The 115,343-nt window shown below is 59.2% G+C and carries 94 protein-coding genes, 8 tRNA genes, 1 rRNA gene and 1 pseudogene (1 of these 104 running past the window's edge); 39 read left to right on the top strand and 65 right to left on the bottom strand.

Features of this window, described 5'->3' with window-relative positions:
* From ACTQV4_RS00520 to bilR, 5 genes are all read right to left on the bottom strand, one after another.
* Nucleotides 1-626, bottom strand: the 5' portion of a protein-coding gene (locus ACTQV4_RS00520; RefSeq protein ID WP_441568990.1) for an NADH-quinone oxidoreductase subunit C. Its footprint begins 88 nt before the window's first position; the window shows 626 of its 714 coding nt (coding positions 1-626); its start codon is at nucleotides 624-626; its stop codon lies off the left edge, out of view.
* Nucleotides 626-1,219 carry an NADH-quinone oxidoreductase subunit B family protein gene (locus tag ACTQV4_RS00515; RefSeq protein WP_441568988.1) on the bottom strand — a complete coding sequence of 198 codons (594 nt, stop codon included), beginning with the start codon at nucleotides 1,217-1,219 and terminating at the stop codon, nucleotides 626-628. The genes ACTQV4_RS00520 and ACTQV4_RS00515 overlap by 1 nt, the downstream gene beginning before the upstream one ends.
* Before the next feature lie 12 nt (nucleotides 1,220-1,231).
* A complete protein-coding gene (locus ACTQV4_RS00510; RefSeq protein WP_441568986.1) occupies nucleotides 1,232-4,114 on the bottom strand; it encodes a proton-conducting transporter transmembrane domain-containing protein in 2,883 nt (960 codons plus the stop codon).
* A gap of 286 nt (nucleotides 4,115-4,400) precedes the next feature.
* Nucleotides 4,401-4,796 (bottom strand): helix-turn-helix domain-containing protein, encoded by a 396-nt coding sequence (locus ACTQV4_RS00505; RefSeq protein WP_229770663.1) that lies wholly within the window; start codon nucleotides 4,794-4,796, stop codon nucleotides 4,401-4,403.
* Nucleotides 4,797-5,250: 454 nt separating this feature from the next.
* The gene (bilR, locus tag ACTQV4_RS00500) at nucleotides 5,251-7,281 is read right to left on the bottom strand and encodes a bilirubin reductase, long form (protein ID WP_441568984.1); all 2,031 of its coding nucleotides are present in this window, start codon (nucleotides 7,279-7,281) and stop codon (nucleotides 5,251-5,253) included.
* A gap of 829 nt (nucleotides 7,282-8,110) precedes the next feature.
* Here bilR and ACTQV4_RS00495 point away from each other — a divergent pair.
* Nucleotides 8,111-9,778, top strand: a complete 1,668-nt coding sequence (locus ACTQV4_RS00495) for an RNA-binding domain-containing protein (protein ID WP_427718032.1) — start codon at nucleotides 8,111-8,113, stop codon at nucleotides 9,776-9,778.
* 240 nt (nucleotides 9,779-10,018) lie between these two features.
* Here ACTQV4_RS00495 and ACTQV4_RS00490 read toward each other — a convergent pair whose 3' ends face one another.
* The 4 genes and pseudogenes from ACTQV4_RS00490 to ACTQV4_RS00475 all read right to left on the bottom strand — a co-directional run bounded on the left by ACTQV4_RS00490 (nucleotide 10,019) and on the right by ACTQV4_RS00475 (nucleotide 14,970).
* The gene (locus ACTQV4_RS00490) at nucleotides 10,019-10,951 is read right to left on the bottom strand and encodes a DUF4268 domain-containing protein (protein WP_441568982.1); all 933 of its coding nucleotides are present in this window, start codon (nucleotides 10,949-10,951) and stop codon (nucleotides 10,019-10,021) included.
* 92 nt (nucleotides 10,952-11,043) lie between these two features.
* Nucleotides 11,044-11,919: a hypothetical protein gene (locus ACTQV4_RS00485; protein WP_441568980.1), complete on the bottom strand. Its 876-nt coding sequence runs from the start codon at nucleotides 11,917-11,919 to the stop codon at nucleotides 11,044-11,046.
* A pseudogene (locus ACTQV4_RS00480) lies at nucleotides 11,912-14,689 on the bottom strand (class I SAM-dependent DNA methyltransferase). Before ACTQV4_RS00480 ends, ACTQV4_RS00485 begins: the two are co-directional and overlap by 8 nt.
* A 204-nt stretch (nucleotides 14,690-14,893) precedes the next feature.
* Nucleotides 14,894-14,970 (bottom strand) — tRNA-Met (locus ACTQV4_RS00475).
* 197 nt (nucleotides 14,971-15,167) lie between these two features.
* Between ACTQV4_RS00475 and ACTQV4_RS00470 the strand changes: the two genes are divergently transcribed.
* Nucleotides 15,168-15,941 (top strand): type III pantothenate kinase, encoded by a 774-nt coding sequence (locus tag ACTQV4_RS00470; protein ID WP_441568978.1) that lies wholly within the window; start codon nucleotides 15,168-15,170, stop codon nucleotides 15,939-15,941.
* Between the two features lie 71 nt (nucleotides 15,942-16,012).
* Here the strand turns inward: ACTQV4_RS00470 and ACTQV4_RS00465 are convergent, their stop codons facing one another.
* The 6 genes from ACTQV4_RS00465 to ACTQV4_RS00440 form a co-directional block, all read right to left on the bottom strand.
* Nucleotides 16,013-16,243 carry a hypothetical protein gene (locus ACTQV4_RS00465; RefSeq protein WP_427718019.1) on the bottom strand — a complete coding sequence of 77 codons (231 nt, stop codon included), beginning with the start codon at nucleotides 16,241-16,243 and terminating at the stop codon, nucleotides 16,013-16,015.
* A gap of 248 nt (nucleotides 16,244-16,491) precedes the next feature.
* Nucleotides 16,492-17,598 carry a serpin family protein gene (locus ACTQV4_RS00460; protein ID WP_441568976.1) on the bottom strand — a complete coding sequence of 369 codons (1,107 nt, stop codon included), beginning with the start codon at nucleotides 17,596-17,598 and terminating at the stop codon, nucleotides 16,492-16,494.
* A 159-nt stretch (nucleotides 17,599-17,757) separates the two neighbouring features.
* On the bottom strand, nucleotides 17,758-18,954 hold the full coding sequence (locus ACTQV4_RS00455; RefSeq protein WP_441568974.1) for an ATP-binding protein: 1,197 nt from the start codon (nucleotides 18,952-18,954) through the stop codon (nucleotides 17,758-17,760).
* Nucleotides 18,955-19,217: 263 nt separating this feature from the next.
* Complete coding sequence (locus tag ACTQV4_RS00450) at nucleotides 19,218-19,919, bottom strand: hypothetical protein (protein ID WP_441568972.1); 702 nt, start codon at nucleotides 19,917-19,919, stop codon at nucleotides 19,218-19,220.
* The gene (gene folP, locus ACTQV4_RS00445; protein WP_441568970.1) at nucleotides 19,920-21,647 is read right to left on the bottom strand and encodes a dihydropteroate synthase; all 1,728 of its coding nucleotides are present in this window, start codon (nucleotides 21,645-21,647) and stop codon (nucleotides 19,920-19,922) included.
* Between the two features lie 94 nt (nucleotides 21,648-21,741).
* On the bottom strand, nucleotides 21,742-22,494 hold the full coding sequence (locus ACTQV4_RS00440) for an NAD-dependent protein deacylase (protein ID WP_441044793.1): 753 nt from the start codon (nucleotides 22,492-22,494) through the stop codon (nucleotides 21,742-21,744).
* Nucleotides 22,495-22,630: 136 nt separating this feature from the next.
* Here ACTQV4_RS00440 and ACTQV4_RS00435 point away from each other — a divergent pair, with 136 nt between their 5' ends.
* Entirely contained in the window at nucleotides 22,631-23,449 is an 819-nt protein-coding gene (locus tag ACTQV4_RS00435; RefSeq protein ID WP_441568968.1) for an exodeoxyribonuclease III, read from the top strand.
* A gap of 535 nt (nucleotides 23,450-23,984) precedes the next feature.
* Here ACTQV4_RS00435 and ACTQV4_RS00430 read toward each other — a convergent pair.
* The 3 genes from ACTQV4_RS00430 to ACTQV4_RS00420 are packed head-to-tail and all read right to left on the bottom strand — an operon-like array spanning nucleotide 23,985 to nucleotide 27,224.
* Nucleotides 23,985-24,698, bottom strand: coding sequence for a DUF6580 family putative transport protein (locus ACTQV4_RS00430; protein ID WP_441568966.1), 714 nt, complete (start codon nucleotides 24,696-24,698; stop codon nucleotides 23,985-23,987).
* 4 nt (nucleotides 24,699-24,702) lie between these two features.
* Nucleotides 24,703-26,346, bottom strand: a complete 1,644-nt coding sequence (locus ACTQV4_RS00425; RefSeq protein ID WP_441568964.1) for an ABC transporter ATP-binding protein — start codon at nucleotides 26,344-26,346, stop codon at nucleotides 24,703-24,705.
* Complete coding sequence (locus tag ACTQV4_RS00420) at nucleotides 26,346-27,224, bottom strand: energy-coupling factor transporter transmembrane component T (RefSeq protein ID WP_441569134.1); 879 nt, start codon at nucleotides 27,222-27,224, stop codon at nucleotides 26,346-26,348. The genes ACTQV4_RS00425 and ACTQV4_RS00420 overlap by 1 nt, the downstream gene beginning before the upstream one ends.
* A gap of 205 nt (nucleotides 27,225-27,429) precedes the next feature.
* Here ACTQV4_RS00420 and glmU point away from each other — a divergent pair, with 205 nt between their 5' ends.
* From glmU to gltA, 6 genes are all read left to right on the top strand, one after another.
* On the top strand, nucleotides 27,430-28,842 hold the full coding sequence (gene glmU / locus ACTQV4_RS00415) for a bifunctional UDP-N-acetylglucosamine diphosphorylase/glucosamine-1-phosphate N-acetyltransferase GlmU (RefSeq protein ID WP_441056405.1): 1,413 nt from the start codon (nucleotides 27,430-27,432) through the stop codon (nucleotides 28,840-28,842).
* 193 nt (nucleotides 28,843-29,035) lie between these two features.
* Complete coding sequence (locus tag ACTQV4_RS00410) at nucleotides 29,036-30,022, top strand: ribose-phosphate diphosphokinase (protein ID WP_154516678.1); 987 nt, start codon at nucleotides 29,036-29,038, stop codon at nucleotides 30,020-30,022.
* Between the two features lie 747 nt (nucleotides 30,023-30,769).
* Complete coding sequence (locus tag ACTQV4_RS00405; protein ID WP_427717995.1) at nucleotides 30,770-31,606, top strand: hypothetical protein; 837 nt, start codon at nucleotides 30,770-30,772, stop codon at nucleotides 31,604-31,606.
* Between the two features lie 348 nt (nucleotides 31,607-31,954).
* Nucleotides 31,955-32,584, top strand: a complete 630-nt coding sequence (gene pth / locus ACTQV4_RS00400) for an aminoacyl-tRNA hydrolase (RefSeq protein WP_427717993.1) — start codon at nucleotides 31,955-31,957, stop codon at nucleotides 32,582-32,584.
* A 359-nt stretch (nucleotides 32,585-32,943) separates the two neighbouring features.
* Entirely contained in the window at nucleotides 32,944-33,783 is an 840-nt protein-coding gene (locus ACTQV4_RS00395) for a sulfide/dihydroorotate dehydrogenase-like FAD/NAD-binding protein (protein WP_006235793.1), read from the top strand.
* A complete protein-coding gene (gene gltA / locus ACTQV4_RS00390; RefSeq protein ID WP_441560292.1) occupies nucleotides 33,774-35,183 on the top strand; it encodes an NADPH-dependent glutamate synthase in 1,410 nt (469 codons plus the stop codon). The genes ACTQV4_RS00395 and gltA overlap by 10 nt, the downstream gene beginning before the upstream one ends.
* A 128-nt stretch (nucleotides 35,184-35,311) precedes the next feature.
* Here the strand turns inward: gltA and ACTQV4_RS00385 are convergent, their stop codons facing one another.
* The 13 genes from ACTQV4_RS00385 to purF form a co-directional block, all read right to left on the bottom strand.
* A complete protein-coding gene (locus ACTQV4_RS00385) occupies nucleotides 35,312-35,935 on the bottom strand; it encodes an AAA family ATPase (protein WP_427717988.1) in 624 nt (207 codons plus the stop codon).
* A gap of 173 nt (nucleotides 35,936-36,108) precedes the next feature.
* On the bottom strand, nucleotides 36,109-36,747 hold the full coding sequence (locus ACTQV4_RS00380) for an amino acid ABC transporter permease (RefSeq protein ID WP_055285379.1): 639 nt from the start codon (nucleotides 36,745-36,747) through the stop codon (nucleotides 36,109-36,111).
* A gap of 3 nt (nucleotides 36,748-36,750) precedes the next feature.
* Nucleotides 36,751-37,497 carry an amino acid ABC transporter permease gene (locus ACTQV4_RS00375; RefSeq protein ID WP_441033137.1) on the bottom strand — a complete coding sequence of 249 codons (747 nt, stop codon included), beginning with the start codon at nucleotides 37,495-37,497 and terminating at the stop codon, nucleotides 36,751-36,753.
* A gap of 25 nt (nucleotides 37,498-37,522) precedes the next feature.
* Complete coding sequence (locus ACTQV4_RS00370; protein ID WP_441033134.1) at nucleotides 37,523-38,398, bottom strand: transporter substrate-binding domain-containing protein; 876 nt, start codon at nucleotides 38,396-38,398, stop codon at nucleotides 37,523-37,525.
* 8 nt (nucleotides 38,399-38,406) lie between these two features.
* Nucleotides 38,407-39,138 (bottom strand): amino acid ABC transporter ATP-binding protein, encoded by a 732-nt coding sequence (locus tag ACTQV4_RS00365; protein WP_055251548.1) that lies wholly within the window; start codon nucleotides 39,136-39,138, stop codon nucleotides 38,407-38,409.
* Nucleotides 39,139-39,506: 368 nt separating this feature from the next.
* Nucleotides 39,507-39,950 (bottom strand): GatB/YqeY domain-containing protein, encoded by a 444-nt coding sequence (locus ACTQV4_RS00360; RefSeq protein WP_427795123.1) that lies wholly within the window; start codon nucleotides 39,948-39,950, stop codon nucleotides 39,507-39,509.
* A 54-nt stretch (nucleotides 39,951-40,004) separates the two neighbouring features.
* Nucleotides 40,005-41,228 carry a peptidylprolyl isomerase gene (locus tag ACTQV4_RS00355; protein WP_441033130.1) on the bottom strand — a complete coding sequence of 408 codons (1,224 nt, stop codon included), beginning with the start codon at nucleotides 41,226-41,228 and terminating at the stop codon, nucleotides 40,005-40,007.
* Between the two features lie 179 nt (nucleotides 41,229-41,407).
* Nucleotides 41,408-41,875, bottom strand: a complete 468-nt coding sequence (locus ACTQV4_RS00350; RefSeq protein WP_427793748.1) for a PTS sugar transporter subunit IIA — start codon at nucleotides 41,873-41,875, stop codon at nucleotides 41,408-41,410.
* Nucleotides 41,876-41,940: 65 nt separating this feature from the next.
* Nucleotides 41,941-42,408 (bottom strand): PIN domain-containing protein, encoded by a 468-nt coding sequence (locus ACTQV4_RS00345; protein ID WP_441568962.1) that lies wholly within the window; start codon nucleotides 42,406-42,408, stop codon nucleotides 41,941-41,943.
* Nucleotides 42,405-42,749 carry a type II toxin-antitoxin system RelB/DinJ family antitoxin gene (locus ACTQV4_RS00340; protein WP_441033124.1) on the bottom strand — a complete coding sequence of 115 codons (345 nt, stop codon included), beginning with the start codon at nucleotides 42,747-42,749 and terminating at the stop codon, nucleotides 42,405-42,407. Before ACTQV4_RS00340 ends, ACTQV4_RS00345 begins: the two co-directional genes overlap by 4 nt.
* 233 nt (nucleotides 42,750-42,982) lie before the next feature.
* The gene (gene purN, locus ACTQV4_RS00335; RefSeq protein WP_441033121.1) at nucleotides 42,983-43,690 is read right to left on the bottom strand and encodes a phosphoribosylglycinamide formyltransferase; all 708 of its coding nucleotides are present in this window, start codon (nucleotides 43,688-43,690) and stop codon (nucleotides 42,983-42,985) included.
* Nucleotides 43,680-44,783, bottom strand: coding sequence for a phosphoribosylformylglycinamidine cyclo-ligase (gene purM / locus ACTQV4_RS00330; RefSeq protein ID WP_427717964.1), 1,104 nt, complete (start codon nucleotides 44,781-44,783; stop codon nucleotides 43,680-43,682). The genes purN and purM overlap by 11 nt, the downstream gene beginning before the upstream one ends.
* Before the next feature lie 156 nt (nucleotides 44,784-44,939).
* A complete protein-coding gene (gene purF, locus ACTQV4_RS00325) occupies nucleotides 44,940-46,610 on the bottom strand; it encodes an amidophosphoribosyltransferase (protein ID WP_441033118.1) in 1,671 nt (556 codons plus the stop codon).
* Nucleotides 46,611-46,906: 296 nt separating this feature from the next.
* On the opposite strand from purF, the gene ACTQV4_RS00320 reads away from it, so the two are divergent.
* The gene (locus ACTQV4_RS00320) at nucleotides 46,907-48,136 is read left to right on the top strand and encodes a putative ABC transporter permease (protein ID WP_441033115.1); all 1,230 of its coding nucleotides are present in this window, start codon (nucleotides 46,907-46,909) and stop codon (nucleotides 48,134-48,136) included.
* 106 nt (nucleotides 48,137-48,242) lie between these two features.
* On the opposite strand, the gene ACTQV4_RS00315 is transcribed toward ACTQV4_RS00320, so the two are convergent.
* From ACTQV4_RS00315 to dnaB, 11 genes are all read right to left on the bottom strand, one after another.
* Nucleotides 48,243-48,659, bottom strand: a complete 417-nt coding sequence (locus ACTQV4_RS00315) for a molybdenum cofactor biosynthesis protein MoaE (RefSeq protein ID WP_154516726.1) — start codon at nucleotides 48,657-48,659, stop codon at nucleotides 48,243-48,245.
* Between the two features lie 143 nt (nucleotides 48,660-48,802).
* Nucleotides 48,803-49,519 carry a class B sortase gene (locus tag ACTQV4_RS00310; protein WP_441044790.1) on the bottom strand — a complete coding sequence of 239 codons (717 nt, stop codon included), beginning with the start codon at nucleotides 49,517-49,519 and terminating at the stop codon, nucleotides 48,803-48,805.
* A gap of 330 nt (nucleotides 49,520-49,849) precedes the next feature.
* Nucleotides 49,850-50,314 (bottom strand): 5-(carboxyamino)imidazole ribonucleotide mutase, encoded by a 465-nt coding sequence (gene purE / locus ACTQV4_RS00305; RefSeq protein ID WP_373575402.1) that lies wholly within the window; start codon nucleotides 50,312-50,314, stop codon nucleotides 49,850-49,852.
* Nucleotides 50,315-50,903: 589 nt separating this feature from the next.
* Nucleotides 50,904-54,218, bottom strand: a complete 3,315-nt coding sequence (gene carB / locus ACTQV4_RS00300) for a carbamoyl-phosphate synthase large subunit (protein WP_441560302.1) — start codon at nucleotides 54,216-54,218, stop codon at nucleotides 50,904-50,906.
* Nucleotide 54,219: 1 nt separating this feature from the next.
* Nucleotides 54,220-55,665: a glutamine-hydrolyzing carbamoyl-phosphate synthase small subunit gene (carA, locus tag ACTQV4_RS00295; RefSeq protein WP_441033476.1), complete on the bottom strand. Its 1,446-nt coding sequence runs from the start codon at nucleotides 55,663-55,665 to the stop codon at nucleotides 54,220-54,222.
* 409 nt (nucleotides 55,666-56,074) lie between these two features.
* Nucleotides 56,075-57,040 carry a hypothetical protein gene (locus ACTQV4_RS00290; RefSeq protein ID WP_441568960.1) on the bottom strand — a complete coding sequence of 322 codons (966 nt, stop codon included), beginning with the start codon at nucleotides 57,038-57,040 and terminating at the stop codon, nucleotides 56,075-56,077.
* A 19-nt stretch (nucleotides 57,041-57,059) separates the two neighbouring features.
* Nucleotides 57,060-58,829 (bottom strand): ABC transporter ATP-binding protein, encoded by a 1,770-nt coding sequence (locus tag ACTQV4_RS00285; protein ID WP_441033473.1) that lies wholly within the window; start codon nucleotides 58,827-58,829, stop codon nucleotides 57,060-57,062.
* A gap of 82 nt (nucleotides 58,830-58,911) precedes the next feature.
* Complete coding sequence (locus ACTQV4_RS00280; protein ID WP_441033470.1) at nucleotides 58,912-59,607, bottom strand: NUDIX domain-containing protein; 696 nt, start codon at nucleotides 59,605-59,607, stop codon at nucleotides 58,912-58,914.
* A gap of 21 nt (nucleotides 59,608-59,628) precedes the next feature.
* Complete coding sequence (gene purD / locus ACTQV4_RS00275; protein WP_154516747.1) at nucleotides 59,629-60,933, bottom strand: phosphoribosylamine--glycine ligase; 1,305 nt, start codon at nucleotides 60,931-60,933, stop codon at nucleotides 59,629-59,631.
* A 120-nt stretch (nucleotides 60,934-61,053) separates the two neighbouring features.
* The gene (locus tag ACTQV4_RS00270; protein ID WP_427717940.1) at nucleotides 61,054-62,340 is read right to left on the bottom strand and encodes an adenylosuccinate synthase; all 1,287 of its coding nucleotides are present in this window, start codon (nucleotides 62,338-62,340) and stop codon (nucleotides 61,054-61,056) included.
* A gap of 92 nt (nucleotides 62,341-62,432) precedes the next feature.
* A complete protein-coding gene (gene dnaB / locus ACTQV4_RS00265; RefSeq protein ID WP_427718155.1) occupies nucleotides 62,433-63,830 on the bottom strand; it encodes a replicative DNA helicase in 1,398 nt (465 codons plus the stop codon).
* Nucleotides 63,831-64,020: 190 nt separating this feature from the next.
* Here dnaB and ACTQV4_RS00260 point away from each other — a divergent pair, with 190 nt between their 5' ends.
* On the top strand, nucleotides 64,021-64,515 hold the full coding sequence (locus ACTQV4_RS00260; RefSeq protein ID WP_117635919.1) for a nucleotidyltransferase domain-containing protein: 495 nt from the start codon (nucleotides 64,021-64,023) through the stop codon (nucleotides 64,513-64,515).
* Between the two features lie 71 nt (nucleotides 64,516-64,586).
* On the opposite strand, the gene ACTQV4_RS00255 is transcribed toward ACTQV4_RS00260, so the two are convergent.
* From ACTQV4_RS00255 to rpsF, 5 genes are all read right to left on the bottom strand, one after another.
* The gene (locus ACTQV4_RS00255) at nucleotides 64,587-65,669 is read right to left on the bottom strand and encodes an IS1595 family transposase (RefSeq protein ID WP_158553197.1); all 1,083 of its coding nucleotides are present in this window, start codon (nucleotides 65,667-65,669) and stop codon (nucleotides 64,587-64,589) included.
* A gap of 219 nt (nucleotides 65,670-65,888) precedes the next feature.
* A complete protein-coding gene (rplI, locus tag ACTQV4_RS00250) occupies nucleotides 65,889-66,428 on the bottom strand; it encodes a 50S ribosomal protein L9 (protein ID WP_154516756.1) in 540 nt (179 codons plus the stop codon).
* 15 nt (nucleotides 66,429-66,443) lie between these two features.
* Complete coding sequence (rpsR, locus tag ACTQV4_RS00245) at nucleotides 66,444-66,710, bottom strand: 30S ribosomal protein S18 (RefSeq protein ID WP_006235829.1); 267 nt, start codon at nucleotides 66,708-66,710, stop codon at nucleotides 66,444-66,446.
* A 72-nt stretch (nucleotides 66,711-66,782) separates the two neighbouring features.
* Nucleotides 66,783-67,235, bottom strand: a complete 453-nt coding sequence (locus ACTQV4_RS00240) for a single-stranded DNA-binding protein (protein ID WP_006235830.1) — start codon at nucleotides 67,233-67,235, stop codon at nucleotides 66,783-66,785.
* 48 nt (nucleotides 67,236-67,283) lie between these two features.
* Nucleotides 67,284-67,577, bottom strand: a complete 294-nt coding sequence (gene rpsF, locus ACTQV4_RS00235) for a 30S ribosomal protein S6 (protein ID WP_006235831.1) — start codon at nucleotides 67,575-67,577, stop codon at nucleotides 67,284-67,286.
* Nucleotides 67,578-68,070: 493 nt separating this feature from the next.
* Here rpsF and ACTQV4_RS00230 point away from each other — a divergent pair.
* The 4 genes from ACTQV4_RS00230 (at nucleotide 68,071) to ACTQV4_RS00215 (ending at nucleotide 70,620) form a co-directional block, all read left to right on the top strand.
* Nucleotides 68,071-68,161: transfer RNA gene (locus ACTQV4_RS00230), tRNA-Ser, on the top strand.
* Nucleotides 68,162-68,209: 48 nt separating this feature from the next.
* Nucleotides 68,210-68,300 (top strand) — tRNA-Ser (locus ACTQV4_RS00225).
* 300 nt (nucleotides 68,301-68,600) lie between these two features.
* Nucleotides 68,601-69,290, top strand: a complete 690-nt coding sequence (locus tag ACTQV4_RS00220) for a trimeric intracellular cation channel family protein (protein ID WP_229770653.1) — start codon at nucleotides 68,601-68,603, stop codon at nucleotides 69,288-69,290.
* A gap of 184 nt (nucleotides 69,291-69,474) precedes the next feature.
* Nucleotides 69,475-70,620 carry a polymer-forming cytoskeletal protein gene (locus tag ACTQV4_RS00215; protein ID WP_441546458.1) on the top strand — a complete coding sequence of 382 codons (1,146 nt, stop codon included), beginning with the start codon at nucleotides 69,475-69,477 and terminating at the stop codon, nucleotides 70,618-70,620.
* A gap of 104 nt (nucleotides 70,621-70,724) precedes the next feature.
* Here ACTQV4_RS00215 and typA read toward each other — a convergent pair whose 3' ends face one another.
* From typA to ACTQV4_RS00145, 14 genes are all read right to left on the bottom strand, one after another.
* Nucleotides 70,725-72,563, bottom strand: coding sequence for a translational GTPase TypA (gene typA, locus ACTQV4_RS00210; protein ID WP_154516764.1), 1,839 nt, complete (start codon nucleotides 72,561-72,563; stop codon nucleotides 70,725-70,727).
* Between the two features lie 118 nt (nucleotides 72,564-72,681).
* The gene (locus tag ACTQV4_RS00205) at nucleotides 72,682-73,131 is read right to left on the bottom strand and encodes a hypothetical protein (protein WP_441540325.1); all 450 of its coding nucleotides are present in this window, start codon (nucleotides 73,129-73,131) and stop codon (nucleotides 72,682-72,684) included.
* A 30-nt stretch (nucleotides 73,132-73,161) separates the two neighbouring features.
* On the bottom strand, nucleotides 73,162-73,551 hold the full coding sequence (locus tag ACTQV4_RS00200) for a hypothetical protein (protein WP_441546457.1): 390 nt from the start codon (nucleotides 73,549-73,551) through the stop codon (nucleotides 73,162-73,164).
* Complete coding sequence (locus tag ACTQV4_RS00195; RefSeq protein ID WP_427748159.1) at nucleotides 73,552-74,052, bottom strand: bifunctional nuclease family protein; 501 nt, start codon at nucleotides 74,050-74,052, stop codon at nucleotides 73,552-73,554. It lies immediately after the preceding gene.
* 153 nt (nucleotides 74,053-74,205) lie between these two features.
* A tRNA-Ile gene (locus ACTQV4_RS00190) sits at nucleotides 74,206-74,282 on the bottom strand.
* Nucleotides 74,283-74,286: 4 nt separating this feature from the next.
* A tRNA-Ala gene (locus ACTQV4_RS00185) sits at nucleotides 74,287-74,362 on the bottom strand.
* 67 nt (nucleotides 74,363-74,429) lie between these two features.
* Nucleotides 74,430-74,506 (bottom strand) — tRNA-Ile (locus ACTQV4_RS00180).
* Between the two features lie 298 nt (nucleotides 74,507-74,804).
* Nucleotides 74,805-77,516: a DNA gyrase subunit A gene (gyrA, locus tag ACTQV4_RS00175; protein WP_441569132.1), complete on the bottom strand. Its 2,712-nt coding sequence runs from the start codon at nucleotides 77,514-77,516 to the stop codon at nucleotides 74,805-74,807.
* A 185-nt stretch (nucleotides 77,517-77,701) separates the two neighbouring features.
* Nucleotides 77,702-79,732 carry a DNA topoisomerase (ATP-hydrolyzing) subunit B gene (gyrB, locus tag ACTQV4_RS00170; protein WP_427717924.1) on the bottom strand — a complete coding sequence of 677 codons (2,031 nt, stop codon included), beginning with the start codon at nucleotides 79,730-79,732 and terminating at the stop codon, nucleotides 77,702-77,704.
* Nucleotides 79,733-79,836: 104 nt separating this feature from the next.
* Nucleotides 79,837-80,400 (bottom strand): DciA family protein, encoded by a 564-nt coding sequence (locus tag ACTQV4_RS00165; protein WP_427729032.1) that lies wholly within the window; start codon nucleotides 80,398-80,400, stop codon nucleotides 79,837-79,839.
* Nucleotides 80,387-81,493, bottom strand: a complete 1,107-nt coding sequence (gene recF / locus ACTQV4_RS00160) for a DNA replication/repair protein RecF (RefSeq protein WP_427717918.1) — start codon at nucleotides 81,491-81,493, stop codon at nucleotides 80,387-80,389. The genes ACTQV4_RS00165 and recF overlap by 14 nt, the downstream gene beginning before the upstream one ends.
* A 9-nt stretch (nucleotides 81,494-81,502) precedes the next feature.
* Nucleotides 81,503-82,606 (bottom strand): DNA polymerase III subunit beta, encoded by a 1,104-nt coding sequence (dnaN, locus tag ACTQV4_RS00155; RefSeq protein ID WP_427794035.1) that lies wholly within the window; start codon nucleotides 82,604-82,606, stop codon nucleotides 81,503-81,505.
* A gap of 238 nt (nucleotides 82,607-82,844) precedes the next feature.
* Nucleotides 82,845-84,548, bottom strand: a complete 1,704-nt coding sequence (locus ACTQV4_RS00150) for a DnaA ATPase domain-containing protein (protein ID WP_441056458.1) — start codon at nucleotides 84,546-84,548, stop codon at nucleotides 82,845-82,847.
* Between the two features lie 15 nt (nucleotides 84,549-84,563).
* Nucleotides 84,564-85,919: an ATP-binding protein gene (locus ACTQV4_RS00145; protein ID WP_441568957.1), complete on the bottom strand. Its 1,356-nt coding sequence runs from the start codon at nucleotides 85,917-85,919 to the stop codon at nucleotides 84,564-84,566.
* Nucleotides 85,920-86,285: 366 nt separating this feature from the next.
* Here ACTQV4_RS00145 and rpmH point away from each other — a divergent pair, with 366 nt between their 5' ends.
* From rpmH to ACTQV4_RS00100, 9 genes are all read left to right on the top strand, one after another.
* A complete protein-coding gene (rpmH, locus tag ACTQV4_RS00140) occupies nucleotides 86,286-86,420 on the top strand; it encodes a 50S ribosomal protein L34 (protein ID WP_019127408.1) in 135 nt (44 codons plus the stop codon).
* 20 nt (nucleotides 86,421-86,440) lie between these two features.
* The gene (gene rnpA / locus ACTQV4_RS00135) at nucleotides 86,441-86,779 is read left to right on the top strand and encodes a ribonuclease P protein component (protein WP_154516785.1); all 339 of its coding nucleotides are present in this window, start codon (nucleotides 86,441-86,443) and stop codon (nucleotides 86,777-86,779) included.
* The gene (gene yidD / locus ACTQV4_RS00130; protein ID WP_154516787.1) at nucleotides 86,776-87,000 is read left to right on the top strand and encodes a membrane protein insertion efficiency factor YidD; all 225 of its coding nucleotides are present in this window, start codon (nucleotides 86,776-86,778) and stop codon (nucleotides 86,998-87,000) included. Before rnpA ends, yidD begins: the two co-directional genes overlap by 4 nt.
* 29 nt (nucleotides 87,001-87,029) lie before the next feature.
* Entirely contained in the window at nucleotides 87,030-87,800 is a 771-nt protein-coding gene (locus ACTQV4_RS00125; protein WP_427717906.1) for a YidC/Oxa1 family membrane protein insertase, read from the top strand.
* A gap of 44 nt (nucleotides 87,801-87,844) precedes the next feature.
* Entirely contained in the window at nucleotides 87,845-88,414 is a 570-nt protein-coding gene (locus tag ACTQV4_RS00120; protein WP_154516793.1) for a Jag family protein, read from the top strand.
* A 96-nt stretch (nucleotides 88,415-88,510) separates the two neighbouring features.
* Nucleotides 88,511-89,248 carry a 16S rRNA (guanine(527)-N(7))-methyltransferase RsmG gene (gene rsmG, locus ACTQV4_RS00115; protein ID WP_441568955.1) on the top strand — a complete coding sequence of 246 codons (738 nt, stop codon included), beginning with the start codon at nucleotides 88,511-88,513 and terminating at the stop codon, nucleotides 89,246-89,248.
* 130 nt (nucleotides 89,249-89,378) lie between these two features.
* Nucleotides 89,379-90,179, top strand: coding sequence for a ParA family protein (locus tag ACTQV4_RS00110; RefSeq protein ID WP_441568953.1), 801 nt, complete (start codon nucleotides 89,379-89,381; stop codon nucleotides 90,177-90,179).
* A gap of 19 nt (nucleotides 90,180-90,198) precedes the next feature.
* On the top strand, nucleotides 90,199-91,077 hold the full coding sequence (locus ACTQV4_RS00105; RefSeq protein WP_441568951.1) for a ParB/RepB/Spo0J family partition protein: 879 nt from the start codon (nucleotides 90,199-90,201) through the stop codon (nucleotides 91,075-91,077).
* On the top strand, nucleotides 91,067-91,321 hold the full coding sequence (locus ACTQV4_RS00100; protein ID WP_441568950.1) for a hypothetical protein: 255 nt from the start codon (nucleotides 91,067-91,069) through the stop codon (nucleotides 91,319-91,321). Before ACTQV4_RS00105 ends, ACTQV4_RS00100 begins: the two co-directional genes overlap by 11 nt.
* A 192-nt stretch (nucleotides 91,322-91,513) precedes the next feature.
* On the opposite strand, the gene rlmN is transcribed toward ACTQV4_RS00100, so the two are convergent.
* Nucleotides 91,514-92,566: a 23S rRNA (adenine(2503)-C(2))-methyltransferase RlmN gene (rlmN, locus tag ACTQV4_RS00095; protein ID WP_441568948.1), complete on the bottom strand. Its 1,053-nt coding sequence runs from the start codon at nucleotides 92,564-92,566 to the stop codon at nucleotides 91,514-91,516.
* 85 nt (nucleotides 92,567-92,651) lie between these two features.
* Here rlmN and ACTQV4_RS00090 point away from each other — a divergent pair, with 85 nt between their 5' ends.
* Both ACTQV4_RS00090 and ACTQV4_RS00085 read left to right on the top strand, forming a co-directional pair.
* Nucleotides 92,652-93,617 carry a D-alanine--D-alanine ligase family protein gene (locus ACTQV4_RS00090; RefSeq protein WP_427748142.1) on the top strand — a complete coding sequence of 322 codons (966 nt, stop codon included), beginning with the start codon at nucleotides 92,652-92,654 and terminating at the stop codon, nucleotides 93,615-93,617.
* Complete coding sequence (locus ACTQV4_RS00085) at nucleotides 93,611-96,505, top strand: helicase C-terminal domain-containing protein (protein WP_441568946.1); 2,895 nt, start codon at nucleotides 93,611-93,613, stop codon at nucleotides 96,503-96,505. The genes ACTQV4_RS00090 and ACTQV4_RS00085 overlap by 7 nt, the downstream gene beginning before the upstream one ends.
* On the opposite strand, the gene ACTQV4_RS00080 is transcribed toward ACTQV4_RS00085, so the two are convergent.
* Nucleotides 96,502-97,419, bottom strand: coding sequence for a helix-turn-helix transcriptional regulator (locus ACTQV4_RS00080; RefSeq protein WP_441017036.1), 918 nt, complete (start codon nucleotides 97,417-97,419; stop codon nucleotides 96,502-96,504). The two genes, ACTQV4_RS00085 and ACTQV4_RS00080, sit on opposite strands and share 4 nt — an antisense overlap.
* Complete coding sequence (locus tag ACTQV4_RS00075; protein ID WP_441568943.1) at nucleotides 97,406-98,413, bottom strand: helix-turn-helix transcriptional regulator; 1,008 nt, start codon at nucleotides 98,411-98,413, stop codon at nucleotides 97,406-97,408. Before ACTQV4_RS00075 ends, ACTQV4_RS00080 begins: the two co-directional genes overlap by 14 nt.
* 213 nt (nucleotides 98,414-98,626) lie before the next feature.
* On the opposite strand from ACTQV4_RS00075, the gene ACTQV4_RS00070 reads away from it, so the two are divergent.
* Nucleotides 98,627-101,737 carry a hypothetical protein gene (locus tag ACTQV4_RS00070; protein ID WP_441568941.1) on the top strand — a complete coding sequence of 1,037 codons (3,111 nt, stop codon included), beginning with the start codon at nucleotides 98,627-98,629 and terminating at the stop codon, nucleotides 101,735-101,737.
* 20 nt (nucleotides 101,738-101,757) lie between these two features.
* Entirely contained in the window at nucleotides 101,758-101,976 is a 219-nt protein-coding gene (locus tag ACTQV4_RS00065) for a hypothetical protein (protein WP_427729007.1), read from the top strand.
* 62 nt (nucleotides 101,977-102,038) lie between these two features.
* Here the strand turns inward: ACTQV4_RS00065 and ACTQV4_RS00060 are convergent, their stop codons facing one another.
* Nucleotides 102,039-105,470, bottom strand: coding sequence for a SpaA isopeptide-forming pilin-related protein (locus tag ACTQV4_RS00060; RefSeq protein WP_441568939.1), 3,432 nt, complete (start codon nucleotides 105,468-105,470; stop codon nucleotides 102,039-102,041).
* A gap of 299 nt (nucleotides 105,471-105,769) precedes the next feature.
* Between ACTQV4_RS00060 and ACTQV4_RS00055 the strand changes: the two genes are divergently transcribed.
* The 11 genes from ACTQV4_RS00055 to ACTQV4_RS00005 form a co-directional block, all read left to right on the top strand.
* Nucleotides 105,770-105,844 (top strand) — tRNA-Gly (locus tag ACTQV4_RS00055).
* A gap of 194 nt (nucleotides 105,845-106,038) precedes the next feature.
* Complete coding sequence (gene purB / locus ACTQV4_RS00050) at nucleotides 106,039-107,385, top strand: adenylosuccinate lyase (RefSeq protein WP_427729011.1); 1,347 nt, start codon at nucleotides 106,039-106,041, stop codon at nucleotides 107,383-107,385.
* Between the two features lie 129 nt (nucleotides 107,386-107,514).
* Nucleotides 107,515-107,778 carry a TIGR03905 family TSCPD domain-containing protein gene (locus ACTQV4_RS00045; protein WP_427717875.1) on the top strand — a complete coding sequence of 88 codons (264 nt, stop codon included), beginning with the start codon at nucleotides 107,515-107,517 and terminating at the stop codon, nucleotides 107,776-107,778.
* Nucleotides 107,778-108,989, top strand: coding sequence for a hypothetical protein (locus ACTQV4_RS00040; RefSeq protein WP_441568937.1), 1,212 nt, complete (start codon nucleotides 107,778-107,780; stop codon nucleotides 108,987-108,989). Before ACTQV4_RS00045 ends, ACTQV4_RS00040 begins: the two co-directional genes overlap by 1 nt.
* Before the next feature lie 152 nt (nucleotides 108,990-109,141).
* The gene (locus tag ACTQV4_RS00035; protein ID WP_006236208.1) at nucleotides 109,142-109,864 is read left to right on the top strand and encodes a response regulator transcription factor; all 723 of its coding nucleotides are present in this window, start codon (nucleotides 109,142-109,144) and stop codon (nucleotides 109,862-109,864) included.
* Between the two features lie 11 nt (nucleotides 109,865-109,875).
* Nucleotides 109,876-111,441, top strand: coding sequence for a sensor histidine kinase (locus tag ACTQV4_RS00030; protein WP_154516828.1), 1,566 nt, complete (start codon nucleotides 109,876-109,878; stop codon nucleotides 111,439-111,441).
* Between the two features lie 118 nt (nucleotides 111,442-111,559).
* Nucleotides 111,560-112,438, top strand: a complete 879-nt coding sequence (locus tag ACTQV4_RS00025) for a phosphoribosylaminoimidazolesuccinocarboxamide synthase (RefSeq protein ID WP_154516897.1) — start codon at nucleotides 111,560-111,562, stop codon at nucleotides 112,436-112,438.
* Nucleotides 112,439-113,014 (top strand): hypothetical protein, encoded by a 576-nt coding sequence (locus tag ACTQV4_RS00020; RefSeq protein ID WP_427717870.1) that lies wholly within the window; start codon nucleotides 112,439-112,441, stop codon nucleotides 113,012-113,014.
* Between the two features lie 93 nt (nucleotides 113,015-113,107).
* On the top strand, nucleotides 113,108-114,388 hold the full coding sequence (locus ACTQV4_RS00015; RefSeq protein WP_441563776.1) for an aminopeptidase: 1,281 nt from the start codon (nucleotides 113,108-113,110) through the stop codon (nucleotides 114,386-114,388).
* A 28-nt stretch (nucleotides 114,389-114,416) separates the two neighbouring features.
* Nucleotides 114,417-114,492 (top strand) — tRNA-Lys (locus tag ACTQV4_RS00010).
* Nucleotides 114,493-115,270: 778 nt separating this feature from the next.
* Nucleotides 115,271-115,343, top strand: a 16S ribosomal RNA gene (locus ACTQV4_RS00005); the annotation flags it as partial.

The following is a 115,343-nucleotide window of genomic DNA, read 5'->3' as shown; positions in this document are numbered from 1 at the left end:
AGCTTTGCCTCCATCTCGGCAGCCTTGAGCGCGTCCTTGGCGGCAGCCTCGTCATGCTGAGCATCGGAGCCGGCAGCCGCAGCGGGCTGAGCGACGGCAGCGCCCGCAGCATCGCCGACGCTCGCAGCGCCCTCCCCTGCAGCAGCCGCGGCGGCCTTCTCGGCCGCAGCCTTGCGCGCCTTGGCCTCGGCAGCGGCACGGACCTTCATGGCCTTCTCGCGCGCAGCCTTAACCTCGGGCGTGATGACGCTCATGGGCTCGGCAGTCGAGACCTGGTAGAAAAAGCCCTTAAAGTCAATCTGCATGTCGGTAATGGCAAGCCCAAACAGGTCGTGTGCCTCATTTTCAAACGGGAACACCGCAGGGTAGTACGAGCTGATGGATGGAATCTCCTGGTACTGGTCGATGCCCTCAACCACCAGGTTCTCAATCGCATAGCTGCCGTCCTGCGCGATCTGCTCCTGGGCAGCACGAACGTTGATGAACGTATAGACCAAGCGATACGTGCCGTCGTCCACATTGCGCTCGGCGTGCATCTGTACAAAGCGGGCACCGGAACCCTTGAGCGCCTGGACATGCGACAGCAGCGCATCGAGCTCGACGGTGGTATAGATTGCCTTTTGCATTACTCGGCCCCCCTTGCAGCGGCGGACGCGGCGGGCGTCCCATCAGGTGCGTCGCCAGCGGCGGGCGCGTCGCCGGCCTCAGCCGCGGCCACAAATCCGTCCTCGCCCAGCTCAACGCCGCCATCCCAGGTAGCAGCACCGCCCACGGTAAGCGGGTCGCCGCCGGCGCGCATCACGGCCTCCTTCTGGTCCAGAATGCCGCACGCCTCCACGATGGCGTCGATCACCGTCTCGGGACGAATGGCGCATCCTGGCGCGTACACATCCACGGGAATCGCGCGGTCCACGCCGCCGATCACGTTGTACGCATCGCGGAACACGCCGCCCGAGCACGCGCAGATGCCGCACGCCACCACGCACTTGGGCTCGAGCATCTGGTTGTAGATCTGGCGCACGACGGGCAAGTTCTGGGCGTTGACCGACCCCGTCACCAAAAAGATGTCCGCATGTTTGGGGTTGCCGGTGTTGACCACGCCAAAGCGCTCCGCATCGAACAGCGGCGTGAGCGAGGCCAGCACCTCGATATCGCATCCGTTGCAGCTCGAGCCGTCGTAATGAATAACCCACGGCGAGCGCGACATTTTATGATCCATGGATGCCGCCTCCTAAATAAACACGTCGACGAGGATGGGCATAAGGTTGAGCAGGCCAAACACCAGCGCCACGCCCCAGCCGAGCTTAAAGCAGCTGCGCCAGGTGCTGCGCGCGAAGGTATTGTCAATCAGCACCTCGACAAAATACGTCATGACCATAACGACCAGGGCGACCAACCAGCTCACCGGGTTGTCCCAAACAAAGAACATGCCCACCCACATCAAAAACAGCACGGTCTCGCACCAGTGCATAAGGGTCATCTTGGCCAGCGTGCCGCCGCTCATCTCGGTGGCGACGCCCTGGACGATCTCCTGATGCGCGTGATGCGAGTACGAAAGATCGAACGGCGACTTGCGCAGTTTGATGGTAAGCACCGCGAGCAGTGCGAGGAAGATGGGCGCGCTGTACACGATGATGGGGGCCGGCTGCCCCGTCACGGCGATGGAATCGAAGCTATCGGTGGCAAGGTACAGGCCCACACTCATCAGCAAAACGGCGGGCTCGTAACTCATGACCTGCAGCAGCTCGCGGTCGGCGCCGACCTGGGCAAACGGGCTTTGCGTCGAGGCGGACGCCAGCACCACAAAGATCGCAGCGAGGGTAACCATAAAGGCGCATAACAGTGTGTTGGAACCCGACACAAAGATGCCGCCGCCCACCACGGTAAAGACGAGCGCGCACGCCATGTAGGTATCGTCCACGGTGTTTACGCTGGCAGGGGCTTTGCGCAGGAGCTTGGCTACATCGTAGAACGGTTGCAGCAGACGCGGTCCCACGCGGCCCTGCATGCGGGCGGACAGCTTGCGGTCGATGCCGTCGATCAGGCCACCAACCAAAGGCGCCAGCAGGGCAAACGCCACGGTGCCTATAAAGATGCCCACGACGCCCGAGCCTTCGAAATACTTGCCGCGCAGCACCGAGGGCTCGCCCATGGCGAGCGTATCGGGACCAATCCATGCGCAGCATAGCAGCGCGAACAGGATGATGCTGCAGCACACGATGCTGCCCGCGGGGCCAATGCGCTTCTCGCCAAGGGCGTCCTCCAGGTACCAATTGCACTTTTCGGCCTTCACCTCGTGTCCCATCGAGCCGCGGAAATGACGGTAATTGTCGGTTCCCACACCCGAAAGATATACGTTTACGTGCGGTTTGTTGCTCACGCGGAATGAAGTCAGCAGCACCACGGCGATAAAAGCCACGATAACCACCATTAGATACATGGCATCCTTGCCAATAACATACGGCACGCGGCCAAACACCATGGCCAAGTAAGGCGACACCAGACCGCTCGAGATAATCGGGAACGCTACACAGCACAGAATCAGCAGCGCGGCGATAGTGTTGAGCGCTATCCATTCGGTCTTATGGACATTGCCCTCCACGTTTTCGGCCGTAGAATCCACGCCCGAGAGCTTGGCGAGCCACTTGCCCCAGAAGAAGAACGTCGCGGCCGAGCCAAAGGCCAGCACCATGATCATGAGCACATTGCCGGTCTGCGCAAACGCCACCAGGGCGCCCCACTTAGACACGAGCATGCCAAACGGCGCCACGAACATGCCCATGATGCCCAGCATCATCAGGCGCGTCAGGTGCGGCATGCGGCTGAACATGCCGTCCATGTCCTCGATATTGCGGCTGCCGATATGATGCTCGGCCGTGCCCACGCACAGGAACAGCAGCGACTTTGCCACCGTATGGAACAAGATCAAGAAGATGGCGGCCCACACGGCCTCGGGCGCGCCGACACCCAGGCAGGCACTGATGAGGCCCAGGTTGGAAATGGTGGAGTACGCGAGCACACGCTTGGCATTGCTCTGCGAGACGGCCATGAGGGCGGCGAGCAAAAACGTGATGGCGCCCACGCTCGTGACCATAAAGCCGGTCACGGGATAGGTGGCGTACAGCGGGCTCAGCTTGACCATCAAAAACACGCCGGCCTTGACCATGGTGGACGAGTGCAGCAGGGCGCTCGTGGGCGTGGGGGCGACCATGGCGCCGAGCAGCCAGGTGTGGAACGGCATCTGTGCGGCCTTGGTAAGCGCGGCGATCGACAGCAAGACGACCGGCAGCACCAGCAGCGCGGATTGCGCGGTTCCAGCGCCGGAAAGCTCGATCATGCCCGAGATGGTCAGCGGTACGCCGTTGACGTGCAGGAACATAAGGCCCGCCAAAAACGCGATGCCGCCCAGCATGTTGAGGATGATCTGGGTAAAGGCGTTTTTGATGGCCTCGGGCGTGCGCGTATAGCCAATCATAAGAAACGAGCACACGGTGGTGATTTCCCAGCCGCAGAACAGCCACTCCAGGTTGTCGCTCGTCACGATGACGAACATGGCCGAAAGGAACAGGAACATAAGCGCCAGGAACTGCGGGCGTCGGTCGGGCGCGGTCTGCCCACGCAGCGCGGCCTCGTGCTCATCGTGCGCCTGGAAGTCCTTCATGTAGCCCAGGGCATACACGCAGATCAGGCTGCCGACAATGCCGACGGCGAGCACCATGATCACGCTCATATAGTCCAGGTAGAGCGGCGTGGCGGTGACGACCTCGGCCGTGGGCAGCGTCATGGCAGCGAAGGCAACCGAACCCACCAGCTGCACCACGCCGAGCACACCGGTAAGCGCGTTCCTATATTTGAACGCGTTGTACAGGATGACGGCGCACAGAATTACGTCGACGACGGAGCTGATGATCGAGAGCACATGCGAGGTGCCGGGGGCAACCTCAAAGCCCTGCGGACCCATGCCAAAAAATAAGACGGCGACTACAACGGTCACCGCCATAATAATGCCGGAGCCTACAAGCCCTACCGCATCGCGGGCTCGGTCACTGCGCGCGAGCAGCATGCCCATCGCCGGTACCAGCGGAAACAGGGTAAGGAAATACAGTAGCGTCATACCATCACTCCCCCATGCAAAAACGCTGCAATTATTTAATGTTATAGCTCAAATTGGGAGTTCAGGCGGCAGGTTTTCGGTCAACTGGGGAGTTTTAGGCGTATGGGGTAAGGGCACGTCCGCTTTGGAGCAGAGAGGCGACGCTCCCCCTCTCGTAGCGGCGGGCGCACGGGCCACTGCGCGCGGTTTATTGACCACTTTGAAGGATGTCCCGATAGACTCGCGGCGGTCCAAAAAGTTGGCGCGGCAAGAAAAATGCGCCCCTGCGGACGCACCATCCCGTTCGCTATTCCGCCTTTTTAACGCGCGGTTTACGACCCCGCGGCTTATCGACCAAGGCGGCCTCGCCACCGTCGCGATACTGTCGGCACCAAGCTTTAACCGAAGACTCGCTGGGGATCTTGTGCTTGACCATGACCTCACGCACCGTCAGACCGTGTTCCAAGCGGTCCTTAACCACGGCAAGCTTAACGTCAAACGAATATGTGTGGTGATGAGAGCCCGCATTGAGAACGGCGTCGGCGCCGCCCACGGCATACGCACGGGCCCACTGACGGGCTGTGGCCTGGGGGATGCCAAGCTCTGCGGCGAGCGCGCGATGGCCGACCCCTTCTTGGAGGATCTCGACAGCGCGCTGCCTAATCTCGGGCGCATGCGTGCGAGTCCTTGTTGTTTCTGACATACCTGCCACTTCTACTTCTTAGCCTTAAACGTTAAATTGCTTTCTTACGTGCAAGTTAGATAGTAGCATTTTACTGTTTGCTCAAAGCAGTTAATTAAAATAGACGCGGCGCTATCTGGGAATTTGACACCAATTTACGACATTTCTTTATTGATTATTTACGCTGGTAACTAGCTCGCAGCTAATCGTCATTCGCTTGCCAGCAAAATTGGCATCTCTTTATATCCTTTGGAATAGAGGGTATGATTATTAACCCCTCCTCCAATAATTTTGAGCAGCCTGCAAGGCAGTAGACGCCTCAATCCCCATGATTAGCGCGCATTGCCGTCCACCGGGGCAAAACAAAAAGGGCGGGACCTGCTGCGCTTGCAGGCCCCGCCCCGATTGACACCCGATGGGACGCGGCCGGGCGAGACAGATCCGTGCTACCGCCCCGCCGGGCCGCGATATTCAACTACAGCTCGTTGGCCGCGTGATATGCCGTGCGAATGGCGTTCGCAATGTCGGCGGTGCGCTCGCCCGAGCAGTCGCCCACACAGGTCACGGGCACCGTAACGCCATCCAAGTCAAACGCGTTGGCCTTGGAACCGACGGCCATCACCACGTAATCGCAGGCGATCTTCACCGGCTCCTCGGCGCCGTCATCGGCAGTGCGAATGGCCTCCACGCCCTCGTCGGTAATGGCGGTCAGACGGGTCTTAACATGCTGCTCCACGTTGTGCTCTGCAAAGTCGCTCATAATCAGCGGCAGAATGGTCTCGGACTCGCCCGCGGCAATCTTGTCGAGCATCTCCACGATCGCCACTTCGCAGCCGTGCTGCAGCAGGTACTCGGCAGTCTCGGTGCCCACCAGGCCACCGCCAATGACGGCGACGCGGCCCGTAAGCTCCACCTTGCCGGCCAGCACGTCCCAGCTCGAGACGACCTTCTTAGAATCGGCACCCGGAACAGGAATGACCACGTCGTGCGCGCCCACAGCCACAATCGCGGCGTCGGCGGCGTTGAGGTCCTCAGTGGTAGCGGCATGGTTGAGCTCAACCTTCACGCCCAGGCCGGGCAGAATCTTCTCGTAATACTCGACCGAGCGCATGATCTCGTCCTTGCGCGGAGGCGCGGCCGCCAGCACAATCTGGCCGCCCAGATGATCGCTCGCCTCGTAGACGGTCACGTCGTAGCCGCGCTTGGCCGCCACGCGCGCGGCCTCCAGACCGGCAATACCGCCGCCCACAACGGCGATCTTCTTGTCGCCCTCGCCCGGCTTAATGGCGATGGTAGCCTCGTCGCCGTTCTCGGCATTGAGCACACACGAGATGTACTTGCGGTTTTGAATCGCATCGACGCAGCCCTTGTTGCAGTTGAGGCACTCGCGGATGGGCTCGCCCGTGGCGGCCTTTAGCGCAATGTCGGGGTCGCACATGAGCGAGCGGCCGTAGGCGATGATGTCGGCGGCGCCGTCTTCCAGGATCTTCTCGCCAGCCTCGACCGAGACAACACGGCCCACAGTTGCCACCGGCACGGAGACCAGGGCCTTGACGCGCTCGGCCACGGGCAGCGTCCAGTTGTAGGGCATGGCGCCCATGGACGGAATGGTGTCGCCCATATTGCCGGTGTGGTTGGCTTGTGCAACCTGGATCATATCGATGCCCGCGCCCTCGAGCAGCTTGGCAAACTCGCAGGCCTCATCGGGCTGCAGGCCGCCCTTGCCACGCAGCGTGCCGTCGGGGTTCTCCATGATCACGGGGAGCTTATACTCCACCATCAGCTGCGGCGCGGCTTCCTTGATGGCAGCGACGACCTCCAGCGCGTAGCGAACACGGTTCTCAAACGAGCCACCGTACTCGTCGGTTCGCTTGTTGAGGATCGCGGAGCACAGCGAACCCACCAGGCGGTCGCCGTGGACCTCGATGGCGTCGATGCCGGCCTGCTGTGCGCGAGCGGCCGAGGCAGCGATGGCCTCCTTGATCTGGGCGAGCTGCTCTACGCTCGCCTCGTTCACAAAGTGCTGCATGTCGTGGTGCAGCTTGGCGTATGCTTGCTTGCGGATTTCGTTGGACTCGGCCATCTTGGCGGCAAAGGTCTCCTCGTCGCCGGCGGCCTTGGCCTCCTGCGCGGCTTTGGCTGCAGCCATGGAGCCCATGACCATGCGGCCGACACCGGGCACGTCGTACTCGGGGTGGAACAGCTGCAGCGCGACCTTGGCACCGTGCTTGTGGACGGCGTCGGCCAGCGCCTTAAACGTGGGGATCTGGGCGTCGGTCGCCAGCTTGGGCGTGGGGCTTGCGGTCGTGACGGGAGCGACGTCGCCGATGACGATATAGCCCACGCCGCCACGGGCCAGACGCTCGTAAAAAGCCAGGCTGCGCTCGCCGATGGAACCGTCGCGCTCCTCATAGCCGGTGGTCAGCGGCGGGAACATAATGCGGTTCTTGAGCTCAAGGGGGCCAACCGTAATGGGCTGGAGCAGCTTGGACGCAGGTGCGGTCATGAACATTCCTCTCTTGTAGACGCGGCGGCGATGGTGCCGCGTAGTTGTTTAGAGGATATGGCATGGGGGTACAGCGGCACAACGAAAATCGGCGGATAGCAGGCAGCGGCAGGCGGATGGGGCGGGGCGGCCCGTCGGTTTGTCTCAATCTGTAACAGCTACCCAGCAAAACCGGGTCTTACTGTTACAGATCGAGATATTCCTCTCGACCCATCCTCAACAATCTAAATCTGTAACAGCTAGACCCACTTTTGACCCCTACCTGTTACAGATCGAGACAATAGAAACCATCCCAACAAAACGTCTCGATCTGTAACATCTATCGACCAAAACCGGCCCTAGGCGTTACAGATCGAGACAAACCAAACCGGGCTTCCGAATAATCTTGATCTGTAACAATTAGACGACAAAAATCGCTCCTCGTGTTACAGATTTAGACAAACGGAGGCTGGCGTGCTGGTTTGTCTCGATTTGTAACGGCCAGACGTCCAAATCGGGTCCATCTGTTACAGATCAAGATATTGTTTGAGAAGCTGCGGACCGTACCGAAAACACGATCCCGGAATAACAAAAAAGCTCGTCGGCTAGGCCGACGAGCTGCAAGTTCTTGGTCGCGGGGGCAGGATTTGAACCTACGACCTCCGGGTTACGGATATGGCGGGCCGTCAAACAGCGATTGGACTAAAGCCGGGCCTTCCACAGTGTTTAGTCCTATAAACAGTCCAACATCTTTATTTCTAGTCGTTAGATTGGACTAAAATGACTTTGATTTCGGTATTTAGTCGTATCTTACGACTAACTATCAGCCACGAGACCGTTAGGAGCGATCTTGTACTACAGCGATCACGACGTCCTTGAACTCATCGCCCGTATCGAGAAGCCCTACGAGAGCGAGGTTATCGAGCTCAAGGAAGCGAAAAACGACTTCAGTTTCAAGAACCTCGGGAAGTACTTCTCCGCCCTGAGTAACGAAGCGGTCCTGCGCGGGAAACAAGACGCCTGGCTCATCTTCGGTATGGACAACGACAAGGTCGCATGCGGAACCGCTTACCGAGAAGGAAATCCGGCCAACCTTAGATCCCTTAAAAAGGAGATTGCGGACCGCGCGAACAACCACCTCACCCTGAGAGAGATCCATGAACTCAGGATTGACGGCAAACGCGTCCTCGCGTTTCAAATCCCCGCCGCAACGCCGGGCATGCCAACGGCGTTCAACAATGCGGCATGGGCGCGCGAGGGCGAATCACTCGGGCCACTCCCCATCGATAAGTACGAGCAGATACGCCAAATGCGGAGGCCGGACTGGAGTGCCCTCGAAATCGAAGAAGCAACCTTCGAGGACCTCGACCCCGAAGCCGTGAAGAAAGCGGTGGGGCTCTTTCTCTCCAAGCACCGACGGCATTCCGGGGCGTTCGCGGACATGGATGACCGCACGATTCTCGACATGGCAAACCTAACCAGAAACGGCAAGATCACCCCGACGACACTCATCCTGCTCGGAAGGCCGGAATCCACCCGCTTGCTCGATGGGATGAGCCCGCGCATCACCTGGACTCTCTATGCCTCCAATGGATCGGTAACCTCTTACGAGCACTTCAAACCACCCTTCCTTCTCGCGATTGACCAGGTACTCGGGAAAATCCGCAACGAGAAGTACCGGTTCAACGCAAATGGCGCGAGTCTGTTTCCCTTTGAGGCTGACCAGTACGAACCCGAGATCATCAGAGAGCTCCTGAACAACTGTATCGCCCATCAAGACTATTCCATGCAGGGGCGAATCAACGTCGAGGAATTCGAGGATCACCTCGTTTTCCTAAACGAAGGGTCCTTCATTCCGGAGACAATCGAAAATGCGATGCGGCCGGGTTTTAAGCCAAGCTACTACCGCAACCCCTTTCTTTCCGAGGCGATGGTGCAGATGGACATGATCGACACCATCGCCATGGGAATCCCCAAAGTATTCCAGATGCAGAGAAAGCGATACTTCCCCCTACCCACCTACGACCTTTCGGATCCAACCCGCGTGCGCGTAAGTGTCTACGGTAAGACCATCAATGAGAGCTACAGCAGGCTACTCTATGCTAAGCCGGACCTTCCGATGGACGTCGTCTACCTTTTGGACAAGGTTCAAAAAGGCGAGGAAATCACGAACGAGGAGGCCTCAGAGCTGCATCGACTCAAGCTTATCGAAGGCAGGTACCCCCATATCTCCATCACGAACGCCCTTGCCTCGAAGACGGGACAGGAGGTGTCTTACACGCGCAGCAAAGGCCTCAATGAAGAGGCCTGCAAGGCGCTTGTCATTCAGATGCTCTCAGAAACGGGGCCCGCACCACGTGCGAAAATCACCGCCCTCATCAACGATCTTCTCCCCTCGGGCCTTACCGACGCGCAAAAGGCCAAGAAGGTATCGAACCTTCTAGCGAAAATGAAGAAGGTGGACAAGACCATCGATAGCGACGGAACGGGAAAGACCGCAAGATGGCATGCCCTGTAACATCGTGATAGATCTTACCGTCAGATGCACGGCCCCCAACAGACCGACCGCGATGCGTCCGGGCACCTTACCGGGCGCATCGTCTAGCATCGGAATCCTTGCTCGCGATATCTATCCCCACCAGAATCTGGATACCGCAAGCGTTGTTTTCGATGACATCCCCGCATTTTGTAGTCAGAAAACAGTCGGCTTATAGGACAAAAAGTGTGTCCAATAAGCCCAGTAATTGCCGAAGCGCTTTTAAAGTCCGATCTCCGCGATTACTCTTTTCATCTCGAGGGCCCATCCGAGCTGCTCCTCGATGTACCCCGGCCATGCGTCCTGGTGGCCCTTGACGGGGTGGCCCGCCTTGTAGAAGCGCAGTCCCGAGGCCTTTTTCGCATCGAAGGGTGCCGCCGTCAGCCCGAGGCGCTCCTCGAAGATTCCGCTGTTGGCGATGGCGCGGTGCCCAATCTCCTTGTCGTCGTCCACGTACAGCTCGATGCCCGTGCGGCCTTTGTGCGTATCGATGAGCAGGGCGAGATGGTATGCCGAGACCCCCAGGCGAAGCGTCGACCAATGGTCCTTGCTGGGCTTCTGCGGGCTGAACTCCTTGAGGAACTCCGGATGGCCGCCCGCCACCTCGCGGTAGGCCGTCCAGTACGCCAGCTTGACCTTCTCGGTCTCGCTGAGCCCCTCGGAGAGCCTCACGGTCTTGGTCCACTCGTTCGGCTGCTCGACCACGTTGAAGCGCGGGGCGGGCAGGGAGTCCCCGATCCTCCAGAGCTCGACCTCGACCAGGAAGAACCCGAAGTCGCTGTCGGTGTGCTGGTTGAGCCACTCGATTGCCTGGCGGTGCTCGTCGCGGGCGTGCGCCACGACCCAGATGACAACCTCGGCGTCCTTGCCGGCGGCATATGTAATCACCTTGCCGAGGTGGTCGTGGTTGGTGTCCTCGAGCTGGTTCTCGATGATCACCTTGCGGCCCGTACCGGACTCCTGCGCGTAGATATCCACGTTGAACGAGCCGACCGACGACTCCGTCTCTATGAGCTCGAGCTCGATTCCGACCGCCATCCCGAGGGTTGCGAGATTCTGCTCCTCGGCCAGCCACTTGGTGAAGTCGTGGGCCTCATGCGGCCACACCTCGCGCAGGGGAACCTTCTGGATGGTGTCCAGGTTATAAGTCTTCATCCGTCACCCTTTCGCCCGATGCGTGCCTTTCGCAGTCTTCAAGTTAACTGCCATATCTGGCTCCTCTTTTTGTTCTAGTTTACCGAATCGGCTTATAGCCCAACGGGGCCCGACCGTTCCGCAGTTGCGGGGCCTGCCGCCTGTGGCAACAACCTGAGCTCCCCTGCAAGTCTCCTCGACCCGCCTTTGAGGCTGACGAACGTGAGGCCTCCCGAGACGAAGCCGCCGATGACCGGAACGACCTTGCTCACCGCGTCGCCGAAACTGCTTTTGGTGATTTTGACGCCGATTCCGGCAAGGACCTTTTTGATGATCGGGTAGTAGCTTGTCTGCGTAAGAGCCTTGTTGGCGACCTTCTTGGCGATATTCGACTGGACCGTTTTGGAAAACGCCGTCAACGCGGAGTTGGCCCCGCTGACCCCGACCATCACGGCCAGGAGAAGGGCAAAAGCCGCCAAGGTCTCATCGTCCATCTCGTCGCAATCGCCGATGAAGGACTGCCAGCCGTAGAGATACGCCAGTTTCTGCATGATTCGAAAGGCGTGGACATAGTACTGCGTCACGTCCGCCGGGATTGTTCCGAGCATCGCTAACCCGCCGGGTAATCCCGCAGAGAACGAAAGAACGGTCGATTTCTTCGTCTCGAAATCAATAACGTCCATAGCAATAGAGTCGACAAGGTTGGAATCCACCCCAGCGGCAGCCGGACTTGCTGAAATCGCGAGCTCCACTCGCTCTTCCGAGACGCCTCGCTTCCGGAACTCAGAACGGAGGAAATGGTCGCGCTCGATCGCCACGCCCTTCAGCCTCATCACCTTTTTCAGGAAAGCAATGGCATATCTCTGGGCTTCCTCCTCCTGCCGATCAGCTTCGGCCTTTAGGTCCCTGATACCCTCCTCCACGGAATCGGGATCGGATAGCTCCGCTCCCTCTTTCGGCTTTACGGCACTCCCCTTCACGCTACTCACCGACCTTTTCGGCATACAGGTTGAACAGATGAGCGACGATCTTGTTTTCGTCGCCATTAAAGTCGACGCCATATGCTGATTCAACTGCTGCATCAAGCTCCGCATGCGCTTTCATGAGATCCGGAAAGAGAAACTCGTTGTCTGGGTCGTACATGTCGGCGAGAGTTGACCCCTGATGTGAGCTGCGGGCATCAAGGACGGCCTGGGCGCACATTTCAATTTCGGCCCTATGCGAATCTGTCAAATTCGGCCAAATGAAGTTGTTGTATACGATCGTATTGGAATAGTTGAAGTCACTTTTCAAACGCCCACAGACCGCACGCATCCAGCAGTTGTGGATAGCACTTGTTAGTATTCCAAATTCATATAGTCCGCCACCGTCTACGTAGTAAATCTTATTTCCGGGAATCATTCCGTTGGTTACAAAACCCGTTGGGACATACTTCCTCCTGCCCGAGGACACAGCGGGGAAGGCAATGTAGCTCTTTTCCTGAGGCGGCCTTACCTCATCGAACAGCCACGGAGTCTCTGCTTTTCGACGAGTTGCCTCTTTTGTAGACGTGAGTCTAAACTCGCGAACACGCTGCACCCGCTCCCTCGTGATCGGCATCTTTGTGAGGACTGCGGGGTCGATGCCATCCATCCATTAGCAATATCTCGAAGTACCCTTTATGTACTCTGCACCCATTGAAAACGGGCGGATCAATCCCTCCGCTTCCGGCTCACGTGCGACAAGGGCATCTCTTTCCTCTGCACTAAGGAGCAGGTTCCCATCATCGGTTGGCTGGCAACCTCTAACCATTGGAAGAACGTCGCAGAGGGGCCGCGAACGACGAGATACGAACATATCTTTAATTGGGGCCAAATATCCATTTATGTTGCCAACAACCTTTGGGGTCCCTTCTCGATCGAACAACACCTTTTCTTTTATGTGCTCCCTTGAAAAGCCGACGATGATTACGTGGACGTGCGCTTCATCTGAGGCCTGAGAGTCCCACTCAAAAGTCGGATATGCGAAGTCAATATGAACCCCGTTTTCGAACAGGGGCTTCCAAAGGGGCTCAACCTGCTGGCCCTGACAGATAGAGTTTGTTGAGACGAAGGCGCAACGGGTGTGATGTCCCGCCATATACTCCGAGGCCGTTTTATGCCAGCAAGCTACATAATCCAGCGATCCGGCCGATCTCCCAAATACGTTGGCGCGGTCTTCTTTCTGGGAATCCTCGAGACGCGCATTACCGATAAATGGGGGGTTTCCGAGAATGTAGTCGACTTCATCAGCCGGGACGACATCGTTCCAGTCGATGCGGAGAGCGTTCGCGTTGACGATGCCCTCGTAGTCCCTGAGCGGCAACTCCTGGTAGACGCGCTGCGTCACTTTTGCGGTGTCAGCGTCTGCCTGCTTCTCAGCGATCCAGAGCGCCGTGCGGGCAACGCAACAAGCGAAGTCCTCCAGCTCAATACCATGGAAGTTTTTTAGGTTAACCAGCACGTCGCGATCGCCGGAATCCTCAAAGCTGAACGACGTCTGCTCACCCTGGAGCTCGAAGAGGATGCGATTCTCCAGCTGTCTCAGGCAGAGATAGCTTTCGGTGAGAAAGTTACCGGAACCTGCGGCTGGGTCGAGGATGGAGATGCCACCGATCTTCTCGTGAAGGTCCTTGAGCGCACGGGTCCTCGCGCCGCCCGCGACGGGCTTAGCACACGCCTCGTCGAACTCGGCCTTGAGGCCGTCAAGGAAGAGCGGGTCTATAACCTTGTGGATGTTCTCGGGGCTCGTGAAGTGCTGGCCGTTTGCGCGGCGGTGGTCGTGGGACAGCGCCCCCTCGAAGATGGAGCCGAAGACCGTGGGGCTCACGCCCGACCAATCAAACTCCTGGCACCCCTCGACGATGAGCGTATGGCGGAAGCTCTCGGACAGGGGCGGAATCTCCGTCTTCTCGCGGAAGAGGCCGCCGTTCATGTAGGGCAGCTTCTTCAGCCAGGACTCGGCATACTTGTCGCGGTCCTCATCTTTGGTGTCGAGCCAAACAAACAGGTCCTTGAGGCCTCGCCTGAGATCGCCCGCTTGGAAGTGCGAGACGTAGTCGCGGAAGGCATTGGGGGCCACGAGTCCCGAGTCCTCGCAGAACATGAGGAACATGAGGCGCGTCATGAGCACGGAGAGCGCATGGTGATTCTCGGGCGCGTCGGGGTCATCGAACGCCTCGGCGACCTGGTCATGGAGTTTCGACATGATCTTGCCGGCCTCGACGGAAACGGCGCGGGAGATCGTGGCCGGGGCCTCCGTCCCGCCCTTGAGGAACTGAATGGCCGCGAGGTTCTTGGGGAGCTCGGCGAGCGGCAACTTGAAAAGAGGCTCCCGGCATAGCGAGTCCCGCTCGCGGTCGAAGACCCAAAACTCGGCAAAATTGCAAGCGATGATGTAGCGCGGCTGTTGGGAGAGGGGCATGCCCTGAGCGTAGGCGTTGCCCTGCTTCGCGGGCGTCACCTTGCGGCCCTGGCGCGTCTCCTCCTTGGCGAGGTCGATTCCCAGCGACTTCTGTTCGACAAGGGTTTTGGCTGATGGTATGAAGACGTCGATATAGCCCTCATGTGTGCTCGCGTCGGTGGAGACGGGCTTTTCGAACTCGAGCCTCGAGACTGCATCCTCAACGCCCAGGACGTTCTGATAGAAGTCGATCCAGAACCGCTGGGTGTCCTGGTTCTCAATTCCCTTGTTCGCCCACTTGCTTGCAAAAGCTTCTGCATCGGCTTTCTTCCCCGGCATACGGACCCTCACTTGATAGCCTTTTCCACTAAGAAAGATTCTACGTGCTAGTCCGGTCTTTTTTACCAGCGTTTGGCTTTATTGCACTCCGGTAGGCTTCTTTGTGCGTGGTTCCGTCTTATTTTCTTCGCTATTTCTTCGCCGCACTATTTAGCCAAAAGAAAACAGCTCAGAGGAACAATACCTCTGAGCTGCTAAAAGTCTTGGTCGCGGGGGCAGGATTTGAACCTACGACCTCCGGGTTATGAGCCCGGCGAGCTACCAGACTGCTCCACCCCGCAATGTCTGGGCGCCTCATATGCGCAAGAAAGAATATTACTCGGGAGTTCGGTGGACGGCAAGGAAAATCTCGTAGAGCATAATTCCTTCATATTTAAAACCCCTCAGCCCATATCACCGTAAACGAATCGCAGCCGAGCGCCGTCGACAGCACGTATACAATGGTGCGCGTCCTTTTATGCCGAAACCGGGAGTAGACATGCTGCTCGCTATCGATATGGGAAACACGCAGACGGCCATGGGCCTGTTTGACGGAGACGAGCTGGTGCAGTCGTGGCGGATGCCCACCGACCGCTCCTATACCGCAGATGAGATCCATGTGCGCCTGATGGGTTTTTTTAAGATGTACGGCCTTTCGCTCGACGCGGTCGACGCTATCGCCTTTGCGGGCGTGGTGCCGCAGCTCTCGCGCGAATGGCATGCCGTGGCCGACCGCATTGCCGCAGACGCCATCGTCATTGGGCCGCAGACGGCCGCCGTGACCAAGCTGCGCGCGGCGCGTCCCCAGGCCGTAGGTGCCGATCGCGTCGCCAACGCCGTTGCGGCTGAGACTTTCTACGGCGCGCCGGCAATCGTGGTGGACTTTGGCACCGCAACCAATATCGACGTCGTCGATGAGGACGGTTATTACATTGGCGGAGCGATCGCGCCGGGCATCCGCATCTCCATGGATGCACTTGCCGCCCGCGCCGCCAAGCTCGCCAGCGTGCCGCTCGAGGCGCCCGAGCACGCCATCGGCCGCGATACCGAGGAGTGCATCAAGGTCGGCGCCGTGGTGGGCACCGCCGCTATGGCCGAAGGCCTGGTCGCGCGCATGAAGCGCGAGCTGGGCCGCGAGGATGCCACCGTTATCGCCACGGGAGGCCTCGCCGGCATCGTCGCCGATTCGACCGATGCCTTCGACGTGGTCGATGGACAGCTCACCATTAAGGGTATCTGCGAAATCTACCGCCGCATGCAGGAGCTGGGGTAAGACAGGGACCGGAGCCAAGCGTGAGCATTGTCCTATCCCCTCGGTTTCTCTGACGCACGGACTAGGTGACTCTAGTTCTCCAACCCCTCCGTGAGCCAGATCAAGGGACTACGTTTCATCAAAACAGAAAGGTAGCGGGCCAGATCAACGTACTCTTTGCAGACAATACCGACCGTGAAAAGGTCCCCGCGGAGCTTGACGAACTCTTTAACAATCCCGTCCATGCGCTCCTGGCTCACGGGAGTGTGAAAGCTAACGGGAAACCTCGTCCCTTTGACCGACTTTACATAGTCCTTGACCATAAACTCCGTGAACATGCGGTTGATTACCCCCGCATCAGTCCGATGGCCTAGAAAAGCAGAGCGCGAGCTCTCCACGCTCCTCGAACAGTTCCAGATCGAAAAGCCCCACGTCAAGACGCCCCTCAGCACACGCAGACTCATATTCGATGCGCATCGACCCATCTGGAGCTATCTTTTCAAAATAGTCAGCTGGAAAGAGTACGTTGGCAACCCTTGGCATAGCAGCCCCCCCTTCGCAAACCTCAACCTCACCTTTCTTGCACGTCCACCGACGGCAGCGCGACGCTTGCCACAAAGAGCGGTACGCCGGTGCGAGACACGAGCGCTGCATAGAAAGGCCTGTCAAGCGTTATCTTGCGCGGCTCTGGCGGGTTCTCCGGCGGAAGGCCCGCGACAGCGACCATCACCGTGTACGCGCCGGCCTCTAGCCCGTTCTCATCGACAGCGAACTTCGCGCCATGGACAATCTGCGTTGGAGTCCCCTCTACCCCCACCATAGGTGTAAGCTCCATCGCAGTTGCCGTAGAGACGCCGGCGGCCTTTAGCAGCGAGCAGACGTCCGAGAGCGTCGACTCGCATTCAAAGCGAGGAATCCCCAGGTCGACGGGCTCCCATTCTCCCTCGCCTTGGGACAGACGCTCGAATAGCCCAAGCGCGTCATCAACATGATCATCCTCGCCGCTCGGAAGAACAAAACACACGCCGGCATCGGAGCTGAGCGGCAACAAGAAGGCAACCCTGCCGTTCTCGACGATCACCGCACAATCGCGCTTGCCACGCATAAACGCTGCTTGAACATCGCCGTTCTTTGCATGGAAGGTCTCAACTTTGGTCGATTCGCCGTCAAACGGATCCGCCCATGCATCCTTCATGTAAAGCGCGCTCACAAGACAGGCAAGAGCCACTGGTGATAACTCGATGCTTGGCGACAGTAGGCCGTGAGTTTGTTCGGCTATCCAATCGGTCACCCGTTGGCTAACGCGCGGATCGGCCAAGTCATCGATTGACACATGCACGCTGCATTTGTCGCACTCGTGCAGAAACGCCTCCGATGGGCTCGCGGACCTGGAAAGCCAAGCTGCCGTTGCCGTGCTCGCGTCATAACCGTCATAGCCCCAGTTCCGCTCCAGCTCGATGCCGAAGGGATCACGCTCGCTAAACATGTCGCCATCGCCCAGGAGCATGTCGAGCTCCCGACATGTGGCGCCCGAGGCACCCTTTCGTACAATCGTCAACAAGCTCGCGACGCACGCAGGCGACCAAACCCCGTTCTTGCCTTGAGCGAGTATTTTCTCGGATAGGGATTTTGCAACCCTCCATGCCTGTGGACACGCCGAATTTGCTTTGTCAGCCATAGTCTGCTCCCATCGTTAGGACATAAACTATTATTTCGCACGGCGCGGACACAAATCTCGCACCGGAAAGGCAACCCAATGGCTTTCTAAGAGGCTCAAAGCCTTTCTATTCCTCAAAAACGAAATTATTTCAGTTTTGAGGAATAGGCTCGAAGCACGCTAAGCCTCGCCGCACAGCCACCTCGCCAGGTCCACGATCTGCACTCCGTCGCGATCCGTGGCCTCGTGATGCGTGCGGGCGAGAATCATCTTGGGGTACGCGTCGCCAATGCTCAGCAGTGGCGAAATCTCGCGTTCAAATGTCTTATCCGAGCTGATGTCGTCGCTCACCTGAATGTAGAGCTTCTCGCTTCGCTTGATTGCTACAAAGTCTATTTCCTTTTTATAGAGCACGCCGACGTATACCTCGTATCCGCGGCGCAGCAGCTCGATTGCCACTATGTTCTCGTATACGCGCCCCCAATCCATATCACGTGTACCGAGCAGCGCGTATTTGAACGCGTGGTCCGCCAGGTAATACTTCTCGCCGCTCTTAAGGTATTTCTTGCCGCGAATGTCGTATCGGCGAACTTTATAGAAGGCAAACGCATCGCACAGGTACCCCATGTACGCACCGACCGTCTTGTTCGTAATCTTTAGTCCATCCGCATTTAATGCATCGGTAATGTTGCGTGCCGACGTAATGTTGGAAACGTTGTCCATCATGTAATCGGCAATGCGCAGCAGCGCCGATTCGTTTCTCACGTTATGCCGTTGCACGATATCTCTCACAATGAGCGTCTTAAAGACGTTGGAGAGATATTGATAGCGCTGTTCCTGCAGTGGATAAGGGTAAGAGCCAGACATACCGCCGGTTCTCGCATACTCATCGAAGCCACGGTCGACCTCGCCCTCGTCGCCATAGAGACGATACTCCTCAAACGAGAATGGGAAAACCTCGATCTCGAACGTGCGCCCCGTAAAGAGCGTCGACAGATCGCTCGACAGCAAAAAGGCATTCGATCCGGTAATGAAGATGTCATAATGCTCGGATGCGTGAAGGCTGTTGATCGCACGCTCAAAACCGTCGCACATCTGAACCTCATCGATAAGCAGAAAGTTTTGTTTGCCGGGCACCCGATGATCTTTTACATAAGCGAGCAACGCGTGATACTCGAGCAGGTTCTCGAACTCATCGAGGTTGTAGTTGATATGGATGACATTCGAATTAGGCAGATTTGCCTCCACGTAATCGCGGAGGGCCTCGAGCAATTTTGATTTACCGCTGCGGCAGATGCCCGTGATGACCTTGATATCCGGCACGCCAATAAGACTCGTCAACGTGTCCATATATGACGCTCTATTGATGAGTTTCATCGGGGCCTCCTCGCGGTCTTTTATCTCTATTCCTCAAAAACGAAAATTTTTCAGTTTTGAGGAATAGGCTCTATAGCGAATATACCTCGCGAAAGGCCGAGCTGCCTTAATCCTATTCCTCAAAAACGAAAATTTTTCAGTTTTGAGGAATAGGGCCGCGATGCCACCCTGTAGTCGTGCAAAGACCCTCCCCGGCAGAGGCAGTTCACTCTGCCGAGGAGGGTCTTGTAGTCATCGTTGTCTTTGAGCGCGGGCATCTTGCGTTACAGTCCGCGAATCCGTACGGCCTCGGGCGGAAACTCCTGCTCGCCGGCATCGGTCTTGATGGTCGCGCGACCCCAGATGTCCAGGCCCGCAAACACACCGACCGCAAGCGGCAAGCCGTTGGGCGACACCGCCGCAACCTGGCGGCCCAGCAGCGGCACCATGTCGAAGTACTCGCCCAGCACGGGAGCCAGCGGGCCGGCGGCGCCCTGCGGCGTGTTGGCGACAACCGCCCAGGCGTCCACGCGGGCCAGCACGGCGGTAGTCAGCGCTTCGACCAGCGCTTCATCGGTCACATCCACGCCAAGTTCGCCCAGCGCCGCGCGCTCAATATCCACCGTCACGGCACCGAACATGCCCGCGGCACCGGCGCCACCGTTGACGGCGACGCGTGCAAACGACGTCTCAAACGCGGGCGCGCCGTACACGATATCGCTCGGCCACTGAATGCCCACCTTGCCGACAAGGCCCAGCCCCGGCGTCGATGCCGTTCCCGCGAGCGCGTCCATCATGCCCATCGCCGCCACAAACGGCAGGCCATGGAAGGCGTGCATATTCACATCCGGGCGCACGACCAGCGAAAACGTCAACGACGCCTCGTCCACGCTCCACGCGCACCAGCCCGCGGACACGCCCTCGCGGCCCGCGTCACGTGCCGCGTCAAGCTCGGCACCAGCGGCTACAGTGTTCATCTCAATCATCTACATACGCCCCAATTCGCCCACGATATGGCCCACGCGATCCTCGGGCTCCTTGACCTCGACGCCGTTGAAGCGGAAGAACCGCGCCGGGTCGTGCATCAGGTCCTCGAGCGGCACCAGCACAAAGTCGCGTTCGCCAATGAGCGGATGCGGCAGGCGCAGCTTTTTGCCGCCATGGGTCTCGCCATCCATCCACAGCAGGTCCAGGTCGATGGTGCGCGGGCCGTTGACCTTGGCCTTCTTGGATCGGTCGCGCCCCAGCTCGGCCTCGATCTTCATAAGCTCGTCGAGCAGCACCAGCGGCGCCAGCTCGGTCTTGATCTCGATGACGGCGTTGGCAAACGCGTCCTGGCGTGTCTCGTAGGCCGGCTCGCTCTCGTAGATGCGCGAGCAGTTGGACACACAGGTGAGCGGAATCTCGGCGATCATGTCGCGCGCGGCGCGGATGTTGTCGCAACGATGCCCCAGGTTGGAGCCCACGGCCACAAACGCGCGACGCGGCTGCGGCTTGGCAACAGCCCAGTAGCCGTTCAGGAACTGCGCAAAGCCGGTGACATCGTGCACGCGCACGATGTTGGCACCGGCCTGGATAGCGCCCAGGCACACGCCAAATGTGGCGGCATCGCGCTCGGCGGCCTCGGTCACGCCCGAGACGGCGCCCACAAAGCGCTTGCGCGACACGGCGCACATGAGCGGATAGCCCAGCGACGCCATCTTGGCGGTCTCGCGCTGGATGACGATGTCTTCGTTGGCCGTCTTGCCAAAACCCGGACCCGGATCGATGCAGATACGGTCGCGTGACACGCCGGCGTGGATGAGCGCGCGGGCCTGATCGGACAGAAAGCCCATGACGCGGCGCATGATGGGCGCCGAATCGGGCAGGGTAAAGCGGCGAAGCTGCGAGGTGGGCACATAAGCCTCCTCGCGGCGGGCGCTGCGGCGCATCATGGCGGCCAAGTGATCGCTGGGCTCCGGCGCGGGCTCAGGGGTCGCGGCGGCCTCGGCGGCAGGGGCAGCCTGCTCGGCGGCCGGCGTCTCCTGCTTCTGCTCGCCCGTTGGCTCGGGCGCTGGCTCCGGATCGCCAAACGGCAGCGAGGGCTGCACCACGCCACCCGGCAGTTTGGCCTCCGTCTTGGGCTCGCCCAGCAGCTTGCCACGACGACGGCGGGCGGGCTTCTCGGCCTCGCGCGCGGCCTCGGCAGCCGCCTCGCGCGCCTTCTCGGCAACAAACGCCGCGGCAGAGGTATCGAGCTGCACCGTTGCATGCGTGCGAGCAGGCGCGGCGACCTCGCCGGCGTGCATCACGATGACGCCGCAGGTGCTCGTCGCGACAAACTCGACCATCTTGGGGTCGGTGAAGCCCGTCACGTCGTTGACGATCGAGGCGCCGCAGCGCACGGCCGCCTTGGCAACCGCCACGTGACGTGTGTCGATCGAGACGATGGCGCCCTCTTTGGCCAACGCACGCACAACAGGCAGCACGCGGCGAGCCTCCTCGTCGGGGTTGACCGGGGTAAAACCGGGGCGCGTGGACTCGCCGCCCACGTCGATGATGTCGGCACCGGCATCGAGCATCGCCAGGCCGTACTCGATGGCGGCATCCGGGTCGAAATGCTCCCCGCCGTCGCTAAACGAATCGGGCGTCACGTTGAGGACGCCCATGATGCGCGGACGGTCAAAGCTGAGCTCGTACTTTCCGCACCGCCATGTCTTGCTGTCGTTCGCCATGAACATCCTCCTAAAATGCCCGCGCCGCCACGCTCGGGCGCAGGCGGCGGGGTCGCTTTGCAATCAGTCTTTCTATTGTATCCGCGCACGCGGGCTAGAACGCAAACGCGGCAGCGATGTCGCAAGAAATCAGCAGGTCGGCATTTGCATCCTGATCGGTGGGAGCAAGATTGCATATGGCCAGCGTATCGCCGGTAAAGTATCGCGTAAGACCCGCCGCCGGATACACCACGAGCGAGGTCCCGCCCACAATGAGGGCATCGGCCGCGGCAATGGCGGCAACGGCGTCGGTCAGCACATGCTCGTCGAGCGGCTCCTCGTAGAGCACCACATCGGGCTTAATGCGCCCGCCGCACGCGGGGCACACGGGCACACCCGCGGCGTCCTCGTGCCCGCGGGCGCAAATCCACTCGGCGCTATAGACTGCGCCGCACGACTGGCAAATGTTGCGATGGACCGATCCGTGCAGCTCGAACACGCGCTGCGAGCCCGCCATCTGATGCAGGCCGTCGATGTTTTGCGTCACCACGGCACCAAGCTTGCCGGCACGCTCCAGCTCGGCCAGCTTGGTGTGGCAGCGGTTGGGCTTGGCGCCAAGCGAGATCATCTTGGTGCGGTAGAAGTCGAAGAACTCGGCCGGATGCGCCTCGTAAAAGCTATGCGAGAGCATGGTCTCGGGCGGGTAGGCAAACTGTTGGTGATATAGACCGTCCACGCTGCGGAAATCGGGGATGCCACTCGCCGTGGAAACACCGGCGCCGCCAAAGAAGACCACACGCTTGTGGGTACCAAACAGCTCCGCCAGCGCGGCGGAGGCCCGCTTGGGATCCGATATCGCCTGCGTCATATGAGTCCTCCGTCCTTGTTGGTCGGGCAGCGTCGGGCGACATCCCAGCATGCGGCCTTTGAGTCAGCACGCGCGGAGCCCACCACCGCCCCTTTTGCGCTAATCTTAAGCCTGCAAACCCCGTCGAAAGGACACCATGCCTCGGACTTACACTTTCGCCTCGTGGAACGTCAACGGTCTGCGCGCCGTGCTCAAAAAGGACCCGAGCTTTATCCAGATCGCACAGGAGCTCAATGTCGATATCCTGGCGCTGCAAGAGACCAAGCTGCAGGAGGGCCAGGCCGATATCGACCTGCCCGGTTATCACCAAACCTGGAGCTACGCCGAGCGTAAAGGCTATTCGGGCACTGCGGTCTTTAGCCGCCAGGAACCGCTGCGCGTGCTGCGCGCCGATGCGCTGCTGCCTTACGCCGGCGAGGGCGCGGCAGCCGAGCTCGTGGCGCAGGCCGCGACCGAGGGCCGCGTCTGCGCGCTCGAGTTCGACAAGTTTTGGTTTGTGGACGTCTATACGCCCAACGCCCAAAATGAGCTCGCGCGCATCGATGTGCGCATGGCCTGGGACGATGCCTATCGCGGCTTTTTGGCGGGACTCGAGCGCGAGACCGGCAAGCCCGTGGTGACCTGCGGCGACTTTAACGTGGCGCACGAGGAGATCGACCTCAAGAACCCCAAGTCCAACCGCGGCAATGCAGGCTTTTCGGACGAGGAGCGCGGTAAGTTTACCGAGCTGCTCGACGCCGGGTTTACCGATACCTGGCGCGCGGCAAATCCCGACGTCGAGGGCGTCTACAGCTGGTGGAGCTACCGCTTTAATGCCCGCAAGAACAACGCGGGCTGGCGCATCGATTACTTCCTGGTGAGCGACGCCATCGCCGGCAACGTGCGCGACACCGGCATCCGCGGCGACATCTTTGGCAGCGACCACTGCCCCGTCACCCTCACCCTAGAGCTCTAGCCCCAGCCGACCCCTCGGGGACGAAGCAAAACGGATCGTTTTCACCTCGCGAGGGAATCCACGCGGCACACCCGCCACGAAACTGCCCCATCTACTACGTTTAAGCCACTACCCTCAACCACGGCGAACAACGCAAAAAGAAAACCGCAGGTAGAAAGCCTGCGGTTTTTCATAAAACGCGGTCATGGTCGAGGGTATCAAAGTAAACGTAGTGGATGGGCTAGTTTCGTGGCAAGCGCCGTCAACTGATTCCCTGGGGACGTCTGGGGGCGGAAGAAAACGGATCGATTTGGCTCTCTAAGGGCCACGACGCCCATCATGTCAGCCGGCCATTCCAAAACTATGCCGGTTTACGGGGCTGAATCGCAAATCCCCAACCAAACGCAATTCAAGCAAAATAAAACCGCAGGTAGACGGATCGTCTATTTTCGGAAAAAGCCGGCATGGTCTGCCTGTGCCAATCTAGCCCCGTAAACCGGCATAGTTTTAGAATGGCACTTCGACAGTATTGATTCTCGCCCCGGCGCAGCCGCCACTACAGCCCGTATTTCACGACGACACGGTTAATGCGACGACACCAAGGTTTGTAGAGAGCGGCCAAGAACACGCAGGTCGCAAGGCCGTGTGTGATATCGAACGGTACCGCCGTGGCAAGACGCGCCACGGCGCCCGCCCACGTGAGCGGTTGCACAAAACCGATGATGTCGTAGGCGTTAATCACGGCGCCATAGAGCAGGCCCGACGCAAAGCCGTACGCCATCAGCGCCGGCATGCGCACGGTTCCATCGGCACGGTCGAACGCACCCGCATGCGCCAGCGCGCCGCCAACATAGCCGACCAGACCCCAGGCATACATCTGCCACGGTGTCCACATGCCCTGCCCAAAAAAGAAATTGCTGGTCAGCGCCGCCAGCGCACCGACCATAAAGCCGTTACGACGACCGAGCGTCGCCCCGGCGATAATGGCGATGGCGCTCACGGGTTTAAAGTCGGGAATGGGGCCAAACAAGATACGCCCCGCCGCGGCCAACGCCGCCAGAACCAGCGTGGGCATAATCTGGCGCAGGCCCGGTCGCGACGCCTCGTAGCCCGCAAAGAACAGCGCGAGCACCAGCGCCACCACGACAAGCATGGCAAGCGCCGCCTGCTCAACGCCTGCCAGCAACGCCGCGGCCATTACCGCTGGCACCGCCAGCAGCAGTGGGATCTCCAGTTTTGCGAGTAGGCGCAAGACGCGATAATTCGCCATCCCATCACGCCCTATAAAACACATTGTCGGCAAAAAAGTCGGCGGGCGGCTCCATGCAGGCAATCTCGCCGTCGAACATCATGGCAATGTCATCGGCAACCTGCTCGGCAAAATCCAGATCGTGCGTTGCCATGATGACGGTACCGCCAGCCTCCGCATGGTCGCGCAGGGCGCGGGCGATGATGCGACGGCTGGCCAGGTCCAGACCCTTGGTGGGCTCATCGAGCAATAGCAGCTCGGGGCCGATCAACAGCAGCTTTGCCAACGCAAGCAGCTGGCGCTGCCCGCCCGAAAGATCGTACGGATGGCGCCCATCCAAGCCGGACAATCCCAGACTCGTCGCGCGCTCTCGCGCCATAGCCTCGTCATATCCGCAGGTCGAAGCCCATTCCATCAGCTCCTCGCGCACCGTCTCGGCAACCAGCAGCGCCTTGGGATTCTGAGGCAGCAATGCCGCCGAGGCCGCCCCACGCTCCATATGCCCACGCTGCAACTTAACCGTCTTGGCCAGCACCGAAAGCATTGTCGACTTACCGCAGCCGTTACCGCCCACAACAGCATGCACCGCGCCTGCCGAAAACGACGCATCGAGCCCGCGCAGCACCCAGCCGGACGCTCGATCGTAGCGAAACCAGCCCCCTGCCAGGGTGGTAGCCGACCCAGCGTGCATTTTTGGGAGTATTCGGCATCCACCGGCGCACGATGGCGCCCCCGAGTCGTCTTGCGACAGGATTTGCACCTCAAATTCAGCCGATTTATCCGATTTCGGTCTTTTTTTTGCGCCCGGAGCGCCCACGCGCGGGCCCAAATAGCCCGGCCGGCCACTGGCGCTGCTGAAAACTCCGTTTTTTGCACGCCACGAGCCACCCCACCCTGGCACCTCGCCAGAAAACAGCTCTTCGCGATGCCCCAAGGAGGCGATGTCAGCGACCTCGCATACGCGCCCGCCCTCAATCCGATACGCGCACGTCGCGTATTCAAGCATCGGGCGCGGCTGGTGCGTTGCCACAACAACCGTGCAGCCCAGCTCGCGATTCACGCGAAACAGCGCATGCAGAAAATTTTTCTCGGCAACGGGATCCAGTTGGGACGTGGGCTCGTCGAGCAGCAGCACGCGAGGGCGCAACGCCAGCACGGCTGCCAGCGACAGCAGCTGCTTGCGTCCGCCCGAAAGCGTATCGGTATCGCGGTGGAGCCAATCCTCCACCCCAAAGAAATAACTGGTCTCGGCCACGCGACGGCGCATCTCGTCGCGCGACATGCCTAAGTTTTCCAGGCCAAACGCCATCTCGTGCCACACGGTTTCGCACACAATCTGGTTCTCGGGGTCCTGAAACACATAGCCCACGTGCTCCGCGGACGCGCGAACGTCCATGTCGGCAACGCTTTCGCCCAGCATGCGCAGATCGCCGGAGCATTCGCCCGCCGGCGAAATCTCGGGCTTGAGCAACGAGAGTAATGTCGACTTGCCCGACCCGGTACCACCGACAAGCAACGCAAACGTCCCTTGGGGAACACGCCAATCGAGCCCCTCGAACACCGGCACTTCGGCCCCGGGGTAGGCAAAGCGCAGGCCCCGCACTTCAATCGCCGGCATATCCGAGCCGCACACCGCGTCCGCCATGATGCTCCCGTCCAACCGAGCCATCAGCCAAACCTCTTCTCGTCAATCGCATGCACCACGCAGGGCAGCGCCATCCAGGTCGCGTATACAACATAGCCAGGCCACGGCGCTGGCACCGAAAGCTGCGGGTAAAACGAATACTGCATCGTCGCGGTCCACGCCACTGCCGCCGTGGCCACGCCAAACAGCGCAAGCCCAACCAGCGCGGCAACGTCGCCGCGCGCCAGCCGATACCGCGCGTACGTCGTGCGACGCGCCGCGGCGCCCCACCCACGGGAGCGCATGGCGTCCGCACGCTCCAGCGAATCTTCCATGCCCCAGCCCATCAACACGCTCGATGCCCGTAGGCGCGAACGCACGGGGTCGGCCGGCGCGCGGCCCGGCACTTCAATCGCATCCTGCACCGCCAGCACCGTACGACCGCGACGCAAAAACTGCGGGATAAGCCGCATACACATCGAGATCATGAGCGCGATCACCGGCGCGGTGTTACCCAAAAGCGCAAGCACCCTGTCGTAGCTAAGCATGGACGCCGCGGCCTCAAACCACAGCACGCTCGCCACAAACAGCCCGCCCATGCACAGGCCGTATACCATGCTCTCCAGATACACCGCACGCATGCCAATACGGAACAGTTCCGTCGAGCCCGAAGCGCTAAATAACGGGTTGAGCACCGCGATAATCAAAATCACCGGCAGCTGCCAGCGAAGTGCCCCCAACGTGCGTGCGACGCCGCGCGTCGCAAACCCATACGCCAGCCCGCCCGCAAGCGACAGCGCAAGCAGCACCGGTTGCATCGAGAACATGGTGAGCCCCAGCGTCAGCACCATGTAGAGCGCCGGCACCGCCGGATGCGACATCGAGAATGCCGCGACGGGTTCGTTGCCCGATTCCTCTCGCATGATATCCACGGACACCCCCATCCCCTCGCTCAAACGCCAACGCCGCAGTGCCGCCGCCATGCACAACCAGCGCAAACGTCACGCCGGCGGCACCGACATCAGCCGCCATGCGCCAATCGTTACGCGCTCATCATATGCCTGCGGTATCATATTGCGCCGTGTATCGTTTCCAAACTCACGTGTCTATAACGTAACAGGAGATCACATGGACGCAACCGCAATTATCCTCGCCGCCGGCGAGGGTACCCGCATGAAGTCGAACCACTGCAAGGTTTCGCACAAGATCCTGGGCAAGCCCATGGTCCAGTGGATCGTCGACGCCACCATCAAGGCCGGCTGCAGCCGCGTCGTGGTCGTCATCGGCAGCCACGCCGACGAGATGCGCGCCCTTATCGACGGCGCCTACGCCAACAGCGCCACCAAGGTCGAGTGCGTCGAACAGACCGAGCGCCTGGGCACCGGCCACGCCGTAAAGGTCGCGCTCGAGGCATGCGGCATCATGCAAGGCCCCGTCGTCGTGCTCAACGGCGACCTGCCGCTCATCACCGCCGACACCGTCGCCAAGTTCGCAAAGACCGTCGCTACCGGCGAGCTCGCCTGCACCGTCATGACCATGACCCCGCCCGATCCCTTTGGCTACGGCCGCATCAAGCTGGGCGCCGACGGTCAGATCGAGCGCATCATCGAGCAGAAGGACTGCACGCCCGAGCAGGCCGCCACGCTGCTCGAGTGCAACGCCGGCTGCTACGCCTTCGACGGCGCGCAGCTCGCCGCCCACATCAGCGAGATCGGCAACGACAACGCGCAGTCCGAGTACTACCTGCCCGACATGCTCGAGATTCTCAAGGGCCACGGCCAGGCAGTCTCCATCTTCCACTGCGACGACTACCGCGACGGCCTGGGCGTCAACAGCCGCATCCAGCTCGCGCAACTCACCGCTATCGCGCGCGACCGCATCAACGAGCACTGGATGGCCGAGGGCGTTACCTTCATCGACCCCACGCAGGCCTGGATCGGCCCCGACGCCGTCATCGGCCGCGACACCGTCGTGTGGCCGCAGACGCACCTGATCGGCCGCGTCACCGTGGGCGAGGAGTGCCAGCTCGGCCCCAACAGCCGCCTCACCGACACCACCGTTGGCAGCGGCTGCACCATCGATGAGACTATCGCCATCGAGGCTGTCATCGAGAACGGCGTCGACTGCGGCCCGCGCGCCTACCTGCGCCCAGGCACCCACATGCTCGATGGCTCCAAGGCCGGCACACACGTGGAGATCAAGAAGTCCACGATCGGCGAGGGCTCCAAGGTGCCGCACCTGTCCTACATCGGCGACACCACCATGGGTTCCGGCGTCAACGTGGGCGCGGGCTCCATCACCTGCAACTACGACGGCGTGCACAAGCACAAGACCGTCATCGGCAAGGATGCCTTCATCGGTTCCGATACCATGATGGTCGCGCCTGCCCAGATCGGCGACGGCGCACTCGTGGCCGCCGGCTCCGTCATCACCGAGCCGGTCCCGGCTGACGCACTCGGCCTGGGCCGCGCCCGTCAGGTAAATATTGAGGGCTGGGCCGCCGATTATCGCCGCCGTCTGCACGAGGACGACGAGGTATAACGTTTTACCAAGCATCTAAGGAGCTGTTCCCATGGGGATGGCTCCTTTTTCTATGCTGACCTGCGCGACCGGATGAGTGGTCGGTTCGTGTCCGTTGACGGTAAAGACGTTATCAAGACCCGATAAACCCCGCCGCGCGGTTACAATGCAACAAGGCATCTATATGGCATTCGATATATAAAGGAGAAGGGTAATGCCGATTAATGATCCCGAGAAGTCGGAGAATATGCGCAAGTCCATCCGCGTGTATTCCGGTTCCTCCAACCGTCCCCTCGCTCAGAAGATCGCTGAGTACCTTGGGGTCGAGCTTTCGGGCCTTACGCTAAAGCAGTTCGCCAATGGTGAGATTTACGCCCGCTACGACGAGACCGTCCGCGGCGCCGACGTCTTCCTGATTCAGTCCGTGGCCGGCGGCAACGTCAACGACATGCTCATGGAGCTGCTCATCGCCACCGACGCTGCCAAGCGCGCATCCGCCCGCTCCATCACCGCCGTCATCACCCACTACGGCTATGCCCGCCAGGACCGCAAGGCCGGCCCGCGCGAGCCCATCACCGCCCGCCTCGTCGCCAACCTGCTCGAGCGCGCTGGCGTCAACCGCATCATCACCCTCGACCTGCATCAGGGCCAGATTCAGGGTTTCTTCGATATCCCGGTTAACCACCTGTCTGCACTGCCGCTGTTTGGCCAGTACTACAACGACATGCACTTCGACACCGACAACCTGGTTGTCGTCTCCCCCGACGTGGGTCGCGCCAAAGCTGCCAAGAAACTCTCCGACATGCTCGGCTGCAGCCTCGCCATCGCCCACAAGGGCCGTCCGCGCCACAACGCCGCCGAGGTCATGGGCATCATCGGTGACATCAAGGGCAAGACCTGCATCATCAATGACGACATGATCGACACCGCTGGCACCCTGTGCGCCAACGTCAAGGAGCTCAAGGCCATGGGTGCCGGCGACATCTACGTGTGCGCCACCCACGGCATCTTCTCGGGCCCGGCCATCGAGCGCCTGAACGACGCCCCCATCGTCGAGTGCCTCGTCACCGATGCCATCCCCGTCGAGGTTGGCGGCAAGATCAAGACCATCTCGGTCGCCGAGGAGTTCGCCGAGGCCATCTCTGCCGTTTACCACGAGGAGCCCGTCTCCACGCTCGTCGGCGGCGACTTCGCGCTGTAATCCAGCGCGCATCGCATCATCTTTGGTGTTTTTGAAGGGTCGGAGGCTCGCTTCCGACCCTTTTTTCTGCCCCTCGACAACCCGCCTTGGACAGTTAGTTCAGATTTGTATTAATTTGGGCATTCGTTTGGGCCATTTAATGTATCGAAAGCTCTCTTGCCGGCATAATTCCGCTCGATTCCTCCTCCCATGGATCTCTTCACCATGCCATTGGCCCCATTTTGCCCACCGAGTCCCTCAACAGCGGCAATACACCCAGGTCGCCTTGTACAAATCTGAACTAACTGTCCAGCATCCATCTCAGTAGATGCCTCCAAGGCCAACCCATCACTCCATTCTCCACTTTTCCAAGGCATTCCGTATGATGTCGTTACCGCCCGCGGCGCGCGACGCCCCTTTGAGCGAAAAGAACGCCACGGCCATATCATTTCGCCAACGGCTTAGTACCTTATAGCTATGACAACCGTAATTTCACACCTCTCCGCCCTCCGCGCAATTCGCCGCGCTCGACGGGCGTACTCCGCCCTTCCCTGGGACGCCATCGATGACGGGCAACAGACACAAGCCCTCGTAGGTTGCGTTCCCAACAAGGACGCCATAGACTTTGCGGCCCTTGCAATACTTGACGCCTGGAGCGAAGACGACTCCGAGCGTCTAGACCTCTTTGTTGCGAGCGGCAGCAACAGACGACCCGACGGACGGCTCCTCCAGCACACCATCACCGCCCCTCTCCCCCAGGGCGCGATCATGCACATCGAAGCCGACATCTACGCAACGTCTCCCGCCATGACGGCCATGCTTTGTTCCAAAAATGAATCGGTTGCCAAAACCTTGATGCTTCTCATGGAACTGCTCGGGACCTACTCACTTCCGCCCGAAGCAACTTACCCCATCGCCTACGACGACACGTGGCCCGAGGCCAACAGCTTCGAAACGATGGACGATCTCGATTGCCAGGGCGACCAACCGACACCCGAAAAGCAAGCCGAAACCCGCTACGAACAGGCGCACTACAAATGCGAGCCCGCCACAACCATCGAAGAGCTCGAGGCGGTCGCACGGTTTGCCAAAAGTAGTTCCTACGCCTCGTTTCGCACAGCTATCAAACTCGCCCGGGCCGGATCCGCATCCCCAGCGGAATCATTGATGTTCGCCGTCCTGGGCGCACCCATGCGCTTTGGCGGATTCGGGTGTTGCAGCCTGCCCATGGGAGGCCTGCTGCTCAACTATCGAGTCGATTTCGACACCCTTGCGGTCAACATGTCCTCGGGCATCCCCTACGCCATCTGCGACTTATATTGTCCAGCCGCCGGAGTCGACAACGAATACAACGGAATTGGACATGAGCTTCAAAACGCTCGCATCCACGATGGCAATCGCAACAATGGCCTTAAGGCCATGGGTATCCACGTCCTGGTTATCAACCGTGACCAAATGAAGGACCTTGTTGCACTCGAAGCCTTCGCCCAGACGATGCATCGACTTGCGGGAGTTCGATTCCGCTACCGCATCAAGGGTTATCGCAAGCGTCAGGCCGCCTGGCTCAACACCCTGCGGGCCGGAATCGGCCTCGCGCCGGTCTAAAAGACTTTTACCCAGTGTTACCGAGCATGGCTGGACAGTTAGTTCATATTTGTACAAACAGACGGCTCATTTCGAGGTGGTTTGCCGCCATCCCGGCGCCAATCACCTCATTTGAAGACTCAAAAGATCTGAAATAGCACAAATTGTGCTCCCCAAAGCGCCGTGACAGTTCCGTGGCCCCGATTTTGGCAGTCAAAGATCTCTTGGTTTATACAAATCTGAACTAACTGTCCATCCCGGCTTCTGACGACTGTCCAAACGCCCTCATGCGGCCTCAATCACCCTCCATTTGACAGCAGCAACGGGGTCGCTCACCATAGCAGGCGACAAATCGATGAAAGGAAGCACATGGCAGCTGCACAGCCGCTTAAGATTCGCATGGTTGCCGGACTTGGCAACCCTGGCGATGAGTATGCCGAGACCCGCCACAACGCAGGCTTTAAGGCAATCGACGAGCTGGCGCGTCAGGCCGGCGTCACGTACTGGAAAAACCAGGCCGGCGCCGAGGTCGCGCTCATCAACATCAACGATCCAGAGGAAGAGGGCGGCAAGCGCCAGATTGTGCTGGTCAAGCCGCAGTCGTACATGAACACCTCGGGCGGCCCCATCTCCAAGCTTTGCCGCGAGTACAAAATCAAGGCCGAGGAGCTGCTCGTAATCCACGATGAGCTCGACATTCCCGCCGGCGACGTGCGCGTCAAGGTGGGCGGCGGCCACGCCGGCCACAACGGCCTGCGTTCCATCATCGACAAGATGGGCAGCCGCGACTTTAGCCGCATCCGCACCGGCATCGGCAACCCTCCCGGCAAGATGGCTGTCGCCGACTACGTGCTCAAGCAGCTGCGCGCCCGCGAGGCCGAGGACTTCCAGGACACCTGCGCCCGCGCCGCCGACGCCGCCGGCCTGGCGATTGTGCACGGCGTAATCTATGCCCGCGACCACGTCAACGGCTCCGCCTCTGCCAACGGCAAGCACTAAAACCTACCAAAAAGGGATGTTTATTTTGGCAGATTTTATATGCGAAAACGCCGCAGCGGCCGCATCGCAATAAACCCTGTGCCGCCATACATACCCAACACCCCAAAAGGGGCCGGCCTCACCGATGTGCAAGGCCGGCCCCTTTTGTCGTTTTATCTGATAAAACCCGCCAAAATAAACCTGTCTCTTTGTGCTAAATCACTTTTCCCGCCTGCCAAAGATACACGTAAGCAACATGTCCATGAGGGTATAATCTACACCGTATGTCTGCACAACGCCTGTGCGCGTACGGTTTTATTCGGGCTGCCGTCCATTTCCGTGGAGGCACGGTTCGGTTGCCCTAACAAGAGAGGGGTTCTATGTATAAGATCCTGGAGAAGACGCAGTTCTCGGAGAAGGTGTTCAAGTTCCGCATCGAGGCGCCTGCAATCGCCAAGCATGCGCACGCTGGACAGTTCCTCATGGTTCGCGCCAACGAGACGGGCGAGCGTGTCCCGTTTACCCTGGCCGGCTGGAACGGTGACGAGGGCTGGGTCGAGTTCATCTTCATGGTGATCGGCAAGACCACCGAGATGCTTTCCACCTACGAGGCCGGCGAGTCGCTGCGCGACGTCGTAGGCCCGCTGGGCGTTCCCACCGAGATGGCCGAGGGCCCCTGCGCCGTCATTGGCGGCGGCGTCGGCCTGGCAATTGCCTTCCCGGTCGCCAAGCACCTGGTCGAGACCGGCCACGAGGTGCACGCCATCATGGGCGCTCGCACCAAGGACCTCCTGCTCATGGAGGACCAGTTCCGCGAGCTCCTCGACGAGGACCACATCCACATCACCACCGACGACGGTTCCTACGGCGAGCAGGGCGTTGTCACCGCTCCGCTGGAGCGCCTGCTGCAGGACAAGGCCGTGAGCCAGGTCTTCTGCGTCGGCCCCGTTCCGATGATGAAGTTCTCGACCCTCACCGCCCAGAAGTACGACACCCCCATCACCGCGTCGCTCAACCCCATCATGGTTGACGGCACCGGTATGTGCGGCTGCTGCCGCGTCGAGGTGGGCGGCGTGACCAAGTTTGCTTGCGTCGACGGCCCCGACTTCGATGCCACCCTGGTCGACTGGGATGACCTTCGTGCCCGCCAGGCCGCTTACCGTTCCGAAGAGGGCGAGTCCCTCAAGGCCTATGAGGAAAAGAGCTGCGCATGCCACTAGTTAACGGTCGTTTCGTTACCGATATGAAGTCGCCCCGCACCCCCGATAACGAGGAGCCGGCTGCCGAGCGCGCCTGCGACTTCCGCCCCGTCGACAAGGGCTTCACCGAGGAGATGGCGCTGGCCGAGGCCGAGCGCTGCCTCAACTGCAAGAAGCCGCTCTGCGTCGAGGGCTGCCCCGTCAACATCAACATTCCCCGCTTTATCGAGCAAATCCGCGAGAAGGACTTTGGCGGCGCCCTCGATACCATCCGCGAGGACTCCATGCTTCCCGCCATCTGCGGTCGCGTCTGCCCGCAGGAGAACCAGTGCGAGGGCAAGTGCATCCGTGGTAAGAAGTCCGAGCCCGTGGCCATCGGCCAGCTCGAGCGCTTCCTGGGTGACCGCCCCGAGCTCGCCTCCACGCCCAAGATGGCTCCCAAGAACGGCAAGAAGGTCGCCGTCGTCGGCTCCGGCCCGTCCGGCATCACCTGCGCCGGCGAGCTCGCCCGCAACGGCTTTGACGTTACCGTCTTTGAGGCCTTCTTCACCGGCGGCGGCGTGCTGGTCTACGGCATCCCCGAGTTCCGTCTGCCCAAGGCGGTCGTCAAGCGCGAGATTGACGGCCTTGAGGACATGGGCGTCAAGTTTGAGTACAACTCCGTCGTGGGCAACATGGCCACGGCCGAGGAGCTGTTCGAGCAGGGCTTCGACGCCATCTACGTGGCGACCGGCGCTGGCCTGCCCAAGTTCCTCAACGTCCCCGGCGAGAACCTGCCCAACGTCTTCTTCGCAAACGAGTACCTCACCCGCGTGAACCTGATGAAGGCCAACAAGTTCCCCGAGTACGACACCCCCACCAAGCACGGCAAGAACGTCGTCGTCTTTGGCGGCGGCAACGTGGCTATGGACGCTGTCCGTACCGCCAAGCGCCTGGGCGCCGAGCACGCCATCATCGCCTACCGTCGTACCGAGGACGAGATGCCCTGCCGTCGCGCCGAACTGCACCATGCCAAGGCCGAGGGCGTCGAGGTTCTGCCGCTCGTCTCCCCGCTCGAGTTTGTCGCTGGCGAGGACGGCTCCGTGTGCGCCGTCAAGGTCCAGAAGATGGAGCTCGGCGAGCCCGACGAGTCCGGCCGTCGTCGCCCGGTGCCCATCGAGGGCGCCATCGAGGAGATCCCCTGCGACGTCGCGATCTCGGCTATCGGTACCAACGCCAACCCCTTCGCTGCCAAGATCGGCGGCAAGATGGAGCTCAACAAGTGGGGCTACATCGTTGCCGACGAGGAGACCGGCCAGACCACCGATCCCCGCATCTGGGCCGGCGGCGACATCGTCACCGGTGCCGCTACGGTCATTCTGGCGATGGGCGCCGGCAAGAAGGCCGCCGCTTCCATCACCAAGAGCCTGCTGGGCGAGTAATCACCTACAGCGCTAGCCACCAAACGGCAAAGTCCCCGTCGGGCACACGCCCGGCGGGGACTTTTTTCTATGCCAGCCGCTCGATCATCACAAAGGTGCCTGTCCCCTTTGTGATGGCTTTTGGTCGGCTAGCCTTCGAGCTGAGCCACTTTGTAGCGGTAGGCAGCGGCTATGACGTCTTTGCAGCCCTCGCGACCCAGCTTGGCGCGGTTGACGACGATATCCTTGCCGCTCGTCATCTTCCACTTTCCGGCGCTGTAGCGCTTATAGAACGCCTCGCGTGCCTTCTGCTGCTGCTTGACCAGCTTGGCGCCCTTCTTTTTGTTGAGCCCACGCTTCTTGCGCACGATCTCGACGCGGTCCTCAAAGGGTGCGGTCACCAACACGGCAATGTGATTAGGGTTGTTACGCAGCAGGTAATCGGACAGGCGACCCTCGATAATGCAGCTCTCGGTCTCGCCCAGGTCCAAAATCACCTGGCTCATCTTTTGGAACAACTTGTCCGAGTACGAACGCGCATCGTAGCGGTCGGGCAGAAACGCCATGTTCTCCACGGCCAGACGCTCGTCATAGGCGGCCATCTTATCGAGCGACTCACCCGCGCGCATCGACGCACGCACCAGCAGCTCGTTGTCGTACAGCGGAATTCCCAACTCGTTGGCAAGCATGCGGCCAATCTCGTGGCCCTCGGCGCCAAAGTCGCGCGCGATGGTAATGACCACAGGATTCTTCTTGTTCTCCAGATCGCTCATCGCGATTCCTTTCTCTATGTGACAAAGGGACAGTCCCTTTGTCACATTCATTTTGCCCCCACCTTCGTCCTGGTTTCCCAAGTGCGGCAGATTGCCCCGAAAGAGGAGCGCCGCGTACTAAATGTACGCAAGCGATGATTGAGGGGCAAGGTGCCGTGCTTGGGGAAGCAGGACTATGCGGCCACAATGCGACGCTGATATGCCCTCACCAGCAGCGAGATACCAAAGTTGAGCACAAAGTACATCGCAAACACCAGGCCGTAGAGCATAAGCACCTGCGACAGGTCGATCGCGTGGGCCATCACGACGTTTGCCGTGTACATGAGCTCGGCCACGTTAATGCCCGAAAGATACGAGCTGTCCTTGATGACGGTCGTGCACTGGCTAAACAGCGCCGGAATGATTGTCTTAAACGTCTGCGGCAGAATGATATAGCGCATGGTGGCAAAGAAGCCAAAGCCCTGGCTCTGCGCCGCCTCAAACTGGCCGCGCGGAATCGAGTTGAGGCCGCCACGCACAATCTCGGCCATAACAGCGCTGGTAAACAGCGTAAAGGCGATGGTCGAAATCACAATGTCCAAACCCTGCACCGTAAAGTAGATGAACAGGATCCACAGCAAGTTTGGCGTGCAACGGAACAGCTCGATATAGGCGCTCACCAAAATACGGAACGGACGGGGCGCGTAGCTTTTAACGAGCGCCAGCACCGTGCCAAAGATGAGCGAGAAAAAGATCGACAGCGCCGAGATCTCGATTGTCTTAACAAAGCCGCCCCAAATGTAGAGCAGGTTGGTCGCGTTGAAGATTTCCATGCGCTAGGCCTCCTCTACGTTGTCGAGCCCCAGCTCGGCCAGGCTCATGCCGCGCGGGCGCTCCTTGGAGCGGCGCTCGAGCCACTGCACCAGCATGGCGAGCGGAAAGCAGATGATGAAGTACATAAGGCAGCAGACGATGTATCCCTGCAGGTAACCGTACAGACTCACAAAGTTGTCGGAACGGTACATAAGGTCGCCGCCGGCCACAAGCGCCAGCACCGACGTGTTTTTGACCAGGTTGAGTGCCTGGTTACACAGCGGCGGCAGAATGATCTTGAACGTCTGGGGCAGCACGATGTAGCAGTATGCCTGCGCACGGGTGAAGCCCTGGCTCTGGGCCGCCTCCATCTGGCCACGCGGAACGGCCTCGATACCGGTACGGATGACCTCCGAAATGTAGGCAGCGTGATACAGGCCCACGCCCAAGAAGCCCAGCACAAACGGCGCGATACGCACCGGCTGGTCGGCACCGGTTATGGCCTGCAAAAACTGCGGACCGGCCATGTACATAAAGAGCACCTGCACGGGCAGCGGGGTGTTCTGGTAAAACTCCACGTACACGCGGCTTATGGCGCGCAGAACGCGAGAACGAGTGGTAGAGAACACGCCAAGCAGCGTGCCCAACACCAGCGACAGCAGCAGGCCGGCAACGACCACCTGCATCGTCACGCCAAAGCCCTCCCAGAAGGGCCCCATGTTTTGGAATGTCGTCGACCAGCGGTCGGCGTCAAACAATCCTTCGAGCATTTGATTCCTTCCTTGGACGATGCGCCTATACAAGACCCCAGGTCTTGACCTCTTGGTCGAGCCAGCCGTCGGCCAGGCGATCGCATATCACCTGATCGACCACGGCCGAAAGATCGCAGCCCTTCTTGGTCGCCACGCCGTAGCCCTGCTCGCCAAACTTGACCTCGGGTTGCAGCAGCTCGACGGTCTCGTTCATGTAACCGGCCAGCGTGGAGCGGTCCATGGCAAAGACGTCGATATTGCCGGCATCGAGCGAACTCTTAATGATGGGGTAGCCGCTAAAGGCCCTAAACTCGGGCTTGCAGCTAAAGCCGTTGTCCTTGATCATCTGCTCGATCAGGCCCTGCGTGGTGGCACCCTGGCTCACGCCAATGACCTTGCCGTCCAGGTCCTCAATCGAGGTAAAGCCCGAACGCTTCTTGACCATGAGTCCCACGTAGTCGGTACGGTACGGCGTCGAGAAATCCCAGCTCTTCTTGCGCTCGTCGGTGATGGTGTAGGTCGCCGCGACCACGTCGAGCTGGCCGTTATCGATCAGCGGGCCGCGCGTCTTGGGCGTTACGTCAGTAAACTCGACAAGCTCCTGGGCACGGGCCTCCTTGTAGCTCACGCCAAAGACGGCAGCGGCGATCTGGTAGCACAAATCGACCTCCATGCCCTCAAACCGGCCCTTGGCGGTGTCGTAATAGCCGTAGCCAGGAACGTCCTTCTTAACGCCGGCATTCAGATGGCCACGCGACTTGATGGCCGCAAGCTTAGACCCCTTGTCGGAGTCCTCGCCGCCGGTGGAGTTGCCGCAGCCGGTAAGCGCGGTCCCCGTCAGCGCGAGCATACCGGCGCCCGCCAGCTGCAAAAAGTGGCGGCGCGACACGGCCGCCCTCGTCATATCCGTCATGTCCATCACCGCGCCTAGTGCAGAATCTTGGACAGAAACTCGCGGCAGCGCGGGTTCTCGGGGTTATCGAAGAAGTGCTCGGGTGTGCCCTCCTCCAGGATGCGGCCGTCCTCCATAAAGATGACGCGGTCGGCCACCTGGCGCGCAAAGCCCATCTCGTGCGTCACGCAGATCATGGTGATATCCTCCTGCGCGAGCTCAATCATAACGTCCAGGACTTCCTGGACCATCTCGGGGTCGAGCGCCGAGGTCGGCTCGTCAAACAAGATGATGGGCTGCTTGGTGCACAGGGCACGGGCAATGGCGATGCGCTGCTGCTGACCGCCCGAGAGGTTCTGCGGATACTCGCCGGCCTTATGCGCCATGCCGACGCGCTTGAGCGCGGCGATGGCGATCTCGGTCGCCTCCTCCTTACTCTTCTTTTGCAGCTTGATGGGCGCGAGCGTCAGGTTGCCCAGCACCGTCATGTTGGGATATAGGTTGAACTGCTGAAACACCATGGAGCTGTACTTGCGAGCCATCTCCAGGTGATTCTTTTTGGTGAGCGGCGTACCGTCGATGATGACCTCGCCCGACGTGGGCTCCTCCAGATAATCGACGCAACGGATGAGCGTGGACTTGCCCGAGCCGGAAGGCCCGATCATTACGAGCTTCTCGCCGCGCTTGACGGTGAGGTTGATATCTTTGAGCACATGCAGGTCGCCAAAGTACTTGTTGAGATGCTTGATCTCGATCATGTCTGCCATGAATATCCCTTCCCTGCGCTTACACGAATTGCTCTATTTTACGGAAAGAACCACGTTTCCGCAGCCCACACTACATTCCCGTAAAGAACCCGCAACCTTTAACCCACTCATTGGGGACAGGCTTAAATGAGTACCCAGCCCACCAAAAAGGGGCGCGACCATGACGGCCACACCCCTCAAGACCCGAAAATAATACAACCGCCCTTGTTGAGCATAAGTCAGCGAAAACCCGTACACGCGAGCAAGGTGACGTGAAATGAAAGGGCGCAGACCTCATGGTCGCGCCCTTGAAATTGAACGTCAGATTGCCGCGTGTACGGGTTTGCAGCGTCGAGCCGTTACGCGGTTTGGTAAAACCGCGTAACAAATTACGCGAGTTTGCCGCCGACAATCTTGGCAGCTGCAGGCTTATCGAAGTTGCCGCCGGTGGCCTTGCCGAGCGCCCCCATAACCTGGCCCATCTGCTTCTTGGACGTGGCGCCCAGCTCGGCGATGACCTGCTCGATCAGCGCCTCGAGCTCCTCGCCCGAAACCTGCGCGGGCAGTAGGCTCTCCAGAATCTTGACCTGCTCGGTCAGGTTGTCGGTACGATCTTGATCGGTACCGGCCTTGATGGACATCTCCAACGTCTCGCTTGTCTGCTTAATCAGACGCTTGATCATGCTGTTGACGTCTTCCTCGGTCACGTCGCGGCGCTCGTTGACCTCGATGTTCTTAACCTCGGCCTTGACCTGGCGAATGATAGACAGGCGAACCTTGTCCTTGGCCTTCATGGCGGCAATCATTTCCTGCTGCAGCTCTTCGTTGGTCATCTGCAAATCCTCCTCAATAACATGGGCGGCACTCGCACGAGCACCGCCCCTTGATTACTCAGTCGTCGACGAATCGTCGGTCGAGCTCTTGGTGACGCCCTTCAGGCTCACGTTATAGGGCACGTCCTTGGGCATGGGGTTGACGGTAATGTCGGCATCCTTCGTGTACTTCTCCAGCCACTCGTTGTATGCCGTGCCCGATGCCTGGGTCTTCACCACATTGGAAACGTACTTCTTAATAGCCTTGGGCACCTGATTGATGTCATCGACCTGGCCATCGACATGGAAGTAGTCGGTGCACTTGATGATGTGGTAGCCATACGTCGACTCGACCACGTCGCTCACATCGCCCTTGTTAAGGCCCTCGAGCGCCGTCTGGTAGCTGTCGACAAAGGTGGTGAGCTTATCCCAGCCCACGTCACCCTTCTTCTCCTTGGAACCGGTGTCGTCGGAATACTGCTTCACGGCATCCTCAAAGCTCAGCTCGCCGGAGTTGATCTTATCCAGGCACTCCTGCGCCTTGGCCTTGGCGGCGGCCTTGTCCTCGTCCGAAGCGTCGGAATCAACCTTGATCAGGATGTTCGACGAGCGGCGGGCATCGTTGTAGTTAGACAGGTTCTCGTTAATGTAATCGACAATCTCGCTGTCCTTGGGCTTGCTGGTGGGAGCAACGGCATCCTTAAGCTTCTGCTGCGCCAGGCTCTCCTTGAGCGAGTCCTTGTAGGTGTCCTCGGTATAGCCGTAGGTCTTAAGGGTCTCCTTAAAGGTCTTGGCGCCGCCCGCGCTCTTGCAGGCGTCCTTCCAAGCCTTCTCTACTTCCTCGTCCGAAACCGTCACGCCGTTCTCCTTCTGCGCCTGCTGGAGCAGAATCTGCTGCGTATAGGAATCGATGAGCTGTTTGCGGTACTTCTTGGGCGTCAGGTCATTGTCAACCAGATACTGCGCCCAATCCTCATCCTTGGTGTAGCCGTAGGACGTGCGCATGCTCATGATCTGCTTGGTTACGGTGTCCTCGGTGAGATTGGTTCCGTTGACGGTAGCAGCCACACCGCCGGTCAGTTTGTAACCCGAGTTATTGTTCTCGGTCTGCGACATCAAACCGGAGCACGCCATGGCCGAGACGGAAAGCAGCATTGCCAGCACGCCGATAACCACCAGGACGATCTTGACGGTCTTAGACACGTACGTCTTGCGCTGCTTCTTGCGAGAGCTGGAGGCAGCGCGGGACCGTTGCTCGGGCGTCGGTGCGGCCTCGGAGTTCTTTTTCTTGTTTGCCATAGTTGGCCTTTCGCATCACGAATCGAACAAACGTCATTGTGTCACAACGCAGCCCCGCGGCACACCTGGTGCATGGGAGACAGGTTAATCTGCACCATTTTGGTGCAAAGGGGACAGCTCCGACAGCTAGGGACGTTCCTTTTCTGCCGGCAGTTAGGGACAGTCCCCAAATGCCGGCCCTAGAAGTGGCGGCGGATGGCGTCGACCATGCCCTGGGACGAAGTCTGGCCGAGCACGTCGGCTGCGGCGTCAGCATCCATAAAGATATTCATAAGCGCTTGCAGAGCCTCGACCTGGCCGCCCGGCTCGGCAATACCCAGATTGATGATGATCTGCGCCGGCACGGGGGCACCCATACCCGCCATAGCATTGAACGTCACGGGCGCGGAGGGCTTCATCACCGCGATATAGGGCTTAGCCACAAACCCCGGATCGGTATGCGGAATGGCAATATTGGCCGCCGGCATAGCGAGGCCCGTGGGATAGATGTCCTCGCGCGTACGGACGGCATCGAGCCAACCGGACGCAATGTAGCCGCGCGGAGCGAGCTCGCCCTCGAGCCGCGCAAACACCTCATCCGGCGTCGCGCACTCCCAATCAAAAAACACCAGCTCAGGCGCGAATAGCATCTCGGCGTTATCCGCCATACCGTCCTCCAAAGTTGCATGAGGTTCACAATGCCCCATATGATAGCGAAACCAGACAGGCAAGGTTAGCCGAGGATCCCAATCATCTTGAGTGCGCGGGCAGGCGTCAAGCACACCTCGGGCATCGCCTCCAGCATGCGCCGGTCGCTCGTGACCACGTAGTCAACATCTGCCGTCTCGCCCGAAGCGATGATGAGGTTGTCTTCGAGATCCGGCATGCGCTTGCCAAGCATGCGCGCCATCTCGCACTCTGCCAACGAAAGCGGAGAGGCAGTTGCCACCTGCATCATGTGCTCGATGCAGGCCCATGACGCCGAGGTAAACGGCACGTTAATCCCATTCGCATTCCGCCGGGCCAGACGCCGAGGCAGGATATAGAACACATCCTTTGCCGTCGTGGGCGTGTACAGAAGGTCAATCTTTCCCGCCTCGGCCAGTTCAACTAATCTCTTCGCTTCGTCGAACGCCCCCTCTTGCAGGTAATAATCGAGCCAAACGTTCGTATCTACCAAGAGATGCTTTGCCTCGATCATCGACAATTCGCCTCAATATCGGCAATCATCGTGTCATACATATCATCTCGTACGGCATCCCAGTCTTCCGCAGATGATCCAAATGGCGCAAAATCCGAAGCATTTAGCCCCAGCGATGAAAAAGCTAGGCCACACCCCTGCTCGGCCAGGCTCTCCGCGCGGGGTGCCTCGCGCTTATCCGTCACCATAAATCCCGGCAACGCTTGATGCTCGACAAGATAGGCCCAAAGCGCACGAATGGCATCGCTCGGCCCCAATCCATTGCGTGTCAGGACCGCATCGCCACCAGCCTTGAGCATAGGATCGATTCGTGTGTTGAGCTGCACCGTTGCTGCACCCATAGCGGCTCCTCTCTACTTGCTAGCAGTATAGCAAACATAAAAGGCCACGCAAAAGGGCCCCGCCCACACACGGACGAGGCCTATCGGATTTCTTGGAATGGGAATGGTGCCCGTCACGTTATCCAGAGCCCAAAATCAAAGAGATATTAAGCTGATTGGGGCACATGTGATTCCATATGCCCCAATCAGCTTTTTTGATAGTTTACGTCGCAATGAAAACCAGGTGAATCCTTTTACGCACGATGGCGCGCCGGATCAATTGCCACCTTACCGCTCTCCAGCACGTGGACGCGGCCGTCAGCGAGCATCTGCACGACTTCGGGATACAGCACGTGCTCGATCGCGTGAATGTGCTCCTCGAGCGTATCGACATCCCAGCCTTCCTCAACGGCCAGCGCGCGCTGGGCGATGATGGGACCGTTGTCGTAGATCTCGTTGGCAAAATGCACGGTCACACCGGTCACCTTGACGCCGCGCGCAAAGGCATCGTCGATCGCATGCGCACCGGTAAAGCTCGGCAGCAGCGCCGGATGCAGATTGACAACGCGGTTGGGGAACGCCGCCAGCAGGGGTGTGTGCACCATGCGCATGTAGCCAGCCATGACCACATACTCGCAGCCGCGCTCGAGAAGCTCGTGCGCAATAATCTCGTCGGCGGCGATAGGGTCGGCGTAGACATCCTTGGAGAGCGTCAGCGTCTGGATACCCGCACGCTCTGCACGCTGCAGGCCCTTGGCCGAAGGACGGCTCGACACCACGAGCTCGATCGAAGCATTGAGCTTGCCGGCGGCAATCAGGTCGACGAGCGCCTGCAGGTTGGTGCCCGAACCGCTGATGAGCACGCCGATCTTGAGCGGATCGGCCGTGTCGGTACCGGTCGGACGGGTGTAGGGCACAAAGTCCAAGCCCTCGGCGGCAGCCGTCTGCTCGTTAGCGCTCATCGGAGTACACGACCTTACCGGAGCCCTCGACGCATTCGCCCACGCGGAACGGCTTCTCGCCCAGCGCGACCAGGGCATCGGTTACCGCGGCCTCATCTTCGGGAGCGACAATCAGGCACAGGCCGACGCCCATGTTGAAGGTCTTGCATGCCTCGTTGGGCGTAAGCTCGGCCTGGTGCGAAACATAGGTGATCACGGGCGGAATGTCCCAGCCCATCTCGGCGCCATTGCGGGTGACCACGGCGTCGACGTCGTCGGCCAACGCACGGTTAAGGTTCTCGGTGATGCCACCGCCGGTGATATGGGCGATGGCGTGCACCGGAGCGCCGCCGCGGAGCAGCTCAAGAATCGGCTTGACGTAGATGCGCGTGGGGGCCAGCAGAGCGTCTGCCAGTGATGCGCCGCCGAGCTCCTCGAGCGGACGGCTCAGCTCCTCGGCCTTAGCGGCGGCCTCGGGCGTACCAGGCTTGATGCCGTCAACGCCGATGACCTTACGCACGAGCGAGTAGCCGTTGGAGTGCACGCCGGTGGAGGGAAGGCCCAGAATCACGTCGCCGGGGCGGACGTTGGCGGGGTCGAGCATCTTGGGACGGTCGACGACACCCACGGTAAAGCCGGCGAGGTCGTAGTCGGCGGGAGCCATGACGCCCGGGTGCTCGGCCATCTCGCCGCCCACGAGCGCGCAGCCCGCGAGCTTGCAGCCGTCTGCCACGCCCTTGATGATCTTTGCCATGTGCTCGGCCTCGATGTGGCCGATGGCAACATAGTCCAAAAAGAAGAGCGGCTCGGCGCCCGAAGCCAAAATGTCGTTGACGCACATGGCGACCAGGTCCTGGCCCACCGTCTCGTGACGGTCCATGATCTGGGCGAGGACGAGCTTGGTGCCCACGCCGTCGGTACCGCTGATCAGAATCGGGTCTTCCATATCCTTAAGCGCGGCGGCCGAGAACAGGCCGCCAAAGCCACCGATGCCGCCGATAACCTCGGGACGGTTGGTATCCTTAACCATTTGCTTAATAGCGTCGACGGCGCGGCCGCCCTCGGCGGTATCGACGCCGGCATCCTCATACGTCACATGCTTGCTGTCGCTCATCTGAGCCTTCCTCTCCCACTACCGTTTGACACACAGACGCCAAACAGTGCTCATAGTTGCCCTCAAGTTGGCGCACACGGTAACAACACGCGCCGCCAAATCAACAAAACAGCAGGTAAAACCTACCAAAATAAACCTGTCCCTAAATGGCAGGTTTTAGGCCTCGCCGTGCTTCTCTTCCCAGCTGCGGTCATCGTATTTCTCGACCACGGCGTCGTCGCCAAAGTGCAGCGGCTTATCCAGGTTGCGGGGCTTAAAGCCCTCCATAAACTTGTCGCGGCCAAAGCTCTCGGGAATCGCCACGGGATAACGGCCGGTAAAGCACGCATCGCAGTAGCCGCCCTTGGGCATGACCTTCAGCAGGCCCTCGACCGAAAGGAAGGCCAGCGAATCGGCGCCAATGTACTCGCAGATCTCATCGACCGTCTTGTTAGCGCTGATGAGCTGCGACTGCACGTCGGTATCGATGCCGTAGAAGCACGGCCAGATGACCTCGGGCGAGTTGATGCGGATGTGAATCTCCTTGGCGCCGGCGTTGCGCAGCATCTTGACGAGCTGCACCATGGTGGTGCCGCGAACGATGGAGTCGTCGATGACGACCAGGCGCTTGCCCTCGATATTGTCGCGCAGTGGATTGAGCTTCATGCGCACGCCCATGGCACGCAGCTCCTGCGTGGGCTCGATAAACGTACGGCCCACATAGCGATTCTTGATGAGGCCCTCGCCAAAGGGAATGCCGCTCTCACGCGAATAACCCTCCGCAGGCGGCAGACCGGAGTCGGGCACACCGATGACCAGGTCGGCATCGACGGGCTCCTCGTGTGCCAGCTGACGACCCATGTCGTAACGGCAGGCGTAGACGCTCTTGCCATTCATGATGGAGTCGGGGCGGGCAAAGTAGACCTGCTCAAAGATGCAGTTAGCGGGCTCTTCGGCAGCGGGCACGCCTTGCTCGGACACCAAGCCCTCGGCGCTGATGCGCAAGATCTCGCCGGGACGGACGTCGCGGACGTACTCGGCACCCACAATGTCGAGCGCGCAGGTCTCGGACGCAACGACCCAGCCACCAGCGCGAGTGACATGAGTGGCAGCGTCGACCGTCGCGGCGTCGTCTTGCGACGGCAGCCGCGAAACGGATGCGGCGTCGGCCTGGTCCAAGCCCTCGTCCACAAGCTTGCCCAGCACCAGCGGACGAATGCCGTGCGGGTCGCGGAAAGCATAGAGCGCCTGCTCGTTGATGAGCGTCATGGCATAGCCACCGCGCACGAGTTCCATCGTCTTGCGAATGCCCTCGCGCAAATGGCCTGTGCGCTGCGTAAAGTAGCCGATGAGCTTGGTCGCGACCTCGGAATCCGAATTGGAGAGAAACGGCACGCCCAGCTCGATGAGCTGACGGCGCAGCTCGTCGGTGTTGACGAGGGTGCCGTTGTGCGCAAGTGCGATGATGACGCTATTAATGGTCGAAAGATGTGGCTGCGAGGCTTCCCAGCTCTTGGCGCCGGCAGTGCCGTAGCGCACGTGACCCACGGCCAACTGACCAGAAAGCGTCGATAGGTCGGCGTTGGAGAACACACGGTCGAGCAGTCCCAGGTCTTTACGAACCATAACCGTGCCGCCGTCGCCCACGGCGATTCCCGCCGATTCCTGGCCGCGATGCTGCAGCGCACGCAGACCAAAGTACGTCAGTCGAGCCACGTCGCGATCGGGCGCCCACACACCAAAAACGCCGCATTCCTCATGCAGCTGGTCGGAGTCCGGATCGTACGTCGACATGGTCGTCACCTGTCCCGTGGCACGCTCGGCCGCGCGGATGGTTTCTTGAGACATGGCATCCCCTCAGAGCCTCGTTATTTGGCGTTACCTGCCTTATTATACGCACGGCAAGACAAGCTCCCCAGCGCATGAGCAGCGCTTTTTAAAAGCCCACCGAGCTTATTATCCGTTTTGCGACCAAACATTTTATTGGGTAGTCCACTCTCAGGGGCAACGGCCTCGAAGACTTCCCGTGCGCCGTGTCTCGCCCGCGCTAGGGGCTACATTGTTGCAATTGGGACGTTCGTCCTGTCTTTTAGCTGGTCGTCGGCGTATCCTTGTAGGCTACTACAAGACGAGAAAGGTAGCGTATGGATCGAAATCAACTCGACCCCAGTGTCCCCAGCGCCACGGAGGTCAAGAAGATCCCCCTTATCATTAAGGTGTACGCCGTCCTGTGCATCCTGTCCGGCGTAGGCACGCTCCCTTCGGTCGGCGCCTTTATGTGGCGGGTCATCACCGCGCTCATCAACGGCAACGCCGCCGCCAAGCTCGGCGACAACACGCTCGTCGCGGTCGGCCTTATCGTCGCCGGCATCATGCTCTCGGCGGCGAGCGCGGTCATCTTGATCATCTTTGGCCTGGACCTCATCAAGAACCAGCGCCGCAACGCCGCGCGCCTGTCCTATATCCTTATCGCACTTACCGTCGTTGAGCTTTTGGTCGACGTGATGCTCCAGGGTATCGGGCCGTTCTTGCTGCGCCCCGCCATCCAGCTCGGCATCCTCGTCGCGCTTTCGGCCACTGTTGACCCAACACTTCGTCAGGAGCGCGAACTGCAGCGCCGCTTGCAGGAGATGCTCGATCGCGACGCCGCCGCCGAGGGTATGCTCGGCCGCGATGAGACCGGCGAGGGCTACATCAAGCTCAACTACTTCAACCTGTTCTGGGTATTCTTTGTCTGCTGCGTGCTCGGTCTGATCCTGGAGGACATCTGGCACATGACGGTCGACGATCCAGGCGTCTACCAGAACCGCGCCGGCATGCTATTTGGCCCCTTCAGCCCCATCTACGGATTTGGCGCCGTACTCATGACCATGGTGCTCAACCGCTTCTACAAAAAGAACCCCATCATTATCTTTTTGGTGAGCGCCCTGCTTGGCGCAAGCTTTGAGGTCTTTGTGGGCTGGTTTATGCAGACCTCGTTCGGTGTGGTCTCGTGGAACTACTCGCACATGAAGCTCTTTGGCATGCCCGATCCGCTCGCCGTGCTTACGGGCGGTCGCACCTGCACGGGCTTCGCCTGCCTGTGGGGTCTGGGCGGACTCATCTGGATCAAGCTGCTGCTGCCCAGATTGCTCAAGCTCATTAACATGATTCCCTGGAAGAATCGCTACTCAGCCACCGTCATCTTTACCATCATCATGCTGGTCGACGGCGTCATGACGCTGCAGTCGCTCGACTACTGGTACCAGCGTGTCAACGGCACGGCCAGCGATATTCCCGTTGCGCAGTTCTACGGAAGGTACTTCGATAACGAGTATATGGAAAATCGCTTCCAGAGCATGACCATGAGCCCCAAGGACGCCACACGCGTGTAGCGAGCGCCGGCACAAAACAGCCCCAACACACCAAAGCCCGCTGGCAGATCTACATGAGCTGCCAGCGGGCTTTTGCTATAGACGTACACGGGTTGCCGGCTAGGCGTTACGCTTCGCGCTCGACCTCGCTCACGCACTCGTTCTTGATAGTGCCGACGAGCGCCTGCAGGGCATCGACCACATGCGGGCGAATGTCTCCGCCAATGAGCACGAGCATGATGTCGTCGCCCACGGCAAGCTCGCCGCTCGCCAGCCATACGCGCACATAGCCGATGCCGGGCATCGCGCGCGTCGCCTCGATGGCAGCCTGTACCTTGCTGGCGTCGTAGCCAAACACCACGCCGCCCACCTTGTGGCCCGGCGCCACGCCATCGGTCTCGACACCACGGGCCTCAGACTTGGGCGTTGCACGCACCACGCCATTGTGCGTCAGGTACATGCCACACGCCGGCGCCGAAGCGTCGGCCTTGGCTTCACGCAGCCACGCATCGACCGAAGGCATCAATTTGCCGCTTTCAAGCATCGCTTCCCCTTTTTTCCGTCGTCGAGTAGCTAATTTGGGACGGGGCTCTTTTAGCTACCGCGGGCATGCAGAATGATTTTGCTGGGTTAGGTGACTGAGGTAGCTAAAAGAGCCCCGTCCCAAATTAGCTACTCTCGAACCACTTATTCCTCGACCGGTGTGAGCACCATGACGGCGCGCGTATTGCTAAATGACAGTGAGCGGCAGGTCACAAGCGTTACAACCTTAGTTGCCGAGGCAGCACGGTCGGTCGCATCGTTTGCCACGGCCGAGGCGCCATCGAGCATCTCGGACAGATAATTCGTCAGCCCGTCGTCGCCCTCAAAGTTGGTCGCGCGCGCCTTGGCATACGTATCCTCAACCACCTTGGTCGCCAGCGGTCTCAGCTTATACGTACCGTCGCGCGTAATGTAGTACACATACTCGATGCTATCGAACTTTGCCTGGTCGGTTGTGTCCGAAATAATGTTGAACATCGAGCCGTCGTTCATATGATGGCCATAGATCGTGGTCTGCTGGTCCACCATACCGGGGGCCGTATCGTCGCAGTCCAGGAAAATTGCACCGGAAGCGTTGGATGTACCGTCAAACAACGTGTTGAGGTACTTGGAGTTATTGTTGGCCTGAACCACCGGATAATTGATAGTAGTATCCGGAACGTAAATCCAGCCGACAATCTCGGGGTTCGTCTGCGCAAGGGCATCAAAATCAACGACGGGGATGCCGCTGCCATCCTTATCGCTCACATATTGTTTCTCGATCTTTGCATACGAGTCGCTTGCCTGTTTGTAGCCAATTTGCGCATTGATGTAGATAGCCGCTGCGGCAACAATCAATCCGATTCCGACAATGATGAGCAAGATAGGGAAAATCGACCGACGTTTTTTGCGCGGCTGTTGGACATGTCCCGCCGAGTCCTTATGGGCCGGTGGCGTAGTACGCTGCGGCGATTTCGCCGTGCTATACGCCGAAGGACGGTATGCGGCAGGCGTATTCTGGTGCTGGCGGCGCTGCCCTGTCGGCACCACGGGGCGTGGGGCACGGGCATGCTGGGGAGAGGATGCCCGACCCTGCTGAGGCGCACGGCTGTCAGCGGGCTTTGAAGGGTCGGGGATTTGAGAGGACCTAAAACGTTTTCCCTGATAGTCGGACATAACTCTCCTTATGGCACAAAAGGAATGGTGGCGATCTTACGCGTCAGCCATCTCCTGTTTCATTTTCTCAATGACCGTACGATACTCGGGGTCGCAAGCGCCCAGAATCTGTGTGGCGTAGATAGCGGCGTTCTTGGCGCCGTTGATGGCAACACAGGCTACGGGCACGCCCGAAGGCATTTGCACCATCGACAACAGCGAATCCATGCCGCCCAGGTCACTCGTCTTCATAGGAACACCGATAACCGGCAGCGGCGTAAAGGCAGCCACGACACCGCCCAAGTGAGCGGCCTTGCCGGCGGCGGCGATAATCACCTTGATACCGCGATCGGCAGCAGTCGAAGCCCACTCGTGAACCTTCGCCGGCGTGCGGTGCGCGCTTGCGATCACGAGCTCATAGGGCACGCCCAGCGCCTCGAGCTCGGCGGTGCAGCCTTCCATAACGCCCAGATCGGACTTGGAGCCCATGATGATCCCGACAACCGGCTTCTGATCTGCCATAAATAAAGACCTCCTGTTGAGAGCGGTGACGCGGCGAATCCGCGACCCTTAACTACTGAGAGTAGTATAGCCGCTCCCGTCCCTGCGGTCTGTGGGTGCTCTGCAGCGGCCCGGTGTTTTCATCTTCACTCCGGTTGCTACGCAAAGTCGTTCAGATGAAAACACCGGGCCGCCGCAGAGCACCTTCGACCTACCGGGAATTGCCATGACGTACGTTGGCTGAAATAATGAGCTTCCCTTGCTTCGCAAAGTCGCTCAGCTAAATAACCCAGCCCGCCGCGGGGCACCCGGGGACCTACCGGATATTGCCATGACGTACGTTGGCTGATTTGGTTTGGAATGGGAGGTTGACGAGGCTGAAAGTCCCTCCTACATAACGTGGGCGCCGTCGTTCGAATGAACGACGGCGCCCACACTCAATTTTATTCAGCCCCAGTCATCGCGCAAAGCCCCTTCTGCAGCACACGGTGCAGCAAAGTCACCGCAGGCCGGGGCGGGAGGGGCCGAGTTTCCTCCTGAGCGACTCTGCTTGCAGCCGGAGCGAAAGGGGGAAATCTCAGCCCCTCCCGCCCCGGCCGACCAGGTCACATTACACCGTGTACTGCGGCAGGTCCTGCAGGGCGATGACGTCCATGCCCATGTCGTTGGCGCTGCCGTGGCCCTGCTGGTCCTCGCGCACAGCCTCGATGGCGCTCACATACGTGTTGGCGGCAGACATCGCCGTCACGCAGGTCACGCCACGACGGACGGCCTCGGTGCGCAGCAGATAGCCGTCGCCGCGCGAACCCGGACCGTACGGCGTGTTGATGATCACCGCGATCTTGCCGTCGGCAATCAGGTCGCCGATGTTGGGACGCTCGCCGTCGTGCGGGCCGCTGATCTTCTCCACAATCTCGCACGTCACGTTGCCGCCGCGCAGCACGCGCGCCGTACCCTCGGTAGAGCAGATGTCAAAGCCCAGATAGCGCAGGATACGGGCGACCGAAAGGATATGGCGCTTATCGCGATCGCACACGCTAATGAACACCTTGCCGGCGCTCGGATCGGGCAGTTTGTAGTCAATCGCCAGCTGTGTCTTGGCGTATGCCTCGGGATAGCTCTTGGCGACACCCATGACCTCGCCCGTCGACTTCATCTCGGGCCCCAGGATAACGTCGGCTCCCGGGAAACGACCCCAGGGCATAACGGCTTCCTTCATGCAGAAGCAGTCCAGCTGGCGCTCGTCGCTCGGCAGGCCCAGGCTCGCGATGGAATCGCCCGCCATGATGCGCGCCGCGCACTTGGCCAGCGGCACGCCGGTGGCCTTGGAGATAAACGGCACGGTACGGCTGGCACGCGGGTTGGCCTCGATCACGTAGACGGTCTCGCCCTTGATGGCATACTGCACATTGACCAGGCCGCGGACTCCCAGCGCCATCGCGATGCGGCGCGTGGTCTCGCGGAGCTTCGCCTGCAGACTCTCGCTAAAGCTAAACGGCGGAATGCAAGTCGCGGAGTCACCGGAGTGGATACCGGCCTCCTCGATATGCTCCAGAATACCGCCGATGTAGACCTCCTCGCCGTCGCACAGGGCATCGACATCGGACTCGATCGCGCCCTCCAGGAAGCGGTCGAGGTACACCGGGTAGTCGGGGCTAATGCGAGCAGCCTCGGCCATGTAATCGTGCAGATGCTCGGCATCGTAGGCGATCATCATGCCGCGGCCGCCCAACACATAGCTCGGACGAACCAGCAGCGGGTAGCCGATATGCGCGGCCACAGCCTCGGCCTCCTCAAACGAGGTGGCCTGACCCGCCGGCGGGTACATAATGCCCAGCTTGTCGAGCAGGGCGGCAAAGCGCTCGCGGTCCTCGGCAAAATCGATGGCATCGGGCTTAGTACCCATGATGTTCACGCCGCTCTCCTCGAGCATGCGCGCCAGCTTAAGCGGGGTCTGGCCGCCGAGCGTCACCACGACGCCGTCGGGGCGCTCAACATCGATAACGTCCATGACGTCCTCGTAGGTGAGCGGCTCAAAGTACAGACGATCGGACGTGTCGTAGTCGGTCGAGACGGTCTCGGGGTTGCAGTTGACCATGATGGTCTCGAAGCCACGGGCCGCCAGCGCGTAGCTCGCGTGCACGCAGCAGTAGTCAAACTCGATACCCTGGCCGATACGGTTGGGGCCGGCACCCAGAATCATCGCCTTGGGTTTGCTTGCCGGCGTGGTCTCGTCGGGGGCGACGCACTTCTTGGCGACCGGGCTCGTGCGGTAGATGTTTTCGTAGGTCTTGTAGTGATACTCCGTGGCACTCGAGAACTCAGCAGCGCAGGTGTCGACCGTCTTCATGCTGGGAACCACGCCCAGACCCTTACGGTAAGCGCGAACAAAGCGCTCGTCCGAGCCGGTCAGCGCGGCAATCTCGGCATCGCTCGTGCCATACTGCTTGAGCAGGCGCATCGCGTCGGCGTCGATGTCCTCCACGCGCAGGCCGCGAATGCTCTCCTGGACCTGCACCATATCGTTGATACGGTTGAGATACCACGGATCGATGCCGCAGATGGCATGGATGCGCGCGACATCCCAGCCACGACGCAGGGCCTCGACCACAAAGAAGATGCGGTGCTCAGTCGGGGTGCCCACGGCCTGAGCGAGCTCGTCGTCGCTCAGCTTATCGGCACCTTCCTTGCCACCAGCGCAAATGCCCTGATGCCCGTCCTCCAGCGAGCGCATGGCCTTGCCAAAGGCCTCCTCAAAGGTGCGGCCGATCGCCATGATCTCGCCCACGGCTTTCATGCGCGTTGTGAGCGTGGGGTCGGTACCCTTGAACTTCTCAAAGGCAAAGCGCGGCACCTTGACCACACAGTAGTCGATCGTGGGCTCAAAGCAGGCAGGCGTGGCTTTGGTGATGTCGTTGACGATCTCGTCGAGCGTGTAGCCCACGGCCAGGCGAGCGGCGGCCTTGGCGATGGGGAAGCCCGTGGCCTTGGAGGCCAGTGCGGACGAACGGCTCACGCGCGGGTTCATCTCGATGACGATCAGGCGACCGGTCTGCGGGTTCACGGCAAACTGCACGTTGGAGCCACCGGTCTCGACGCCGATCTTCTCCAGAATGGCGAGCGAGGCGACACGCATGCGCTGATACTCAAGGTCGGAGAGGGTCTGCGCCGGCGCCACGGTGATGGAGTCGCCGGTATGCACGCCCATGGGGTCGAGGTTCTCGATGGAGCACACGATGATGCCGTTGCCGGCGTGGTCGCGCATGACCTCCATCTCGTACTCTTTCCAACCCTCGATGGACTCCTCGACCAGCACCTCGTGGGCGGGCGAGAGCTCAAGGCCCTGGCTCACGATGGAGACGAGCTCCTCGTGGGTGTGCGCGATGCCGCCGCCGGCGCCGCCCAGGGTAAAGCTCGGGCGCAGCACGCAGGGATATCCCACGCGCTCGGCGATGGCCTCGGCGTCGGCCACGCTGTAGGCATAGCCCGAGCGCGCGACCTCCAGGCCGATCTCGGCCATGGCCTCGTTAAAAAGCTTGCGGTCCTCGCCGCGCTCGATGGCGGCAAGGTCGCAGCCGATCATCTCGACGCCGTACTGGTCGAGCGTGCCGTCCTTTGCCAGCTCGACGGCGGCGTTCAGACCGGTCTGGCCGCCCAGCGTGGGCAGCAGCGCGTCCGGGCGCTCCTTCTTGATCACGCGCTCGATAAATTCGGCGGTGATGGGCTCGACATAGGTGCGGTCGGCCAGGCCCGGGTCGGTCATGATGGTCGCCGGGTTGGAGTTGACCAGGATGACCTCAAAGCCATCCTCCTTGAGCACCTTGCAGGCCTGGGCGCCGGAGTAATCGAACTCGCAGGCCTGGCCAATGACGATGGGGCCCGAGCCAATGACGAGGATACGCTTGATGTCAGTACGCTTAGGCATGTTAGTTCTCCTCGGTCTCGGTCGTGGCGGAACCATTGTCGGCAAAGTTCCAGCCCTGCAGGCGGTCCTTCGCGGTGTCGATGTCCAGGTAGTTCTCCTCGCCGTCCATGAGTCGCGTAAAGGCGGTAAAGAGATAGTGGGCGTCGGTGGGGCCGGGCGAGGCCTCGGGGTGGTACTGGACCGAGAAGCACGGGGCGTCGAGCAGCTGAATGCCCTCGGCGGTGCCGTCGTTGAGGTTCACGTGCGTCAGGCGAATGCGGCCAAAGCGCTCGTTCATCACGACGGGCGCGATACCACGGCGCACCCAGACGCGCAGATCGCCGTCGGCCGCATGCTCGGTCTCGCCGCCCGAAAGTTCGGGGACAAGCTTGCCCAAGCTGGGGAACAGCAGGCCAAAGCCATGGTTTTGCGCGGTAATTTCCACGCGGCGGCTGACCAGGTTCATAACCGGCTGGTTACCGCCACGGTGACCGAATTTGAGTTTTTCCATCTGGGCGCCGCATGCCAAGCTGATCATCTGGTGACCCAGGCAAATGCCAAAGACGGGCACCTTGCCGATCAGCTGCTGCGCCTGCTCGTAGGTCTCTACCACGGCATCGGGGTCGCCGGGACCGTTGGACAAAAAGACGCCATCGGGATTCATATCGAGTACCTGACGCGCGGGTGTATCCCACGGCACGACGGTGAGGTCGCAGCCAGCACGGACCAGACCCTCCAGGATGCCACGCTTGACACCGCAGTCGTACGCGACCACGTTGTGGCGGGCGGGAGCGGGGGCCGCAAGCGCAAAGCCATGCTCGGCGGGCAGATCGCTTCCGGCGAACGGATGGGGCGCAGGGCAGCTCACGGTCTTGACCAGGTTCTCCCCCACCAGCGTGGGAGCAGAGGCCAAGCGCTCGGCAAGCTCGTCGATGTCGAGGACCTCGGTCGAGATAATGCCCATCTTGGAGCCATTGTCGCGCAGGTGGCGCACCAGGGCTCGGGTGTCGACGCCCTCGATAGCGACGATGCCGTGTGCGCGCAGGTACTCCGGCACGCTGACGGCCGAGCGCCAGTTAGAAGGCGTGGCACACATGTCGCGCACGATCATGCCGCGCATGGCGGGAGCACTCGCAGGGCGTACGTCATCGCCGGGGAAGGCGGACTGGACATCGGTCTCGTCGATGCCATAGTTGCCAATCTGCGGATAGGTCATGGTAACGATCTGGCCAGCATAGCTCGGGTCGGTCATAACCTCAAAGTAACCCTCGAGTGAAGTATTGAAGCAGACTTCGCCGGTCGCGGTGCCCTCGGCACCACATGCACGGCCATAAAAAATGGTCCCATCCTCAAGGTACAGGATGCAGGGACCGCAAGCACCCTTGCTGGTTTTGGCCAGCATGCGCTGGCACAGTTCGCTGGGCGCGATGGTGCGGGCGGCAGCGCCCGCAATATGGTTGTTCGCCATAGTTCTCCTTCCCGGTCTCTCGGGACCGGCTTAAAGGTGTGTAGTTAGGCCTCGCGGTATTCTAACCGTAAGTATGCCTTATGGCGTTAATTACATAGAATTGTTTACAAAATGATAATTATGACTTCTTATGCATAATGATTTTTCTGGGACGGGATTAAAAAATCATTCTGAAAGCAGAGCTTTGTCGCTGAGTAGTCAATTTGGGACGGGGCTATTTTAGCTACCCCGTCCGTCAATCAACCTAACCGTCGTGCCACCAGCCGGGGTAGCTAAAATAGCCCCGTCCCAAATTGACTACTCGCCAACCGCATACATGACAGAATGATTTTTTAATCCCCGTCCCAGAAAAATCATCCCGCGTGGGCTTGCGGCTCACGCGGGATGCCATCGTTCTATGTGGCTGCGACTACTTTTGCTTGTCCTGCTCAAGTAATTCGGACGGGGTGCGGCCAAGCTTGCCGCCACGGAAAATCTCGCGGCCGTGCAGGCGGTGCTCCAGGTCACGTTCGGCCTTTTCCTCGTCAATCTTAGCCTGGCTCACCGCCGGGTCCTCGATGAGCGACGATACCGAGTTCACCTGTTTCTGAATACGCTCGGCAATGGTGTCATCCATGCTCACGATACGCATCTTCCAGTCGATATTGGTGGCGTTGGAAGAGCTCTTGGTCCAGACGAACGTCAGGATGGCGCTCTGGTGGCCCTGGGCGGGAAACATGCCAAAGAAGGAATCATGCTGAATCCTGCTGTCCTCGTCGATATAGGCGTGGACGTTATACACCACACGGTCAATCTTGTCGTTGAGCAGGGCATTGGTTGCGAGCGCCGCCGCCTGAATCTGACCGTTGGACAGCAACTCGAGTTCATTGGCAGAAGACGTGTCCAGCACCGTCACCTCAACCGTGCCCGTACCCTCGTCGGCCTCGTCGACGGTAAAATCGAGCGGGAACTGCGTAAAGCCGTTGCCCCATTCAAGTCCACCTTTGAACGCGGTCGAGACGGTATCCACCGAAACGCTCTCGGAGAGGTTCGCGGTGTTCAGGCGTCGCATCACGCCGTAGCCGATCTGCATGCCCACAATCAGCACCAAGATGCCGATAACCACGACCATGGCAGTTTTCGTAATGGTATGGCTCACCTGCGAACCCGAAGGATCGTCCTCGGACAGCGGGTCGATATGTTTTGCCTGGCTCGCGCGATCCTCGCTGCGCAGCCGCGCCAGTGTCGCCTTGTCACCGCGTTTGACGGCAGACTCTTTCTCGCGCATGCGCTCGGTACGCTTTTTGGCGAGTGTAGGATCCAAGACGCCGGATGCATCGATTTCGGAGAATAACTCCGTCACTTCTTCCGGAGTCAGATGGTTCTTATCAGCCATAACCTTCCTGTCATATCAATCAGTCGAGCTCGTGCGCACGCGCACCTTCGAACTGCATTCGATAGTAACGGGCATAAGTGCCGCCACGGGCGAGAAGCTCCTCGTGCGTGCCACGTTCCACAACGCGACCATGCTCAACGGTCGCAATCTCGTCGGCATGCTTAATGGTCGAGAGACGGTGAGCGATGATGATCGTGGTGCGGCCGCGCGCCAAGCGCTCGAGCGACTCCTGCACCGCCTCCTCGCTCTCGTTATCCAGAGCACTGGTCGCCTCATCCAAAATAAGGATCTTGGGATTTTTGAGAAACACGCGCGCGATGGCGACGCGCTGCTTTTGACCACCAGAAAGACGGCTGCCGCGCTCGCCCACCACGGTGTCGTAGCCCTGCGGAAGCGACTCGATAAAAGCATCGATGTTGGCGCGATGGGCCGCCTCGGCGATTTCTTCTGCCGTGGCGCCCGGCTTGCCATAGGCGATGTTCTCGCCAATCGTTCCGTCGAACAGATAGACATCTTGCTGCACCAGGCCGATGGATTGGCGCAGGCTACGCTGCGTCACGTCGCGCACATCCTGGCCGTCAATGCTAATGGAGCCGGCGGCGACGTCGTAAAAGCGCGGCAACAGCGAACAAGTCGTTGATTTGCCGCCGCCCGAGGGACCAACCAAAGCGATGGTTTGACCGGGCTTAATGGACAGATCCATATGGTCGATAACGGGACGCGTCCCGTCGCCCGCGCCCAGCTCGACATCCTCGTAGCTAAAGCACACGTCGCGATACTCAACAGCGCCGGCCGTCACCTGCAGATCCGCAGCACCCGGCTTATCCTGAATATCGGGGACAGTCGAGAGCACCTCGTCCATGCGCCTAAAGCCGGCGATGGCTTTCTGGTACGTCTCGGCCGAATTGACGAGCGTCTCAAGCGGCGTGCAGAACAGCGAAATGTAGAGCGCGAAGGTTGCCATATCGACCGCCTGCAGCTGACCTTGGGCAACGAGCCAACCGCCCAGCAGCACCACGATCACATAGAGCACGCCCGAGAGCAGACCATACGTCGCGGTGTAGACGCCCATGGCGTGATACATGTTTTCCTTGGACGAAAGGTAGCGATCGTTAGAGGCACGGAACTTAGAGCGTTCGGTCTGCTCATTGGCAAAGCTTTTGACCACACGCATGCCCGCCAGCGAATCCTGCAGCTGCGCATTGATGCCGCTGATCTTTTTGCGGTTATCGCTAAAGACCTCGCGCATGCGCATATTCTGCCAAAACATAATGACCGCGAACACCGCCGTCACCACGGCCATGGCGAGCGCGAGCACCGGCGCAATGGTAAACAGAATCACAAACGAGCCAATGATCTCGATACCGCAAATAATGATCCATTCGGGCACGTGGTGCGCCGCCTCGCAGATATCGAACAGGTCGTTGACCACGCGGCTCATCATGTCACCCGAGCTGTTGCGATCAAAGTACGCAAAGCTAAAACGCTCGTACTGATCGAACAAGTCCTCGCGCATCTTGGACTCCATGCGCGCGCCCATCACGTGGCCCCAATAGCTCACAAAGTAGCGGCAGGCGCAGCGGGTGGCATACATCAGCACCAGTCCCACCGCGACCATACCGAGCGCCTGCATAATGGCAGTCTGGCCCTGGGTAAACAGCCCGCCGCACAGATTGCGCAGGATAATGGGAAACGCCAGGTCAATGGCGGCGAGCACCAGGGCGCAAATGGTATCGGCAACAAAAAGCCCCATCTGGGGCTTGTAGTAAGACAGAAAACGCTTCAGCATGTGATCCTCAAAGAAATATCAGCAACATAAGACCCTGGGACAAAGCAATCAGTAGTACTTGTCCCAGGGCTATCCCCACTCGTTACAGCTCAGAACCACCAAGGCGGTGCGCGATGCTGTCGCAGGCAAGTGCGCCCACGACGGTCTTGGCATCCTCGATCTTGCCGTCGAGCACGGCATCGATCAGCTCGTGCAGCGGCACCAGGTCAACGTTGACAAACTCGTCATCGTCGGGGTTGGGCGCATCGAACTCGAGTTTGGTGGCCAGGTAGATGTGAATAATCTCGTCGCAAAAACCGCAGGTCGTGACAATCGACGTTAAAAAGCGAATGCGCCCGGCCTTAAAGCCCGTCTCCTCATGCAGCTCGCGCCTGGCACAATCGAGCGGGTCCTCGCCTGGGTCGAGCTTGCCGGCGGGAATCTCAACCGTCACGCGGTCGATGGCGGTGCGGTACTGACGCACCAGTACGATCTTGCCGCTCTCGGTCAGCGCCACAACGGCCGCCGCACCCGGATGGCGAACGATATCGCGGGCGCTGCGGTGACCGTTGGGCAGCTCAACCTCAAGACGGTGGACGTCGAGGATCTTGCCCTTCCAGGCGCACTCCTCCGAAAGAATCTTCTCGTGCAGCTCGGCATCGTGCGGGTCGTCGTCGCCCAGCACCAGCGCCGGCTCGTCAGCGACCTCGCCACCAGGCTCGCCCTCGGCGTGCCCATACATGTGGCTGTCCTCTTCGACGATTTGCGCGTCCACGAGCTCTTCGTTCTTCTCGTCCATCCGTCTCATTCCTCTCGGATTTTAAGCATCCCAGGCGTCGCGGCCGCGCAGCGCGCGCAGGCCAATGTCGTGACGCAGGGTCTTGCCCTCAAAATCGATCTTCTCGCAAGCCTCGTAGGCAAGGTTGCGAGCGTTCTCGAACGTGTCGCCCAGCGCGGTCACGGCGAGCACGCGGCCGCCGTTGGTCACGAGCTGGCCGTCCACCACGGCGGTGCCGGCGTGATACACGGTCACGTTCTCCATGGCCTCGGCATCCTCGATGCCGGTGATTACCTTGCCCTTCTCGTAGCTGCCGGGATAACCCGCGCTCGTCAGGACAACGGCCACCGCCCACTCGTCACGCCAATCGAGCTCAATCTGGTCGAGCTCGCAGTTAGCGCAGGCAAGCATGACCTCGACCAGGTCGTTCTTAAGGCGCGGCAGTACGACCTGCGTCTCGGGGTCGCCAAAGCGGGCGTTAAACTCCAGCACCTTGGGGCCGGCGGGGGTAAGCATAAAGCCGCCGTACAGGCAGCCACGGTAATCGATGCCCTCGGCGGCGAGCTCGGCCACGGTCTGCTCCATGACCTTCACCATGGTGGCGTGCTCCTCGTCGGTCACGATGGGCACCGGGCTGTAGACGCCCATGCCGCCCGTGTTGGGACCAAGGTCGCCCTCAAGCGCGCGCTTGTGGTCCTGCGAGGTGGCCATGGGGCGCACGGTCTTGCCGTCGGTAAAGGCCAGCAGCGAGCACTCGGGGCCAACGAGCATCTCCTCGATAACCACGGTGTTGCCGGCATCGCCAAAGGTGCCGCCAAAGCACTCGCGCACGGCCTCTTCGGCCTGCGAAAGCTCGGTTGCCACAATAACGCCCTTGCCCGCGGCAAGACCGTCGGCCTTCACGACCAGCGGAGCGCCCTGCTCGCGCACATAGGCGAGAGCCGAAGCCTCGTCGGTAAACGAGCCGTAGGCGGCCGTCGGAATGCCCGCGCGCTCCATGAGCTGCTTGGAGAACAGTTTAGAGCCCTCCATCTGGGCGCCCTCGGCACCCGGGCCAAAGCAGGGAATACCCGCCGCGCGCACGGCGTCGGCCACGCCCGCCACGAGCGGAGCCTCGGGGCCAATCACCACGAGTCCGCATCCGTGGCTCTGTGCAAACGCCGCCACGGCAGCAGGATCGCAATCGTCGAGAACCACGTTCTCGCCGCAGCTCGCGGTGCCGCCGTTGCCCGGGGCGATGTAGAGCTTGCCGGCGCGCGGTGATGCCGCGAGCTTGGCTGCCAAAGCATGCTCGCGGCCGCCGCTGCCCAACAACAGGATGTCGATGGTTTGAGTGTCCGCCTTCAAGGGTGCCTCCTCTATGGATTAACGGCCCGTCAACCATGCGGGCCCATTACAAGCAAATATACCCCTCGGCCGCCCGTCCGGGCTGCGAAGGGGTATATCGCAATAACCAAATAACGCCGATTACTTCCAGAATCGGTTGATGATCTGCTCGCGGCCGGCGCCAACACCGACAAACGTCACGCGCGTGTGCGCCAGATCCTCGACAAATGCCACGTAGTCCTGAGCCTCCTGCGGCAGCTCCTCAAAGCTGCGGCAGCCGGTGATATCGCACTTCCAGCCAGGAAGCTCCTCGTAGATGGGCTTGGCATGCTCAAAGCGCACCTGGTGCTCGGGCACGCTGGTGTAGCGCTCGCCGTCGACGTCATAGGCCACGCACACCTTAATGGTGTCGAAGACCGAAAGCACGTCGAGCTTGGTCAGGGCGATGTCGGTAAGACCGTTGACGCGCGAGGCGTAGTTGGCGATGGGACCGTCAAACCAGCCGCAGCGACGACGGCGACCGGTAGTCACGCCGTACTCATAGCCCTCCTCGGTCAGCGTATGGCCGGCCTCGGACTCGTAGGAAAGCTCAGTGGGCATGGGGCCTGCACCGACGCGGGTGATGTAGGCCTTCATGACGCCCAGCACGCGGTCGACGTTTTTCATGCCAACACCAGAACCGGTGATCGCTCCGCCGGCGGTGCAGTTGGAAGACGTGACAAACGGATAGGTGCCGTGGTCGATATCGAGCAATGTTGCCTGGGCGCCCTCAAAGAGCAGGGTCTTGCCCTCATCGATCATGTTGTTGAGCAGCAGGCTCGTCTCGGTGATGTACGGGCGCAGGCGCTCGGCCATGGGCAGGTACTCTTCACAGATCTGGTCCACGGTGTAGGTGGGCAGGCCGTAAAGCAGCTCGAGCTCGGGATTCACGCGGGCAAGAGCGGTTTCCAGCTTGTCGCGGAAGAGCTCCTCGTCCAGCATGTCCTGCATACGAAGGCCAATACGAGCCATCTTGTCCTGATAGCACGGGCCAATGCCGCGCTTGGTGGTACCGATGCTCTTCTTGCCGAGCTTCTGCTCAAAGGCGCCGTCCAGGTCGACGTGATACGGCATGATCACGTGTGCGTTGCCGCTGATCTTGAGGTTCTTGGTGGTGATGCCATCGGCCTCGAACATGTCGATCTCCTCAAGGACAACCTTGGGGTTGACGACGCAGCCGTTGCCAATCACCGACACGTGGTCGGCGTACATGATGCCGGAGGGCACCTGGTGCAGGCCGTACTTCTTGCCGTTGACAACGATGGTGTGGCCGGCGTTGTTGCCGCCCGAATAGCGCACGACGGCATCGAAGTCGCCGGCGATCAGGTCGCAGATCTTACCCTTGCCCTCATCGCCCCACTGGGCACCGACCAAAACGGTTGACGGCATGTTTACTCCTTACATACATGGACTGTCTGCGCGCCACACGGCGGGCAGAAGCACAAAACATTCCCAGTATACCCGTGCAACGGGCGCCTGTCCTACTCCTCGGTATGCACCCCATCAAGCTCATAGAACTTGGTAGACGCCGGCAGAAACATCAGGTCGACGTCACCGATCGGGCCCGAACGGTTCTTGGCCACGACAATACGCGTGACGCCCTCGTCAGGTCGGTCGTCGCGCGAGGCCTCAGCCTCGTCGGCGGAACGGTCCAAGAACATGACGATATCGGCGTCCTGCTCGATGGAGCCCGATTCGCGCAGGTCGGAAAGCTGCGGGCGCTTGCCGGTACGGGATTCGACCTGACGCGACAGCTGAGACAGCGCGATCAGCGGAATCTTGAGTTCCTTGGCCATAATCTTTAAGCCACGCGACATCTCGGAGACCTCGACGGTGCGGCTCTCGGAACGGCGTCCCGGCGGAGGACTCACCAGCTGCAGGTAGTCCAAGATAATGATGGCCTTCTCCTTGTTGTGGAGCATGCGGCGGCTCTTGGCGCGAATCTCGGTCACCGTGGTGCCGGGCGTATCGTCAATCAGAATATCGAGCTTGGACAAGGTCTGCGTGGCCTCGTTGATATTGGCCCACTGCTCGGGGCTAATGCGACCCATGCGAAAATCACTGATCGAAATCATGGCATAGGCGCAAATCAGGCGCTGGGCAATTTCCTTGCCCGACATCTCCAGCGAGAAAAAGCCGACGGTGTAGCCCGCAGCGGCGGCATTGAGCGCCAGGTTTAGAGCGAACGAGGTCTTACCCACGGCGGGGCGGGCGCCGATAATGATGAGCTGGCCCTCGCGGAAGCCCATAAGCATGCGGTCGAGTGACGGGAAGCCCGTGGGAACGCCCGCTGCCTGGCCACCGGCCTGGCACACTTCCTCGGCCTCGTTATAGGCCTCGACCATAAACTCGGTCAGTGTCTTGTAGCTCGACTTAACCTCGCGCGCCGTAACCTTGAGCAGCTTGCTCTCGGCCAGCTCCACGACCTCTTTGGTATCGGTGGGGGCGTTATAGGCCAGCGCGTTAATCTCGTTGGTGGCGCCAATCAGCTCACGCAGCATCGAGTCGCGACGAACGATGGCGGCATGGTGCTGCCAGTTGACGAGCGACAGGGTCTGACCCATCAGCTCCAAAATGTACGCCTCGCCGCCCACGGCATCGAGCTTGTTGATGCTTCGCAGGTAATCGATCAGCGAGATGGAGTCGATGGGAATGCGACTGTTGTACATATCGACCATCGCGGTATAGATGGTCTTATGAATGGGCCGGTAGAAATCATCGGGCTGCAGCTCGACCTGGGCTTCTTCGACCACTTCGGGCGATAGCAGCATGGCGGCCAGTACGTTGGCCTCTGCATCTTGGTTTTGGGGGAGACCCAACTTGGAGCCGCGGTCCTCGACCGTCAGCCATGTCTCCCTATCGTCATATGCCATGAGCATCCTCATTCATATCGCTTGCGAGCATCCATAGTATCAGCCACAGCTTTAAATCGAGGCGCGCCTTAACAATCATCACCGAACCAAACGGATGAACGGTCCCTTATGTGCGTTGTGTTAGACCACTTTGGATACTGGGACTTTTCCTATAATCTTTCTTGCTTAAATAGCAGGCGAAAGCGAAGGAGCTCCTATGGTCACCAAGGATGATGCGTGTTGGATAATCGGCCTTTCCGCAGGTGCGGGCATTGGCGTATATCTTGATGGCGGCTGGGGCGTCGATGCGCTTGTCGGGCGTGAGACCAGGGCTCATAACGACATCGACCTGTTCGTTCAGCGCGGGGATTACCAAAGGTTCGTGGATCTAATTGCTGATGAGGGGTTTTCCGAGGTGGCTGCATCTTTCACCACCGAAGATCACACGGTGTGGCAAGACGAGGCGGGGCGCATCGTCGACCTGCATTGCTTCGATTTCGCCGAGAATGGCGATATTCTGTATCAGGGAGATCGTTTTCCCGGGGAGGTCTTTTCGGGGAGGGGGCGCATCGGCGAGGTGGAGGTGTCGTGCATCGACCCCGAAAGCCAGCTGTTGTTTCACTTGGGCTATCAGCATGACGAGCACGACGCCCACGATGTCATGCTCCTATGCCGTGAGTACGGTTTCGACGTTCCCGAAGAATATCGCTAGCTGTTGCTATTTGCATCGGGGCACGACTTCAGCGCTTGCCGCAGATGCGCTGCGCCAGACCGCCCTGGACATCACGCCACGCCGTATATGGCCCTCCGCGCACGCGAGTCCCATTTCGCCTGCTTGATCCAGTACTCGTAGAACGGATAGGGGGTCACCTTGTACTGGCGCCAGGTCTTCTCGTACGTGCCGCGGGCTGCCTGCCTCACTATGAGCTCGGCGAGCTCGTCCGCGCTCCTGCGGACCTTGAAGCACCATGTCCACTTGAACCAGGCGAGGTAGTTCTCGAGGCGTCTCGTGGAGACACCCCGGAACCTGCCGATGAAGTGCCTCATCTGGGAGTGGAGGCTGTTCACCCTGTTGATGGCGTGCTCCTCCCTCTTGCTGGCGATGTGCGCGCCGACGCCGAGGGCGGGCAGGACGCGGCGGTACACGTGCGCACGGTCCGTCGAGATTATCGCGCCGACCGCGAGCTTGTCGGCGAGCAGCTCCCTGGCTGCCGCCTCATCGAGGCCGCCCCTCCCCGCGATCTCGTAGAAGATGTCGCCGGCGTCGTTGATGCCGGTGAGCACGCATATCTTCTCGTGCCCGTCGGTTCCCTGCGACCTTGTGCGGGGCTTCCTGGGCATGCCGGACTCCGACCTGGAGCGGTTTCCCTTGAAGCTCTCCCTGAAGAAGCACTCGTCGAGCTCGGCCCCGCCGCCGGCCTCCACGCGGAAGGCGGGCATGCGCTTGGCCATGGCCTCGAGCAGCCTGTGGCGCATGAAGAACGCCGTCTTGAGGCACACGCCGCACTTTTCCGCCGACTCGCGCAGCGGGAGCATGTCCACGTGGCACTCCGCGAACCTCATCCAGGCCGACCTGTCGAGCTTGGTGGTGGAGAAGATGCGCATGGTGGCGTCGGTGAAGGTCCTGGCGCACCCTCGGCAGAGGAACCGCTGACGGCCGCGCCCGTCTCGCCCCCTCTTCACGTAATGCGGGGAGCCGCACCAGGGGCAGGCTCTGTCGGGATCGTCTTCCGCCCCCTCGCTTGCCGCGAGTTCGAAAAGCTCCGCGTCTATCAGCGCCTTGAGCGATCTCAGGACCCTGCTCTTCTCGGCAGCCGTCATCTGCGGGAGGAACTGCCTCGTCAGCTGGGTGAGCACGTCTTCCATTGCAACCTCCATCTTTCCTGATGATGGAATTGTCGCAATTGGGGGTCCTGCTGCGTGTACTGTGCATAGGACACTTATCCAAAGCGGTCTAACACAACGCTTATGTGGAACTGCATCTCAATGTATGACGTGACGCCCACTCAGCGCAAAAAAATAAAAGGGCGCCCCGGTCTCCCAGAGCGCCCTTCTTAGAACAAGATTGTTGCGTTGCAGCAAATGCTACTCAGCAGCAGCCTCGGTCTCGACCTCGGCGGTCTCGGCCTCGGCGACCTCAGCGGCCTCCTCGACCTCAGCCTCGGCAGCGAGCTCCTCGGCGGTAACGCCGACGAGAACGACAACCTCGGCCTTGATCTCGCGGTACAGCGAGATGGCAACGGTGTGGGCACCGGCAACCTTGATGGGCTTACCGAGCTCGACGCGCTTGCGGTCGATGTCCATACCGAGCTGATCCTTAATGGCGTCAGCGATCATAGCGGCGGTGACGGAGCCAAAGAGGATGCCCTCGTCGCCGACCTTGACGTCAACGGTGACCTGCTTGCCCTCGAGGGCAGCCTTGGTCTCGTTGGCGGTAGCCAGACGGACGGCCTCGCGCTTGGCGATGTTGTTGCGACGCTCGTCAAGCTGCTTGAGGTTGCCCTTGGTGGCGGCAACAGCGAGCTTCTTGGGGAACAGGAAGTTCTCAGCGTAACCCTGAGCGACCTCTACGACGTCACCCTCGCCGCCCTTGCCCTTGATCTCATCGAGAAGAATAACCTTCATGATGCGTCTCCCTTCTTAGCCGCGGTCGCGGTTGCCACGAGAGGAAACCACGGGGACGGTGTACGGCAGGAGAGCCATCTCGCGGGCACGCTTGATGGCGTTGGCGATGTCATGCTGATGCTGCGTGCAAGCGCCAGTGACGCGACGGGGCTTGATCTTGCCACGGTCGGTCATGTACTTACGGAGAAGCTGAGTGTCCTTATAGTCGATGAACTCAGTGTTCTCCTTGCAGAACTGGCAGTACTTACGACGCGGCTGACGTGCAGAAAAATCATTAGCCATGTCAAAATACCTTTCATTTGGCAACTTCGGCGAACCGAAGCCGCCTCTCACTCAAAAATAGGTGAACAACCCTTAAAACGGGATGTCCTCATCGTAGACGTCGACCGCGGGCGGCGTAGCCACCGGTGCGGCAGGACGTGCTGCGGGCGCGGGAGCTGCGGGGGCGTAACCGCCCTGATCGTAGCCACCCTGGCCACCACGGGAGCTCATAAACTCGATCTCATCGACGATGACCTCAAGCTTGCTCCTGCGCTGACCGTCGCGCTCCCAAGAGCTGTAGCGCAGCTTGCCCTCGATCGCGACCTTGTTTCCCTTTGCCAGGAAACGGCTCACGGCCTCGGCGCGGGTGCCGAACATAGTGCAGTCGACAAAGTTGGGATAGTCCTCCCACTCGCCAGTCTGCGCATTGCGGCGGCGATCGTTCACGGCGACGCCAAAGGACAGAACCTGGGTTCCGCCGGCAGTGGCGCGCAGCTCGGGATCGCGGGTGAGGTTACCGGTGATGTTCACTCGATTGATGCTCATTACTCACTACTTCCTCTTGGGGCACAAGCCCAGTCCAAAACGACAGTCTTACTCCTGGTCGTCGCGACGGACGATCATGTGGCGGACCACAGCGTCGGTGATGCGCAGGACGCGATCAAGCTCGGCGATCTGGGTAGGATCTGCGTGGAAGTTGATGAGGGTGTAGTCACCATCGGTGAGGTCGTTGATCTCGTAGGCGAGCTTGCGCTTGCCCCACTCGTCAACGGAGTCGACCTTGCCAGCGCCCTCAGCGATCGTGGTATCGATACGCTTCATAACAGCGAGACGAGTCTCGGGGTCGAGCGACGGGTCAACAAAGAACAGCAGTTCATAAGCCTTCATATTGTCACCTCCTCTGGACAAATGTGGCTTCAGGTCGTGAAGGTGCGCCTGAAGCAGGAAAAGACTTGGTAATAGTATCTTTCAACCTCCCAGGCTGCAAGAATATGCAGCTACAACCTCATGACCTCCACATATGCCCATACTCGCACGGCCTTTCTTGCATATTCCAACCAAATGCTGTCCAAGAGCTTGACGGATTTGAGGACAAGGGCGGGTACATACCGACTTTCTGCCAGATAACCGCAAGTCGCTCGCAGTATGGCTGCGGTCGCAAAATGCATACCAGCGGTACAACGCGACATTTTGAATGATTAAACTTGATTCCCGACCGTCCGTAACTACCTCATTTGAACAGTTCGTCTGGTCCGATTACGCAGGTCATCGATTGGTTTCGGCACGGTTGGGCAAACGACGGAGCGATGCAATTTAAAAAATGCCAAGTTTTTGGTTTGCACTTTGCGATTCCTCGTGTATACTGACTTTCGCATTTAACGGAGAGTTGTCCGAGTGGCCGAAGGAGCACGATTGGAAATCGTGTAGGCGTCAAAAGCGTCTCCAGGGTTCAAATCCCTGACTCTCCGCCAGTTAATTCCAAAGCAGGCCTTTGTGCCTGCTTTGTTTTTACCCCACGCGGAGGGGTGGCAGAGTGGTTGAATGCGGCGGTCTCGAAAACCGTTTGGCCTGTATAAGGTCACGAGGGTTCGAATCCCTCCTCCTCCGCCATTTTGGTTGAGAAAGCTCCCAACAAAGGGAGCTTTTTTGTTTTGAGTCCCTTACAGACAAATACGGCGGCGGAGGAGGGGTTCGAACCCGACAGGGCGTTCAACACCAACCCAGATCTCCAAACATGTACATCACCCTCCAAAGATGTCAAAAAATGTCGTTTTTGGAGGCTGATGTACATGTTTGGAACCTGTGACCGCGCCCAGTTCCGACCGTTTACCGAGCAATGGGGTCACGACCTCCCACAACCATGTACTATGTACGGGCATTTTCCAATCCAGCTACCCAAAGGAACCCACCTTGCCCGTCATCGCCACTGTAATCGTTACCGCACACGCCTCGGATGCCATGGTTGCCATCCCGTTTTGGCTCGAGATGTTCGCTGTCGTCGCGGCGTCGATTTCGGGTGTACTGGTTGCGCGCGAGCACAAACTCGATCTGGTGGGCGCCGTCGCGCTCGCCGTGGTCTGCGGTCTGGGCGGCGGTCTTTTGCGCGATATGACGCTCCAGGTGGGCAACGTCTACATCCTTAACCAGCCCATGGCGCTTCCGCTGTCCATCGCCACGGCGGCCATCATCTACATCTTCCCTGCCATCGTCGACAAGCCCGACAAGCTCATCCCCCTGCTCGACATCATCTCGGTGGGTATTTATGCGGCAACCGGCGCAGATAAGGCGCTCGTGTACGGATTTGCACCGGTCGTGTGCATCATGATGGGCTTTTTTACCGCGGTAGGCGGCGGCATGCTGCGCGATGGTTTTATGGGCGTGGTGCCGGGTATTTTCCAGCGCACCAACTTCTATGCCATCGCGGCTATCGCTGGATCGGCAAGCTATGTTTGCCTTGTCATGAGCGGCCTGGTCAGCAATGTCGTCGCGCTGGTCGTTTGCGTCGCAGTGACCATGGGCCTGCGCTGGCTCTCGCTGCGCTTTGACATCAAAAGTCCCACCGAGGACGATATCGCGCGTTTCCTACATCGTAAAAAATAGATAGCACGGCCCGGCCCATCGCAAGGTGACAGCCTGTCTACAACCGGTCGCAGACCCGATATCCCGCGACACCTTACGTAGGCAATTGCCCATGCAGAATACTGCAACCGCGAGTTTCTTTTAGAGCGAAGGCGCAATGGGTACCATATTGGGCGTATGCAAATCACCAAGCAAAGGATTCACCATGCCTCACAACCAACCCGCGGCGGCGCAACATCACAGCATGCGCGGACACCTCATTATGGCCTTCGCGCTTATCGCGCTGGCGTTTACCGCGCTGCCTTCCATGGCATTCGCCGGCACCGACACCGCGGGCAATGTTTTCGTGTCCGACGGGGATTCCAGTCCATCCGGCGTCGGGGGCGATCTGTACTGGGCCGGTCAAAGCCTTAGCCTGGACGACGCGTCCATCGACCGCGATATCATCGCCGCCGGCGAAAGCCTGTCGATTCGCGACTGCACCGTAGGCGGCGCCGTTCGCCTGGCGGCGCGCACCATCGATATCGCCAAGACCACCATTGATGGAAGCGTGACAGTTGCCGCTCAGCACGTCGTACTTAACTCCGGCAGTACCGCCAATTGCTTCTATGCCGCAGGTGAGACGGTTGCCCTGCGCGGCTCCGCCAAGTCGGCAGCGCTCGCGGGCAGTACGGTAACCATCGACGGCACTGTCGATGGCGATGTTGAGGTCTGGGCCGACAAGCTGGTGCTCGGCAAAAACGCCAACATCACCGGTACCGTAAACGCTCATGTCTCACAGGACCCCGAACGCGCCGACGGCGCCAAAGTGGGAGCCCTCAAGATCGACCGCACCGAGAACGAAGATACCTCCACCGTCAACGACGTCATCGGCGGCATCGTTGCCGCAGCTCTTTCCACCTGCTTTGTCGCGATTCTCCTTGAGCTCGTCTTTCCGCGTGCAACAGCCAGCGCGGCCGGCATGCTTCACCAGCACCCCGCCCCGCTGTGGGTGAGCGGTCTTTTGGGCACGGTAGCCGCCGTTCCCGCCATCTTGCTGCTCATCATCTCTATTGCCGGCCTGTCGCTCGCCGGAGCCCTGATGTGCGGCGTCATCGGCATCGCCCTGGTCTCGGCGGCCTTTGCGGGCACCGCGATCGCACGCATGGTCGGGCACAGCCAGAACCGCTACGCCATGGCCGCCGTGGGCGGCGCCATCGCCGGCGCCCTTACAGCACTTCCCCTTATGGGCAACTTTATCAGCGGCGTAGCCTTCGTCTTTATGCTGGGCTATCTCATTCAGATCATCTGGCGCAACGCCCACGTCAAGCCGCAAAAGGCCCCCAACACCCCGGGCCTTCCCTCCGCCTAACCGCCAACCACCGCAAAGGTGTCCTTCCTCTTTGTGGTGGTACAAAAAGGGCGCCGACCGCGATGGTCGACGCCCTTTCTTGTGAATGCTACAGAGCTCAGCGCTTATTTGTTGACCTGACCGGCGCGAACGGCAGCCTTCTTGCGATCGGTGGCGTTGAGCAGACGCTTGCGCAGACGGATGTTCTTGGGGGTGATCTCCACCAGTTCGTCATCGGCGATGTACTCCAGCGCCTCCTCCAGCGAGAAGGTGCGAGGCGGCACCAGCTGCACGGAGATATCGGAGGTCGAGGAACGCTGGTTGCCCAGGTTCTTGGTACGAGCGATGTTGACGACCATGTCGCCGGCCTTGCTGCGCTCGCCCACGATCATGCCCTCGTAGCACTCGACACCCGGCTCAACAAACAGCTGGCCGCGCTCCTGCAGCGTGCCCAGAGCGTAGGCAACGGCCTTCTCGGTGGTCATGGAGATCATGGCGCCGTTCTGACGGTTGCCGATCTCGCCGGCGTAAGGACCGTACTCCAGGAAGGTGTGATAGAACACGCCCTCGCCGTGAGTGACGTTCATGATGCGGTTCTTAAGGCCCATGATGCCGCGGGTCGGGATCTTAAACTCAAGGTGCGTCACGATGCCCGAGGTGTCCATGCTGGTCATAATGCCGCCAGAGGTGCCAAAGACCTCGACGACCTTGCCCGAGTACTCGTCCGGGCACTCGACGACAGCCTGCTCGACGGGCTCCATCTTGTTGCCGTTCTCATCCTTCTTAAACAGAACGCGGGGACGGCCGACCTGGAACTCAAAGCCCTCGCGACGCATGGACTCCATCAGGACGGACAGGTGCAGAATGCCGCGGCCCGAGACCTCGACGCCGCTCTTGTCCTCGAGCTCCTCGATCTTCATGGTCACATTGTTCTCGGCCTCATTGAACAGGCGCTCCTTGAGCTGACGAGCGCCCACAATGTCACCATCGCGGCCGACGAGCGGAGAGGTCGAGGCCTCGAAGACGATGGACAGGGTCGGCGGATCGATCTCGATAGGCTCGAGCTCGACGGGGTTCTCGGGATCGGTGTAGACATCGCCGATGTCGGTGCGCTCGATACCCACGACGGCGGCAATGTCGCCGGCGCCGACTTCCTGGCACTCGGTGCGGCCCAGGTAGTCGAAGGTAAAGAGCTGCTTGACGGTAGCGGTGGCGCTGGAACCGTCGTTCTTGACGACCAGGATCTGATCGCCCTGGCGAATGGTGCCGGAGTACACGCGGCCAATGCCGATGCGGCCGACAAAGTTGGAGTGGTCGATGGTCACGCACTGCATAGCGAGCGGCGCGGTCTCGTCAACCTCGGGCGCGGGCATGTCGTCGATGATCATGTCGAGCAGCGGGTACATGTCCATGTTGCCGTCGTTGGGGTCAAGGCGGGCAAAGCCATTCATGGCGCTGGCATAGACCACGTGCTCCATGGCAAACTCGAGCTGGTCGTCGGTGGCGCCCAGGTCGGCCATAAGGTCCAGACAGTCGTTGTAGGCCTTCTCGGGGTTGGCGCCCGGACGGTCGATCTTGTTGATGACGATCATGATCTTAAGGCCGGTGTCGATGGCGTGACGTAGGACAAAGCGGGTCTGGGGCATGGGGCCCTCAAAGGCGTCGACCAGCAGCAGAGCGCCGTCGGCCATGCGCAGCACGCGCTCGACCTCACCGCCAAAGTCGGCGTGGCCCGGGGTGTCGATGACGTTGATCTTAACGTCCTTGTACTCGATAGAGATGTTCTTGGCGAGAATCGTGATGCCGCGCTCGCGCTCCTGGTCGTTGGAGTCCAGGACGCGATCCTCGACCTGCTGGTTGGCACGGAAGGCGTCCGTGGCACGCAGGAGCTTATCGACCATCGTCGTCTTACCGTGGTCGACGTGGGCGATAATGGCGATGTTCCTCAGATTGTCTACGCGCATGTAGTTCCCCTATCTTCTATCTATATACAAACGGCACGCGTATGTGACCCGTCCAGCAACACAACGCTCGGCGGGAATATTGAGCCTTTTACCGAAAAACTCGTTTATTTTAGCGATTCTAGATGAGAGGGGTTTCCTCACCTGCAGGTTCAGGGTCGCTCCACATAAAACCATCGCCGGCGCCCATGCCCTCGTACAGCACATATGCCGAAAAACCGCTCTCGAGCGTGGTCTCGAAGAAGCTAACGAGCAAAGCGTCGTGATATCCGCCCTCGATCTCCACACAGCCGGTATAGCCGATGGCATAGCGGGCGATGCGGCCCAGGCCTTCGTCCTTGAGACCCATCTTGTGCTCGGAGATAAAGTTGGTGGCAGCCTCCAGGCATGCCTCCTCACCGTCCTCGTCGAGAGCCGCAAGATAGCGGTTGGAGGCGGCATCCTCGATTGCCACGACAACGCCCGGGTTTTCACCGGCGGCAAGGTCATCCAAAAACGCACCGATCAGATCGCACACCATGGCGTCGAGCTCGGCGGAGACGTTACCGGCGTCCTTCATATCCTGTGCCATCTTTTGACCTTCCCATCGCATTCGGCGTCGTTATAACTCCTGTGCCTCGGCCGCGATTCTGGCGGCAGCGTCACGGGCGCGAACCATATCCGCAGCGCGCTTGTCGAGCACCTTGATCTGGTTGGTCAGCATTACCGCATCGACCACGCCCCAGATCACCAGGCCCGTCGAAATCGAAAACCCAAGCGCACCAACTGTACCACGAAGCCGCGACAAGATTACCGCGGCAAGCGCGGAGACAACAACCATCTTGATATAGGAGTCACGGCGCTCGCGAAGGGTGCGAGCCTGCGTCACATACGCAATGCGCGCGACCTCAAATGCCTCGGCGCGCATATGGGCCTCACGCGCGATAGCGGCTGCTTCGGTCGACACACTGGTACCCATCAGCGCTCGCCGTGCATCGTGCTCAACCGACATTTAGAAATCATCGGGCGAGAGCGTGTGGACAAACTCGTCAAACTTCTCGAATTCACTCTCGTCGTCAACCTCGTCGGCAAGCGGAGAGACGGTGCCCAAGCGATTCATGATGTCGTCCTCCACAAACATGGGGGCATTGCTGCGCACGGCAAGGGCGATAGCGTCGCTCGGTCGTGCGTCAAGCATACGCTCGCCCCTATCGGTGTGCACGACGACCGTCGCGTAGAACACCGGCGGCTCGGCGCGCACGATCTCGATACGCTCGATCTTCGCTCCCACCACTTCGATGGTATCGAGCAAAAGATCGTGGGTGATGGGGCGATCGGTGCGGCCGGTATCGATACCGCGGCTGATGGCCGCTGCCTCGTAGGAACCGGTCTGGATGGAAAGAGAGCGCAGCGGCGCGGACGAATCCGACTTACGGCAACGCTCGCGCAAGACGATCAGCGATGGCACGGGACCGGCGGCCATGACGATGGTCTCTATGTCGACACGAACCATGGAACACCTCCGGTACGTTGTGATTGGCATGCGCGGCAGCTCCGCCGCATTGAATAGCTATACTACCCAAACTTTCGCACCGCACACAAAAACTTATTGGATAGGTAAGAAAAGAGCCCCGAGGCAATAGCTCGGGGCTCTTTACGTTTTAGATGGTGGACCTGACAAGATTCGAACTTGTGACCTCCCGGTTATCAGCCGGACGCTCTAACCAACTGAGCTACAGGTCCATCATGGTGGAGGTTAGGGGGATCGAACCCCTGACCTCAGGCTTGCAAAGCCCGCGCTCTCCCAGCTGAGCTAAACCCCCACGGAGACAGTAATAAACACCCCAGCGGCGACTCGGCTCTCGCTGGGGTGTTTATTGCGAAAGAAAGTGGTGGACCTGACAAGATTCGAACTTGTGACCTCCCGGTTATCAGCCGGACGCTCTAACCAACTGAGCTACAGGTCCATCGCGCAAGGGATATATTAGACGAGTCGTTACGCGCGCGTCAACAACTTTTTTGAAAATCTTTGGGAGGGGTGGTCGCTGGGCTGGCGAGATAGTGTTGGTTTGCTGCTCGGGCAGTCCTGCGCAAGACGAAGGCCACATTAAGTGGCCTTCTTTGCGTGCGGAACTCGCGACAAACCAACACTATCTCGCCAGCCCAGCGACCATGGGGTCCCAAGGTTTTCAAAAAAGCGGTCGGCGCGCAGGTGCGCCGACCGCCGATATATGGGGTCTGATGATTTTTACCAGCTAGGTCCTCTTACTCGTCTAGGAGATCCTCTGGCATGTCGTTGCCGTCGCCCAGGTCGACTGGGGCCTCTTCGGTGACGTCTGCGGTCTCGGCACTTTCGCCCTCGGGCTTCTCTTCGGCGGCCGTCATGCGGGCAACGGCGCACACGCGGTCGTCATCGCTTACGGTCATCATCTTGACACCCTGCGTGGTTCGACCGGTCTGGCTGATCTCGTCGGTCTTGACGCGAATGACCGTCGCGCCCTCCGTCACGATAAACAGCTCATGCTGCGGGCCGACCGCCTTCATGGCCGCAAGGTTGCCCTTGCGCTCGGTCATTTGGATGGTGTAGACACCCTGGCCGCCGCGGTTTTGCTCCGGATAATCCGAGACCGGCGTGCGCTTGCCGTAGCCGCACTCGGTAATGACAAACAGGTCGCCCTCGCCGTTGGTGACCTCCATGCCCAAGACACTCACGCCGTCCTTCATGCCAATGCCGCGGACACCGCTGGTGTCGCGACCGGTAGCGCGAACCTGGTCCTCGGGGAACATGATCGCCTTGCCCGCAGTGGTGGCCATGATGACCTTGTCGCCCTCGCGCACGCGGCGCACGGCGAGCAGCGCGTCGTCGTCCCTCAGGTTGATGGCGATTAGGCCATCGCGGCGGCTGCGATCATAGGCGCTCATCACGGTCTTCTTGACCATGCCGTTCTTGGTGGCAAACATCAGGTACTCATCGGCGGGGAACTCACGACAGCTAATGACGCTCGCGATCTTCTCGCCTTCCTCAAAGGGAAGCAGGTTGACGATTGCGGTGCCGCGCGCCTGGCGCGTACCAACCGGCAGCTCGTGCACCTTCAGACGGTAGACCTTGCCCTTGCTCGAGAAGAACAGCACATACTCGTGGGTGGACGCGATAAACATCTCGTCGATAACGTCGTCCTCTTTAAGGTTGACGCCCGACACGCCCTTGCCGCCGCGCTTCTGGGCGCGGTAAGCGGCCACCGGGATACGCTTCACATAGCCGGTGTGGGTGATGGTCACGACCATGTCCTCGTCGGCGATGAGGTCCTCGACGTCCAGATCCTTCTCGACCTGGCTGATCTCGGTACGGCGCTTGTCGCCAAACTTCTTGGAGATTTCGCGCATCTCTTCCTTGATGACGCCCAGAATCTTCTCCTCGTGCGTCAGCAGGTCCTCGTAGTAGGCGATAGCACGGCGCAGGCCGTCCAGCTCTTCCTGGATCTTGTCGCGCTCCAGGCCGGTCAGGCGACGCAGCTTCATCTCGAGGATGGCCGTGGTCTGCTCGGGCGTAAAGCCAAAACGCTCAATCAGGCGGCTGCCGGCCTCGGAATCGGTCTGCGAGGAGCGGATGATGCTAATGACCTCGTCGATATGGTCGAGGGCCATAAGGTAGCCCTCAAGGATATGTGCACGGGCCTGGGCCTTTTTAAGGTCAAAGTGGGTGCGGCGGGTGACTACGTCGACCTGGTGGTCGATGTAGTGCTGCAGCATCTCGCGCAGGCTCAGGCATTTAGGAACGCCATTGACGAGCGCCAGATTGTTGGCACCAAAGGTGGTCTGCAGCGAGGTGTACTTATACAGGTTGTTAAGTACGACCTGCGGGATAACGCCCTTCTTGAGCTCAATGACCAGACGGATGCCCTTTTGGTTGGACTCGTCGCGCATGTCCGAGATGCCCTCGATGCGCTTGTCGTTTACGAGCTGGGCGATTTTCTCCTGCAGGGTGCCCTTGTTGACCATGTAGGGAATCTCGGTAAAGACCAGGCGGCTGCGGCCGGTCTTGGTGGACTCCACATGGGCCTTGGCACGCACGGTGATGGAACCGCGGCCGGTCTCGTAGCTCTGCCTAATGCCGGCGCTACCCATGATGATGGCACCGGTGGGAAAGTCCGGGCCGGGCATAATCTGCATGAGCTCGTCGACGGTGGCGTCGGGGTTGTCGATCAGGTAGCAGGTGGCCTCGATCGCCTCGGTGAGGTTATGCGGGGCGATATTGGTGGCCATGCCTACAGCGATGCCTTGGCTGCCGTTAACCAGCAGGTTGGGGAAGCGTGCGGGCAGTACCACGGGCTCGGCGAGCGACTCGTCGTAGTTGGGCTGCCAGTCGACGGTATCCTTCTGCAGGTCGCGGAGCAGCTCCATGGCGGGCTTTGCCAGACGGCTCTCGGTGTAACGCATAGCTGCGGCACCGTCGCCGTCGATGTTGCCAAAGTTGCCGTGGCCGTCGATAAGCGGCGTGCGCATGGAGAACCACTGCGCCAGACGAACCATGGTCTCATAGACCGCGGAGTCGCCGTGGGGGTGGTACTTACCGATAACTTCGCCGACCGTCCAGGCCGACTTCTTGTGCGGGCGGTTGGGGTAGATGCCGCTCTCGTTCATGGCGTACAGGATGCGGCGGTGCACCGGCTTTAAGCCGTCGCGCACGTCCGGCAGGGCGCGTGCCGTAATGACCGACATCGAGTACTCGATAAACGACTGCTTCATCTCGCGGCCAAACTCCGAAATCTGGAGCTGGCCGCCGTTGATGTCCTCGCCGGCCGAGGCGCCGCGATCGACCGCGCCAAAGCTCTCCTCGAGCTCGGCGTCGTCGTCCTCTTCCTCTTCATCCTCGACATCGGGGTTGTAGGAATCCGGATCGCCGTCCTCGCCCTGCTCGGCGCGGGCGAGCAGGCGCTTCAGATCATCGGGCATACCGGCGTCGCCGGCCTCGTCCATACCCTCGTTGTTGTTGATATCGTCTGCCACGTTACCTCCTCATGGTTTGCGTGGTCCATTAGTTCCCTACCACGGAGACGGCTTTTCCAGGTGCCGCAGATTCGCCCGAGAGAGGAGGGAAGCGTACTTGGGTACGCAACCGACGATTGAGGGCGAAGGTGCGGTAGCTGGGAAAGCCGAACAGGTTAGGCATCTAAGAAGCGTGCATCATGCGCGTGTTTTTCAATGTACTCGCGGCGATAGCCCACCTCGGAACCCATGAGCTCGCGTACGGCACGGTCCGCCACCACGGCATCCTCGATCGTCACGCGCTGCAAAATTCGGGTCTTGGGGTCCATCGTCGTCGAGGCAAGCTGCTTGGGGTCCATCTCACCCAGGCCCTTGTAGCGCTGGACGGTATAGCCCTTGCGCTTCTTGGTGATCTTGCCATCCTTGGCCTTGCCGTCCTCGTCGTTGTCGTCGGGGTTCAGGCCCAGGCTCTGAATGGTGTCGCGCAGAATCTCGTCTTCGGGCTGTCGGCCGTTGGGATACACGTAGTGGATCTTGTTGCGCACCTTAATGCCAAAGATGGGCGGGCAGGCAACATAGACATAGCCGGCATCGATCAGCGGACGCATGTACTTGTAGAAGAACGTCAGCAGCAGGATGCGGATATGCGCACCGTCGACGTCTGCATCGGTCATGATGATGATCTTGTGGTAGCGCGCCTTGGTGATATCGAAGTCGCCGCCGTCGCCGGCGCTCGTCGTGACGCCGCAACCGATCGCGGTGATCAGCGACTGGATGGTGTCGCTCGAGAACGCACGATGGTCACCCACGCGCTCGACGTTCAGAATCTTGCCGCGCAGGGGCAGAATCGCCTGGATGTCTCGGCGGCGGCCGTCCTTGGCCGAACCGCCTGCCGAGTCGCCCTCTACGATGAAGAGCTCGGTCAGCTCGGCATCGCGCACCGAGCAGTCGGCGAGTTTGCCGGGCAGCGACGCCGTCTCGAGCAGGCTCTTGCGACGGGTCGCCTCGCGCGCCTTGCGTGCGGCGTTGCGGGCCTTGCAGGCCTGCTGCGCCTTCTTGACGATCTCGCGGGCGGGCTTGGGGTGCTCCTCGAGGTAGTCGGCAAGACCGTCGGTCACGATCTTGAGCGTAAGCGCGCGCATGTAGGAACTACCGAGCTTGGCCTTGGTCTGGCCCTCAAACTGCGGATCGGGCAGCTTGACCGAGATGACGGCCGAGAGACCCTCGCGCACGTCGTCACCGCTCAGGTTGGCCTCTTTCTCCTTAAGCAGGTTCTGCTTGCGGGCGTAATCGTTAATCACGCGGGTGAGGGCGGTGCGGAAGCCCTCAAGGTGCATGCCGCCCTCGGGGGTGTAGATGTCGTTGGCAAACGACATGACGTTCTCGCCATAACCGGCGTTCCACTGCAGGGACACCTCGACCTCGCCCATCTTGGCCACGGGCGCATCCGGGTCCGATTTGCCCTCAATGTAGATGGGCTCCTTAAAGGCCTCGGGGACGTCCTTGCCGTCGTTGAGGAACTTGACGAAGTCGATGATGCCGCCCTCGTAGCAAAACTCCTCCACGCGGGGAGCCGCCTCACGCTCGTCAGTCAGCACGATCTTGAGGTTCTTATTGAGAAACGCCGTCTCTTGCAGACGATTGTGCAGTGTATCGAAATCGTAGACGCAGGTCTCGAAGATCTCGTCGTCGGGCCAGAAGGAGACGGTGGTGCCCGTCGAATCCGAGGTGCCCACGACCTCCATCTTCTTGACGGTCTTGCCGCGCGAGAATTCCATCTCGTAGATATTGCCGTCGCGGCGCACCTGTACGACCACGCGCTTGGACAGGGCGTTGACAACGGAGATGCCCACGCCGTGCAGACCGCCGGAAACCTTATAGGCCGAGTTATCGAACTTACCGCCGGCGTGAAGGATCGTCATGACGACCTCGAGCGTCGGAATCTTTTTGACAGGGTGCTCGTCGACGGGGATGCCGCGCCCGTTATCGACGACCGTAATGGAGTTGTCGGCGTGGACCGTCACCTGAATCTCGGTGCAGAAACCGGCCATGGCCTCGTCGACGGAGTTGTCAACGATCTCCCACACCAGGTGGTGCAGACCGCTGGCGCTCGTCGAGCCGATATACATGCCCGGGCGCTTACGGACGGCTTCGAGACCCTCGAGGATCTTAATTTCGCCGCCATCGTAATCGTTTTCGTTTGCCACACGTCCTCCTTCGGTTAAGAAAATCTGTATAGCCTTACTATTTTATCGTAAAAAATACCCTCGGGGACGAGGGTATTTGCCTATACAAGGCCACCAGATGCGATTTAAGACTCTTTTTTGCTTTGCACGCCCTTGGCCCACTCGGCACTGGCCCTCATGGCGTTCTGGAGGGCCTCACGCAGTTTTTGGTCTTCGATGGGCGACACCTGGCGCTCGATCTCGGCACGCTCGGCTTCATTCAGGTCGGCATGCGGCGCGGGCGGGCGCTCGGGCGCGACCGGGCGCAGGCGCTCTTTTGCCGCGGGCGGCGTGTGGCCGGGGCGGGTCGTCTTAAATACCAGGCCATCCACATGCGCGCCGGCACGCTCCATGCGTGCGCGGATTATCTCGCGCAAAAGTGTCATCTCCTGTGTCCACGAGGGCGAATCGAGATACACCAGCAGTTCGTTGGACTCGGGAAGATAACGCAGCCCCGTCACGTGCCGGCCCTCGCGCGTGCCCGAGCACACCGCGTTCCAAGCACGGTAGACCGCGCGCGATTCCTCGGCGGCCTCCATTTGCGCACGACGCTCGGGCGTAGCCGACGCCAAGATGCGCTGGCGCTCGGCACCCAAAAAGTCACTGAAGGCAGCCGTGCCGTTCTCACGCTCGTAATTAGCATGCCTCACCCATGCTCACCACCTTGGCTCGATCAAGTAACTCATCGGTAAAGTATCCCAAATTGGTGGTGGTTATGACTGTCTGGATGTCGTCGCCGATCAGCTGCAAAAAAGCGGCGCGGCGATCGCCGTCGAGCTCGCTCATCACGTCATCCAAAAGCAGCAGCGGGGCGGTACCCAGAATATCGCGGGCTACGGCCACCTCGGCCACCTTCCAAGCCAGAACCAACGTACGTTGCTGACCCTGACTGGCAAACGAGCGAGCCGAGCGGCCGGCGACCGAAAACTCAATCTCGTCGCGGTGCGGACCCACGAGTGTCACGCCGCGGCGGATTTCCTCGTCGGCGCGCTCGTCGAGCGCCGCGAGCATGTGCTCGTATGCCCAGCCCCTCAGCTCCTCGCGGTCATCGGTCTGGGGCAGCTCCCCCAACGTGGACGCATAGGCCACATCGGCCTCCTCCCCGGACGCAACCAGCCCGTAGGCATTGCGCACGTGGGCATCCAAGCGATCGAGCAAGGCCAAGCGGTGCACCAGCAGGGCCGATCCGGCGCGGGCAATCGACTCATTCCACGCACCGAGCATCTCGCGACAGCACCATGTCTCTTTGAGCAGGGCGTTGCGCTGCGTCACGCAGCGGCCGTAGGCGCTTGCCAGATCGGCATAGCGGGCGCTCAGCTGCACGCCAAAGTCGTCGAGCGCGGCGCGACGCACGCTGGCACCACGCTTAACCATATCCAGATGATCGGGGCAGAACAAAACACTCGGCAGCACGCCGCGCACGCCAGAGGCGGCACATCGCTTGCCGTTGCGGCTAAACGAACGCTTACCGTCCTCCACGCATAGGCCCATGTCCAGCACGCGGCCATCGCCCTCGAGCCTAAGCTCGGCCTTGCACAAACCCGTGCCGTCGTGCACAAGCTCGACGGCAGTGGAATGCCTAAACGAGGCGCCGCTCGTTAGCAGCTGCAGCGCCTCTATGAGGTTGGTCTTTCCCGCCGCGTTGGGCCCCGCGAGCACCGTCACGCCATCGCTCAGTTCCAGGCGATAGCTATCGAAGCTGCGGTAGCGCGCGACGGAAAGATCGCGGGCGAACATGGCCATAGGGCGCCGCTAGATGCGCACCGGCATGACCAGGTACAGATAGTTGATCTTGTCGTAGGACTTAAAGATGCCGGCCTGCGAGTAGCTCTTGAGCTCCAGCGTGATCTCCTTCTCCTTGGACAGGGCGTTGAGACAGCCAAAGATGTAGTGGTAGTTAAAGGCAATGGTGCCCGACTCGCCCTCGGCCTCGACATCGATCGTCTCCTGCGCCAGATCCTGGTCATTGGAGATGGAGGACAGGCCCATCTGGCCGTTCTCGACATCGATCTCAAACTTGACGGCGGGGTTGGCGCTCGCGATGACCGCCACGCGCTTGAGGGCGGCATTAAAAGCCGCCACGTCGATCTTGACGCTCGTTACGCACGAATCGGGGATGAGCTGCTTGTAGTTGGGATACACACCCTCTATGCGGCGCGACACGTAGGTGGTGTTGCCGGCTTCAAAGACAACCTGGGTGTCGGTGGCACCGATCATAATGGTCGCCTGGCTCGCCATGATGCTCAGGGCGTCGTTGAAGGCATCGGCCGGCACGTTGAGCTCAAAGGAGCCCTCGAGCGTCGAGGTCTCCACCTGCGTATCGCACACGGCCAGACGGAAGGAGTCGGTCGCCACCAGGCGCACGGTGTTGTTTTCGACTCTCATATGCACACCGCCCAGGATGGGGCGGGCCTTGTCGGTCGAGGTGACGCGCCACACGCGGCCGACCATCTCGGACAGAATGTCGGTCGGGAGCTCAACGGCGCTCTCGATGGCATAGGCCGGGAACTCGGGGAAATCGTTGGCATCGAGCGTATTCAGGCGGAAGGAACTCTTCTCGCAACCGATCAGCACCTGGCGCTCCGAAAGCTCAAAGGTAACTGGGGCATCGGGAAGGGTCTTGGTGATGTTGGAGAGCATCTTGCAGGGGATTACCATCTCACCTTCCTCTTCCACATGTGCCGCGATGCGGTGACGAATCGAGATAGTGTAGTTAGAGGTCTGGAATTCCAAGATGCCGTCTTGTGCCTTGATGAGCACGCCTGACAGAATGGGGAGGGTGGATGCCGAAGCGACACCCTTCATGACGACGCCGATTGCTTGCGTAAGCGAGCTCTGGCTGACGGTGAACTTCATCTTTTAATACCTTTCTATAGATATAAATATCTCAATAATAGTAATAGTACTGACGAAACTGTTGATTACTCCCAAACATGCAGGTCAAACCCAAAAAGAGAATCGACAGTTCCCTGTGTGCAACAGGGGTCGTTTTCCACGTTCAAAACCTGCGCAAAACTTTTCATCGGAGCGGGCTGGGTTTTAGACACCTTATGCCCGCGGTTTCGACAAGTTTTCAACAGGTGTGCCTATTTCCCTACGAGCGCAGTGTAATTTTGTCTCGTAGCGATTTGAGGTCCTCGGTCACGGTCCGGTCTTCCTGAATCATCTTCTGGACTTTTTTGTAGCTCGTGCTGACGGTCGAGTGGTTGCGGTTGCCAAACTCCGCACCCACGGCGGTGGTTGTCATCTCGCACATCTCGATCGCTAGGTAGATGGCGATATGGCGCGCCTTGGCGATATTGGCATTGCGGCGCGGACCAATGAGCTCCTCATGCGTCACGCCGTACTGCTCCTCGATAACAGACTGAACTGTCTGCACGTTGATCTTTTTGGCCGACGTGTCGAAGTACTGGCTGGCGATGGCATCGATGTCGTCGAAGCTCAGCTCGCTACCCTCGCGCTCGCGGTCGCCCGCCTCCCCGGCGCAGCGCTCGCAGAAGCTCTCGAGCTCACGGATGTTGGTGCCCGATACCTCCGCCATATGTTTAAAGTGCTCGTCGGTCAGATGTCCGCTGTCGCCACCGTAGGCCGCCAGCAGCGAGTCGTCGCCCGCTTCGGGCGCCGCCGCGATCGTGTTCTCGTAATAGCGCTGCAGAATCTTGTACTTCATCTCGTAGCTGGGCTCTGCTACCAAGCAGAGCATGCCGGCGTTAAAGCGGCTGGTCAGGCGCTCGTCCATGTTCAGGTCCTTGGGCGCACGGTCTGCGGCAATCACGACCTTCTTGTTGTTGCGGATAAACTCGTCCATGAGCTGGAAAAAGTAGTCCACGCTCGCGCGTTTGCCGATGATGTTTTGGATGTCATCGATGATGAGCACGTCCACGCCGTGGTATGCCTGCATGATGGGAGCGTTACTCTTCTTTTGGCGGTCGAATTCTGTCATCAGATCATCGATGTATGCCTGTGAGTTGGCGTATTTCACTTTGATCTCGGGCGACTTCTCGGCGAGCTCGTTTTTGATGGCGAGCAGCAGGTGGGTCTTGCCTAAGCCCGATTTGCCGTAGATGAACAGGGATGTGCAAGTACCGCGTTCGTCTGCGAGTGCGGCGAATTTAAGCGCCGAGCGATAGGCGTGGCTGTTTTCGGGGCCGTAGACAAAGTTTTCGAAGGTGAATTTTGAGTTGGCCACGAGGGGCGCGCCATCGGCGTTCTGCTCGCCCGGCGCCGCAGCCGCAGGCACGCTCACAGGCGATGTCGAGACTGGTTTCGCGCTCTTGGCGGGTGCCACGCCCTTCATCTGATTCATCATGCGGCGGAAATCGTCGGCCGACAGCGTGTTTTTAATCGCGACGCCCGGTTCTTCGCCCGGCGCCGCGTCGTGCGCGACGGGCATGTGCGAAACGCTGGGAGCGGTTGCTACCGGCACGGCTGTTGCGTGGGGCATGGTTTCACGGGAAACATCGCTCGCGTTGGTCTCCGGAGCCGCCACGGGGGCGACGGTCGTCAAAGGGGGAGTGACGGGTGCCGCCCCTGTGGCGCCTGTCGTGGGACCCTGTGGAGCCACGATGTTGAGCGCGATCGGCGCAAAGGCAATCTCTTCTAGGTAGTGCTCGATAGTCGGCTGGTGCTTTTTGAGCTGCGCAATGGCAAAGCGCGACGGTGCCTCGATGGTCAAGGTGTCCTCGGTCAGGCTCACGGCACGCGATTGCCCCAACATGTTGATGAGGCGTGCATCTTGGCCGTCGCGCTGGCAAAAGGCGATGGCATCCTCCAGGATGATGCTTGCTTCCTCGTCCACTGTCTCTCCCGTTCCTTAACTTTGGGCACGCACGCGAGCGCTGCCGAGTTCGGTCAGATGGTATTTCTGACCGTGTTTGATTACCAAGCCGGCCTGCGCCAAGTCATTGAGTGTGCGTGACCACGTGGGCGCGGAGTTTCCAAATGCTCGCGCCAGGTCGGTGGCGCCGCACTCTTGGTTTTGAGCCAGATATCCCAGCGCCGCGTTGCCGCGCTCGCTCACAAATACGTCCGGTTGCGGCTGTGCGTATTGATTCGCCGCATTAGGATACATCATTTGAGCTGCTGGTTGTTGAGAACTCTGCATGGTTGGCATCGGCTGTTGAAAACTTTGCGGCCACTGTTGGTATGGCTGCGGCGGCATCTGCTGGGCCCAGGGATTGTACGGCTGCGGCATCTGCTGATACGGCTGCTGATAGCCCTGGGGATACTGCTGCATATATTGCTGGGGGTATCCCTGCTGCGGCATATATTGTCCCGGATATGCCTGCGGGTACGGTTGGAAGCCCATCTGCCGAGCTCCTTGCATGCCCGTCACCTGCTGCATCGCGGCTGCATCCGAATCGGCCGGGACCATGGACTCTGGCGAGCCTTGAGTTGTCGTCTGTCCCGCGGGCTGGGGGTCCTGCATGGGCGGCATGCCGGGTTGATGCATCTGCTGCGAAACCATGGGCTGTTGTAGTGGGGACGCGGCCATGGTTTGCTGCGGAGTCATCATTGCTTGCTGTGGAAATGCTCCCGGCAGTGGGTATTCCGACCCCTGGGCCTCGGGGCGCACGGCTGCCCCGCGCCCTCCCGCGCGCTCAATTTCCTGCACGCGCTTGGGGTCGAGGCTCACCGTGACGACGGTGCCGTTGCCCATGTTATCTTCGATGGAGACTGCCCCGCCGGCGTTTTCCAGGTATTCCTGCACCATGGGAAAACCCGCCCCGGTGCCGCGTATATACCGCTTCATCTTGCTGTTTGCGCTGGTGACGCCAAAGTCGAAGGCGCGCTCTTTGTCGCCGATGCCCGGACCTTGGTCGGCAAAGCGGATAGTTTCCCCGCCGTCCAGGATCGAGATAATGGGCTCGGCAAAGTGGGCGTGGATGAAGTTTTCGACAATCTCGCGGATAACCATGAGCGAGATGTGTCCGCCTTGCTCTTTCATGCACTGGTAGACGGTGTTAGTCGTCTCTTCCAGATACGTGCGGATGTCTTGCGGCTCGATGACGATCACGCGCGGGGTCGAAAGCATGTCGTCATAGACGGCGATGCGCGCCGCATACATGGTTTTCGGTGTCTGTTTCGATGTCTGCTCGCCCTCTTCGCGCTCTTCGCGTACGCCGTTGATGTGCTCGTTGTCGGGTGCCGGGTCACCGGAATCGACCATGGTGTAAAAGTCGTCAGACATGCCGCTCGCAATCTTTCAAAAGGTTTCGGATAAATAGTAGCTCACCGCGCAATGTTTCTCATCTTTCGACAAGTTTTCAAAACATGTTGAAAACTTTGGAAAATGGGCGAAAAGTTCTCAACATTGCCAACATGACCTGTTGAAAACTCGGTGAAATATCGTGAAAAGTTGGAGTCATACTCAAAAACTCATCCGGCTTATGGCGGAACCGTGTGAACTGCGCAACCTTTTACCTTTGATTTCTTGACATTTGAACATTGATTTCCCTACAATCTTCAAGCTCACGTGTCTATATCTGCGTCCGCGCCCTCGCGGACACTCGAAATGCAGCAGGAGGAACTTAAGATGAAGCGTACGTATCAGCCTAATAAGCGTAAGCGTGCCAAGACCCATGGCTTCCGTGCCCGTATGGCCACCAAGGGTGGTCGTGCCGTGCTCGCCCGTCGCCGCGCCAAGGGCCGCAAGCGTCTCACTGTCTAGCAGCGATACACACATCTCGCATGAAGACTATTAAGTCTCGGCAAGATTTCGAGCATGTGTTCAGTCAGGGGCGTCGTTTCAATCATCCTCTGATTCGAATGACCATATGTGAATCGGTTGGCGAAGGCGACTCTGGAAGGGTCGCCTTCGTTGGTGCTAAACGACTCGGTTGCGCAGTTGTGCGCAATCGTTCTAAGCGTGTGATGCGCGAGGCCGCCCGCAGCTGCGGATTTCCCGTTGCGGGTTATGACATCATCTTGTTCGCGACCCCCAAGACGAGGATCTCGTCGCCGGAGGAGATGAACGAGGCATTGCGTTCGCTTGTGATACGCGCCGGCGTTGCCGGGGAGGAGCGATGAGCAATCACGTTTTGCGACGTGTTGCCATCGCTCCTATTCGCATATATCAACAGGTTATTTCGCCCTTATTGCCTGACGCCTGCATTTATTATCCAACGTGTTCTCATTACGCCGTCCAGGCTATCGAGAAATACGGTGTTTGTAGAGGCTGCTGGCTTGCCGTGAGGCGCATCGCTCGCTGCAATCCCCTGCACGTCGGCGGTTATGACCCTGTGCCCTAGCGGGCACTCGCTATCGGAGGAAAAATTACATGTGGGATTGGATCGTTAACATCCTTTTCGAGCTGCTCAAGCTCATCCAGACCTTTGCGGTCGACTGGGGCCTGTCCATCATTATCCTGGTGGTCATCGTCCGTCTGCTGCTGACGCCGCTCATGCTCAAGTCGACCAAGTCGACGGCCCGTATGCAGGTGCTGCAGCCAAAGATGCTCGAGATCCAGGAGCGCTACGCCGACGATCCCCAACGTCAGGCCGAGGAGATGCAGAAGTTCTACAGCGAGAACAAGTTCAATCCGCTGTCCGGCTGCCTGCCGCTTCTGATTCAGATGCCTATCCTCATCGCCCTGTTTACGCTTCTGCGCAACCTGCCGCATTACTTTAACGAGGGCACCTTCTCGTTCTTCAACATTCTGCCCGATCTGACTACCACGCCGAGTGCCTCTTTTGCCGATGGCTTTATGGTCGCACTGCCTGCGCTGGTTTGCCTGATTCTGTTTGCTGTCCTGACCCTGATTCCGCAGCTGTACATGTCGCGCAATCAGACTGGTCAGCAGGCCCAGAGCATGCGCATGATGGCCGTCGTCATGACCGTCATGATGCTCTGGATGGGTTGGAGCCTTCCCGTTGGTGTTCTTTTGTACTACGACGTGTCTTCTGCCTGGCAGGTCATCCAGCAGATCTTTGTGACGCAGAAGGTTATCGAGAAGGCTAAGGCCGAAGAGGAGGAGCGTCTTAAGAACGCCCCGCTGCAGGTTGAGGTCACGCGTCGCGAGAAGAAGCCGCGCCCGCACAAGAAGAAGTAGCGGTATAGTAATCTTATTTAGGTACCTAACTTTTGGAGTACGTTATGTCTGAAGAGATCGTCGAGGATATGCTTGAGGAGGTTGCCCCGCAGGCCGCGGGCGATTATCTCGAGATTGCACAGCGCTACAAGGCTGGTGAAGAGCTTACGGATGAAGAGCTCGACACCATTGCCGATGTTGCGATTTCTATTCTTCGTTCCATCCTTTCGCATTTCGACGCCGCCAACTCTCCTATCGATGAGTATGAGGGCGACGAGGGCGAACTGATTCTTGATGTAACGGCTCCCGACCTTGCCGTCCTTATTGGTCGTCATGGACGCACCCTTGATGCCCTTCAGGTTATGTTCTCGCTGTTGGTGAGCCGCAAGCTAGGCTTTAGGTATCCGGTCGTCGTCGACGTCGAGGGATATAAGAGCCGCCGCCAGGACAAGGTTGCCTCTATGGCTCAGTCTGCTGCCGAGCGGGCAGTGCGCACTCACAAAAGCGTTTCGCTTCCTCCCATGAATGCCTACGAGCGCCGTCTGGTTCATATTGCTCTTCGCGGCAACGATGCCGTCGACACGCATTCTGAGGGTTCTGACCCCGATCGTCATGTTGTGATTGTTGCTCGATAACCTAAACGAGCTTATCTTAAGGGGGCGTGGTTTCCACGGCCCCTTTTTTTGTCAAAAGTTCTTGATACACTGATTTTTGTCAGATAGGAGTTTGTCTTGTTTGTACTAACCGATGAGCAGACAAGCCAGATGCTTAGTCGTCTAATTTCGTATTGCGAAGACTATTCTTTGAAGGTCTCCAATGATGCCCTACGCTCCTGTATTGAGCATCTTGATCTTGTTTTGGAGGCTAATAAGACCACCAATCTTACGCGCATCCTAAATATCGAAGATGCGGCTGTTCTTCATATTCTTGATTCGCTAGTGTTGCTTCCCTATATAGACATAGCTCCAGAAGGCGCTTTGTTAGACATGGGTACTGGTGCTGGGTTTCCTGGTATCCCTTTGACAATTGCTAGCGGACGTAAGGCTACCTATATCGATTCGGTTGGCAAGAAGGTTGATGCCGTCAACTCATTTGTTGAGGCTCTCGGTCTCAAGCATGCTCATGCGGTTCATGATCGTCTTGAAGAATATGCCCGAAGCCATAAGAAACAGTTTGCTGTTGTTACTGCTCGTGCACTCGCACCGTTACCAGTTCTCGTCGAGTATGCTTCACCATTTCTAATAGATAGCGGTCTCTTTGTTATTACTAAGGGTAACCCATCAGACATCGAACTTCAGTCTGGTCTAACTGCCGCTAGTATATGTGGGTTCACCACACTTATGACGGATGACTTAGATTTGCCAAATGGCTTGGGTCATCGCGAGTTTATCATTCTAAAAAAATCTCGTCCGGCAGCTATTTCGCTTCCACGTGCTAATGGCATGGCGAAGAAGAATCCGCTTGCCTAGATGTTTCACGTGAAACATAATGGATAGTAATTACTTGTTATGTTTCACGTGAAACATAACAGATGATGAATCGGAATGTTTCACGTGAAACATCCTCCGTTTAACAGCTTAAAATACACCAGGAGGGACCGTGGGATTTCGCGACGTTAAGCGTTCAAAGAGCGGAAAAGACACGCGTATCATTGCAATCATCAATCAAAAGGGTGGTGTGGGTAAGTCCACCACAGCTGTAAACCTTGCAGCAGCACTGGGTGAACAGGGTCGAAAGACGCTGATTGTCGATTTTGATCCACAGGGTAATAGCACGAGCGGCTTTGGAATCGAAAAAGAAGAACTCGATAACTGCATCTATGATGCATTGCTGAATGATGTTCCGGCAGAATCGCTTGTTCTGGATACAAATTGCAGTAAGGTATTTGTAATTCCGGCTACTATCCAGCTTGCAGGTGCCGAAATTGAGCTTGTAAGCGCGATTGCACGAGAAACGCGCTTGAAGGATCTGCTTGAGCCTGTTAAGGATGAGTTTGACTTCATATTTATTGACTGTCCGCCTTCACTTGGCTTGTTGACCATTAATGCGTTGACGGCGGCAGACAGTGTTCTGATTCCAATTCAGTGCGAGTATTACGCACTAGAAGGTGTCACGAAGCTGCTTGAGTCGATGAAGATGGTCAAAACACGCCTGAATAAGAGCCTTGATACCTATGGTGTGCTTATGACGATGTATGATTCGCGCACATCGCTCTCAAATCAAGTTGTCGAAGAAGTGCAGTCGTACTTTGGTGATAAGGCATTTAAAACCTTGATTCCGCGTACGGTTAAAATATCAGAAGCACCGTCGTTCGGTGAGCCGGTAATTACATATGCGCCACAAAATAAAGGTGCAAAGGCGTATATGAACCTTGCCAAAGAGGTGATCAAGCGTGCCTAGTCCTAGGAAGCGTGGCGGTTTGGGTCGCGGACTCAATGCATTGGTCTCCGAAGCAGAATATGAGACCGGTGGATCTGCGACGTCCGCATCCAATACTGCTTCGGAAACTAAACTTCCAATCGAAGATATCGTTCCAAACCCCAACCAACCCCGAATTCATTTTAATGAGACCGAGCTTCGAGAGTTGAGTGAGTCGATTCAGGAGCATGGCGTTCTTCAGCCGCTTCTTGTACGCAAGCACGATAATGGTTATGAGATTATCGCGGGTGAGCGCCGTTATCAGGCTTCTAAGCTCGCTGGACTTGAGGAAGTTCCTGTCATCATAAAAGATGTTGATGATGAACAGATGCTTGCGCTTGCATTGATTGAAAATCTGCAACGCTCTGATCTCAATCCCGTCGAAGAGGCTAAGGGATATCGACAGCTCATCGATGCGAGTAGTATGACTCAAGAGGCCTTGTCGAAGGCTGTTAGCAAATCTCGCTCTGCAATCACCAATTCGCTGCGCCTACTTGATCTTCCAGAGGTTGTTCAGCAGATGATCTTTGAAGGTAAGCTGACTGCTGGCCATGCTCGTGCAATTCTTGCAGTTCCATACGAAGATGCACGCATTAAATTAGCTGAGAAGGTTGTTGCGGAAGGATTGTCCGTCCGCGCGACAGAAAATCTTGCTCCGTTGTTTTCTGCCGGAGAGACACCAAAAACGCCTCGAACCGCAACGCCTCAGTCTTTTAAGAAGGCGGCACGCGTTCTGCGTCAGGTGTTTAACACGAACGTTCGCGTAAAGAGCTCGCGCGGCAAGAACAAGATCGAGATTGAATTTAAGGATGAAGAGGAACTCTCTCGCATTCTTGGCGAAATCATTCAGTTTGATCAAGGAGGTCAGGATGAGGAATAAAGTTCTGACTGCTGTCGCTTTGGCTGCTACTGTTGCAGTTGGCGCTTTTGCCGGTTATAAGATTGCGACAGATGATGAATTGCGTGGTCGTTTACTTCGCGGAGCGCAGGATATCGTTGATATCTCAAAAAAGAAAATGGATGTTATGACCGAGGACGTTGCCATGCGTACGGCTCAGATGACTAAGAATCCCAAGATCAACCAAGATTGGGTTAATCATCAATGGGAAAATGTAGGCTTTTAGGTACCTAACAATGACTTATCTATTCTGAAGGGTTCCTTGTCTGATCACCAGTACAGGGATCCCTAATATCGTCCTAAATCATGCTGGACAATCGTATGATGCAGATAATCGATGAATATGAAACAGCCCCGGTTGCAATTAAGCAACCGGGGCTTTCTGATGTTTCACATGAAACGTTTGGGCTGGTCGCCCCTACGCGTTCTTCTGAACTTTGAAACGCTGCTTGAGTTGGCCACAAGCCGCATCGATATCGTTGCCGCGGGAGTTGCGGATCGTGGTCTCGATACCACGGGACTCAAGACGGCGTTGAAGGTCTTCTACCTTATGGATCGGTGACGGCTTGAGCGGGCTGCCCTCAATATCGTTGAGCTGAATAAGGTTGACGTGGCATAGCGTGCCCTCACAGAAGTCGCAGAGCGCCTGCATTTCGGGGTTGGTGTCGTTGACGCCCTCGATCATGGCATATTCGTACGTCGGACGGCGGCCGGTCTTCTCGGTGTAGAGCTGCAGTGCCTCGTGAAGGCGCAGGAGTGTGTACTTCTTGACTCCGGGCATGAGCTTATTGCGTGTGGACTGGATGGCGGAGTGCAGCGAGACAGCTAGGGTGAACTGCTCGGGAATGTCGGCAAACTTACGGATGCCAGGGATAACACCGCTGGTAGACACGGTGAGATGGCGCGCTCCAATGCCGATACCGTCGGGGTCATTAAGGATGCGCAGCGCCTTAAGAACCTCATCGTAGTTGGCAAAAGGCTCGCCCTGGCCCATGAACACTACGCTTGTCGCGCGCTCGCCAAAGTCATTGGAAACGTGAAGTACCTGGTCGACGATTTCCTGGGCGGTCAGCGAGCGCCTGAGGCCGTTGAGACCGGTAGCGCATAAAGCACAGCCCATTCCGCAGCCGGCTTGGGTGGATACGCAGACAGAGAGCTTGTTACGACGGGGCATGCCGACGGTCTCGACAGAAATGCCATCGTGGTACTCGAGTAGGTATTTACGAGAGCCGTCCTTGGACACCTGCTTGGTGAGCTCGGTCGGCGTGTCGAAGGCAAATGCCTCCTTTAACTGCTCGCGGAAAGCCTTGGGAAGGTTGGTCATATCGTCAAACGAACAAACGTTCTTCTCAAAAACCCATTCAATGAGCTGCTTCGCGCGGAAAGCGGGCTGGCCGAGTTCGGCCACGAGCTCGCGAATATCGTTTTGGCTCAAGTCGCGAATGTCCTGAGATTTAGTCCTGGGATTCATGGAAGCCTTTCGATTTTGGGGAAACGTAGGGGGTATCGCTACAATATGGTATCAGCTGCAGAAACCATAGAGGAGGAGTCTGCCCATGCCGGGTAAAAGCCTAGAGAACATGCACGTAGCGGTCTTGGCGGGCGGCCATTCCGCCGAGCGCGAGATTTCGCTCAATTCGGGAAAGAACGTCGTGGTGGCCCTAAAGGAGGCTGGCTACACTTCGGTGGAGCTGCTCGATACGGCTGCCGATGATTTTATGGTGACTATGGCAACTGGCGATTTTGACGTGGCGTTTATCGCCATGCACGGCGCCGGCGGCGAGGATGGCGCCATGCAGGGAGCCATGGAGACGCTGGGTATCCCCTATACGGCGTCGGGTGTGCTCGCCAGCGCGTGTGGCGCCGATAAAGAGGTTTCAAAGCTTCTGTATGCCAAGGCAGGCATCCCCATTGCCCCCGGTTTGGCGCTTGAGGCGGGCGACGAGGTCGATATCGATCGCATCGTTGAGATTTGCGGCGAGCGTTGCTTTGTAAAGCCCGCCGTCAACGGCTCCAGCTACGGTATCTCCCTGGTACACGAGCCCTCTGAGCTGCCTGCCGCCATCGCCAAGGCCTTTGAGTACGGCGATAAGGTGCTGGTCGAAAAGTGCATCGAGGGAACCGAGATTACCGTAGGCGTCTACGGCGAGGATGACGTGCGCGCCCTGCCGATCGTCGAGATTCGCAAGCCTGAGGACTGTGAGTTCTACGACCTGGATGTGAAGTACGTCGATCCCACGGATATCCACCGTATTCCGGCGCAGATTTCGCCCGAAAACTATGCTCGTGCCCAGGAACTAGCCTGTGCGGCCCACAAAGCCCTCGGCTGTCTGGGCATTTCGCGCAGCGATTTTATCGTGAGCGAGGACGGCCCCGTCATCCTCGAGACCAATACGATTCCCGGTATGACCGATACGTCGCTGTATCCGGACGAGATTCGTCATACCAAAGACATGACCTTCCCGCAGGTCTGTGACAGTCTGATTCGCATGGGTCTCCGTCGAGCGGGCATTGCATGCTAATCGAGGATGCTGTATCTCCTGGAACGCCGCAGTTTGTCATTGATTCCTATGCAACGCTTGCCGAGCGTGCCCGCACACAATCGTTTGGACTTATCGAGGAGGATGTTATCGTCCTCGATACCGAGACCACGGGTCTTTCGGTCCAGGACAACGAGCTTATCGAGATTTCCGCGGCCCGTCTTTCGGGCCGCGAGGTCGTTGACCGCTTTGACACGTTTGTGCATCCCAAGCAGCTGATCCCTGCCGAAATCACTGAGCTCACAAGCATCACAAACGCCGATGTGGCCGATGCCCCCTCGGCTGTAGAGGCCGTGGCTGCGCTCGCCGATTTTGTGGGAGGGTGCCCGGTTATCGCGCACAATGCCACGTTTGACCGATCATTCATCGAATCGGTCAAGGGCGGTGTCAACGTCAGCGACATCTGGATCGATTCGCTGGCGCTGTCCCGTATCGCGCTGCCGCGCCTGGCATCGCACAAGTTGTCCTTTATGGCCGATCTGTTTGGCTGCGACTCCGTGTCGCACCGTGCAAATGCCGATGTCGATGCCCTGTGTGGGGTGTGGCGCGTGCTGCTGGTTGCCCTTACGGACTTGCCGCAGGGCCTTATGGCGCGTCTGGCGGATATGCACGCGGATGTTCCTTGGTCCTATCGTCCCATTTTCTCGTTTTTGGCAGGTCAAAACCCCGGCTCGATTTTCTCGCTTGCCGCCGCCCGCGCCGACGTGCTCAAGGCCGATCGCGCCGATGATCGCGTGGATGCCGACGAGCTGCCGGTTCTTAACATGCCGAGTCGCGAAGAGATTGAGGCGGATTATGCCCCTGGTGGCCTAGTCAGCCGCATGTATCCCACATATGAGCCGCGCGACGAGCAGATTGCCATGGCGCTCGAGGTACGCGACGCGTTGGTTACGGATACGCATCGCGTGATAGAGGCCGGTACGGGCGTCGGTAAATCGATGGCGTATCTCGTGCCCTTTGCCGAGGCCGCCCGCCGAAACAACATTACCGTTGGCATTGCGACCAAATCGAATAATCTTGCCGATCAGCTTATGTACCACGAGCTGCCAAAACTCGCCGAACAGCTGGACGGAGGCTTGTCATTCTGTGCGCTCAAGGGATATGACCACTATCCGTGCCTGCGCAAACTCGAGCGCATGAGCCGAAGTCAGACCGAGATTACCACCAAGCGCGATCCTGCCGACACGCTCACAGCGGTTGCGGTGATCATGGCGTATGTGTGCCAATCTGCCGATGGTGACCTCGATTCGCTCGGCATTCGCTGGCGCAGCGTCAACCGTCCCGACTTTACGACGGCCTCGCGCGAATGCGCTCGCCGCCTGTGTCCGTTCTTCCCCGATAAATGCCTCGTCCACGGTGCCCGTCGTCGCGCGGCGCATGCCGATATCGTGGTCACAAATCATTCCCTGCTGTTTCGCAACGTTGCGGCCGAAGGGAGAATTTTGCCTCCCATCCGCCACTGGGTAATCGACGAGGCCCATTCCATCGAGCGCGAGGCGCGCCGCCAGTGGGCGCGCGTGGTCTCGGCAGACGAATCTCGCGTGCTATTTGAGCGCCTTGGCGGGTCGAGCTCCGGTGCATTGAGCCAGGTATCTCGTGATTTGGCGACATCCGAAGGCTCCACGCTTTATCTGGGGCTCACCGCGAAGGCGACGTCTACGGTCGCACGCGCGAGCATGGCACTCGCCGAGGTGTTTGACGGCGTGCGTGAGCTCGGCCGTCGCGCCCGCGGTGGCTATGACAGCGCAAATCTGTGGATTGGCCCCGAGTTGCGCGAGTCGGATGACTGGCATGACTTCTTGCAGTCTGCCAGCGCTGCTATCGATGCCCTGGAGCAGGCGGATAAAAATGTTGCCGCGCTGGTGCAGGCTGTCGCTGCCGATAAACCCGAGGTCGTCGTCGACCTGGGCGATATTTCGCGCCGTCTGCACGAGCTGGCCGAGAACCTCAAGCTCATCATTGACGGCACCGACGAGCATTATGCGTACTCGCTGCAGGTCAACCGCCGCCTACGTGCGGGCGGAGAATCCATGACCGCCGAGCGCATCGACATCGGCGAGGCCCTGGCGAACGAGTGGCTGCCCGAGGTGCATACGGCCATCTTTGCCTCGGCAACCATGACGGTGTCCAAGAGCTTTGAGCACTTTAACCATGCCGTAGGCCTCGATCGCATTGGCGCTTCGGCATCCTCGTCACTACATCTGGATTCGAGCTATGACTTCGATTCGAACATGGCCGTAGTCGTGGCGGGGGACATTCCCGACCCTCGCGACCGCGAGGGCTATCTATCCGCGCTCGAGCGCGTATTGGTCGATGCCCATCTTGCCATGGGCGGGTCGGTGCTCACGCTGTTCACCAATCGCCGCGATATGGAAGACCTGTATGCTCGGGTTGAGCCCAAGCTGGCGCGTGCCGGCCTGGAACTCAATTGCCAGCAGCGCAATTCGTCTCCCCGTCGCTTGCGCGATCGCTTTATCAACGAGTCGACCTCGTCGCTCTTTGCTCTCAAGGCTTTTTGGGAGGGCTTCGATGCCAGCGGCGAGACGCTGAGATGCGTCATTATCCCCAAGCTGCCATTCTCGAGCCCCACCGATCCTCTCTCGTGCGAGCGCAATCTGCGCGAGGACCGCGCCTGGGTACGCTACTCGCTGCCCGAGGCGGTTCTCGAGGTCAAGCAGGCGGCCGGTCGCCTGATTCGTTCATCGACCGATTGCGGCGTGTTGATTTTGGCCGACCCGCGTCTGGTGACGAAGGGTTACGGCAAGAAATTTCTGACATCGCTGCCTACGAGCTCGTATCAGCGCATCGAAACGGCGCAGATCGGCCACTATCTTCAGTTATGGCGCCAAGCGCACGAACGCCATCGCTAAGAACGGAAGGCCAGTGCCTCAGCGGCATCACATAGGCGCTTTGAAAGGGCGGGGTCGTCTGCGATGCGGATGGCTCCGCCCGCTGCGATAATCTGGCTAAACAGCCAGTTTTCGGAGCTATAGGAAACGGTCACGCTTGCCGTACCCTCCCCATCGGCTTTAATTGACCTGATACCTGCCCACCTCACGCGTTCTGCCATATCGAGCGGCATCAGGAGCTTAACGCTCTGGCTTGCCTGTGCAAGGGAATCGTGCAGGGACGTGGTTTCGGTCGTGTGACGCACGACGGAGTCTTCCGTCAGCAGAAGCTCCTCGATCTTGTCCATACGGTAGGAGCGCTGCCCGTCTGCCTCGACATCCCAGGCAATCAGGTACGTTTGGTCGCCGTTGGTCGTGATCTTTAGGGGGTCGATCAATCGCCTGCGTGGATGCTGGTCGTCCAGGGAGCGGTAGGTGACGAGGCATCGCACGCCATCCTGAATTGCACAGCAGAGTTGCTGCCAATAAGATCCGCGGGCGACGGTATCGTCAACGCGTTGGTTGTATCCGAGTTCCGCCGGAAGGAGTGCGCGCCGGATGCGCGCCGCCGCGCACTCTTCGATTCCGAGCGACTCCAATTCATGGTTGAGTACGGCGCCCTCGGCGGCACTCAGGCGAAGCGGCAGCACACGGCCCGCATCGCCGATGAGAACCACACGTTCATCGCGGCATTCGCAAATGATGCGCGCGCCCGATTCGCGGTCTGCGAGCGTCGAGATGATGCCGATGATCTCGTCGAGCGAAGCTCCGGAGATATCGAAGCGACTGCAGATTTCGTCTCGCGTCATGCCCGCCTCGCCGGCGGCATAGAGTGCCTCCATAATGTCAATGGAGCGCGAGAGCCTTTGTTCGCTGGTGAGCTTACGCACGGCCATGAGCGCTCACTGTCCTTTCGATGAGGCGGTTCCACGCCTGCTTGAGTTCGTTGGGCGCTACGGGCCTCATACCGTCAACACTGTGTTCCATGCAAAATGACGCCGCCGCATTCAGGTCGCGAACGTCAACGGTCCAGGTCCAGCCGTCTTTGGCGTGCTCGAGCCTTCCTCGCCCACGTGTGAGGCCGTGGACCATGTCGGATTGAGCCTGCGGAGCAAACGAGAAAGTTGCCGTGACGGGCTGGCAATCGGAGAAATCGAATTCAAAGAAGAGGTAATCGTTGAGATTGAAGTCTGCGGGAATGGCGTAGGCCCGCGATGGACGCCACGCACGAATGATGCGATCGCAGCGAAAGGTTCTGATTTTTCCGGTGGCGTCATCTAGGCCGCAAAAGTAGGCCGTTCCTTCGCGCTCGAACATGCCGTAGACGCAAACAGTGCGTTGTCGTTGCTCACCCCGTCCGTTTTGATACAAAAAACGCAGCGCGCATCGGTCGGCAAACGCGCTCCATACCGCATCGACCGTCGGCGAGTGAACAACGGGGGGCTCGGCCGTATTCGTCTCGCCGGCAAGATAGGCAATTTTGGAGCGTATGTCGGCGAGCGGGGTCGCAAAGGCCGAAGAGCCCGTGGTGAGGGTCTGATCGATAGCGTTTAGCAGAATGTCGGCATCGTCTGCGGTGATCAAGCCGCCCGCGGCAAACGTATGCTCACGGTCGATTGTCCAGGCGCTCTCCTCGGTCTCCTGGGCACCCGCGGCGCGAACTTCCTTGATCACAATGCCCCGCTCGAGCAGCTTGTCGCGGTCGCGGCGAAATTTTCGCTTATCCGAGTCGACGTTGCCCGATCCGTAGCCTAGGTCAGAATCCAGCACGATCTGCTCGGTAGTTAAGGGCTCGGGGGAACTGTTGAGGACAAAGAAAAGGTTGAGGATACGCTGGGCGGTTTTGTCGAAACCGGGTTCTGGCGCATTTGTTTTGTTTGTCGCGGTCATATCGCTTACCGTCATAGAATCCTCGCATGGGAAGGTTATTTGATGCCATGATTTTAATCCGATATGGAGATTAGGCTATATCCTTGTCCGCTCAGTGCGTTAAGATGCCCAGATTTCGGCCGATTGCGTTCGCACGGGGTATACTTTCGACTATATACGGTTCTAATGTGCAAGCATTGGGCCTATTTGTCGGATTATGGATGTGGAGCGCACATGGCGAACACCCAGAACTATATCAATCACCTGCTGCAGGGCACGGGCATCACGCCGGCGTGCAGCGAAGAAGAGCGTTTGGCTGCCGAGGATATCGCCCAGATCTTCCGCAATCATGGCTTTGATCCCGAAGTCCAGGAATTTAACGCTCCTGCACCCAGCAGGCTGGCATTTGCCGTCACAGGCATCCTGTCTTTTGCCGGCGCCCTGCTTATGGGTATTGGCGGCAGCATCGGCTTAATCGGTGTTCTGCTGGCCATCGCCGGTGCCGTGCTGTATGTACTCGAGCGTACCGGTCGCCCTGTTATCTCTCGCCTGGGCAAGACGGGCGTGAGTCAAAATGTCATTGCCTATCACAAGGCCACAGGTCCGCTTGCATCTCCGCGCAACCGTCCGGTGGTTGTTGTCGCCCATTACGATTCTCCGCGTGCCGAGCTCCTCGCTCGCGAACCGTACGCGCCGTATCGCGCGCTCATCGCCAAGATGCTGCCGGTCGCCACGATTGTCCCCGCTGCCGTCGCCATTCTGCGTATACTGCCGCTCCCCGGCGCTCTGAAGGTTCTTCTTTGGATCGTTGCGATCCTCGCCTCTCTTGTGGCGCTCGCCAACGCGGCCAATATCATTGCCAACCGTTTTGTTCTTCCCTATACGTCCGGTGCGGTCTGCAATAAGTCTTCTGTAGCCGCGATGCTCGGTGTCATGGATAACGTTGCCCCTTACCAGGGCGAAAACGAGTTCCCCAACGACATTCCGTTTGATGACTATTTTGGTGAGCAAAAGCGTCGTGCCGAGGAGATGGCGCGCGCGGCGGCTGAGTATGCCGCTGCCCAGCAGCAAAACGACTACGGCAACACGATCGAGTACGAAGAACCCTCCTACAACGAGGACGAGTTTGGCCAGCCGATCGCTCCCGAATCCGAGCAGGGCGAAGTTTTTGACGAACAGATCGATGGCTTTGAGGGTGCCTCAGCTGACGAAACCCTGATTGGTGTCATTGCTCCCGAGGCTCAGGCTGAAGCCGAGGTTGCTGCCGAGCCGGTCGCGGATGAGGATGCCGTCGAGTCGATTGGGGCGCCCGCTGTCGCCGAGCCGAGCGAGCCCGAGCCCAAGCTGTATCGCAATGCTGCCGGTAATATTCGCTTTGGTTCTGATGCCATTCGTGCCCTGGGGATGCTTCCCGAGTCGTGCACGCTTGATTACGAAGAGGGCGAGGAGCCGACGATCGATCCCGAGCCTGCTTCGGTTGAACCTGTCGCCGCGCCTGCCGACGAGCCCGTCGTCGATACCGAGCCCAAGACGGAACCCGAGCCCAGCCCTGAACCCGAGCCGGACGCCGCTGCGCCCGCCCCGGTGGTTCAGGATGTGTACGACGATTCCGCCAGCGATTACGATGAGTATCCGCAGCGCGTTTCCTATGAGAGCGATACCGATTTTTCGGCCGATCTACCGGTCGCGACGCCCCATGCCGATATAGCATCTGCGTTCTCTTCGATTGGAGCTAGCGCTTCAAGCTTCTTTAAGGGCGCGCTCGCTAAGGGTAAAAAACTTGTCGACGACCTTGAGGAAAAGCGTGCCGCTGCGCGCGAGGTGGCAGAGCAGGAGGCTATCGCCCACCAGCAGGCTGCCGAGGCCGAGCGTGAGCGTGCGGCGCGGGAATTTGAACAGCATGAGGCTGAGCAGCCTGCCGCGACGGAGGTCGCCGAGGCTACGACGTCCTTCGAGGCCCAGCAGCCAATCGACGCCACCGAAACGCTCGACGCCGCGAACTTCGATGCCACGATAACGTTCGAGAAGCAGGGTGCTGCCATCGCCGAGCCCCTTTCTGTTTCCGATGAGTCCCAGGATGCTGCAGATGAGATCGAGGCGCCCGAAGCCGAGCCGGCTGAGAGTGTCGATGCCGAGCAGGTTGAGAACGTTGACGCCGAGACGAACATCGCCGACGAGATTGAAGCCGACGCGACGGTCGTCGTTGAGCAAGAAGAGACCCCGGTGGTTTCTAACGCCGATGAGTCCAGGCCGTACTCTACGCAGATCTTTACCATGCCTGCCCCGAGCGATCCCGGCTCCACGGTTGCCAACCCCGCATCGGTGCAGGTCGAGACGGTTGATTCGCTCATGGCACAGATTTCGTCCAAGGCCGCACCGCGTCCGCAGATGAATATCCCCGATCCCGCTTCTGCTCCGGTGCCCACACCTTCTTCTTCGCCGCTTGCCTCGGTCCCCGATCCGTCGCTGCCCTCGATGCAGCAGGCCAACGTCGCATCCCGCACATCCCTCTTCGATCTCCCCGACCCCTCGGCTCAGGCCGACGATCCTTTCGCGACGGCTCAGGGGCCCGAGCCCACGTCGGCACCGGTTGCCCCCTCCATGCCCGTTTCTTCGGGCGCTCAGCCCATCGAAACCATCTCGGCTCCCGTCGCCAAGGAGGCAAAGCCTCAGAAGCGCGGTCTGGGCGGCTTGTTCGGACGCAAAAAGAAGAATGAGCAGAACAGCATGAGCGACTGGCTGGGCGTCGAGGATGACTACGATGCCAAGAAGTCTGGCCGCGGTATCGGCTCTTGGGATAACTTTGAGGACGATGATAACGGCTGGAAGGGCGGTGCCACCTCTTCTGACGGCGCTTCTGCCGAGGACATGCTTTCGGCTGTTGCCTCCATGGGTGATGACGAGCTGCTTGGTCACGATATCTGGTTTGTGGCAACGGGTGCCTCGGATTGTGACGGCGCCGGTATGAAGGCCTTCCTCGAAGCCCATCGCGATAAGCTGCGTGGTGTGTTCTTTATCAATCTTGAGTCCATTGGAGCCGGTAGGCTTTCGGTCGTGACGGTCGAAGGCGAGCAACAGTTGCTCAAGGGTGATCGCCGCATCATGAATCTGGTCAGCAAGGTGTGCAAGTCGTTCCACGTTGATTGTGGCGCGTTTGAGATGCCCTATGCCAAGACCGATGCCTATGCCGCGCTCGAGGCGAGCCGTCGCGCCCTCACAATTGCCGGTGTCGATGGCCCGCGTCTTGCCTGCGCGCGCACCGAAGACGATTTGCCGTACAACGTCAACCCGACGAACATCGCTACGGTGTCCGAGGTTGTCACCGAGGTCATCCGCCGTTCGTAGCGGACCTCTAAGGAGTTAGCGTGTTTTCATACATCAAACGCCATTGGCCCGTCTATGTGGTTCTGTTTTTGATCGCCATCGCCATGGGTCTGGGGGCCGCATATATCGTGGGCGCTAAGGGGTCGACGCCCAGGTCCACGATGAGCGAAGAGGTGGAGCAAGAGCAGAGTTTGGGTGCCGACGGCATTTCGGATGGCGATCTGGAACTTGTTGACGGCGGGTCTGCGTCTACGGAATAGCCTTTGGTTACATACGCCAGATAACGGGCGAGCCGGCATATCGGCTCGCCCGTTATTTCTACCTACTCCTCTTTTGATGCCGAGCTTAGCCAAGTGAGCCAAATTGCTGTGCCACCGGCGGTCAATAATGCGGTGAGAAAAGAGATGATGGGTGCATTGCCCGTATTTGGAAGATCCTGCGGAATGGCGCATTTTTGAACAACACGATCTTTATCGTGCGACTCGAGTTTTTCGCCTCCTCCGTTGCGGCAAAGGTCAACACGGGCACTGTTGGCGAGTGCGGTTTGGGGCGTATAAGATGAGGTTGCACACATCCGGATGATTGCTCCGTGTAAATCCGATTTGAGGGATGCCGTCGCGTCGTCAAGGTCGTCATGCTCGTCTTTAAGCCCATTGCGATTCCAAGAATCGTTGTCGCGCCGGGTCGTAAAGTCTGCGGAAACCGAGCCATACTCAAAGCGAATCCCCGTGATAACAGCGTCGTCCGAAAGCGTAAGGTCCTTTACTTCGAGGGTGGAAGACTCCGTGGTCGAGACATCGGCTTTCCAAAGACTCCAGCCATCGTAATCGACAATCCGCACATCCTCGCCCATCCGCTCTTTGACCTCGGCTGTCTCGAGCCACGGGTTGGTGTGTTCATCGTCAAGTGTGGCGTTGGCCTTTTCCTTTATGCCCAACTTGTCTACCGGTGACGTTCGATACCAAACATTGCAGAGCCCGTTTAAGTCGCCGACGGCGATCGGGGTTTTAATGGCGACAAGTTTGGCCGTGCCGTCTTTGGCACATTCGAGATCGTCGGTGACGGTGAACTCGTCGACCCAGGTGCTCGATTCGTTTTGAGCGTCGATGGTGTAGGAATAGGAGCCCTTTCTTTCGGGTTGCGTCGCCGCCCGGTTTTTACCGTCGCCGTTCGCCACTGTTCCCTTTGCGGTTGGCCGCGCGATTTCTTGTCGCTTGTCGACGCTCCCCTTAATCTCAATCGGTGCATCCGTCATGGTTACGGCCTGGATCTTCCCCGTATCCTCGACTTCAAAGGATACGTCTTCAGCGAGGTCATAGGAGCGCGGGGACATTGTTTCGCGTAGGGTATAAGAACCGGGTTCAAGGTGCTCCACGCGATGGGGATGCTCGGATGATATCCAAGAATCAATCTCTGTTCCATCGGCGTCGCATAAGACCAGTCGGGCGCCTTTAACTTCATGCTTGCCTGTCATATCGACTTTGGAGAAATCGACCTTGGTGTAATCATTAGGCAATTCGATCTGCGACTCGACCACAGGGACCTTCTGGTCGATATAAGCAAGCTCAACGATATGTGCTGTCCGATCAAGTAGATAGCCGTCGGGAGACTGGGTTTCAACGACTTCGTATCGTGCCGTTCCGCAACCCAGCGAAAGGTTGTCTACGCGAGCTTTACCCTGTTCATCAGTTGTGACGGCGGCAACGGCTTCACCGGCAAGGGCGGCAATGTGGCCATCGGGACAAACGATATCGTCGGCAGCGCGAATTTCAAACTTGGCACCAGATAGGGCACTGCCGTCTACTGCGTCAGCCTTCGCGATCTCGATGCTTCCGGTTGCCGCGCTGTTGAAATACGAGACGGCGGCGATAGGTGTGAGATCTGCATCGGCAGGAATCGTCACCTTCAGTTCGTCGCCCACAAGGTAGGGCGCTTTGGCTGCGACTTCTCGTACGTAATATGTGCCCGGCTTGAGCGATTCTGGCAACGTGACGGTGCCGGTCGCATTGGTGGTAAAGGTGTTCATAACGTTGTGCGTCGGATACCAGCATGTTTGAGAGATGGGTTCACGGTTGCTGTTGAGCAGCTGAAAACTAAAGCCGGCAAGGGGGACGGAAGCTCCCGTCTGGGCATCGCGTTTGATGATTTGGAGATGTGTCGAAAGGGTGTGATTGTCCACTATGTACTGAAGCTTGGCTCCGTCGGCGATTTGCTCGGGCGCGATGGTCCAATCCTCTGCCCGCTTGAAGCCTGTGGGAACAGTTTCCGGGACCTCGCGAACGGTATACCCCTCACGATCGTAGGGGATGGCGCCGTGGACGCCGTCCGGTCGTGTGCCCGCGCCAAACCAGGCCTTGGGCTGGTCTTTGGTGGATGCGAAGCCATAGATATTTGTCGTCAATGTGCCTACGACCTGCTTAGAGCTGTTGCTGACGATTTCAAAGACGACGCCTTCCGCTGGCTGTTCTAATCCCGATTGCTCGCCGTTCCCGTAATCCTTGAACTTGGAAATCTCGATGTCAAACGCAACATGAGTATTGGGGATGCGGCGTTCGAGCTCAACGACGCCCATGTCGTTTAGTTGATTGGGGCCGACCGTATAGGTCCAGCTGTCATGGGGGAGCAGGTAGCCCTCTGGTGCTTTCGATTCGTAGAGGGTAAAGGTTCCCAGGGGAATGCCGCTTAAGGTCGCCTGGCCATCGTCTTCGGTCGTGAAGGTGCGCGTCCACCCAGGGGTAGACTGCGAGACACAGGTAAATTCGGCTTTGGCGAGCGAGGTTCCCGCCTGCGCTCCGGCATTCGTGGCGGCATCGGTTTTGACGACACGCAGCGTGATAGAACCTGGCTGCTCGTTGATTGTGACATGTCCGCCGCTTTTTCCGGTGGTAAAGTCAATGCGATCGCGTCGGGACAGATAGCCTGTCGGCGCTTTGGTTTCGATTAGGTAATATGCCGTGTTGGGCAAAAGCGTTGCCCGTGCACGACCGTTGCCGTCCATTTTGATGCTGCCGACGTGTTTGTCCGTGTTTTTCTCAAAGATGTTAAACGTCGCCCCACCTAACTGATACGTATCGTTCCCGCTGGTAATGACAGTGTTTGCAGATCTTTTTTCAAAGGATGCGTTGATGGTGGGCAAAACGTAGAGCATATCCTGGTGACGGCCTTCGTTAGAGACGGGTCCGTGATAGCGTCTGGCGCGATGCGGGTCGGCCTTAATATTTCCGGCTTTTGCGTTGTCGTAGAGCCAGCGCGCCGCCGCGACAACCTCGGCGTCTTGATCGAACTTGCCGCTTTTGGCAACGCCGGCGTTGTTTGTATACGCAAAAGAGCCATCGGGGCGCGTGGTTCCTTTGAGCATCCACACGGCAATCTGGGTTGCGGCGCGGGCGCGTTCGGCCGTTAGGTTATGGCCGCCAAATGATGTGGCGGAAGGGTATCCATGGCAGATGACGGCGGCAAACTCGTTGTCGAGCCATGTCCAACCCTGATTGTAGGTCCGCCAGGGTCCTCCCGGGCTGCTGGGGCCGGGGCAGTCTTGGTTCATGCAGTAAGAAATTGAGGCGTCTTGTGCCTCGTACTTGCCAATGCCAAACGGTCCGCACATATCGCTGATGGTGCGGAAACTAAGCGTATCGTTTCCATCGACGGCGCAGGCGGTACCAGGCGTGGCGCAGGCTAGAAACAACAAGAGGAATAGGAGCAGCGGTGCTGTTGCGATTGCGCTGTGGACAGAGTGCGTGGGTGCATTGGACATGGCTGCTCCTTATCCTTTGTGCGCCGCGCTGGGAGATTGCGGCGCGTGGGATGAGATTAGCGCCGGGGGTCATACGGGTAAGTACCGCGAGCTGACCAAGAACTTGCCAAGTTCCCAACAAATGGAGACCGGTTTTTAGATAATCAAACAAAAAAGCAGGTAGAAGACGGTGTAAAACAGGTTACTCGAGTCCCTGTTTTCGCAATTCGAGCAACAAGAAGATGATTTTCCATGCGTAAAACAAGGGTTAGCGCCCTTGTATCAAACAAGACAACCGCGTTATACTATCCCCCACATATGCGGGCATCGCCAAGTGGTAAGGCATCAGCTTCCCAAGCTGACACTCGCGGGTTCGAGTCCCGTTGCCCGCTCCAGTTAAAAGTACAAGCACGGCACCATCACGGTGCCGTGCTTTTTTCAATAAAGCGCCGGGACTCGAACCCGACAGGGTGTGAACGTTAGGCAAATGGCAAAATGTTAGGTTAATACCTGCTGCCTATACTTGCACCTGCGCACGGTACAATGGTTGAGTTACGACCAACGTGCCAATAACCAAAAAGGAGCCGCTATGATCGATCGCTATACCCGCCCGGAGATGGGACACATCTTCTCCCTCGAGAACAAGTACGCCATTTGGCAGGAGATTGAGGTTCTGGCCTGCGAGGCCCAGGCGGAGCTCGGCAAGATCGGTATTTCTAAAGAAGAAGCTCAGTGGATTCGCGACCACGCCAACTTTGAGAAGGCGAAGGTCGACGAGATCGAAGAAGTCACGCGCCATGACGTCATTGCCTTCCTGACCAATATGAAGGAGTATATCGACGCCGATGTTCCCGAGGGCGAGCCTAAACCCAGCCGTTGGGTTCACTATGGCATGACCAGCTCTGACTTGGGCGATACGGCCCTGTGCTATCAGCTTACCCAGGCCTGCGACCTAATTATCGAGGACGTCAAGAAACTCGGCGAGATCTGCAAACGTCGCGCTTTCGAGGAGCGTAACACGCTCTGCGCCGGTCGCACTCACGGCATCCACGCCGAGCCTATGACCTTTGGTATGAAGTTTGGCTCTTGGGCCTGGGAGCTCAAGCGCGATCTGGATCGCCTTGAGGACGCTCGCAAGAACGTCGCCTTCGGTGCCATCTCGGGTGCCGTTGGCACCTACAGCTCCATCGAGCCGTTTGTCGAGGAGTATGTCTGCGAGCACCTGGGTTTGGTTCACGACCCGCTGTCCACGCAGGTTATCAGCCGCGACCATCATGCCTACCTCGCTGGCGTCCTCGCCACCACGGCTGCCACCTGCGAGCGCATCGCTACCGAGGTTCGCAATCTGCAGAAGACCGATACACTCGAGGCCGAGGAGCCGTTCCGCAAGGGTCAAAAGGGCAGCTCCGCCATGCCGCACAAGCGTAACCCCATCACCATGGAGAAGGTCTGTGGCCTGTCGCGCATCGTGAAGTCCAACGCCCAGGTCGCCTTCGACAACGTCGCCCTGTGGCATGAGCGTGACATTTCGCACTCTTCTGCCGAGCGCGTCGCCCAGGCCGATAGCTTTATCGCGCTTGACCACATGTTCCAGTGCCTTATCCGCGTTATCGATGGCCTCCAGCTGTATCCGGCTCGCATGATGGCCAACCTCAACAAGACCCGCGGTCTCATCTTCTCCTCCAAGGTTCTGTTGGCCCTCGTCGATACGGGCATTACCCGTGAGGACGCCTACGCAATCGTGCAGGAAAACGCCATGGCGACCTGGCATGAGGTGCAGGACTGCGTTTCCGGCCCCACCTTCAAGGAGCGCCTCGAGGCCGATCCGCGCTGCACCGTCAGCCAGGAGAAGCTCGACGAGATCTTTGATCCGTGGGACTTCCTCACCCGCATCGATACGGTCTTCGATCGTCTGGAGCAGCTGAGCTTCGAGTAGGTTCGGGCATAACGTTAGCTTTTTAGGGCGCTTTGCTGGTAATGTGTGTTGCCGGTAAAGCGCCTCGTTGCATTTATGGAAAGACGGGGATAATAGTCGTCTCGAATGACATTCTGAGAAGGAGATCGCATGATTTCGTTTGATTACAAGCCCCAGGGCGTGTGTACTCGCAATATTCACCTCAATCTTTCCGATGACGGCAGCAAGGTGCTGGGCGTTGAGTTTACCGGCGGCTGCAACGGCAACCTCAAGGCCATCTCTAAATTGGTCGAAGGTGTTTCTTCCGATCGTGTGATTGAGGTGTTGGCCGGCAATACGTGCGGCACGAAAAAGACCTCCTGTGCCGACCAACTTACGCGTGCCATCGAGGCCGCGCGTGCCGAGATTGCCTAATGAGTATTTTTGATCGCGTTAAGAATGGGGTAACGCGCCGAGGATTTGTGTTGGGTGGTGCTGCCGCGAGTGCTGCCACGCTGCTTGCGGGGTGCTCGAAAAAAACGGGCACCAGCGATGATGCTGCCGGTGAGCCGCAGGTTATCAAAGATGATTCCAAGATCATCTCGATTACCGAAGAGTATGAGGCCGTCGACATTGATCTTAAACCAACGGCGTCGTGGACGTTGCCATTGGGGACGCTGCTGTACTACTGCGATGGCGGTTACGCTGCGGCGATGATGGCGCCCGCATCTGCGCTGCATGCCAACACGCTTGGCGTGTTCAACATGGGGGACGGCTCACTCACCACGTTGATCGACGATCCTGTCGAGGGTTCCGGTTATGCGTTTTACGACGTTCGCGCCACCGATAGCGTGTTTGCGTGGGTTGAGATGAACTACGCGAATTCGTCGTGGAAGCTCTATGCGCAAACCCTGTCGGGCGCGGCGCTTACTGGTAATGCCGTTGAGCTTGATCGCGGCGGTGAGGACTACGACCCTCCGCTGTTTACCGCCTTTGACTCGTCGGTCATCTGGTACAAGATGCCTTCGACCGGTGGCAATAAGACCGGCAGCGATTCATATTGCTACCGCCGTTCGCTCGATGAATCTAAAGCGGAGGCAATCTGGAAGTCGACAGGCCGCTTTGCGTCTGCACCGCGCGTGAGCGATGGCATCCTGACTATCTCACCCCGCGTGCGCAATGACGAGGGCGTCTACTACGGCATGACGGCGATCGACCTGACGGACGGCAACAATACCAAGAGGGCCCAGCTGGTCCTTCCTTCGTCGGTGTCACCTTTCGAGGCCGTATATATGGGCGATACGTTTGTGTTCTCCATTGAGGCGACCTATGCCGGCGTGGGCGGCCTGGGCAATATGGGTACCTACATTGGTAACGAGGGCGGCCCGTATCAATTTCTATCGCGCGAACCGCTTGCGTGCGCCGCCGGCAGGAAGGGCAAATATCTGGTTAAGGTTCAGGCATCGCATTTTCTGATCGATACCTCCGCTAAAACCTATGGTTCGCTGCTGTCGCCCGACCGCGCTCTCGAATATGGCGACTATCCAGCTACGGCGGGAAAATCGAATACGTTTTTAACCTATGCCACGGTGCGTAATAGCCAAGGAATTCCCGAGACGGTTACCGCTCGCCTGTTCTCTCTTTAGCGCCGAGGGGTTAAAAAGGCGCCAACGGGGGAATAAGCCCATTGTAACCGTGAGTACCGCCCGCCGAGCTGTCGCGCCCATGCGATGCCCGGTGGGCTCAGGTGCGTTAAAATGGGCTTGTTCTTAGCTAATTGAGACAGGGGGGCCGTGTTATGGCTTCAGATGCAAAAAAGATTCTGCTGGTCGAGGACGAGAAGGCGATCCGTGACGCTGTCGCTGCCTATCTCGAGCGCGAGGGCTACTGGGTTGTTGGCGTTGGCGATGGCCAGTCTGCGATCGAGGAGTTCGAGAAGCACCAGTTCGACCTGGTTGTGCTCGACCTTATGCTCCCCAAGATCCCCGGCGAGCGCGTTTGCCGCACTATCCGCGATACCTCGGATGTGCCCATCATCATGCTTACCGCCAAGGGCGAGATCGAGGATCGCATCATCGGCCTCGAGCTTGGTGCCGACGACTACCTGATCAAGCCGTTCTCGCCGCGCGAGCTCGTCGCCCGCGTTCGCGCCCTGTTCCGTCGTGCTCACCAGGCAGACGAGCCCGCCGTTGAGGTACTCGACTTTGGCGATCTGGTCATCGATATCTCGGGCCACAAGATCTTGGTCGAGGGCAAGGAAGTTGATTTGACCGCTTCCGAGTTTAAGCTGCTTACCACGCTTGCTCGCCATCCCGGTCGCGTCTATAACCGTATGGAACTGGTCGAGAAGGTGCTCGGCTACGACTTTGAGGGCTACGAGCGCACCATCGACAGCCACGTGAAGAACCTTCGCGCCAAGCTGGGCGACGACCCCAAGAAGCCTAAGTGGCTCTATACCGTTCACGGCGTCGGTTATCGCTTCGAGGCTCCGGCCAAGACCGATAAGTCGGACGAGAAATAGGTAAATCACATATGACACCTGCGCGCTTTGAAATCGGACAAAAGCACAAGCAGGAGAACGAGGCGGGTTCCAAGGCAAGTTGGAACACGCCTCGTTCCGATTCACGGCCGGCGATGAGCTATCCCTCGCGTATGGCTTTGGCTTTTGCCCTGACATCGCTCATGACGGTATTGGTGCTGGTGGGCGTTGTCTCCGTTGTGTGGGGTACCGTCTTTTCGGATTACACGCGCTCCAATATCGTCGAGATCGCCAATTCTGCTGCCGAAAAGCTTGCGACGTCGTATGAGGAAAACGGCAATTGGACTGCGGGCGAGCTGCGCACGGTCGCGACATCGAGCTTGGTGTCCGACGACCTGGGTATGCAGGTCGTCAACAAAAAGGGCGTTGTCGTTTATGACGACTCATGGCCTTCGGCAAGTGCGACCGCCGATGTGCGCGAGAGCGAATTGCCGTCGAGCAGCTCGAGCGGTAAAAAGGCCTCGCATAGCCCGGTCTCGTCAGCGCCCACCGACTCCGATAGCGTTGCCAACGTCGAAATCGTTACGTCCTCTGGCGAGCATGTCGGACAGGTAAAGCTATGGGCTATCGGCTCCGACGCTCTGCTCACTAAGGCAGATTCTGCGTTTAGGGAGAAGACCTTTAACGCCATGGCTCTTGCCGCGGTTGTTGCAATCTGCATCTCGGTCGTTATCGGATCGCTCGTGTCGCGCATGCTTACCAAGCCGATTCATCGTATTACGAGCACAGCCAAGCAAATTCGCGACGGCGATCTGTCTGCTCGTACGGGCTTGCGCGGCGATGACGAAATCGACCAGCTGGGTGAGACCTTTGACGAGATGGCCACCTCGCTCGAGAAAGATATGAAGCACGAAAAGCGCCTGACCTCGGATGTCGCACACGAGCTTCGTACACCGCTCATGGCCATGCTTGCAACGGTCGAGGCCATGCAAGATGGCGTGTATCCCACCGACGACGAGCATCTGGAGACGGTCGCTTCCGAGACGCGTCGCCTGGCTCGTTTGGTGCAGCAGATGCTCGACCTATCGCGTATGGAAAACAGCACGGCTCCGCTCAATCTCGAACCGGTGGACATGGTTCCGTTCGTGCGATCGATTGTGAACGGCCAGGAGCGTCTGTTTGCCGACCGTGACCTTCGCCTTCGCTTTGCAGATGAAACCCAGGGGCACGACGATGTCGTCGAGGCCGATCCCGACATGATCACGCAATGCGTCATCAACCTCATGAGCAACGCCATGCGCTACACCCCCGAGGGCGGTTGGGTCGTAGTGTCGGTGCTCAGTGACCGCAAGCATGTCAGTATTGCCGTTTCGGATACCGGTATCGGTATTGCCAAGGACGATCTGTCGCGTATCTTCGGACGATTTTGGCGCGCCGATGCCAGCCGCGCCCGCGAAGCTGGCGGCCTGGGCGTCGGCCTCGCCGTAACTAAACAGATCGTCGAGCGTCACCATGGCTACATATCCGTGGAGTCGGAGCTTGGAAAGGGTACGACTTTTACGATTCATCTGCCCCGCGAGCACACGGCGGACGCGGCATCTACTACAATGGAGCACTAGCTTTTCGCTATTCGGTGAAGGAGGGGCCGCGTCCCTGCCGCTCCGAGTTTGCGAAAACGTGCGGGAAAGAACCCGCATTTCTATCGTATTTAGGTAAGGAGTGACTCACGTGACAACGATGGAGCGTCGTCCGGATTCCCGTGGCAAGGTTCGTGATATCTACGATGCCGGCGAAAACCTGTTGATGGTCGCCACCGATCGCATTTCTGCGTTCGACTTTATTCTTCCCGACGAAATTCCGTTTAAGGGAGAGGTGCTCAACCGTATCTCGGCGTTCTGGTTCGACAAGTTTGCCGATATCGTCCCCAATCACCTCGTCTCCATCGATCCGGCGGATTTCCCCAAGGAGTTTGCCGAGTATCGTGACTATCTCGCAGGCCGCGCCATGCTGGTTAAGAAGGCCCAGACGATTCCTATCGAGTGCATCGTCCGCGGCTATCTGACCGGTTCGGGCAAGAAGACCTACGACGAGAACGGCACCGTCTGCGGCATCCAGCTGCCTGAGGGCCTGACCGAGGCCTCCAAGCTCCCCGAGCCGCTGTTCACCCCGTCCACGAAGGCCGAGATCGGTGATCACGACGAGAATATCTCGTTTGAGCGTTGCTGCGAGATCGTTGGCGAGGACATCGCCACGCAGATCCGAGATCTGTCTCTTAAGATCTACAAAGCTGCCGCCGAGTATGCAGCGACCCGTGGCATCATCATTGCCGACACCAAGTTTGAGTTTGGTGTCATCGATGGCAAGGTCACGCTGATCGACGAGTGCCTCACGCCCGACTCCAGCCGTTTCTGGCCTGCCGCCAGCTACGAGGAGGGTAAGATTCAGCCTAGCTACGACAAGCAATTCGTCCGCAATTGGCTCAAGGCCAACTGGGATATGACGGGGGAGACCCCGCATCTGCCCGCCGAGGTCATCGATGGCACGTCCGAGCGCTATCGCGAGGCCTTCCAGATCATCACGGGCTCCCAGTTTACAAGCATGAAGGAGAACGCGTAAGTGAGTACCCGCAGCGCCACGAACAAGCGCACGCAATCCCACGAGGTTACCGGGGTTGCGCGCAAGTCCGCCGCATCCGCCAAGCCAGCTCGTCAGGCAGCGAGTTCTGTTCGCGTCGTGCCGGCATCATCCAAGGCACGCCGCAAGGAGCTCGAGAAGGGCGAGAGCCTTGAGGGCCTCTCTAAAGAGGAGAAGCGCGCCCGCAAGGCTAAGCGGCGCGCCAAGGAGGACCGCATCTACACGGTGTCGAGTATCCTTCTCAAGCAGGATGAGGACTACACCAAGCGCCGCCGCATCTGGTGGGCCGTGCTTACTATCGGCATGGTGCTCGTCGTGGCCATTTGGTCTTCGCTGTACTTCGCTCCCGCTGGCATGGTGTCCAGCCCCGTCCAGATGGCCGGCATTGTTTTGTCCTACATTGTCATTCTGGGTGACTTCATCTACGACTTCGTGCGCATCCGTCCCTTGCGTAATATGTATCGCGCGCAGGCCGAGGGCATGTCCGATAACAAGCTCAACGCTATCATCGAGCGCTCGGCTGCCAAAGAGGACAAGAAGGCCTCCAAGAAGAAGTAGTAGCGTTACAACCTATAGATATCGCTAAGATATAAGGCGCGTCGTTTTTTGCGGCGCGCCTTTTTACTGTCCTGTAGATAGATGGAGTGGCACATGATTCGAGCTGCCCTGACGGTCGAAGAGGCTCTGGAGGGTATGAAGTCCCTGGAGCCCAAGATTAGAAATTATGCGCGTCTCGTTGTCCGCAAGGGCGTCAACGTTAAGCCCGGTCAGGAGGTCGTCGTTCAGTCTCCCGTCGAGTGCGCGTCATTTGCGCGCGTGGTGGTTGCGGAGGCTTATGACGCCGGTGCCGGTCACGTGACGGTCATCTGGGCTGACGATGCCGTGACGAGGCTTACCTACGAGCATGTCGAGAAAAGCTATTTTGAGCAGACTCCCGAGTGGAAGCGCATGCAGCTGGATTCGTTGGCTCAGGACGGAGCCTGCTTTATCTTTATTGAGGGCACGGACCCTGCTGCCCTCAAGGGCATCGATCCCGCTAAGCCTGCCGCAGCTTCTAAGGCGAGGAACATGCAGTGTAAGGTCTTCCGCCGTGGACTGGACTACAACATTAACCCGTGGTGCATCGCCGGCGCTCCGGTCGCTGCTTGGGCGCGCGAGGTATTCCCGGGAGACGCCGATGAGGTTGCAGTCTATAAGCTGTGGAATGCGATTCTGCACACCGCTCGTGCTGATGGCCAGGACCCGGAGAGCGACTGGGAGCTCCATGACGCCACATTCGAAAAAAACCTGCGCTTCCTAAACGATAATCAATTTGATTGCCTGCACTACACCGCTTCGAATGGAACTGATCTGACGATTGGAATGACGAAAGGCCATGAGTGGGCCGGCGGCAAGGGAAAAACTCCCGACGGTCACCCTTTCTTCCCCAACATTCCCACCGAGGAGGTCTTCACCTCGCCCGATCGTATGCGCGCCGACGGCATCGTGTACTCGGCTATGCCGCTCATTCACCACGGCAATAAGGTTGACGATTTTTGGATTAAGTTCGAGAACGGCCGCGTAGTGGACTATGACGCTCGCGTGGGTAAGGCAACGCTTGCGAGCATTATTGAAACCGATGAAGGTGCTGCTCATCTGGGCGAGGTCGCGCTTATTTCCAAGAACACACCGATTCGTGAAAGCGGCATTCTATTCTACGACACACTCTATGACGAGAACGCCAGCTGTCACCTTGCGTTGGGTGTCGGTTTTCCCGAGTGCATCGAAAGCGGGTATGACATGTCCAAAGAGGAACTTCTGGAGCATGGCGTCAACGTTTCGAGCACGCACGTTGACTTTATGATTGGCACGGACGACATCGATATTACGGGCATTACACCTGATGGACGTGAAATTGTGATTTTCCAGAACGGCCAATGGAGTTGGGAATAGTCTCAGACCGTGGTACAATGCCATCCGCGGGCCGTTAGCTCAGCTGGCAGAGCAGGGGACTTTTAATCCCAAGGTCCAGGGTTCGAACCCCTGACGGCCCACCATAGAATAGAAAAGCGACTGGCGGATGCCGGCCGCTTTTTTTGTTGCCGGTGCACGGGTTCGAACCCGAAAGGGCGCGGAGCTGAGGAAACGCGTGAGCGTTTGCCAGCGCAGCGCGCGAGGCGCGGAGGCGCCGAAGCGGCCGCCCGCGCAGCGGGCCCGAACCCCTGACGGCCCACCATAGAATAGAAAAGCGACTGGCGGATGCCGGCCGCTTTTTTGTTGCCGGTGCACGGGTTCGAACCCGATCTTCTCTATATATAAGGACGCCTGGCGGCCAAAACCAGCCTTTTACCGACAGGAAACCAAAACCAGATGCCGTTAGAGTAAAGTAGCGCACCAGAGATGACCGATACCTCAACACCTATAAACCAGCTGGTCATCGCCAATACCGGAAGCCGATGCTTCAGATATGACTTCAGTGGAACAGCTGAAGGATCAATTTATTTGTGAACAAAATATGGAGTGCGGGATTCCCGCCCCGCGGGCCCCTCCGGTCTGGCAGTATATCTCCTTGCCGCGCGGCCCGGTCGGACCGGATGAGACGCGCAGGCGTGCACCTTGAGAACCGGATACTGCGAGGATGGACACACCAGATGTGTCGCATCCGGGCAGACATCGAACCATTTGAAATGGTCTGACTTGGATTCGTTTTTCGCAAGGCCGCCGAGAGGCGGCCCCGAGAAATTCCTTTTCCTATCAAACAGAACCATATGAATCGAACGGAACCGATCAGCGATGAACTGAGAGGACCGGACGGGCTCGAGGCCCAAGCATATTTGGACGGAGAGTTCGATCCTGGCTCAGGATGAACGCTGGCGGCGCGCCTAACACATGCAAGTCGAACGGCACC

Origin of the sequence: Collinsella sp. LCP19S3_B11, from assembly GCF_052121915.1 — a bacterium.
Taxonomy (GTDB): domain Bacteria; phylum Actinomycetota; class Coriobacteriia; order Coriobacteriales; family Coriobacteriaceae; genus Collinsella.
Note: the sequence above shows the minus strand (reverse complement) of the source record. Positions and strands in the feature narration are given on the sequence as shown.

Excerpts from the sequence above, each read along its gene's own strand:
- ACTQV4_RS00515 (WP_441568988.1), bottom strand. The coding sequence starts at position 1,219 with ATGGATCATAAAATGTCGCGCTCGCCGTGGGTTATTCATTACGACGGC.
- ACTQV4_RS00510 (WP_441568986.1), bottom strand. The coding sequence starts at position 4,114 with ATGACGCTACTGTATTTCCTTACCCTGTTTCCGCTGGTACCGGCGATG.
- ACTQV4_RS00505 (WP_229770663.1), bottom strand. The coding sequence starts at position 4,796 with ATGTCAGAAACAACAAGGACTCGCACGCATGCGCCCGAGATTAGGCAG.
- bilR (WP_441568984.1), bottom strand. The coding sequence starts at position 7,281 with ATGACCGCACCTGCGTCCAAGCTGCTCCAGCCCATTACGGTTGGCCCC.
- ACTQV4_RS00490 (WP_441568982.1), bottom strand. The coding sequence starts at position 10,951 with ATGAAGACTTATAACCTGGACACCATCCAGAAGGTTCCCCTGCGCGAG.
- ACTQV4_RS00470 (WP_441568978.1), top strand. The coding sequence starts at position 15,168 with ATGCTGCTCGCTATCGATATGGGAAACACGCAGACGGCCATGGGCCTG.
- ACTQV4_RS00465 (WP_427718019.1), bottom strand. The coding sequence starts at position 16,243 with ATGGTCAAGGACTATGTAAAGTCGGTCAAAGGGACGAGGTTTCCCGTT.
- ACTQV4_RS00460 (WP_441568976.1), bottom strand. The coding sequence starts at position 17,598 with ATGGCTGACAAAGCAAATTCGGCGTGTCCACAGGCATGGAGGGTTGCA.
- ACTQV4_RS00455 (WP_441568974.1), bottom strand. The coding sequence starts at position 18,954 with ATGAAACTCATCAATAGAGCGTCATATATGGACACGTTGACGAGTCTT.
- ACTQV4_RS00450 (WP_441568972.1), bottom strand. The coding sequence starts at position 19,919 with ATGATTGAGATGAACACTGTAGCCGCTGGTGCCGAGCTTGACGCGGCA.
- folP (WP_441568970.1), bottom strand. The coding sequence starts at position 21,647 with ATGGCGAACGACAGCAAGACATGGCGGTGCGGAAAGTACGAGCTCAGC.
- ACTQV4_RS00440 (WP_441044793.1), bottom strand. The coding sequence starts at position 22,494 with ATGACGCAGGCGATATCGGATCCCAAGCGGGCCTCCGCCGCGCTGGCG.
- ACTQV4_RS00435 (WP_441568968.1), top strand. The coding sequence starts at position 22,631 with ATGCCTCGGACTTACACTTTCGCCTCGTGGAACGTCAACGGTCTGCGC.
- ACTQV4_RS00430 (WP_441568966.1), bottom strand. The coding sequence starts at position 24,698 with ATGGCGAATTATCGCGTCTTGCGCCTACTCGCAAAACTGGAGATCCCA.
- ACTQV4_RS00425 (WP_441568964.1), bottom strand. The coding sequence starts at position 26,346 with ATGGCTCGGTTGGACGGGAGCATCATGGCGGACGCGGTGTGCGGCTCG.
- ACTQV4_RS00420 (WP_441569134.1), bottom strand. The coding sequence starts at position 27,224 with ATGCGAGAGGAATCGGGCAACGAACCCGTCGCGGCATTCTCGATGTCG.
- glmU (WP_441056405.1), top strand. The coding sequence starts at position 27,430 with ATGGACGCAACCGCAATTATCCTCGCCGCCGGCGAGGGTACCCGCATG.
- ACTQV4_RS00410 (WP_154516678.1), top strand. The coding sequence starts at position 29,036 with ATGCCGATTAATGATCCCGAGAAGTCGGAGAATATGCGCAAGTCCATC.
- ACTQV4_RS00405 (WP_427717995.1), top strand. The coding sequence starts at position 30,770 with ATGCACATCGAAGCCGACATCTACGCAACGTCTCCCGCCATGACGGCC.
- pth (WP_427717993.1), top strand. The coding sequence starts at position 31,955 with ATGGCAGCTGCACAGCCGCTTAAGATTCGCATGGTTGCCGGACTTGGC.
- ACTQV4_RS00395 (WP_006235793.1), top strand. The coding sequence starts at position 32,944 with ATGTATAAGATCCTGGAGAAGACGCAGTTCTCGGAGAAGGTGTTCAAG.
- gltA (WP_441560292.1), top strand. The coding sequence starts at position 33,774 with ATGCCACTAGTTAACGGTCGTTTCGTTACCGATATGAAGTCGCCCCGC.
- ACTQV4_RS00385 (WP_427717988.1), bottom strand. The coding sequence starts at position 35,935 with ATGAGCGATCTGGAGAACAAGAAGAATCCTGTGGTCATTACCATCGCG.
- ACTQV4_RS00380 (WP_055285379.1), bottom strand. The coding sequence starts at position 36,747 with ATGGAAATCTTCAACGCGACCAACCTGCTCTACATTTGGGGCGGCTTT.
- ACTQV4_RS00375 (WP_441033137.1), bottom strand. The coding sequence starts at position 37,497 with ATGCTCGAAGGATTGTTTGACGCCGACCGCTGGTCGACGACATTCCAA.
- ACTQV4_RS00370 (WP_441033134.1), bottom strand. The coding sequence starts at position 38,398 with ATGGACATGACGGATATGACGAGGGCGGCCGTGTCGCGCCGCCACTTT.
- ACTQV4_RS00365 (WP_055251548.1), bottom strand. The coding sequence starts at position 39,138 with ATGGCAGACATGATCGAGATCAAGCATCTCAACAAGTACTTTGGCGAC.
- ACTQV4_RS00360 (WP_427795123.1), bottom strand. The coding sequence starts at position 39,950 with ATGACCAACGAAGAGCTGCAGCAGGAAATGATTGCCGCCATGAAGGCC.
- ACTQV4_RS00355 (WP_441033130.1), bottom strand. The coding sequence starts at position 41,228 with ATGGCAAACAAGAAAAAGAACTCCGAGGCCGCACCGACGCCCGAGCAA.
- ACTQV4_RS00350 (WP_427793748.1), bottom strand. The coding sequence starts at position 41,875 with ATGGCGGATAACGCCGAGATGCTATTCGCGCCTGAGCTGGTGTTTTTT.
- ACTQV4_RS00345 (WP_441568962.1), bottom strand. The coding sequence starts at position 42,408 with ATGATCGAGGCAAAGCATCTCTTGGTAGATACGAACGTTTGGCTCGAT.
- ACTQV4_RS00340 (WP_441033124.1), bottom strand. The coding sequence starts at position 42,749 with ATGGGTGCAGCAACGGTGCAGCTCAACACACGAATCGATCCTATGCTC.
- purN (WP_441033121.1), bottom strand. The coding sequence starts at position 43,690 with ATGAGCGCTAACGAGCAGACGGCTGCCGCCGAGGGCTTGGACTTTGTG.
- purM (WP_427717964.1), bottom strand. The coding sequence starts at position 44,783 with ATGAGCGACAGCAAGCATGTGACGTATGAGGATGCCGGCGTCGATACC.
- purF (WP_441033118.1), bottom strand. The coding sequence starts at position 46,610 with ATGTCTCAAGAAACCATCCGCGCGGCCGAGCGTGCCACGGGACAGGTG.
- ACTQV4_RS00320 (WP_441033115.1), top strand. The coding sequence starts at position 46,907 with ATGGATCGAAATCAACTCGACCCCAGTGTCCCCAGCGCCACGGAGGTC.
- ACTQV4_RS00315 (WP_154516726.1), bottom strand. The coding sequence starts at position 48,659 with ATGCTTGAAAGCGGCAAATTGATGCCTTCGGTCGATGCGTGGCTGCGT.
- purE (WP_373575402.1), bottom strand. The coding sequence starts at position 50,314 with ATGGCAGATCAGAAGCCGGTTGTCGGGATCATCATGGGCTCCAAGTCC.
- carB (WP_441560302.1), bottom strand. The coding sequence starts at position 54,218 with ATGCCTAAGCGTACTGACATCAAGCGTATCCTCGTCATTGGCTCGGGC.
- carA (WP_441033476.1), bottom strand. The coding sequence starts at position 55,665 with ATGGCGAACAACCATATTGCGGGCGCTGCCGCCCGCACCATCGCGCCC.
- ACTQV4_RS00290 (WP_441568960.1), bottom strand. The coding sequence starts at position 57,040 with ATGGCTGATAAGAACCATCTGACTCCGGAAGAAGTGACGGAGTTATTC.
- ACTQV4_RS00285 (WP_441033473.1), bottom strand. The coding sequence starts at position 58,829 with ATGCTGAAGCGTTTTCTGTCTTACTACAAGCCCCAGATGGGGCTTTTT.
- ACTQV4_RS00280 (WP_441033470.1), bottom strand. The coding sequence starts at position 59,607 with ATGGACGAGAAGAACGAAGAGCTCGTGGACGCGCAAATCGTCGAAGAG.
- ACTQV4_RS00270 (WP_427717940.1), bottom strand. The coding sequence starts at position 62,340 with ATGCCGTCAACCGTTTTGGTCGGTGCCCAGTGGGGCGATGAGGGCAAG.
- dnaB (WP_427718155.1), bottom strand. The coding sequence starts at position 63,830 with ATGCTCATGGCATATGACGATAGGGAGACATGGCTGACGGTCGAGGAC.
- ACTQV4_RS00260 (WP_117635919.1), top strand. The coding sequence starts at position 64,021 with ATGGTCACCAAGGATGATGCGTGTTGGATAATCGGCCTTTCCGCAGGT.
- ACTQV4_RS00255 (WP_158553197.1), bottom strand. The coding sequence starts at position 65,669 with ATGGAAGACGTGCTCACCCAGCTGACGAGGCAGTTCCTCCCGCAGATG.
- rplI (WP_154516756.1), bottom strand. The coding sequence starts at position 66,428 with ATGAAGGTTATTCTTCTCGATGAGATCAAGGGCAAGGGCGGCGAGGGT.
- rpsR (WP_006235829.1), bottom strand. The coding sequence starts at position 66,710 with ATGGCTAATGATTTTTCTGCACGTCAGCCGCGTCGTAAGTACTGCCAG.
- ACTQV4_RS00240 (WP_006235830.1), bottom strand. The coding sequence starts at position 67,235 with ATGAGCATCAATCGAGTGAACATCACCGGTAACCTCACCCGCGATCCC.
- rpsF (WP_006235831.1), bottom strand. The coding sequence starts at position 67,577 with ATGAAGGCTTATGAACTGCTGTTCTTTGTTGACCCGTCGCTCGACCCC.
- ACTQV4_RS00215 (WP_441546458.1), top strand. The coding sequence starts at position 69,475 with ATGCCTCACAACCAACCCGCGGCGGCGCAACATCACAGCATGCGCGGA.
- typA (WP_154516764.1), bottom strand. The coding sequence starts at position 72,563 with ATGCGCGTAGACAATCTGAGGAACATCGCCATTATCGCCCACGTCGAC.
- ACTQV4_RS00205 (WP_441540325.1), bottom strand. The coding sequence starts at position 73,131 with ATGGCACAGGATATGAAGGACGCCGGTAACGTCTCCGCCGAGCTCGAC.
- ACTQV4_RS00200 (WP_441546457.1), bottom strand. The coding sequence starts at position 73,551 with ATGTCGGTTGAGCACGATGCACGGCGAGCGCTGATGGGTACCAGTGTG.
- ACTQV4_RS00195 (WP_427748159.1), bottom strand. The coding sequence starts at position 74,052 with ATGGTTCGTGTCGACATAGAGACCATCGTCATGGCCGCCGGTCCCGTG.
- gyrA (WP_441569132.1), bottom strand. The coding sequence starts at position 77,516 with ATGGACGAGGCCGGCGACGCCGGTATGCCCGATGATCTGAAGCGCCTG.
- recF (WP_427717918.1), bottom strand. The coding sequence starts at position 81,493 with ATGGCCATGTTCGCCCGCGATCTTTCCGTCGCGCGCTACCGCAGCTTC.
- dnaN (WP_427794035.1), bottom strand. The coding sequence starts at position 82,606 with ATGAAGTTCACCGTCAGCCAGAGCTCGCTTACGCAAGCAATCGGCGTC.
- ACTQV4_RS00145 (WP_441568957.1), bottom strand. The coding sequence starts at position 85,919 with ATGGTCGATTCCGGTGACCCGGCACCCGACAACGAGCACATCAACGGC.
- rpmH (WP_019127408.1), top strand. The coding sequence starts at position 86,286 with ATGAAGCGTACGTATCAGCCTAATAAGCGTAAGCGTGCCAAGACCCAT.
- rnpA (WP_154516785.1), top strand. The coding sequence starts at position 86,441 with ATGAAGACTATTAAGTCTCGGCAAGATTTCGAGCATGTGTTCAGTCAG.
- yidD (WP_154516787.1), top strand. The coding sequence starts at position 86,776 with ATGAGCAATCACGTTTTGCGACGTGTTGCCATCGCTCCTATTCGCATA.
- ACTQV4_RS00125 (WP_427717906.1), top strand. The coding sequence starts at position 87,030 with ATGTGGGATTGGATCGTTAACATCCTTTTCGAGCTGCTCAAGCTCATC.
- ACTQV4_RS00120 (WP_154516793.1), top strand. The coding sequence starts at position 87,845 with ATGTCTGAAGAGATCGTCGAGGATATGCTTGAGGAGGTTGCCCCGCAG.
- ACTQV4_RS00100 (WP_441568950.1), top strand. The coding sequence starts at position 91,067 with ATGAGGAATAAAGTTCTGACTGCTGTCGCTTTGGCTGCTACTGTTGCA.
- rlmN (WP_441568948.1), bottom strand. The coding sequence starts at position 92,566 with ATGAATCCCAGGACTAAATCTCAGGACATTCGCGACTTGAGCCAAAAC.
- ACTQV4_RS00090 (WP_427748142.1), top strand. The coding sequence starts at position 92,652 with ATGCCGGGTAAAAGCCTAGAGAACATGCACGTAGCGGTCTTGGCGGGC.
- ACTQV4_RS00085 (WP_441568946.1), top strand. The coding sequence starts at position 93,611 with ATGCTAATCGAGGATGCTGTATCTCCTGGAACGCCGCAGTTTGTCATT.
- ACTQV4_RS00080 (WP_441017036.1), bottom strand. The coding sequence starts at position 97,419 with ATGGCCGTGCGTAAGCTCACCAGCGAACAAAGGCTCTCGCGCTCCATT.
- ACTQV4_RS00075 (WP_441568943.1), bottom strand. The coding sequence starts at position 98,413 with ATGACCGCGACAAACAAAACAAATGCGCCAGAACCCGGTTTCGACAAA.
- ACTQV4_RS00070 (WP_441568941.1), top strand. The coding sequence starts at position 98,627 with ATGGCGAACACCCAGAACTATATCAATCACCTGCTGCAGGGCACGGGC.
- ACTQV4_RS00060 (WP_441568939.1), bottom strand. The coding sequence starts at position 105,470 with ATGTCCAATGCACCCACGCACTCTGTCCACAGCGCAATCGCAACAGCA.
- purB (WP_427729011.1), top strand. The coding sequence starts at position 106,039 with ATGATCGATCGCTATACCCGCCCGGAGATGGGACACATCTTCTCCCTC.
- ACTQV4_RS00045 (WP_427717875.1), top strand. The coding sequence starts at position 107,515 with ATGATTTCGTTTGATTACAAGCCCCAGGGCGTGTGTACTCGCAATATT.
- ACTQV4_RS00040 (WP_441568937.1), top strand. The coding sequence starts at position 107,778 with ATGAGTATTTTTGATCGCGTTAAGAATGGGGTAACGCGCCGAGGATTT.
- ACTQV4_RS00035 (WP_006236208.1), top strand. The coding sequence starts at position 109,142 with ATGGCTTCAGATGCAAAAAAGATTCTGCTGGTCGAGGACGAGAAGGCG.
- ACTQV4_RS00030 (WP_154516828.1), top strand. The coding sequence starts at position 109,876 with ATGACACCTGCGCGCTTTGAAATCGGACAAAAGCACAAGCAGGAGAAC.
- ACTQV4_RS00025 (WP_154516897.1), top strand. The coding sequence starts at position 111,560 with ATGGAGCGTCGTCCGGATTCCCGTGGCAAGGTTCGTGATATCTACGAT.
- ACTQV4_RS00015 (WP_441563776.1), top strand. The coding sequence starts at position 113,108 with ATGATTCGAGCTGCCCTGACGGTCGAAGAGGCTCTGGAGGGTATGAAG.